This window comes from Sphingopyxis terrae subsp. terrae NBRC 15098 (assembly GCF_001610975.1).
Classification (GTDB): domain Bacteria; phylum Pseudomonadota; class Alphaproteobacteria; order Sphingomonadales; family Sphingomonadaceae; genus Sphingopyxis; species Sphingopyxis terrae_A.
Genome location: NZ_CP013342.1, coordinates 1516240 through 1627452 on the forward strand (window position 1 = coordinate 1516240; position 111213 = coordinate 1627452).

Genomic DNA, 111213 nt, shown 5'->3' on the forward strand with positions numbered 1-111213 from the left:
GGGAGACGGCAATCGTGATGTCGACGGCGCACAAATCATTTTTGATCCGGGTTGCGGTCGCTATCGCAATCGTTTGCGCTGCCGCGCTGTTTCGCTACGCCCTCAATCCTTGGCTTGGCGGACGGGCGCCCTTCCTTTTCTTTACTCTTGCCGTTCTCGGCGCTTCCTATGCCGTAGGATCGCGGGCGGCCGCGATCGCAATCATTCCCTCCATCGGCTTTGGCGTCGGATTTGCAATGCAGCAAGGCATTCATACCCCCGACGTCCTCGAAGGCAGCGCCTTTGTGCTGATCGCAGCCGGGATAGTACTCCTGAGCCGCGGACTTCATCGGACGCGCGTCCGAATGGCCGCGAGCGAGGGGCGCGCGGCGCAGCGCGCTGCCGAAACGGCCATCGTTGCCGAAGAACTCAGTCTGCTGATCGATGCGGCACAAGGCCACGCCATTTACATGCTTGATGCCGAGGGTAAGGTTTCGATCTGGAACCAGGGAGCCGCCCGGTTGCTCGGCTGGGACGCGGATGAAATCATCGGGCGCGATGCTGCGCTCTTCTACCCGGCCGATGCCATCGAAGCGGGCGCGCCCGCGCGCGATATCGCGCGGGCAAGGCAGGTTGCGAAATTTTCAACCGAGGATTGGCGCGTTCGCAAGGACGGTTCCGAATTTCTGGCTCAGATTTCGATGTCGACATTGCGCCGCGCCGACGGCCGCGTGCGATGCTACGCCGTCGCCTTGGCCGACATCACGAGCCGCCGCGCCACCGAGGACGCGCTGCGCGCGCAGGAAAGCCATTTGCGCTCCATCCTGTCGACGGTCCCCGACGCGATGATCGTTATAGACGACCAGGGCAAGATCCTGTCGTTCAGCGCCGCGGCCGAGCGGCTGTTCGGCTACAGCGAAGCCGAACTGCTCGGGGCCAATGTCAGCGCGCTCATGCCTTCGCCCGACCGCGATCGCCACGATGGATATATCGCGCGTTATCTCGCAACGGGGGAAAAGCGCATCATCGGCATCGGACGCGTTGTTTTCGCGCAGCGAAAGGACGGGTCGACTTTTCCGATGGAACTGTCGATCGGCGAGGCCGCGAGCGAAGCGCACCCCTTGTTCACCGGATTCATCCGCGACCTCACCGAACGCCAGAAGACCGAGGCGCGTCTCGAATCCCTGCAGTCCGAGCTCATTCATGTCTCGCGCATCAGCGCGATGGGAACCATGGCCTCGACGCTCGCGCACGAACTCAATCAGCCGCTCACCGCGGTCGCAAATTATGTCGAGGCGATCCGCGATATGCTCGCGAAGCCCGAGCCCGATGATCTTCCGATGATCCGCGAGGCGCTCGACGATACCGCGAAGGAAGCGCTGCGCGCAGGCCATATCGTGCGCCGGCTGCGCGATTTCGTCGCGCGCGGGGAGGTTGAAAAGACGATCGAGAAATTGCCCGCGCTCATCAACGAGGCGGCGGTCCTTGGGCTGATGGGCGCGCGCGAGAAAGGGGTCGAACCTGTTTTCGACCTTGATCCCTATGCGTCGCCGGTCCTCGTCGACAAGGTTCAGATCCAGCAGGTGCTGATCAACCTTATTCGCAACGCGGTCGAAGCGATGACCGGCTGTCCACACCGCCGGCTTACCGTGTCGAGTCGGCCCGAGCAGCCTGGTTTCATCCGCGTGACCGTCGCTGACACCGGTCCCGGTGTAGCTCCGGCTATCGCCGAACAGCTTTTCACCGCCTTCGTGAGCACCAAGACAGATGGCATGGGGCTTGGGCTCTCCATTTGCCGCACTATCGTCGAAGCCAATGGCGGCCGGATCTGGATGCAGCCGGGGGAAGAAGGCGGCACGGAATTTCATTTCACGATGGTGAGCGCGAAAACGGGGGGACAGGATGACGACTAGAAAGCTGGTCCATATCGTCGACGATGAGGATGCCATCCGGCGTTCCGCAAGCTTCATGCTCAAGACATCCGGATATGCGGTCGAGACCTGGGCGACCGGCGTCGCCTTCCTGAAGGAAATCCGGCACGTGCCCGAAGGCTGTATCCTGCTGGACGTGCGCATGCCCGAAATGGACGGGCTCGAGGTCCAGCGGGCGCTGCGAGAGCGCGGCGTCACCATGCCGGTGATCGTGCTGACGGGTCATGCCGATGTCTCGATTGCGGTGCGCGCGATGAAAGCCGGAGCCGTCGACTTCCTCGAGAAGCCCTTCGAAAAGGCCGTGCTTATATCGGCGATCGAAGCGGCGTTTGAACGGTTGGCGCAGGCCGACAGCGCGGCGACGCGAGCGTCTGAGGCCAATGTCGTGCTCGGCGTACTGACGCCGCGCGAGCGCGAAGTGCTCGACGGGCTCGCGCAAGGCCTGCCGAACAAGACGATCGCCTATGACCTCGGCATCTCGCCGCGAACGGTCGAAGTACACCGCGCCAATCTGATGGCGAAGCTTGACGTGCGAAGCCTCTCGGACGCACTTCGCCTCGCCTTCGCCGCGGGGTTGGGCGCCTGAATATAGGGACCAATACGTAGCGCGGCCCGCGGTTTCTGCTTCTAGAAGAAGGCATGGCTAGAAACGCTACTCGCACATGAAAGGCTCGCCGCGTCCCCATCCTTCGCTTGGCGACCTGACCGAGCGCGAACGCGAGGTGGTCGCGGGTCTCGTGCGGGGACTGACCAACAAGCAGATCGGCCAGGAGCTGGGCATCAGTCATCGCACCGTCGAAATCCATCGCGCGCGCGTGATGCGAAAACTGGGCGCGCCGACTCTCGCCGCGCTGCTCGCCTTCGTGCTGCCGCAGCGCAACAAGCTCGAAACCCGTCACCCTTCCTGACGGGCTTTTCGATTGCGCCGAAGTCGGCGGTCGTCAGCCTGCCTGGGCCACAGCAAATGCCAGGAACAGCAGCGAAGCGCCGGACATGACCGCCGTCGCTGCCCAACCGGCCCAATGCTGCGCTCGCGAGATCGTCAGTCGGCCCATCGCGCGTCTGTTGCGCGCGATCAGCATCATCACGATCATCAGCGGACCTGCCAGCAGGCCATTTACGACGGCGGCCCAGTATAGCGCTCGCGCCGGGTCGATACCGACGGCATTGAGCGAGGCTCCCGCAAGTGTCGTCGCGGCGATCGTGCCGTAGAAGAGCCGGGCGGACAGCGGCTTGGCATCGAGACTTCCGGTCCGTCCAGCCATCTCGGTCACCGCATAGGCTGCCGAGCCGGCCAGCACGGGCACCGCGAGCAGGCCCGTGCCGACGATCCCGAGCGCGAACATTGCAAAGGCAAATTGCCCCGCAACGGGTCGCAAAGCCTCGGCCGCCTGCGACGAGGTTGTAATGTCGCGAATTCCGCCAGCATGAAGGGTGGCAGCGGTGGCAAACACGATGGCAAGCGAAATGAGCGTGCTGAAGCCCATGCCGGTGAGTGTGTCGAGCCGGATGCGCCGAAGCTCGGGACCGGCTGTTGAAGGTGTCAGGCAGAGCGGCTTGGCGTGACGGCGATGTTGCTCTTCGATTTCCTGACCTGCCTGCCAGAAAAACAGATAGGGGCTGATTGTCGTACCGAGAATGGCGACAAAGGCCGTGGCATAGGCGGCGCTGAAGCGGATGTCGGGAACGACCAGCGACTTGAGTGCCGTTCCCCATGGCACATGTGCGACGAATAGCACGGCGACGTAGGTGAACAGGCTCAGCGTCGACCATTTGAGGATCGCGGCGTAACGCGGATAGCTCAGTCCCACTTCGAGGACGATGCACAGGATGCCGAACAATAGCGTGTAAAGCCCGCTGCTTCCCCCTGCCAGAAGCGCGAGCGCGGCGCCCATGGCGCTGAGATCGGCACCGAGATTGATGATATTGGCGACGATCAGCAACGAGACCATCGTCCACAACAGCGGGCGCGGATAATGGCGGCGGAGATTTCGGGCGATCCCGGCGCCCGTCACACGGCCAATTTCGGCAGCGATTTGCTGGATCGCGACCATGAGCGGAAAGCTGAGAACAAATGTCCAGGCCAGACCATAGCCGAAGGCGGCCCCGACCTGACTGTGCGTGCCGATCCCGCTGGGGTCGTCATCGGCCGCCCCGGTGATGAGACCAGGCCCCAGCGCGCGAAGGAAGTCGCGCACGCCGCCATTGTCGCTGGCGGAGTGGCGAGGCGAAGAATCGTCCTTGATGACCAACGACCTGTCTTGTTGCGGTCCAAACGCGTTAGCCGCACCGTTCCGCTTCCCCCATGCGGGAAATTACTTATCCCGCGTCGCTGTTGATCGCGCACGAGGCGGACGGCATCGCGCGATGCCTGCCAGCGGCGGCGGCGCCTCACCATGACGATTTACCGAAGTATGAAGAGCACCATTACCAGTCCGGCCGCGACGCTCGCCAGCAGCGGTAGCGATGCGAGCCAGCCAAGGCGCGATCGCAAGAGCATGGGGGGGATCGCGGCTTTGAACAATGTGTTTGCGAGGACAGGCGCCGCTACCACCAGCCCGGCTGTCCGCGCGTCGAACACGCCGCCGGGCATTCCGCCGATCGTGATAATCGCTGCATCGACGTCGGCGATCCCCGAGACCGCCAATATGATCGCAATACCGGACTGGCCGATCCACGTCATCAGCCACCGCGCGAGCAGCGCCATCGCCATGACCAGCCCGGTCAGCACAAGCGCCGAACCGAAATTGAGCGGATTGCGCAAGACCATGGTGCTCGCCGGAGCGGAAGGCGCACGTCGCGCGGCCAACAACCCCCAGACCGCAGCGCCGATACTGACCAGCGCGGCGGGGGTTATCACGAGCGCGAGAGTAGACAGCGCGACGGGCGCGATGAGTGCGACGAGAAAGATGACGCGCACGAGCATCACCGCCGATGCCACGGCAATGCCAGAAATCAGCGTGGCTGCGTGTTCGTGATCATCGCGCAGACGGGTTGCCAAGGTCGTCGTCACTGCCGTCGATGAAACCATCGCGCCCGTCGCAGCCAGTGCCAGCGTGCCGCGCGTCGCACCAAGCCGCACGGTCGCGATATATCCTGCGAAGGAGAAGCCCGAAACAAACACCACGACAAGCCAGAGCTGGCGCGGATTCCAGGCCGCATAGGGTCCAAGGTAGCGATCCGGAAGTAGCGGAAGAATGACAAGCGCAATCAGCGCGAAGCGGGCGATCGCGCTGACCTCGGATTCGGTCAGGCCTGCGACCCAGTGGTGAAGCTGCGGCCGCAGCGTCAGAAGGAGCGTGGCACCGACCGCGACGATCGCGGCAATTTGCGCCTCGCCCAATGTCGCGAGAAGACCGCAGGCCAGCGCAATCAGCGCAGCCAGGCTCGCAGTGCCGCTGACCCCGCCATGGCGCTGCTGCGTTCGTGCATAGCCGAAAAGAACGAGTAGTGCAGACGCCGCGAAGACAGTCGTCGCCGCCGTATGGCTGGCCGATTCCAGAACGCCGGCAAGCCCCCCCGCCAGCCCTAGGAGCCCGAAGGTCCGGATTCCGGCGAAGCGACTGCCTTCAGCCGCGTGACGAAGTGTCCAGCCGCGCTGGATACCGATAAGCAGTCCCAGCCCGAGCGCTATTCCGAGCCTGGCCAGGATGGACCATTGGTCCGGCGTAGCCAAAATCGTCCCTGGCGCTGACATTCAGGCCTCCTGACGCAATAGCGAGCCTATGGACCGGCCCTCGACTTCCCGGCCAGCTGTGATCCGTCAATGATCGGCCTCGCGGGTGCAAATGCGCGACGTCCCTCCGAAACAGGGCGGGCAGATCGTTGCCGACGTCGCTCATCATCCTTGCTCTTCGATCAACGCGTTCCGAAATGCCGCCGCTGACGCCGTCCGCCGAACGGCGCGCTCGCTCGTTGATGCGGCGAAACCGCGCGCACGTCGCTACGCAATTCCCCTTATGACCATCGATCGTCTCCGCCCTTTCGAACAGCGCGTGCCTGCTGATAGCGGATCAGCACCTCGCGCATCGCCGTGACCGCTCTCGCGCGTGTCGCGGCGTCTTCGATCTGGGCCAGTTCCGCTTTGAGATTCGTCACGAAGTCGGCGTAGCTATTTTGCCAGTCGCGTCCGATCGCCGCTTGCAGCGCCGGGTCACCGGTTTTCGTTCGCTTGGCTGGCCCGCCCGCGGAGAGACGATAGGTTTCTCCCATCGCAGGGGCGACGATCGTCGCCGCATAGTCGCGCGACTGCGCCAAGCGTCGAAGCGCTTCGATCGCGGGAGCTTCGCCATGCGACAGAAAGAGGCTGCCCGCGATCGGCTGGCGCGCGCCGAGCCAGGCGAGCAGGTCGTCCTGATCGGCGTGCGCCGAATAGCTGTCGATGCGGCGAATCTCCGCGCGCACCGCAATGTCTTCGCCCGAAAGGCGGACGCGGGTCGCACCGTCGAGGATGATCCGTCCAAGCGACCCGTCGGCCTGGTAGCCGACGAACAGGATCGTCGAGTCGCGCCGGGCGAGATTATGCTTGAGATGGTGACGGATCCGCCCGCCCTCGCACATGCCCGACGCGGCCAGGATGATCGCGCCCGAAACGCTGTTGAGGCGGATCGAGGCGTTCACATCTTCGACGAAATGAAAGGCAGGATGGTTGAAGACGGCGCCATCGAGATCTTCCAACGCTTCGGCGTATTTGGCGAAGACCCCCGTCGCGCGGCTCGCAAGCGGCGAGTCGATGAATATCTCGGTGGCCGGTATGCTGTTGCTGGCAATGAGGGCGGCAAGGTCGAGCAGCAGTTCCTGCGTCCGTTCGAGCGCGAAAACGGGAATCACGAGATTGCCGCCGCGGCGCAGCGCAGCATTGACTTCGGCGCCCAGCAGGCGGCGCCGCTCCTCGATCGTGAGATGATCGCGCTTGCGGTCACCATAGGTCGCCTCGCAAATCACATGATCGAAGCCCGCGGGACTCTGCGGGTCGGGATGGAAAGCCTTGTGTTCGGGACCAAGGTCGCCGGAGCACAGAATATGGACGCCGGCGACCTCTAGCTCGACCGAAGCCGAACCCAGAATATGCCCCGCGTTCCACAGCCGCGCCCGAAATCCCGGTATCGGTTCGAACCATTGTTCAAGCGCGACGGCCCTGCTTTGGCGCCACGCCGCCAGCCCGTCCTCTTCGGTGTAGAGCGGCTCGAAAGGCGGCTGACCTGCCCGATCGCGGCGTCGGTTGCGCCGCGCCGCATCGCTTTCCTGAATGCGTCCGCCATCGGCGAGCATGAATTGGAGCAGATCCGATGTCGGCGCGGTGCACCAGATATCGCCGTCGAATCCCTCGGCGACGAGCCGTGGCAGCAGCCCGCTATGATCGATGTGAGCGTGAGTGAGAATGACCGCATCGACCTGCTTCGCCGAAAAGGCGAACGGACTGCGGTTGAGGGTTTCGAGCGTGCGCGAACCCTGGAACAGCCCGCAATCGACGAGCAAGCGCTTGCCGTCGTGGGAATATTCCATGCACGACCCGGTGACCGTGCCCGCGGCGCCATGAAATGTAACTGAAACTTCGTTGCCCATATTGCTCCGCACCGGTGCGCCGCCCCTTGCGGCGCGGACGTGGAACCATCGGGAAGGACATTCCCGCGCCGCCAAAATGACCCGGGCGCCCTCTATTCCTAATACGTACTGTTCCTGACTCACACTGCCGATCAACTTGCCTAGAAGCCAGGAGATGACGCATGTCTCCACCAATCGCCGGCCCGTTCGATGAGCGACTGTTCGTCCTGCACGGTGCGTGGCCGCGCGATATGTGCGAGCCTCGATAGCGCGGAACTCGCCGAGCTGGGCCGCATGGGACGCCGCCAGCGCGTAAAGGCGGGGCACACGCTGTTGTGGGAGGGCGACGACGCTCCGTTGATCGCGAATGTGCTGCGCGGCGTTCTCAAGCTGGTCGTCGCCGCTACCGACGGGCGCGAACAGATCGTCGGGATCGTCTTTGCTTCCGATTTCATCGGCCGGCCGTTCGGAAAGGAAAGCCCTTACCGCGTCACCGCGATGAGCGACTCCGAACTTTGCATCTACAATCGCAGCAGCTTCGACGCCTTCGCCGAAGCGCATCCGCATCTTCAGCACAAGCTCTTGCGCCGCACCCTCGACGAGCTCGACCGTGCGCGCTACTGGATGATGCTGCTCGGCCGCAAATCGGCTACCGAAAAAGTCGCCTCCTTCCTGCTGCAAATGGCCGAACGCCTGCCCGTGGAGGACGGTGAGCCAGCGCGATCGCGGACAGCGTTCGAGCTGCCGTTCGGTCGCCAGCAGATCGCCGACATATTGGGACTGACGATCGAGACGACGTCCCGGCAGTTGACGCGAATGCGGGCCAATGGCCTGCTCGATCTCCCCTCGCGCCGCGAAGTCGTGATCCGCGATCGGCGAGCCATGGCGCTCATAGCGGGATGAGGCACCCCCCCCCTCCGCGCCGCGACATCGCGAGACCGAGATGAAGCGCGCCTTCCGGGTGGCAATACTGGTCGGCGGCGCGCTGCTGCCCATGGCGTCGATCGCCCAGGAGCCCGTCCGCGGCGCATCGGTCCTGAGCGCCGCACAGGCCCTCAAGCCTGGCGAATATCTCTGGGCGCCCGAGGTTGCGCCGCACGGGCCGCTGCTGCTCATCGTCAGCATCGCCACGCAGCGCGCCATTCTTTATCGCAACGGCATCCCGATCGCGATCACGACGGTTTCGACGGGGCGGCCCAGTCATCGCACCCCAACCGGCGTCTTCACCATTCTCGAGCGCAAGGTCGAGCATTATTCGAGCCTCTACGACAACGCCCCCATGCCTTACATGCAGCGCCTGACCTGGGGTGGGGTGGCGCTGCATGGGGGGACGCTGCCCGGCTATCCGGCGTCGCACGGCTGCATCCGCCTGCCGCATGAATTTGCCCGTCTGCTTTACGGCGTGACGCGCCTCGGGATGACCGTCATCGTGACCGAGGAGGCGGCCGTACCGCGCATTGCACCCGCCGGCGGCCTCGCATGGGATGATGGCGATAGCCCGCATGGGGCGTTCGACTGGCATCCAGAGCGGGCCGCCTCAGGCCCCGTTTCGGTTGTGATCAGCTCGGCCGACCAGCGTGTCGTTGTTCTTCGCAGCGGGATTGCCATCGGTTCGGCGCCGGTACGGATCGACGGGCCGGTAGCTGCAACCACGGTATTCGTGCGGCAAGGCGGCACGGCTCCGGATGGCGGCTGGATCCGCGTCCATTTGCCCGACCCCCTCGCGGCGTCGAGCGACGAGAGCTTTGCTGGACGAATCCACGTGGACAAGGCGTTTCGCGACCTGGTCGGGCCGCTTCTCCAACCCGGCGCGAATGTGGTCATTACCACCGACTCGCTTCGCAGCGGCGCCGCGGGCGCCCTCCCTTTTCGTATCGAGGACGACGCAGACTCTACCCCGCCAGATTGACCGGCGCGCAGCGGGAGATCCGGCGGATCATAGAAGGCTAGCTCCCCGGGCGCAGCCCGACCATTAGTGTGGCCAAGAGTATCAGGGACAACAGACTGGTGCCGATGCGCAATCGCAGGCCGGCCTCAGTCAAAACGGGGGCGGACGCTTTTCCTCGCACAGATGATCTCCTCAGTTGCCAAGGTTGCGGGTGTCCGGGGCCGACGCTGAGCGGTTGCCGACGGACGCAATCCGCCGACAACCGCCATTATCAGTTCTCGATCTTGATCTTGCGGACGGGCTTTCGGGCGCCCGCGTCCTTTCCGATTTCCAGCGTCAGCAAACCGTGCTTGAACCTCGCCTTGACCTTGGCCTCGTCGACATCGACCGGCAGCGAAATCTGGCGCTCGAAATGGCCGTGCCGGCGCTCATTGATAAGGCAGCCTTCCTCCTGGCGTTTCGTCGATTCGCGCTTCTCGGCGGAGATCGTCAAGATTCCGTCGGCGATTTCGATCTTGACGTCCTTCTCGGTGAGTCCCGGAAGTTCGGCCGAGAGCCGATAGATGTCGCCGGCGTCGGTCAGCTCGATCGCGGGCTTGGGGATCACGAAGCGGGGGACGAAACTCAGAAGGCTGCGGCCCGGTTTGCCCATTTCGTCGATGAACCGGTCGACTTCGGCTCGAAACCAGTCGAGGGCACCAAATTCCGCGGGGACCGGTGTCGGCGCGGTGCTTTTCTCCGCAGGGGCGGTGCTCATTTCGTTCATGAAAACTCTCCTGAAGCAAAGCTTTGGATTCGCCGCACGCATTGCCCGCGCGGTCGCGCACTCAGCGACGTGCCACCGAAGTGCCGCCTGTGGGATACCGCGGCCGCAGCGGCAGGCTGAATCGGGGAAGCTACGTAGGGAGCGACGTCGGCGTCGCGAGTTCGAACCCTTACGGACTATTGCGAATTGGTCCCGTCTGCCCGGACGATCAGATTGGCAGCTACTTGGAAAGGCGCATGCGGCGGGTCTCGAGAATCGCCGAGCTCAGGCTTGGGGAGGGAGCGCATCAATCAAATTTGATGCGGGTCTTCGGGGCATGCTCGCATGCGACTTTGCCAAGCTGATCTCTGGATACAGCCGCGCATCCGATTTCGGATCGGGGCGGCTGTCGACAGGGACGAGCGCCGCGGGGAGGCGATTGCGACCCCGGCTCCTCGCGGCGCTGTTGCTCCCCCAAGGTGCGCCCCCACCCTTTCGCGATGCAAAGGAAACGAATGATGAAGAAAACTGACAGCCAATTGCAGCATGACGTTCTGGCCGAACTCGAATGGGAGCCCGCTGTCGACCATGCCGACATCGGCGTCGCGGTGAACGATGGGGTCGTGACCCTCTCGGGCTATGTCAAGAGCTTCGCCGAAAAGCTCGCGGCCGAGAAAGCCGTTCGCCGCATCACCGGCGTCAAGGCGATCGCAGAGGAAATCAAGGTGCGCCTCGCCTCCGACAGCAAAATTGCGGACCATGAAATCGCCAGGCGGATTGTCGACATGATCGCGTGGACGGCTTCGATCCCGGACGACAAGGTGAAGGTGAAGGTCGAGCATGGCTGGGTCACGCTCAGCGGGACGGTCGACTGGTATTTCCAGAGCATGGAGGCGCGCAAGGCGGCCGCCAGGATTTCGGGCGTCGTCGGAGTGACCAACCTGATCGAGGTCAAACCGCTGCCCGCGCCCGCCGACGTCAAGAGCCGCATCGTGTCGGCGTTCAAACGGCAGGCCGATCTTGACGCCGCCGCGGTCACTGTCACCACCGACGGCGGCACGGTCAAGCTCAGCGGAAAGGTCCACGCCTGGAACGAACGCAGCATCGCCGAGCGCGCCGCATGGTCGGCCCCGGGCGTGACAAAGGTCGTGGATTTTCTCTCGATCGCTTGACGAGCCTCTGGCCCCAGCGGGCCCTTTGCGGCCGCTCCGCTCGCGGAGCGGCCGCTTTCTATCCGTATCATTGCGCATATCGGGTGATGCCTGCGCCTCTTAATGTCGGAACCAACCCGAAGGAGATGGCTCATGAAAAATATTCTGTTGCTGGTGCATCATGACGCTGGCCAGGAAGCACGACTGCAGGCGGCGCTTGACATTACGCGCGCGCTCGACGGCCATCTCGCCTGCATCGATGTCACCCCTTATCCGGTCGTCGCCGGCAATACGGTCATGGGGTATAGCGAAAGCGTCGTCCTGTTCGACGAGCGCGACAGCGAGGCAAAAAACAAGGCGGCGCTGACCGCCCGCCTTTCGCACGAGGATGTCAGCTGGAGCTGGGCCGACACCATGGGCGAAATGGCAACCTCGGTCCTCGATGCCGCCGACCTCGCCGATCTCATCATCCTCAATCGCGCCCTCGAAGGCTATCCGCTCCCGAACATGCGCGACATCACGAGCCGCATCGTCGAACGCACCAAGGCTGCGGTCCTCGCGGTCCCCGAGGCCTTCGAACGCTTCGCTTTCGACCGCGCGCTCGTGGCGTGGGACGGCGGGCGCTCGGCAGCCGCGGCGCTGCGCGCCGCCGTGCCGCTTCTTGCGCTCGCTAGCGACGTTGAAATCTTCATGGCGGGGGAAGAGGATGACGAGGATTTGCGGAGCGAACCCGAAAAGGCGGCGACATATCTGTCACGCCACGGGATTCACGCCGCGGTAAAGATCGCCGAACCGTCAGAAAGCCGGGCCAATGCTTCGATCGCCAAGGAGAGCGATGCATGGTGTGCAGACTATATCGTGATGGGCGCATACGGTCGCGGCCGACTGCGCGAGACCTTCGGAGGCGTAACCAAACGGATGTTAAGTGACAGCAAGTTGCCGCTTTTCCTCGCCCACTGATCGGCCGCAGGACATCGAGGGGCTCGGCAATGAACTCCGCTCCACCTTGGCGGCGCGGCAAGTTCACCTTGCTCGCCTTGGGCTGCATGAGCAATTTCCAATGCTCGATGCGCCAGCTCGACTTTTGCCAGAATCGCCGATCATGACCGATCCAACGCTTCATGACAGTCTAAGTGACCGGTGTGTTTTGATTGTCGAGGACGATCCAGCCACGCGGCGATCGCTTTTGTTGCTCTTGACGGGCCGCGGCTTTCTCGCAGTGGCTTTCCCGACCATGGCGCAAGCGCTCGCCTATGCCGCCGAGCAACCACCCGCCTGCCTCGTCGCCGACTATCTACTGGAGGATGGTGACGGCATCGCATTGCTGGAATCGATGCGCGGCAGCGGCTGGACTGGTCCGGCTATCCTCATCTCCGCCTACCACTCGCTCGAATTGTCCGGCCGAGCGAAGTCCTCGGGTTTCGATGAGATCTTCGACAAACCCCTTCGCGAACATGCCCTTGTCGATGCGGTGGGCCGGCTGGTCCCTGGCGGTAGGCGCTAACGGCGGAGGCAACCGAGTTCTCTCTCCTTCGGCCAACCGAGGGCGCTAAAATGCCTGTTTGGCGGCGAGCGTCGGGCGATCCCGTGCCGCCACGGCGCATCCGGTCCGGATCTTGCATTGACGCTCGCAAGGCCGGACAAGTCTCTCGATTTCGCGTTTCGACGTACTGCGGAATCTCGCGCGAGAACAGATATTGTCTGGGCAAGGCGCGAGTCCGTAGCATTGCTGATAGCGCTCCTCTCCCATCAGCCCCACCATCGCCGGCATTGACCGGAGATTATCATGAAATCCATACTGCTGCTGGTCCATGAGGATGAAGGCCAGGATGCGCGGCTTGAGGCTGCGCTTTGCATCGCGCGTGCGCTGGATGCCCATCTTAATTGCATCGAAGTGACGCCGCGCACGACCATAGCGAGCGAATTATATGTCGGCCTCGGCGAAACATCGATGCTGGCCGTAGGAACCGACGGCGACGAAGCGAACGGGGTCGCGGTTCGGGACCGGCTTTCGCGGGAAGATGTCGCTTGGAGCTGGACAGAGGTGCAGGGCGATATCGCGAATTGCGCGATCGCGGCGGCAAGGCTTGCCGACCTCGTTATTCTCAACCGCACGCTCGACGAGCACGGGGTTCCAGACATGCCGGCGATCATCACCAAGCTTCTCGAACATCAATGCGCTCCGATCGTCGCGGTCCCGCCGGCGCAGGAGCGTTTCGAGTTCGATCGCGCGCTGGTCGCGTGGGATGGGCGGTCGTCTGCGGCCGCGGCGCTTCGCGCCACTGTTCCGCTCCTCGCGCTGGCCAAACAGATAGAGCTGTTCACCGTGGGAGATATAGCGGGTGGAGATGTTCCGGCCGAAGAGGCAATGGCGTATCTCGCGCAATACGGCCTGCAAGCCGAAATCCGGCGCATCCGCGACGGCAGTTCGAAGCTTGCGTCGCTCATCAACGCCGAGTGCGAAAGATGGCACGCCGACTATGTCGTGATGGGCGCCTTTGGCCGCGGAGCCTGGCGCGAGACTTTCGGCGGTGTGACGCGGAGCCTTCTCAAGACAAGTCCCGTGCCGCTGATATTATGTCATTAGTCCGGAGAAAGCCGACCCGGCCAACCCCGCCCCGTCCCAGACCGATCGTCTTGTCAGCGCTCGATACGTAGTCTTCCCTACGGCGCGCGGCTTGCCTTTTTCCTAGCTTCGGCGTGAGCGGGGCCATTCGCTGGAAAGGAATCGCCTCGCACATAGAGGAGGACGCCCTTGTTTCGCAGCATATTGGTTATCGTCGATCCCGACCGGCGCGCTGAAGCCACGAGACTGCTGGAGGTTGCCGCCGAACTTCGCCGCAGCTTTGATGCCACGCTGACGCTTGCGACCGTGATGTCCGAATGGAGCGTGATGCTCCGCGCCGAGCGCTCGGTCGGCGCGGCGGGGCTTTTCGAGGCCGCCGAAGCCCGGCTTGCCGCGCTGGCGCATTCGGTCGCGGCGGTGGGAGACGCTCGTTACCGCGTCGAGACAGGCCGCGCCCATCGCGGCATATTGAACGCTGCGGCAAGCGTGAACGCGGACCTCATCCTGCTGCCTTCTCGCGCCCCCAAATGGCAAGACAGGCTGTTCGGCACGACAGCCATGCGGGTGGCACGAAATTCTTCATCTTCGGTTTTCATCATCCGTGATTGATCGAGCGCCGGATGCGGACGGCTCCGATGTGGTGGTCGAGGCCGACGCCGGACCGACCAACGGCCTCAGCGAAAGCGAGGCGCAGGCGCGGCTCGCGGCGGAAGGCCCGAACGAGCTCCCACGTGAAGGACGGCGAACCACCGCGCGCATTGTGATCGAAGTCCTGCGCGAGCCGATGCTTGCGCTGCTCGTGGCCGGCGGCCTCGTCTATTTCGCTCTCGGCGATCTCGGGGAGGCCATGATCCTCACCCTTCTCGCGGGGCTTTCGGTTGGGATCACCGTCATCCAGGAATCGCGCAGCGAGAGAGCGCTTGAAGCCCTGCGAGATCTTGCGAGCCCGCGCGCTCTCGTCATCCGCGGCGGCGTTCGGCGGCGCATCCCGGGACGCGAGGTTGTGCGCGGCGACAGGCTCGTTCTCGCCGAGGGAGACCGGATCCCGGCCGATGGCTGGCTGGTCGAAGCGCATGGCTTGTCCGTCGACGAGTCGCTCCTCACCGGCGAATCTGTCGCTGTCCGGAAATCCAGTGCCACCGCGCCCTTTTCCCTCGCGGCGCCTCGCCCCGGCGGCGACATGCTACCCTATGTCTATTCGGGATCGCTGGTGGTGGGCGGCAGCGGCCTGTGCGCCGTGCAGGCGACCGGCGCGCTGAGCGAGATCGGCCGCATCGGGCAGTCGCTCGCCAGCTTCAAGATCGAGACGCCCCGCCTTTACCGTCAGACGCGGCGTCTCGTGTTGCTGTTTGCGGCTGGCGGGATCGGCGCGAGCTTACTCGCGGTGATGCTCTACGGGTTGCTGCGCGACAACTGGCTCGAAGGCGCGCTAGCCGGAATCGCGCTCGGGATGGCGATGCTGCCGGAGGAATTTCCCGTGGTGCTCGCAGTTTTCATGGCCATGGGCGCGCTGCGTCTATCGCAGGTGCGCGTGCTTGCGCGCCGTGCAGCCGCGATCGAGACGCTGGGGTCGACCACGGTCCTGTGCACCGACAAGACGGGAACATTGACGCAGAACCGCATGGCGATCACCCAATTGCGCCTGCCCGATGGACGCAGCTTCGATCTTCGACGGGGCGAAGCGATGCCCGCCGATTTCCGGTCGATCGTAACGCTTGGCGCATTGGCAAGCGCGCCCGAGCCCTTGGATCCGATGGAGATCGCCTTCCACGAACTCCAATCACACAGCGACGCGGGCGAGCTTGCACCGCAACGCACCGAGGCGTGGCGACTGCGTCAGCGCTATCCGCTGGATCCCGCATTGCTGGCCGTGTCGCATCTGTGGGAAACGGGGGACGGCGAGCAAATGGTCGCCGCGAAGGGGGCGCCCGAAGCAATCGCCGGATTATGCCGTCTCGAACCGAACGATCATGCGGCGTTGCGCAATGCGGCTGATGCCATGGCGACCGAGGGCCTGCGCGTTCTGGGCGTCGCGGAGGCGCGATGGGCGGGGTCGACACCCCCGGCCAATCCGCGCGAATTCGGCTTTGTCTTTAGTGGACTTGTCGGTTTTGAGGATCCGCTGCGTCCTTCGGTGCCCGCCGCGATGGCTCAATGTCGCAGCGCCGGCATCCATGTGGTGATGATTACCGGCGATTATCCCGAAACCGCGAGCGCGATCGCGCGTGAGGCGGGCATCGCACAAGGCGAGGTGGTTACGGGTCCGATGCTCGCGGCGATGGACGACACTGAACTCGCCAGAATACTTCAACGGGTGACGGTCTTTGCGCGGATCATGCCCGAGCAAAAGCTGCGCATTGTCACCGCCTTCAAAGCGGCGGGTGCGGTCGTCGGCATGACCGGTGACGGCGTCAATGATGCCCCCTCGCTCAAGGCGGCACATATCGGGATCGCCATGGGCGGACGCGGTACCGATGTCGCGCGCGAGGCGTCGTCGATCGTGCTGCTCGACGATGATTTCGGGTCGATCGTCACCGCGATCCGCGTGGGCCGGCGTATATTCGACAATCTGCGCAAGGCGACCGCGTTCATCATCGCCGTGCATATCCCGATCGCTGGTCTGGCGCTCGCACCCTTGCTCTTCGGCTTGCCTATCCTGCTCGCCCCCATCCATATCGCCTTGCTCGAGATGGTCGTCGATCCTGTCTGCTCGCTGGTTTTCGAATCCGAGATTGAAGAGGATGACATCATGCGGCGTCCACCGCGCCACCCAGACAGCGTGCTCATGCCGCGCGCGATGCTCGGCTGGTCGTTCGGTCAGGGCATGATTGCGGTTGCGGCGATCGCCGTGCTGCTGTCCTGGGGATGGACGGCAGGTATCGGGGAAAACCAGCTGCGCAGCCTTGCCTATTTTGCGCTGGTGGCGATCGTTCTTGGACTCGTGCTCGTCAATCGATCCTTTTCCTCCTCGCTGGTGCGCGCAGTAACGCGCCCGAACCGCGCCCTTGTCGCGGTCGCCGCCTCCGTCACTCTGCTCCTCCTGGCGGCCCAATTTGTTCAGCCCGTCGCCGAATTGCTGTCGTTCGCACCGCTCAATCTTTCCGAGGCGGCCGCGGTGGCGGTAACCGTCTTACTCGTCCTGTTGCTTCTTGAAGCCCTCAAGCGGCTCTTGAACGCCGGACGCGGCGGCAGAACAACCGGCCTCGAGCAGATCAGCTTGCCGCGGCCGCGCGCGCCCACCGAACCAGCGAAGCGCGATCCATAACGCCCGACTGCCGCGCCACCTCGCGACCGCCGGATACGACCATGAGTGTCGGTATCGACCGTATCGCATAGCGATGAGCCAGCGTCGGTTCCGCCTCGGTATCGATCTTGACGAGACGGAAGCCGGGCTCGAGATCGCGCGCCGCGGCGGCGAAGGCCGGAGCCATCGCCTTGCATGGGCCGCACCATTCGGCCCAGAAATCGACAAGCACCGGCAGGGTGCCGGTGCCGATCAGCCGGTCGAAACGACCGGCGTCGAGCGCAAGCGGCTGGCCTTCGAACAGCGCCGCCTTGCAGCTGCCGCAGCGCGGCGCATCGCCCAGCCGCGCGCGCGGAACGCGGTTCGCGGTATCGCATGCCGGACAGATCAGGATCTCGGGTTCGCTCATTGCAGCTGTTTGCGCCAGGCTTCCATGGTTTGTCCAACAGGAATGCTGTGTAAGCGTCGTCCGGAGCCAGGCAGGGGCCTGTCCAGCTCGGCAGACAGGCAGGCCGCAAGCGGCCTTGGATCGATATACTCGTCCTCCATCAGGTGCGGAGCTTGGGACTCGCCCTGATTTGCCGAAATATGCAAACATACTTATGCCCTGCGGCACGCGCAGTCTCGCCGGGACCCGCGCTGACAGAAATGCGCCAGCTCCACCGATACGTATTAGTCCTGATTCGGGGCGGGCGGGCCAACTGCTAGCGTGATTGCATGCTGGCCGCTGCAAACTTCGAAACCGGCGATCGTCTCCGCGCCCGACGGGCAGATAGCGGTGCGACCGGGAGATTGAGCTTATTGTGCCGGGGGTCGAGCGGGGGCGCGGGCGCCCGGCGATCATCGTCAACGACCTCGTGTCGAGCGGATCGCCCCTGATCGCTTTTGCTGCGCGGCGGCGCGATGCCGGCATCGCGCCGTCCCGCGCCGCCGATTCCGTATCCGCGCGCCTGGCAGCGATCCCTTTCGTTCCCGTGCTCGGCGATGCGGCCCGGGCGCTGGGCTGGATGGACGGCGCGCGATGAGCAGCGACCTTTGCGATAGCGCGCCGCCAGCCTTTCGCTGCGCAGATCTCGCCAAAATCTATCGGAGCGGCGAGACCGAGGTTCAGGCGCTCCGCGGCGTCGACCTCGTCATTCCCGCTGGCGAGATTCTGGTGCTTCTCGGTCCTTCGGGAAGCGGCAAGTCGACGCTGCTCAACATCCTCGGGGGACTCGATCGCCCGACCTCGGGCAGCCTCTATTATCGTGATCTCGACCTTGCCGCGATGGACGAGACCGAACTGACCCATTTCCGCCGCGCCAACGTCGGATTCATCTTCCAATTCTACAATCTGATCCCGAGCCTCACGGCCGAGGAGAATGTCCGGCTTGTCACGGATATTGCCGAAAAGCCGATGGGCGCCGCCGACGCGCTTGCCCTCGTCGGTCTCGCGAATCGCCGTGACCATTATCCCGCGCAGCTGTCGGGCGGGGAACAGCAGCGAGTCGCAGTCGCGCGGGCGATCGCCAAGCAGCCCGGTGTGCTGCTGTGCGACGAGCCGACGGGCGCGCTCGATAGCAGCACCGGTATCCAGGTGCTCGAAACGCTGGCCGAGGCCAACCGGACGCTCGGGAGTACGGTTGTCATCATCACGCACAATGTCGGCATCGCCGCCATGGCGCACCGAGTCTTCCACTTCCTTGACGGGCGCATCGCACGCGTCGAAGTCAATGACGCTCCGATCGATCCCGCGGAAATTTCGTGGTGAAGGCGCTCGACCTCAAACTGGTGCGCGACCTGTGGCGCATGCGCGGCCAGGTGATGGCGATCGCGCTGGTTCTCGCAGCGGCGAGCGCAACCTTCGTCCTTTCGCTCGGCGTTCACCGCTCGCTCACCGAGACGCGCGATGCCTATTATGCCCAGAGCGCTTTCGCCGACATTTTTGCCGACATGACGCGCGCACCGCAAAGCATCGTCGCGCGCGTCGCCAAAATCCCCGGCATCCGGCGCGCCGAAGGTTCGATCCGTCAATATGCGACGCTCGTGCTTCCGGAACGCAGCGCACCCGCGCGTGCGCTCATCAACTCGCTGAGCGACAGAGAGAGCACCGTGCTCAACCGTCTAACATTGCGCGCCGGCCGGCTCCCCGATCGAGACCGGCCGGGAGAAGTCGTCGCGGACGAAGCCTTCGTCAAAGCGAACGGCTTTGCGCTCGGTGCGCGTCTCGACGCGGTCATCTACGGCCGCAAGCAACCATTGACCATTGTCGGAATCGGCCTTTCGCCCGACTATATCTATTCGATCGCACCGGGCGATCTTATCCCCGACAACAGTCGCTTTGGTATCTTCTGGATGAGCGAGAAGTCGCTCGAGGCGGCCACCGGCCGTAGCGGAGCAATCAACCGCATCACGCTGACAGTCGAGCGGGGAGCATCGGAAGCCGAGATAATCCGCCGCCTCGATCTCTTGCTCGCCCCCTATGGCGGCACCGGAGCCTATGGCCGTGCCGACCATATCAGTCACGCCTTTCTCGACAATGAGCTCATGCAGCTCGAGGCGATGACCCGCGTCATTCCGCCGGTGTTCCTGATCGTATCGACCTTCCTCGTCTATATTGTGCTGGGGCGCATGATCCGCACCGAGCGAACGCTGATCGGCCTCATCAAGGCTTTCGGCTACCCAGACCGAGCAATCGCTTGGCATTACCTTAAATTTGCGCTCGTGACAGCGCTCGTCGCGACCCTGATCGGTTCGCTCGCCGGCATCTGGATGGGGCGCGGGATGACGAGCCTCTATGCGGAATATTACCGCTTTCCCATTTTGCGCTATCATATCTCGCCCGCTGTCTTCGTCGGCGCCGCCATACTCGCCGCCGGCTCGGCGGGTCTCGGCGCGCTTGGCGGAATGCGCGCCGCGGTCCAGCTGAGTCCGGCGGTCGCAATGGCCCCGCCGCCTCCCCCGGTCTATCGCAGCGGCGCCGTCGAACGCATCGGCCGGCTGGCGGGCCTTTCGGTCATTGGCCATATGATCCTGCGTCACATCGCCCGCTGGCCTGCGCGTTCGGCGATGACCATCTTTGGCGTGGCGCTGTCGATGGGCCTGCTTTTCGCAACGATGCAATTTCTCGATTCGAGCCGGGCGATGCTCGATTCCTATTTCTTCCGATCGCAGCGCCACGATCTCATCGTGACCTTCACCGAGCCGCGCGGTCCCGATGCGGTTTTTGCGCTCGCGCAGGTCCCCGGCGTTTTGTGTGCCGAAGCGACCCGTGCGATCGCGGTGAAACTGCGCTCCAAAAACCGGGCCGAACGGACCGCGATCGAGACGGCACCTGCCCGATCGCAGCTTCTGGCGCACATCGATCGCAACGGCCGCGAAGTCGCGCTGCCGCCAGCGGGTCTGATGCTGAGCCGGCAGCTCGCCGACCAGCTTGGCGTGCGCGCCGGCGACACTGTCGATCTCGAAATGCTCGGCGGACGGCGTACCCAGCTTCGCATGCCGGTTGCGACGATCGTCGATGAATTTGTCGGCGCTCGCGCCTATGCCAGCGAAGCGACGCTCGATCGCATCGCGCGCGACGCCGCCCCCGTGGGAGCCGCGCTGCTCCGTATCGATCCTGCGGCACGCGAGAGCATATTGAACGCCCTGAAGGGCATGCCCGCCGTGCTTGGCGTTACCGAGCGCGACGCGGCGCTGCGATTGTTCGAGCGGATGATCGACGATAATCTTTTCACGATGCTCTTTTTCTATATCGGCTTCGCCTCGGCGATCACCGTGGGCGTCGTCTACAACAGCGCCCGCATCCTTTTCTCCGAGCGCGCGCACGAACTCGCGACGCTGCGCGTCCTCGGCTACCATCGCCGCGAAGTCGCCCTCATCCTTCTCGGCGAGCTCGCACTGCTCGTGGTTGCCGCCGTGCCGGTCGGCTGCCTGATCGGCTATTGGATGGCCCAGCTGATGACCGCAATGTTTAGTTCGGACCTGTTTCGTCTGCCTTTTGCGCCCGCCAGATCGACCTATGGCTATGCGATCCTGGTCGTCCTCGCCGCGGCGATGGCGACCGCAGCGCTCGTCGCGCGGCGCGTCCTGAGGCTCGACATGATAAGGGTTTTGAAGGCGCGCGAATGATGAAACAGATGCTCAAACGCTGGCGTTGGCCCCTTGCCGTCGCAGGCCTCCTGCTCGCGGGCCTCGCCTTTGCTTTCTGGCCGTCGCCGCAGCCCGTGGACACGGCCAGGATAACCCGCGGCGCAATGGCTGTCGGCGTGACCGACGATGGCGTGACCCGCGCCGAGGAATATTATGTCGTTGCGGCACCGGTAAGCGGATATCTCTCGCGTATCGAACTCAAAGCGGGCGACCGCGTTGTGAAGGGCGCGCTGATCGCGAGGATGACCGGACGACCGGCCGCACCCCTCGACCCGCGCATCCGCGAAGAGCTGGAGGCGTCGCTCGCCGCCGCGCTTGCTGCAACGCGAGGTGCCGAGGTGTCGCTCACGCAGGCGAAGAGCGATCTCACCCGCGCCGAAGCGCTCGCGGTCCGCGGCTTCCTTGCGAAGGCGCAGTTGGAAGCCGCCCGGACGCGCGTGGCGAGCGGACAGGCCTTGCTTGCACAAAATCGCAGTGAAGCCGCCCGGCTTCGCGCCGCCTTGTCGCAACCTCCCGGTGGCGCGAAAATCGGCGTGCCCGTCCGCGCACCCGCGGCGGGAGAGGTGCTTTCCGTGATCACCGAAAGCGAAGGCGTTATTCTTGAAGGCACGCCGCTGGTGACGATCGGCGATCCCCACAAGATCGAGCTGGTCGTCGACCTCTTGTCACGCGAAGCCGTGCGCGTGAAACCGGGCGACCAGGTAGAAGTGACACAATGGGGTGGGACGCGACCACTTATTGGCCATGTCGCACGGGTAGAACCCTTCGGCCGGCTGAAGATCTCTGCGCTCGGCGTCGAGGAGCAGCGGGTCAATGTCATCATCCGTTTCGACGATTTATCAGCCCAGCAAGCGGCACGTCTCGGTCACGGTTATCAGGTCGATGCAACGATCATCCGGTGGAGCCGCCCCGACGCCGTGCGCGTGCCGATCGGAGCTCTCTTCCGCGGCGCCGATGGCGAGTGGCGGGTCTTCGTGGTTGCGCGAGGACGCGCTGCAGAGCGCGCTATCGAGGTCGGCCAGATGAACGATCTATACGGCGAAGTACTTCGCGGCCTCCGCGAAGGCGAAATAGTCGCGATCAATCCCTCCGGCTCTCTTAGCAGCGGGACCCGCGTCAGGAGCCGGTAATCCCGGCAGTCTGCGAGCGTAGAGGCGTGCCTTGGATTCGATCGAACGCGCAAGTCCGCTTTCGCCGGGCCATGCTTCAAGGCCCTGCGGCGCCGAGCCGGCGATGGACGTCGAAATCGACCTGACGGCTTACGCAACATTACGGAATGCGCGCGCCAAGTGACGCGCTAGACTGCAGACGATTGGAGGATCAGGATGATGACATCCCGCATAATCGCACCCCGGCGGACGCGCTGCTCGCGCGACCCTGACGCGACGATTCACGCTGACCGTGCGAGGGTTGGCGGGGCAAATCGTCGTATCGTGGGAACACTGACGCTCGGTGTGAAGCGGGCCAAAACAATGGCTCACCGGGAACCTATATCATGATCGGCCGATCGCTTGACGCGACACTCTCCGAAGCAGGCGAGACCCCTCTCACCACGCGCAGTGGCTTCGAAATAGCGCTTCGCCCGGTGCGGCCGGATGATGCCGCAATTCTCGACTCCTTCTATGACGCGTTGGCGCCCGACGACATGCGGTACCGCTTTCTGAGCGCACAATCGCACCTCTCGACAGCGCAGCTCGCCGCGCTGGTCGAGGTCGATCATCGCCACCGCGAGCATCTTCTCGCCTTCGAGCGTGCCGGCGGCGAGCTCATCGCGACGCTGCTCATCGCAGCCGACGACCGGTTCGAAAATGCCGAGGTCGCGATTTCGGTTGCGCCGGCCTGTAAGGGGCGCGGAGTCGGCTGGAGCCTGCTTCATCATGCGATCGACCTTGCACGCGAGCGCGGCATCGCACGCCTCCGGTCGATCGAGAGCCGTGCCAATTGCGACGCGATCGAAATCGAGCGCACGCTGGGGTTCAAGTCGAGCGACTATGAAGGCGATGCGACGCTCGCATTGCTCGAAATCGATTTGCGCCGGCAAGCCGGTTAACCGCTGCCCGCGGGCTGGGCGATCCCCGGCTATCGCAGCCTTATTCGCGCGGCCGAGCGACACGGGCAGGAAGTGATCAGCGGGAAGGCTCGGGCGATGGCGCAGATGATGATCGCAATGCAGCTCGATGCGCCCGGCGAACCGCTGCGGCGCGTCGAACGGCCGCTGCCCGATCCCGGCCCCGGCGAAATTCGTGTGGCCGTGACAGCCTGCGGGGTCTGCCGCACCGACCTCCATGTCGCGGAGGGAGACATTCGCGGTCCCCTTCCCATCGTGCCGGGTCACGAGATCGTCGGCCGCATCGATGCGATGGGCGCCGGCGCCGGTCCATTTCGCCTTGGCGACCGGGTGGGCATCGCCTGGCTTGCCGGTACCTGCGGGACGTGCAGCTATTGTCGCGGCGGCCGGGAGAATCTTTGCGATCATGCGGTTTTCACCGGCTTTTCACGCGATGGCGGCTTCGCTTCGCACTGCATCGCGGACGCGCGTTACTGCTTTCCTTTGCCCGGTGCTTTCGATGATCTGCACGCAGCCCCGCTGCTTTGCGCCGGCCTGATCGGCTACCGCGCCTATCGCCTGGCGGGCGACGGCAAATCCATCGGACTTTATGGCTTTGGCGCGGCCGCCCATATTCTCGCGCAGCTCGCGCTCGCCGAGGACCGCACCGTCTTTGCATTCACGCGCGAAGGCGACGGCGACGGACAGGCATTCGCACGGCATCTCGGGTGCGAGTGGGCCGGAAGTTCGATCGAGGCGCCGCCCGAACCGCTCGACGCGGCGATCATCTTCGCGCCGGCCGGCGCTCTGGTCCCCGAGGCGCTCCGGCATGTCCGCAAGGGAGGCCGGGTCGTTTGCGCGGGCATCCACATGTCCGACATACCCTCCTTCCCCTATGCCGATTTGTGGGGAGAACGATCGATCCTCTCGGTCGCCAATCTCACGCGCGCCGATGGCGCGCAATTCCTCGCGCTTGCTGCGCAATACTCGATCGAAACGCATGTCACGCCTCTCCCGCTCGACCGGGCGAACACGGCGCTTGATCTGCTGCGCTCGGGAAAGGTGGAAGGCGCACTCGTTCTTCATCCCTGACCAGCGATCAGGCCAGGCAGCATGGCGACCCGCACAGGGAATTCCCTTATGGCGCAGCGCACCTCCCTCCGCCCAGATGCCGCTTGCGATCAAGACCAAGGAGGGGCGTCTCATGCTGTCAGCACCAATACATTCGGCGGCCTTGCCGATCCGCCATCCCGAATGCCCGGAAGGCGAACCCTTGGAACGGCCCGACAAGCACTCGCCCGAGCGTCCCGTTCCGTCAACCGACCCCCGGCCGCTCCGCGCGCCGCCCGAAACCCCGGTCCTGCCCGACAGTCACCCCGAAGATACGCCAATCGAAGCCCCGGATTGATAGCTTGCCGACCCGCGGACCGGGTCCACCTACTGCGGCATCTACGTATTTTTCGGTTCGCCTGCAGATTTAGGATTGCCAAAGCAAAGGAGGCAATCATGACAATGGAACATTTGTCGAAAGTGACCGGTCATATCGAGATTCCCCGGCGGACGCGCAAGAAGCTGCGGCGGATCTCGAAGTCGCCGACCGCGCGGTCGGTCGCCGCTCTCGTTCCCCTGCTCACAATCGGGGTTGTGGCCGCGCGAATTCTGGCAAGCCGGCGCTCGTCGCGTTAAAACTCCGGCGCGGGCATCACCTTCGCTGCGGCTCGCAGCCATCGATAAACGAACGGAGAATGGGGGTCCGACGGCACGTGGCGGCGGCCTCTGCGGACGCCCGAAACCCGCGTCGCCGCTTAAGCCTATACGTGCAATTGCGGATTCTCCATCGCTCGAAATTTCACGATTGATGCCAACGCAATATTTCGGGGAACCGCGCATGGCGATCGGGAAAAATATCGCAGCTCACGACGAGGGTGGCCGGCACCTGCGGCAATTTCCCTTTGCCACTCGCGACGCATTCTTTTTCGCCACCACGGTGTTCGACCCGCTTTCGCGGGCCTTCCGAGCTACAGCCCATGTCTGAACCGCTCCGGCATTTCATCGATACGCAGGATTTCTCCCGCGAGGAGCTGCTGCGGATCATCGACCTGATCGGCCTGCTGAAGGAAGCGGACAAGGATGGCGCCTGCCCGAAGTTGCTCACGGGCGCCTCGCTCGGCATGATCTTCGAGGAACCGTCGACCCGCACCCGCGTCTCGTTCGAAGTCGCAATGACCAAATTGGGCGGGCACGCGCTCTATCTCAAGCCCGGCGAAATTCATCTGGGCGCGCGCGAAAGCACGGGCGACACCGCGCAGGTGATCAGCCGAATGGTCGATGTGATCGAGGCGCGCACGCTGAAGCATCAGACCGTCCTCGATCTCGCGGCCCATGCCACCGTGCCCGTCATCAACGGGCTGACCGACTATAATCATCCCACGCAGGTGATGTGCGATCTCTTCACGATGATCGAGCATGCTCCCCCCGGCAAGACGCTTGCCGAACTCAAGATCGTATTCGTCGGCGACGCAACCAATGTCTGCTCGTCGTTGATGATGATGTGCACCCGGATGGGGATGCATTTCACCCACGCCGCACCAAGACGCTATCAGGCACCCGACGCCTGGCAAGCGATCGCCCGCGCCAATATCGCGCAAAGCGGCGGTGCGCTTACCGTCACCGACGATGTGGTCTCGGCGGTGCGCGATGCCGACTTCATCTATACCGACTTGTGGTGGTGGATCGGTCAGGAAAACGAGATTCCCGATCGCAAAGCGGCTTTCATGCCCGAGTATCAGGTCAACGACGCCTTGCTGGCCCGCGCGCCTTCGCACGCCAAATTCATGCACTGCCTGCCCGCGTCGCGCGGCGTCGAAGTGACCGATGCGGTGATGGACGGACCGCGCTCGATCATTTTCGACCAAGCGGAAAACCGTCTGCACGCCGAGAAGGGCCTCCTCGTCCATTTCGTGCACCCACGGCTGAAAACGCCTTCGCCCGAGCTCGCCTCCTATCATCGGGGTCGGATCGAAAGCTTCCTCAGCGTCTGAGTAAAGGAGGCCACCATGGCCACGACCGTCGCCCCCGTTACCGCCCGACCGCGCTTCCGCAGGGTGCTGCGGCGCCTCGACATGACGCTGTTCACCGTCTGCGCGATCCTGATCGTGGATCAGCTGGCGGCATCTGCCGCGATCGGGGTCCAGTCGATCTTCTGGTGGGTGTTGACCTTGATCCTCTTCTTCATCCCTTATGGGTTGATCACATCGGAGCTCGGCAGCGCCTATCCGGAGGAAGGCGGCATCTATGCCTGGGTCCGACGCGCCTATGGGCAGCGCTGGGCCGGACGGACGGCGTGGCTCTGGTGGGTCAACGTCGCTTTCTGGATGCCGTCGGTCTATATCCTGTTCGCGGGGCTGCTCGCCGAGCTCGTCGCGCCGGACATGCGTCTCACCACGAAGCTGCTCATCACGCTGGGCCTTACCTGGCTCACGGTGGGGATCAGCATCGTCACGCTGAACCTCGGCAAATGGGTGCCGAACGTCGGCGCCGTCTTCAAGGCGGTCATCATGCTCTCGATCGGCCTTGGTGGCATCGCCTTTGCTGCTCGGCATGGTGTCGCGAACGAATTCAATCTGCAGGCGCTAAGCCCAAGCTGGGGGGCCAGCCTCGCCTTCCTGCCGGTGATCGTCTATAATTTCCTCGGCTTTGAACTGATGTCGGGCGCGGGCGAGGAGATGGAAAATCCGGCGCGCGACGTACCGCGCGCGATCATCGCTTCCGGCGTGCTCATTTCCTTCTTCTACATCCTCGCGACCCTCGGCATCCTGCTTGCCCTGCCGGTAGAGCAGATCGGACTTATCGAAGGATTGCCGGACACGTTCGGCCGGCTTTTCGGGAGCGGCCCCGGTGGCAGCACGATCGTGACGATCCTCATCATGATGGCGCTCTACACCTTCGTCGCGAACATGGTCACTTGGACGATCGGCGCCAATCGCTCGGCTGCGGAAGCAGCGCAGCGCGGCGACCTCCCAGCTGTGTTCGCAAAAATGCATCCTCGCTTCCAGACCCCGGTAAGCGCCGCAATCCTGACCGGCGCCATCGCGTCCGCCGTGCTTATTCTTTACGCGCTCCTGGCATCGAGCGCAGAGGATTTGTTCTGGACGATCTTTGCCTTCTCTTCGGTGGTTTTCCTGCTGCCGTATTTCCTGCTGTTCCTGTCGTTTCTCAAACTGCGCCGCGCGGACCCCCACACTCCGCGACCCTATCGCGTGCCTGGCGGGCACGGAGCCGCAGCGGCGCTGAGTGCGATCTGTATGTTGTTCATCGCGCAGGCCGTTTTCTTTTTCATTTACCAGCCGGGCGATTTCGACCCGAGCTACGCGGTCGCAGTCGGCGGCGGCACGTTGCTGACTCTGCTCGTCGGCGAAGTCATGGTGCGTGTCGGCACGCGCCCGGTCTCCGAAGCGCCAGCGAATGGCTAGGGTGCTTCTGACGACGCCGCGGTCCGATGGCTTCCGCATGCCTGCCGAGTGGGAACCCCATAGCGGTTGCTGGATGCTGTGGCCCGAGCGATCCGACAACTGGCGGAGAGGCGCCAAACCCGCGCAGCACGCCTTTGCGGCGGTGGCCGCAGCAATTGCCCAGGGCGAGCCCGTGACGGTCTGTGTCTCGCCCGCCCAATATGTGATTGCCCGCGAGATGCTCGATCCCGCGATCCGCGTCGTCGAGATGACGAGCAACGACAGCTGGATTCGCGACTGCGGACCGACCTTCGTAGTCGACGACAAGGGCGCAGTACGCGGCATTGACTGGAAATTTAATGCCTGGGGCGGGCTCGACGATGGGCTCTATTTCCCATGGGACCAGGACGACCTCGTTGGCGAGAAGGTCCTCGAACTCGAGCGCGACGATCGCTACGCTCCTGATTTCGTCCTCGAGGGCGGGTCGATCGATGTCGATGGCGAGGGCACGGTTCTTACAACCGAAGAATGCCTGCTCAACGCGAACCGCAACCCGAACCTTGGCCGTGCGGACATCGAGCGGATGCTGCGCGACTATCTGAGTGTCGACTCCGTGCTCTGGCTGCCCAAAGGTGTGTATCTCGACGAGACGGACGGGCATATCGACAATTTCTGCCGCTTCGTCGCGCCGGGCGAGGTGGTGCTGACCTGGACCGACGATGTCGCCGATCCGCAACATGCGATTTCCGCCGAGGCGTTCGACCTGCTCGCCTCGATGCGCGACGCGAAAGGTCGCGCGCTCAAGATTCACAAGCTGCACCAACCGAGCCCCGTGCTGATCACCGCCGAGGAGGCCGCCGAGGTCGATCATGTCCCTGGCACTCTGCCTCGACAGGCGGGCGACCGGCTCGCAGCTTCCTATGTCAATTTCTATATCGCCAACAATGCGATCATCCTGCCCGTCTACGGCGATCCGCAGGACGCACGGGCCCGGCAGACGCTGGCTGCACTCTTCCCTACGCGCCATATTATCACCCTCCCCGGTCGCGAGATCTTGCTCGGCGGCGGCAACGTCCATTGCATTACCCAGCAGGAGCCTCGCGGGCGGCCCAAAGAAGTCGGCAAGCGAGGCGCCTAGCCATGCGCCTTGTTATCGCACTGGGCGGCAACGCCCTGCTCAAAAGGCGAGAAAACCCGACTGCAGCCAACCAGCGAAGCAACATGCGGTCCGCGGCAGCGGCACTAGCGCGGGCCTGCTCCGGCAAGGAGGTGGCGATCGTCCATGGCAACGGGCCGCAGGTGGGGCTGCTCGCGCTTACAGCCGCAGCCTATACGGCGGTGGCTCCCTACCCGCTCGACATGTTGAACGCCGAATCGCAGGGAATGATCGGCTATGTCATCGCGCAGGAATTGCGAAATGCCGTTGCGCCGCGCGGGGTCGTCTGCCTTCTGACGCAAACGCTGATCGACGCGTCCGACCCGGCGTTCGAACGCCCGACCAAGCCTATCGGGCCGGTCTATGCCTCGCTCGAAGAGGGGCGGCGCAGCTCGCCGCCCGACTGGATCTTTGCGGCCGAAGGCAGTGGCTATCGCCGCGTCGTTCCCTCACCACGTCCCACCGGCGTCGTGGAATTCAGCGAGATCGAGCGCTTGGTCCGCGACGGGGTCGTAACGATCTGCGGCGGCGGCGGCGGCATACCGGTTATCCGCAGGCAAGGCCGTCTCGAAGGTGTCGAGGCGGTGATCGACAAGGACTTCACCGCAGCTTTGCTGGCGATCGAACTCGACGCCGACCGCCTTATCATTCTCACCGACGTCGGTGCCGTCCAGGCCGACTGGGGGCAGCCGACCCAGCGCCCGATCGCGACGATCAGCGCATCCGGATTTTCCGCCGACGATCTGGCCGAAGGGTCGATGCGGCCGAAGGTCGAGGCGGCTGTCCGGTTCGTCGAGGCGACCGGGCGATCGGCGGTGATCGGCGCCCTCTCCGATGTCGCCGCGGTGGTTGGCGGGCATGCCGGAACCACCATATGTCGGTGAAGCTCGAGCGCCGTATCCGGCGAACCGGCAAATCCGCGCGCCAACTTGGGGGTGAGCCGAGCGCGAAGCGTGCGCCGCCCGCGTTCAAGCCTGATCGTCATTATCGGCGGCTGGACATCGCACAGATCATTCCGCCAGGCTCCTTTGGCACAGCATAAGCGCACAAGTCAGCCACAGGCGCGGACATTACAGCTCTGCCGCGACAAGGGACGGTAGCTATTCTCCTCAGCGATACGGCGCGCGCGGGTGCCTATAATTTTGCCGCATAGATCATCCGGCCTGGTCCGAGACGCTCAAGCACCTGCGCGATATCCGCCTTTGCCACTGCCAAACAGCCCTCACTTCGTCCGAGTTTGCCATCACGCGCGATCGCGGGCGAGACATAGCCCGCTGCGTGAATGACGATATGGCGAACCTCGGCATTGCTGTTCTCAGGGTCGAGGCCGATGAGCCGGCGCGATCGCCCATGCTTGCCGTAATAATCCTCGCCGACGAGATATGCCCCACCCGACGAAGCGGCCGACCCGGGCGCATTGGACAAACGGCGCACCCAGCCGCTGTGATCGGGATCCGATCCGCGACCGTGCGCAACGAGATGGCTAAAGTGCCTGCCGCTCATCAAATCGAGGATGTGAAAGCGGGGGACGTGAGAGGCCCGGGTGAAATCGACGAGACCCACGACGTCGCGGTACCTAATCGCGCCTCGATGTCGGTCGAGCGCATCCAATGCACGCCGTAAAAGGCGGGGATCCGGATTTTCGCTCAATGCAGGAAGCGCTGCAAGACCTTTGGACGTTGGCCCGAAGAAGCTCAGGGCCAGTGCGCCGCCACCGCCAAGTAGGTGGCGCCTGGAAAGTGCCATAATTTTCTATCGACCCATCTTACCACGATTGACGCAAGAAGTGGGCGCTTGCGAGGCGCAATTCCAGATAGGTACTAACCCTATACGTGCTCGCCGGGCGGGGGTTCATCGATCCTGCGCCCGCATCGCCGGGCAGTTCAAGCTCGTGATTTATCTTCGCGACGGCGAAGCTGAGCACCGGACGCGCCTTTCCGCCGATGGTGACCCCTACGGGACTCGAACCCGTGTTTTCGCCGTGAAAGGGCGACGTCCTAGACCGCTAGACGAAGGGGCCGTCGTTCGGTGAAGCGGCGCCTTAGACGGGCCCGTCGGTGCGGTCAAGCCGTGGTGGCGGCGCGTGCGCAAAAATATTGCGCCGCGCGGTTTCATTCTGCCCAGGCGGCGTCCTCGAGATGGAGTTCAGCGGCGGGGCGGCTGCCCCAATCGTCGCGCTTTGCGCGCCCCGCCAGCCACAGCTTGCGCGCACCGCGCGCATGGAGCAGCGTTTGGCCCAGTTCGGTTTCGGCGCTGCGAAAAGCGATCGCCTTGAACCGCGCACCATCGTCGCCGGCGACGATCAGCCGCAGATGGTCAGTGCCGACTACCCCCGATTCGACGATTCGCACCGGCCCCGTGGCAACGCGCGGCGCGGGCCAGCCGGCGCCGTAGGGACCGGCGCTCTCGATCGCTTCGCACCACAAGGGATTGATCCCGCGCGGCGCGAGCACCGCGTCAATCAGCAGCGACCTGTCGCCGCTCGCCCGCTCGACATCGGCGGCCAGCCGCTCGTTCAGAAAGGCGCCGAGCGCATCGACCCGCGCGCGCTCGACCGTCAGCCCCGCGGCCATCGCATGTCCGCCGCCCGCGACGAGCAGCCCCGTCTCCTTGGCGGCCAGAATAGCGGCGCCCAGATCGACGCCCGAGATCGAGCGCCCCGATCCCTTGCCGACGCCATCCTCGTCGAACGCGATGACGATCGCCGGGCGGTGCAGCTTCTCCTTGAGCCGCCCCGCGACGATACCGATGACGCCGGGATGCCAGCCGTCGCCCGCGACGATCGCCACCGGCGCGTTGGCGGTCGCGCCGCTCGCCTCGATCGCGGCGTCGAGCACCGCCGCCTCGATCGCGCGGCGCTCCTCGTTGAGCCGGCACAGCTCCTGCGCGATGTCCGCGGCTTCCTGCGGGTCGCCGGTGGTCAGCAGCCGGACGCCGAGGTCGGATTTGCCGACGCGCCCGCCGGCGTTGATGCGCGGCCCCAACGCAAAGCCCATGTCGCTCGCCGTCGGGGGCTTGGTCAGCCGCGCCGCGTCCATCAGCGCCGCCATGCCGATATTGCCGCGCCGCGCCATCACCTTCAGCCCCTGCGTGACGAGCGCACGGTTGAAACCGGTGAGCCGCGCGACATCAGCGACGGTGCCGAGCGCGACGAGGTCGAGCAACTCGATCAGCTGCGGTTCGGGGCGGCTGCCGAAGAAACCGCGCGCGCGCAGCGTACGGAGCAGCGCCGCGCCGAGCAGGAAGGCGACGCCGACCGCGGCAAGATTGCCGTGCGCGGCCGCATCGGGCGCTTCGTCGAGGCGGTTGGGATTCACCACGGCAAAAGCCTGCGGCAGCGTGGTCGCGCATTGGTGATGGTCGACGACGATCACCTCGACCCCCGCGGCCTTCGCCTCGGCGATCGCGTCGAACGCCTGCGCACCGCAATCGACGGTGACGACGAGCCGCGACCCCGCCGCGCCGATGCGCACCAGCGCGGCACCCGAGGGGCCATAGCCTTCCATCAGCCGGTCGGGGATATAAGCGCCCACCGGCACATCGAGCGCGCGAAGCAGGCGGACGAGCAGCGCCGCCGATGTCGCGCCATCGACGTCATAATCGCCGAAGATGGTTACCCCCTCGCGCGCCTCGACCGCATCGGCGAGCCGCGCCGCGGCGGCATCCATGTCGCGGAACAGCGAGGGGTCGGGCATGAAACCGCGCAGGGTCGGAACGCGCTGGCGGTCGAGGTCGTCGCGCGCGACGCCGCGCGCGAGCAGCAATTGGGTGACGAGATCGTCGGGTGCAAGGCTTTCGCCGCCCATTTCGGCGCTGGTGCGGCGCCAATGCCACGGCTGGCCGAGGATCGAGCGAGTGATACCGAGGGCGGCCGTAGTCATGACGCCGTTCCTGCCTGGAGGATGCGTGCGCGTAAATCCCGCGCGGCGGCGAGCGGGATGGCGGGGATTTCATGCGCGCCGAGCGCGCTGCCGCCGGGCACGCCGAAAACGAGGGTTGCAAGGCCGAGCGGGCGGAGGAGGAAATCGGTCTTGATATCGACGCTCTGCACCGACGCGTGCGGCAGCAGCGTCGTCTTCGGCTTCCACCAGCCGCGGCGAATCACCACCATCTCGCCAAGGTCGGTCCACAGATGAAAGCGCGTCGCGAACAGCGCCCCGGCCGCGAGCAGGGGAGCAGCGATCAGGCCGAGCCAGCCGACCGCATTGCCCAGAATCAGCGCGATGGTTCCGCCGGTCGCCGCCGCGACCGCGCCGATCACCGGACCGATGGCGATGATGCGGTGGCTGTGTTGCCACGTCTCGCCGGGGCCGGGGCGCGGCATCGCAACCTCGGCGAGCACCCGGTCGATTTCGGCGAGTCGGCCGAAGGGGACGACCTGATGGTCGGGTTCCTTCGCACCGTCGCTCGCCAGGCTTTGCAGGCGCAGTTCGTGCCAGCCGAAGCGCTGTCGCAGCCAGCCGGTGACAAGGATCGCCGCCTGCACGCGCTTGACCGGCATCGCCACGTCGGTGCGCGTCGTCAGCCCACGCGTGCGGCGCAGCGCACGCGGTTCGCGCACGAGACGAAAGCCCCAGTTGGCGAAGACCATCATCGCGATCCCGCTCGCAAAGCCGATGACGAGCAGCGACAGGAGCGCGCCGATACCGGCGACCCAGCGATGCGCGAGCACCCAATTGTCGAGGCCATAGCCTTCGGCCAGATCGACCCAGTCGACGGGGTTGAAGACGTTGAAATCGAACGGCAGCAGATTGTCAAACAGCTGCATCGACGCGCCGACAACCGCGAGCGCGGCGAGCGAGAAGTTGAACAGGCCCGCGACGAGCAGCCGGCGCGGATCCATTGCGAAGAGCAGCCGGTCCTCCGCGGCATCGCCGCCGCCTTCGATTGCGACGCCCGAGGGATCGGCAACCTGCGTGTCGGCGGCATCGCTGCGCCAGGCGCGGATCGCGCCGCGCAGCGCCTGCGCTTCGTCGAACCCAATGGCATCGAGATCGCCGTCGCCTTCCTTGCCGCCGCCCGCGCCGGTTTCGAAATCGACCTTGGCGATGCCCAGCGCGCGCGCGATCAGCCCCTGTTCGATACTGACGTCCTGGATGCGGTCGAAGGGGATGGTGCGGTGCTGGCGCGCGAACACGCCGCTTTCGATCACCACCGCATCATCGGTCACGGCATAGCGGAAGCGCAGCCAGGCAGCGATCGCGACGAGCAGCGACAACAGCAGAAAGGCGAGCAGCGCGGGAACGACATAGGCCCATTTGCCCGCAAAGCCGATCGCCGCCAGCGCGGGCAGAAAATTGAGCGAACGCGGGCCGAGCTTGACGATCGCCAGCGCCAGCGTCGCCGGGTGCAGGCGCTGCCAGTCGGGTTCGACATCGGCCGCCCGCGCGGGCGCCGCGGCAGGTTCGCCCTCGCTCATGCGAAGTCGGTCTGGATGTGGTGGCGGATCGTCTCGCGCATCGCGGCGGCGAGATCGGACCGCAGGCCAGGCAGCGTCACCGTGCTGTTGTGCGTCCCCGAGGTATGGACGACAAGGTGCGACAGGCCGAACCATCGCTCGATCGGCCCCTGCCCGACGTCGATGTGCTGGACGCGCACGAAGGGGACGATGGTGTCGGTGCGGAACATCCAGCCGCGCGCGACGCGCAATTGCCCCGTGCCGATGTGATAGCCCCACCGCTGCATCCGGCGCGACGGCAGCATGACGATGACGAGGAGCGCGACCAGCCAGGCCAGCGCGGTGAGCAGGCCGAACGGGCCGCCAATGCTGCGGATCAGCAGCGCGTCGGCGACGCTCGCGCCGATCGCCAGCGGGACGGCGTTGAGCGCCGCGGCGATACGCAGAACGTGGCGATAGGCGGGATCGACCGGGTCGAGCCCCTCCACCGCGTTGAGCGCATCGGGTGCGAAAGGGTCGATGGGCGGCGCGGCGTCGGTATCGGTCATTGCCCTTCGTTAAGCGCAGCGCCCCCTATGGCACAACAATATTGAAGCGCGGGTCGGCGGGCGGGTGCATCGCGAACCACGACAGAAAGGCCATGCGGTCGCCCTCGATGCGGATCGCGCCCGATTGCATGAGCGCCGGAAACTGCGCCTGGCCGAGCATCACATCGTCGAGCGTGCTGCGATCGAGCGTGATCGTCGCGGTCGGCGCGGCGTCGGTGACGCCATAGCGCGGGAATTCGACCCCGCCCTCGACGACGACCGCGACGCTTTCCTTGCTGTCGGGCATCACGAACTGGAACACGCCCTTCTGCGCCGCGCCCTTCACCGCGTCGAAGCGGGTAGCAAGCGAATCGAAGAAGACCGCAGTCGGGATCGCGCTGATGAACGACCGGCTCTGGCCGTTGCTGGTGCCGCCAGCGACCGCATTGCCGCGCAGCGTTGCGGCGGCGGCGAGATAATAGTTGCGCCACGCTCCCGATTCGGCCTGATAACCGAGCTGGTCATAGGCCGAGGCGAGCGCCGCGCGCGCCGCCTGATTGTCGGGCGCCGCGAAGACGAGCTTGTTCAGCATTTCGGCCGCCCAGCGATAATCGCCCTTGGCGATGGCGTCCTTGCCCGCTGCGAGCAGCTTGTCGGGGCCGCCCGCAAGCGCGACATATTTGGGCGCGCTCTCTTCGGGCGGCAGCGGGTTGAAATTGGCCGGATTGCCGTCCCACCAGCCGAAATAGCGCTGATAGGTCGCCTTCATGTCGTGATTGAGGGTGCCATAATAACCGCGCGTCGAAAAATCGCTTCCCTGCACCATCGCTTCGGGGGTCTGGTCGGCCAGCTCATGCAGCGTCGCGCCCCGGTTGGCGAGAAACAGGGTACGATCGTGGACGTAGCGATAGGCGTCGCGCTGGTTCGTGAGCAGCGTGCGGACCTCGCCCGCCCCCCATGTCGGCCAATGGTGCGATCCCATCGCAACCTCGGCGCTGCCGCCCCATTTGAGCAGCATTGCGTCGATCACCTTCGACCAGCGCAGCGCGTCGCGGACCTGCGCGCCGCGCAGCGTCAGTACATTGTGCAGATTGTGGGTCACCACCTCGGTCGTGTGGAGCGCCTTGTAGGCGGGGATGTAAAAGACGAACTCGGCTGGCGCCTCGGTGCCGCCGGCGTCCATGAAGTCGAAGGCCAGGCCGTCGATGGTCAGCGTCGTCCCGCGCGCGGACACGGTTTCGGTCGGCTCCATATAGCCGATCGTCCCAGACGAAAGCTTGGGGCCGAGCCCAGTATCGACCTGTCCCGTCGGCCCGGGCGCGAGGATCGCCCCGAACATATAGAGCGCGCGGCGCCCCATCGCCGGGCCGGCAAGGACATTTTCCGACGTCGCCTCTTCGGAAAAGCCGTGCGGTGCGATGATGCGGATCTTGTCCTTCTTCACCTGTTCGGGGGTCACAATGCCGCCAACGCCGCCGAAATGGTCGCTGTGGCTGTGGCTGAAGATGACGGCGCGGATCGGCAGCACGCCCGTCTTTGCCTCGACCGTGTCGGCGAACAGCTTCCACCCCGCCGCTGCGGTTTCCTCGGACAGCAGGGGATCGACCACGATCCACCCGGTCTTGCCACGAATGATCGTCATCACCGACAGGTCATAGCCGCGCAATTGCCAGATCTTGTCCGGCACAACCTCGAACAGCCCGTGCACCGCATTGAGCCGCGCCTGCCGCCACAGCGACGGGTTGACCGTGTCGGGGGCCTTCGCCCTGTTCAGAAAGTCATAGGGTCGGCGATCCCAGACGATCCGGCCATCCTTGCCCCTGATGACGCCGTCGGGAATCTCGGCGATCTTGCCGCGCAGCACATTCGCCTCGTCGCGCGGGTCGTCGAGCGGCAGGCGCTGCGCGAGTTCGGCCTGCGCGGCGCGGGTCGCCTCGCTGGCCGCATCCTGCGCGGCCGCGCCGCTCGCCCACAGCATGATCGGAATCAGACAGATCGCACGCTTCATCGCATCCTCCCCTTTTGGTCCTGCTTGCGCCTTGTGGCATGGCTTGGCAAGCGGCCGCCCGGCGGTGCGGGCTTCGCGCGATGCTAAAGGATCTTGCGGCGATGAAATGCAAATTGCTTATCATTTGGCACAGCCGCACCGGCGGCAGCGCCGCGCTCGCCGAGGCGGCGGCGGCAGGTGCCGGCGACGCAGCGCGCCGCGTCGCGGCGGACGATGTGACGCCAGAGATGATTAAAGCGGCGGCGGGCTATCTGTTCGTCGGCCCCGAAAATCTCGCGGCGCTGTCGGGCGCAATGAAGGAGATGTTCGACCGCTGCTACTATCCCTGTCTCGGCCGGATCGAGGGACGCCCCTATGCGACGATCATCTGCGCCGGCTCCGACGGCGAAAACGCCCAGCGCCAGCTCGATCGCATCGCGACCGGCTGGCGCCTGCGGCGTGTCGCCGACCCGGTCATCGTCAACACCGATGCCCAGACGCCCGAGGCGATCCTCGCCCCCAAGACGATTGCGGCGGACCGTCTCGCCGAAGCGCGCGATCTGGGCGCGGCGCTGGCGGAAGGGCTGACGGCAGGAATTTTCTAGGCCCACAACCCTGGGGCCGGATGCCGTCAGGCCGGGCTCGCCGCCTGCATCTCGGCGATCAGCCCGTTGTCGATTTCCTTGGCCCGCCGGTATCCCGCGCGCTCGCGCAGCGGCGCGACATAGGCTTCGAAGGCGGGGCGCGTCGGGATCGTCCCGAATTGCAGACCCCAGTCGAGCTGGCTGCCGACATAGACGTCGGCGGCGCTGAAGCGCCCCTCCGCAACGAAGGCCTTGCCCGCCACCGCCGTTTCGAGCGCGTCGAGCGCCTTTTCGAACGAGCCGTATCCCACCATTCGCTGCTGCTCGGCGCTCGGCACCCAGCCGGCGTGGGTGTTAGTCACCGCGGTTTCGAGCGGCCCGGCGGCAAAGAACAGCCAGCGGTAATAGTCGGCGCGCGCCTCCAGCGGCGGCGCGAGCCCCGCATCGGGAAAAGCATCGGCGAGATAGGCGCAGATCGCGGCGCATTCGGTGACGACCTTGCCCCGGTGGACGATCGCGGGCACCTTGCCCATCGGGTTGATCGCCAGATAGTCGGCGCCCTTCATGCTGTCGTCATAGCCCAGGATTTGCGTCTGATAGGGCGCACCGACCTCTTCGAGCATCCAGCGGACGATCTGTCCGCGCGACATGGGGTTGGTATAGAAAATCAGATCGTCGGCCACGGTTGCTCTCCCTTGCTGCGAGTCGCAAAGAACATATCAGGAACATCGTCTGCGATCCAGAAGCCTTGTTTTGTCATGCGGGCGCGGTAAGGCAAGAGGATGAGCGACGAACGCATCTGGACCGCCGCCGTGCTGGTGATCGGGGACGAGATTCTCTCGGGCCGCACGCAGGACAAGAATGTCGCGCAAATCGCGACCTGGCTCGACGTGCAGGGGATTCGCCTGCGCGAAGTGCGCATCGTTCCCGACGTCGAGGACGAGATCGTCGCGGCGCTGAACGCGCTGCGCGCGCGTTACGACTATGTCTTCACCACCGGCGGCATCGGCCCGACCCACGACGACATCACCGTCGATGCGGTGGCGAGAGCGCTCGGCGTCGGGGTCATCGTCCACCCCGATGCGCGCGCGATTCTCGAACGCTATTACACGGCGCGCGGCGGCGAACTGACCGAGGCGCGGCTGCGCATGGCGCGCACCCCCGAGGGCGCCGAGCTGATCCCCAACCGCATGTCGGGCGCGCCCGGCATCCGCATCGGCAATCTGTTCGTGATGGCGGGTGTGCCGCACATCACCGCGGGCATGCTCGATGCGCTGACCGGAGCGCTGGAAGGCGGGGCGCCGCTCGTCGCGCACACGATCGGCGCATGGGCACCCGAAAGCGAGGTCGCCGACCTGCTTCGCGCGGGCGAAAAGGATCATCCCGGCGTCGCGATCGGCAGCTATCCCTTCTTTCGCGACGGCCGCGTCGGCGCCAATTTCGTCTTTCGCTCGACCGACGCGGAACGGGTCGCCGCCTGCGTTGCCGCCGTGCGCACGGCGCTCGAGGCGGCGGGCTATACGGTGACCGACGGCGGCATCTGATCGGCCGCGTCGGCGTCGCTCGTCCGCGTCGCGCGGGGCAGGCGGCGCAGCATCGCGATCGCGAACAATCCGAACAGCGCCGCCACCAGAAAGGCGGCGCCGGGGAAATGCACCGGCGCGTTCGCGCCCGTGAACCAGGCCATGGTGCCGGTGAGCAGCAGGGGCGCGACGATCTGCCCCAGCCCCATCGCCATCGCCGAAATCCCCTGCACCTCGCCCTGCGCGCCGGCATCGGCGCGGCGCGACAAGATCGCGCTCAGCGATGGCTGCACCGGCGCCTGGAACATGATCGGCACGATCAACAGGAAGGCGCCCCAGGTCGTTGTGACGAACGCATAGCCGACGAACACCGCGACCGCGACGGCGATGCCGATCGTCGCCGCATCGCGTTCGCCGAAACGCGCGACCATCGGCCCGACGACGAAGCTTTGCCCGAGCGCGATGGCAACGCCGACCGCGGCAAGGCTCGCGCCGATCATCCCCGGCGTCCAGCCGAGCTGCGCGATGCAGTAAAAGCTCCACGTCATCGGATAGACGAGGCTGGCGATCTGCCACAGCAGCAGCACCGCCGCCGCGCCGCTCATGCCCGGAAGCGCGCGCATCGCTCGAACCGCGCCGAGCGGATTGGCGCGGCGCCAGTCGAAGCCGCGCCGCTTGTCGGGGGCCAGCGTCTCTGGAAAGATGAAGGCACCGTAGATCATGTTCGCCGCCGCGAGCAGCGCCGCCGCCACAAAGGGCGCGCGCGGCGACAACTCGCCCAGAAAGCCGCCGATCGCAGGGCCGACGACGAAGCCGACCCCGAAGGCGGCGCCGACGAAACCGAAGTTGCGCGCGCGCTCCTGCGGCCGCGTGACGTCGGCGATCGCCGCCATCGCGGCGGCATAGCTACCCCCGAAAATCCCCGACAGCGCGCGCGCGACGAATAGCCAGGGCAGCGTGTCGACGATTGTCAGCAAGGCATAGTCGGCGGCAAGCCCGGCAAGTGACAGCAGCAGCACGCGCCGCCGCCCGAACCGGTCCGACAGATTGCCGAGCACCGGCGAAGCGAGGAAGGTCGCCACCGCCATGACGAGTCCGATCCACGCCCCGACCTCGATCGCATGCGCGAGGTCGATGCGCCCCACCTCCATCACGAGCTGCGGCAGCACCGGCATGATGATGCCGAATCCGATCGCATCGATGAAGATGGTCGCCACAATGAACGGAATGGTGCGCTTTGCCGTCACAAGAAAATCCTGAATGTCGGAAGCGGGAGGCCTGCGCCGGGCCTCTTACGGCAGGGCTGGAGCGGGTGAAGGGAATCGAACCCTCGTCGTAAGCTTGGGAAGCTTCTGCTCTACCATTGAGCTACACCCGCATTTCAACGACTTGGCCCCTGCCTGCCGTGCTGTTTTAAAGCGCGTTTTGCAGTTGCCCTCGCGATGCGGCGTCCGAGTGCCACGATGACCGCGCTGTCGTCAACATATCTCTTGCGGATCGCGCGGGCACGCGGCGGCGATCAGCGTTTCCGCGCCTTCCATGCCCGCACCGCCGCGATTGTCTTCTCGATATGCGCCTGCGGCTTGCTGTCGGTGTAGCTGAGCAGGATCGTCCCGTTCGGCGCGATCACATAGGATGTACGTTCGGAGAGAATCCGGTTGTCCGCCGTGCGCATCGTCGTGTCATATTTGGCGGCGACCTTCGCGCCCGGATCGGCCGCCACGGCAAATTTGTCGCGGCATTCCGATCGCGAAAATTCGGCGACGCGGTCGATATTGCCCGCGGTGACGCCGATGACGCGTGCGCCCAACTTTTTGAAATCGTCGGTCGATTCTGCAAAAAGATGCGCCTCGATCGTGCAGCCGGGCGTGAAAGCCGCGGGAAAGAAATAGAGGACGACCGGACCCTGCTTCAACGCCTGTTTCAGCGACAGGCTGAAAGGCTTCCCGCCCTGTGCCGCATCCAGCGTGAAATCGGGCGCCTTCACGCCGGGCTTGAGCGCCGCGAAGCCCTGCAGCGGCGCGGCAGCCAAGAGCAGCCCGACACCCAGCGCGATTGCCGTCATGCCCCGGAATTTCATCATCGCTCTCCCATTTGGCCGATGTCGCCAAGCATGACCAAAAAATGCGCGGGCGTCCAGCGCGCCGACGCGGACGCCCGTCGAGGTCATGGTCTTGGAGAAAACTGGCGCACCCGACAGGATTCGAACCTGTGACCTCTGCCTTCGGAGGGCAGCGCTCTATCCAGCTGAGCTACGGGTGCCGGTAGAGCGCGGCCTCTAGCAAGAGCTTCGCCTGCCAGCAATGGTCTATCGACCGCGCGGCGCGGATATGCGAAGCGGCGTCGGGGCCGCGATGCGGCGGCCGGTGCGGGGACGGTGATGGCGGATACGAACCAGGGCTGGCCGATGGCCGCCGATCTTTATGGCGAGCTGCAGCTTGAAACGACGCCGGCGGCCGCGCGGCGCTGGCACGATTATTTCCCCGGCGCCTTTGCGACCGCGATCGCGGCGCTCGCCGCTGCGTGGCTCGCCGATCATTATGGCGCCCCGCTTGTTCTGATGGGGCTGCTCATCGGCCTCGCGATGAGTTTTCTGTCGCAGGACAAGCGCACCCACGCCGGGCTCGACCTGATGTCGCAGACCGCGCTGCGGATCGGCATCGTCCTCGTCGGCGCCCGGATTACCGCCGAACAGCTCGTCGAACTGGGGCCGCTGCCCTTTGCGCTGCTCGTCGTCATCATGCTCGCGGTCATCCTGATCACCGTCGCGAGCGCGCGGCTGTTCCGGCAGGACAGCCACGCCGCGCTGCTCGCGGGCGGCGCGACCGCAATCTGCGGCGCGTCGGCGGCGCTCGCGCTCTATTCGCTGATCGGCGACAAGCGCGTCGACCAGGCGCGCTTCACGCTGACGCTGGTCGGCATCACGGTCGCGAGCGCGCTGGCCATGTCGCTCTACCCCATTCTCGCCGCCGAAATCGGCCTGACCGACACGCAGGCCGGCTTTCTGATCGGCGCGTCGATCCACGACGTCGCGCAGGCGATCGGCGGCGGCTTTTCCTTCTCGCCGCAGGCGGGCGAGGTCGCGACGATCGTCAAGCTGACGCGTGTCGCGCTGCTCGCCCCGATGCTGATGCTCGTCGCCATGTGGCTCGGCCGCGCCGGCGACGCGTCCGCCGGAAAGCGCAAGATCCCGCTGCGCCTGCCGTGGTTCATCACCGGCTTTCTGCTGATCGCCGCGATCAATTCGATCGTTGCAATTCCGAAGCCGGTGCAGGGCGCGGCGGCGACCGCGGCGCAGGCGCTGCTATTGCTCGCGATCGCCGCGACGGCGATGAAGGCGCGGCTCGCGCTGCTGCTCGATCAGGGGTGGCGCAGCTTCGCGCCGATCATCGTCGCGACACTGACCAGCTTTCTGCTGTCGCTTGTCGCCGCCGTCAGCCTGTGACGCCGTGACGTCACGCCGGCGCAGCTGAGGTTCAGCCTTTCGGGAGTGCCCAGCTGACGGTCAATTGCGTGGCGCGGCGCGGAATATCGAGCTTCGCTTCGCTGAAATTGACCTTTTCGTTGGGCGGCAGCATCCGCACCGGCGGCTTGATCGTCCAGCTATAGACGATCGTCCCCTGCGCATCGCGTAGTTCGGCGAGGATCGGCGGCACGCGCTGTTCGCGATCGGTCGGGTTGATGATGACCCCGCTCGCCGCGAAATAGATGGTGCCGTCGGGAAGTTCGCGGTGATCCTGATTGGGCGGAAGCTCGATCACCAGATCGGGCTCGTCGGTCATCCCCGGAATACCCAGACCCTGCGCCCAGCCCGGCAGGCCGAACCAGTAGAGCGCCCCGGTCGCGCCGATCATCAGCAGCGCGGCGGCAGCGGCGATCATCGTCCAGCGCTTGGCGGGATTGCGCCGGGCGCGGCGGAAGGGCAGCGGCGGCTCGGCCTCGCTGGCCGGAATGACGCGCGGCTCGGCCTCGGGCACCGCAAAGGCCTGCGGCGGCGGCGGCGGCGCGGACTCCTCGACCACAGGCGGCGCGGCCGGTTCGCGATCGACTGCGGGCCCTGCGGATACAGACGAGGGAGCGGAAGGCGCGGCCTCGGGCGCCGAAACCGGCTCCGGGGCGGGCGGCGCAGCGGGCACGGGCGCCGCCGCGGCCGCTGCAGCGGGTTCCTGGAACCAGCTATGGCGGCAACTGGCACAGCGCACCGTTCGGCCATTGGGTCCGATCGCTGTGTCGGGGACGACATAGCGCGTATGGCAGGACGGGCAGGACAGGATCATGGCGTCTCTCTAAACACGCTGATTCGCGGTGTTGCAAGCGCCGCGTGCGCCGGGCGTGCCGGCAGGGCATGGCGAGCGCCGGTCGAAAAGCCGACGCTTGGCGCTTGTCCTCGCGAAACAGCCGTGCGACAGGCAGCGACATGAGCGGCGGGGCTCCCCTTTTCGACCGGCACCAAGGCGCGTCGCGGCGCGCGATGGTGGCGTCATGACGGCGACCGCCCCCGGCCGGCCCGGCGGCGCAATGGTCGAATTCGACGGCGTCGGCCTGCGCTACGGGCCCGATGCCGAGACATTGTCCGACATCAGTTTCAACCTTCAGCCCGGCAGCTTCTATTTCCTGACCGGCGCGTCGGGCGCGGGCAAGACCTCGCTGCTCAAGATGCTTTACCTCGCGCAGCGGCCGAGCCGCGGCATCGTGCGCCTGTTCGGCGAGGATCTGGGGACGATGCCGCGCCAGCGCCTGCCCGGCTTTCGCCGTCGCATCGGCGTCGTCTTTCAGGACTTCCGGCTGATCCCGCATTTGAGCGCGCGCGACAATATCGCGCTGCCACTGCGCATCGCCGGGGTCAGCGAGGAGGATCTGTCGGGCCCGGTGGGCGAGATGCTGAGCTGGATCGGGCTGAGCGAACGCGCGCACGCCTTTCCACCGACGCTGTCGGGCGGCGAGCAACAGCGGGTGGCGATCGCGCGCGCGGTGATCGCCCGCCCGCAACTGCTCGTCGCCGACGAACCGACGGGTAACGTCGATCCCGAGATGGCGATGCGCCTGCTGGGCTTGTTCGAGGCGCTCAACCGCCTCGGCACCACGGTCGTCGTCGCGACCCACGACATCCATCTGATCAGCCGCATCGACAATGCCCAGATGATGCGGCTCGAAAAGGGGCGGCTGTCCGATCCCACTGGCGCGCTGCGCTATCCGCCGAACCGCGCCTAGGATGGAAGGCCGATGATCTTCGCGCGCGTTCCCGTCCAGCATCGCCGCCTGCTTCCCGATCGCCGCCTGTCGGGCCCGACACCGTGGGTCATCGCGATCCTGATGATGCTCACCCTGCTGGCCGCCGCGGGCGGCGTCGGCCTTGCGCGATCGGCGGATGCGATCGGCGAGGCAATTGCGGGGCGCGTCACGGTGCAGATCATTACCGCCAATCCCGTGCTGCGCGCGCAGCAGGCGGCGGCACTGCGCCGCGCGGCTGCTGCACAACCCTTCGTGCGATCGGCGCGCGCGGTCGATCCGGCCGAGCTGCAGGCGACGCTCGGCCAATGGTTCGGCACCGCCGACGGCGACGATCCGGTGCTGCGCTCGCTGCCGATGCCGGCGCTCGTCGATGTCGATTTCGTCGGCGAGGATCGGTCGGGTCATATGGGCCAGCTGCGCGCGCTCGTCGCCCGCGAGGCCCCCGGCGCGCGCGTCATCCCGCATGCGGATTGGCTCGGCCCCGTCGCGCGGTTGATCCGTTCACTCGCCTGGATCGCGGGTGGTCTCGTTATCCTGATGACGCTCGCCAGCGCCGCGGTGGTCATCATGACGGCACGTGCCGCGCTGGGCACCCATTATGCGACGATCGAGATGCTGCACCTGATCGGCGCCACCGACCAGCAGATCGCCCGCCTGTTCCAGCGCCGCATCACGATCGATACGGCTTATGGTGTCGCGCTCGGTACCGCGGTGGCCGCCGCCATCCTGCTGCTGATCGGCTGGCAATGGTCGCGCGTGACATCGGGACTTGCCGCGACCGCGTCGCTTGGCCCGATCGGCTGGGCGCTCTTGCTGGCGCTGCCGCTATTGGCTATCGCGCTCGCGGCACTGACGGCGCGGCAGACCCTGCTCGCCGCGCTCAAGAAGATATTATGATCAAACGGCTGATCTCTCTCCTGTTCCTGGCCTGGGTGCTGGGCTTCGCGTGGTTCGCGCTGCTCTTGCCGCTGCCCGCGGGCGACCAGACGACCGACGCGATCGTCGTGCTGACCGGCGGCCCCGGCCGGATCGACCGCGGGCTGGAACTGCTCGAGGCGGGACGCGCCAAGCGGCTCCTGATCAGCGGCGTCGCGCGCGAAGTGAAGCCGAAGGAACTCGCCGCCGAATATAAACGGCCGCAAAAGCTGTTCGATTGCTGTGTCGCGCTGGGTTTTGAGGCCGAGGATACACGCTCGAACGCGACCGAGGTCGCAAGCTGGGTTGCGCGGCGCAACTACAAGAGCATTCGGCTCGTCACCACCGACTGGCACATGCGCCGCGCCGAATATGAACTCGGCCGCGCGATGGACAAGAAGGTGACGATCCTTCCCGATGCGGTGCGCAGCCAGCCGAGCTTTTCGACGCTGTTTCGCGAATATCACAAATATCTGGCCGGTCTGGCGGGCGGCCTACTCGGGCTGTGAGCTATCCGATCGCCCTCGTGCGTTCGATCCTGTTCTGGATCGCCTTCGCCCTGATGAGCAGCATCTGCTCGATCGGCGCGATCGTCACGCTGCCGATCTCGCACCATGCGACGCGCGGGTTCGTGCGCGCTTGGGCGAAGTTCCACCGGCTGATCTGCCGCTTCATCCTGGGGCACCGGGTGATCGTTGAGGGCGAGATGCCCGACATCCCCGTCCTCTATGTCTTCAAGCATGAGGGCGCGTTCGAGACGATCGAACAGCCGATGCTGTTCAAATGGCCCGCGGTCTTCGCCAAGGAGGAATTATTCTCGATTCCCGTCTGGGGACAGGCGGCGCGCTTTTATGGGCTGATCCCGGTCGACCGCGACGGCGGCAGCAAGGCGATGCGCGCGATGCTGAACGCGGCCAAGGCGGCGCTGGCGATCGGTCGCCCGCTGGTGCTGTTCGCCGAAGGCACGCGCGTGCCGCACGGCAAGGCGCCCCCGCTGCGGTCGGGCTTTGCGGGCGTCTATCGCATGCTGGGCGTCCCCGTGATCCCGGTCGCCGTCAACAGCGGCATCGCCTATCCGCCGCACCGCTGGGTAAAATGGCCGGGAACCATCACCTATCGCATCGGCGACACCATCCCCGCCGGCCTGCCGCGCGAGGAAGCCGAAGAACGCGTCTGGCGCGCGATCAACGCGCTCAACCCGCCCGAAGCACTGCTGGAAAAGCCGGCCGAGCAATAGCAATAACGGTCGTCGTCCCCGCCCTCACAGGGGGCAACGGTCAGTGTTTGCGCCCGAAATCGGGGGCCGCATCATCCTGACCCTGCTCGATGATCGAACGGCGGATCGCCCGCGTCCGCGTGAACCAGTCTTCGAGCCGGTCGCCGTCGCCGCGGCGGATCGCCTGCTGGAGCGCCGTCAGATCCTCGTTGAAGCGCTGCAGCGTCGCGAGCACTGCATCGCGGTTAGCAAGGAACACGTCGCGCCACATCACCGGGTCGCTCGCCGCGATGCGCGTGAAATCGCGAAAACCGCCCGCCGAATATTTGATGACCTCGCTCTCGGTCACTTCCTCGAGCTCGCTGGCGGTGCCGACGATCGTATAAGCGATCAGGTGCGGCAGATGGCTTGTCACCGCCAGCACCATGTCGTGATGCGCCGCGTCCATCGTCTCGACCTTCGCGCCGAGCGCCTGCCACAGCCCCGTCACCGCGGCGACCGCATCGGCGGGCGCGTCCGGCGCCGGGGTGACGATGCACCAGCGTCGGTCGAACAGCGTCGCAAAGCCCGCGGCCGGGCCGCTGTTCTCGGTCCCCGCGACCGGGTGGGCGGGCACCACGACATGATCGGGCAGAGCGGCGCGCAGCGCGGCGCCGACCCCCGCCTTCGACGACCCGACGTCCGAAATGATCGCATGCGCAGACAGGCCCGGCGCGATCGCCGCGGCAGCGGCGGCCATGCGCCCGACGGGTACCGCCAGAATCACCAGATCGGCGCCCTCTACCGCCACCGCCGCATCGTCGCTCACCGCGTCGCAGAAGCCGAGTGCGCGCGCCTCGGCGCGGACATCGGGATCGGCATCATGGCCGGTCACCGCCACATCGGGAAGCTTCGCCTTGATCGCGCGCGCCACCGACGAGCCGATCAGGCCCAGCCCAACGATCGCCACCCGCCCGATCGCGTGCGCCATGCCAGTCAGCCTGCGGCGATCGCGGCGCGGATCGCCGCCGCGAGCCCGCGCGTCTCGTCTTCGGTGCCGATCGTCATGCGCAGCGCCTGCGGGATGCCCTGTCCGGGCAGCCAGCGGACGATATAGCCCGCCTCCATCAGCCGGTTGTAGACCGTCTCGGCACTGATCGCGCCTTCGAACAGCACGAGCAGGAAATTGGTCGCCGACGGGATGATACGCAGCCCGTGGTTACCCAGGCTTTCGATCTCGCCCGCCAGCCAGGCACGCCATTTCGCATTATGCACGCGGCTGCGCGCGACGAAATCATCATCGGCCAGCGCCGCGACCGCTGCCGCCTGTCCGGCGCGCGTGACGTTGAAGGGCAGGCGGATACGGTGCAGCGCCGAGATCACTTCGGCGCTCGCATAGCCCCAGCCGATCCGCTCGGCCGCCAGCCCGTGGATCTTCGAAAAGGTACGCGTGACGAACACATTGGGCGCGCTTTTCGCCAGTTCGAGGCCGCCATCATCCTGATCGGCATCCAGATATTCGGCATAGGCCTGGTCGATCACGAACAGCACGTCGCCGGGCAGGCCTGCGTGGATGCGCGCAACCTCTTCCTTCGTTGCGAGCGTTCCGGTCGGATTGTTCGGATTGGCGAGATAGACGACGCGGGTCTTGTCGGTCACCGCGGCGAGCAGCGCATCGACATCGGTCGCATAGTCGCGGTCCTCGGCTTCCACCGGTACCGCGCCGACCCGCCGGGCCGCGATTTCATAGACTGCAAAGCCATAACGGACATACAGGATTTCGTCGCCTTCGCCGGCGTAGACGCCCGCCGCGAGGTGAAGCAGTTCGTCCGACCCGTTGCCGCAGATAACGCGCGCCGGATCGAGCCCGAACTTCCCCGCGATCGCCGCGCGCAGCACGTCGGCGCCCGGATCGGGATAGCGCGAGAGCGCGTCGGCGGCCGCCTGCGACGCCCGGAAGGCTTCGCGCGCCTTGTCGCCGGTGCCGAGCGGATTTTCGTTTGCCGAAAGCTTGATCAGCGGTCGGCCGTCGGCGCCCGCCGACTTGCCGGGCACATAGGGAGCGATGCCGCTGATCCACGGCTTGGGGGCGAGGGTTTTGCTGTCACCGGTCATGCGGCGCCGTTTAGCGGCTGTGCGCGCCGAGTCCAGTACGTTGACAGCCTTGGCGCACCGGCCTAGCGCCCCGGAAAGCATGGCGAGCCTCCTCCATCAGATCCGGCACCAGAGCGTGACGATCGACCGGCCCCTGCCGCTCGACAGCGGTCAGGCGTTGCCGTCGGTGACGATCGCCTATCAAAGCTATGGCACGCTCGATGCCGACCGGTCGAACGCGGTGCTCGTCTGCCACGCACTGACCGGCGACCAATATGTCGCGAGTGACCACCCGGCGACGGGCAAGCCGGGCTGGTGGGCGCGCATGGTCGGTCCCGGCAAGCCCGTCGATACCGACCGCTATTTCGTCCTCTGCGCCAACGTCCTCGGCAGCTGCATGGGGACGAGCGGTCCGGCGACGCCCGATGCGGCCACCGGCGCACCACTCGGCATGGCTTTTCCTGTCATCACTATCGCCGACATGGTGCGCGCGCAGGCTATGCTGCTCGACCATCTAGGGATTGCGCGGCTGCATGCCGTCATCGGCGGATCGATGGGCGGAATGCAGACGCTCGGCTGGGCTGCGGCCTATCCCGAACGGCTGGCGTCGGCGGTCGTTATCGCAAGCGCCGCGCGCCATTCGGCGCAGAATATCGCCTTTCACGAGGTGGGGCGGCAGGCGATCATGGCCGATCCCGACTGGCAGGACGGCCAATATTACGGCAGCGACCGCGCCCCGACCAAAGGGCTGTCGGTCGCGCGCATGGCGGCGCACATCACCTATTTGTCCGAAGCCGGGCTGACCGAAAAATTCGGCCGCCGGCTGCAGGCACGCGATGCCAAGAGCTTCGGCTTCGACGCCGATTTCCAGGTCGAATCCTATCTGCGCCATCAGGGGCTGGCCTTTACCGACCGCTTCGATGCCAATGCCTATCTCTACATCACGCGCGCGATGGACTATTTCGACCTTGCCGAACCGCATGACGGGCGCCTCGCAGGCGCATTTGCCAAGGCGCGCGACGTGCGCTTCACGCTCGTCAGCTTCGATACCGACTGGCTCTATCCGACCAGCGAATCGCGCCGCGTCGTCCAGGCGCTGCAAAGCGTCGGCGCGGCGGCAAGCTTCGTCGAACTGTCGGCACCGTTCGGCCACGACAGCTTCCTGCTCGACGTCCCGGCGCTCGACCGCCTCGTCGCCGGTGCGTTGCGGAACGGCGGCTGAGCATGGCGCTGCGTCCCGACCTTGCGATCATCGCCGGCGCGGTCCCCGCGGCCACCCGCGTGCTCGACGTCGGCTGCGGCGACGGCGACCTGATCGCGGCGCTCCGCGACAAGGGCGTCGATGCCCGCGGACTCGAAATCGATGCCGCCAATGTCACCGCGGCGATCGCGCGCGGCCAATCGGTGGTCCACGGCGACGCAAACCACGACCTTGCCGACTATCCCGACGATGCGTTCGACTATGCGATCCTGTCGCAGACACTGCAGACGACCGAGCGCCCCGACCGCGTCATTGCCGAGCTGCTGCGCATCGCCCCGCGCGCCTTCGTCAGCTTTCCCAATTTCGCGCATTGGCGCGTGCGGCTCGCGCTCTTGTGGAACGGGCGGATGCCGGTGACGCGCCTGCTGCCCGTCGCATGGTATGAAACGCCGAACATCCACCATGTCACCGTCGCCGATTTTCGCGACTTGGTGCGCGCGCGTGGGATCGGCGTCGAGGCGGCCTGGTATCTATCGGGCGACAAGCCGACCAGCGCCGCTGCCGCAACCTGGCGCGCTGAACATGCGATCTTCCTGATTTCGCGCGGCTGAGTCGCAAGGCGCGGCGTCAAGAAGTCCGGAACATTTGCTCTATTCCGCAGTCGATGCCTTGTGGCGCGCCATATGGGGTATGAAATCCATCTTTCCGATGAGCAAACCCGCATTGCGCAGCAAGGCATAGGCCATCGTGACATGAAAGTAGAAGTTCGGAAGGATCCAGTCGCGGATGTCTTCCTCCGCCGACATCAGGAAACGAACGCCATTGGGCAAGGTCAGATCGACGAGGGCACCGGCGTCAGCCCATTCGGCGGGGCCGGTTTGTTCGACCAGCGAGCGAATCGTAGAAATTCGCTGGCGCACCTCGGCGAGCGACTTGTAGGCCACCTCTTCGAGCGGTAGCGCCTGTCCGCCGACTTGATTGAGCGCCAACACCACCTGATTGAGCGCAACGCGGAACTGCAGTTCGAGCGGAAACATGTCATCAGTCAATTTGTCCGCGAGCACCTCATCCGTCATTCCGGCATCGATGGCTTTGCTGACGAGGTGATCGAGCGTGCCCAGCATATTGGCGAAGGTCATCCGGGCGGATTGCGCGTAAGTCATGACGATCCTTTATGGCGAACTGTGCCAGACGGCAGAACATCGGCGCGAGTCGTCAATCACAACGCTATGAAATATAAACGTTTTCTACGAATATCGCCGTCGCCGTCCGCATCAATCCTTGTTCCTGAGCCCGTTCGCCAGCATGTCGTTGGCGATCCGGGCGACGTCGGCGATGTCGGCGCTTTCGTCCCACAGACCGTAGCGCATGCCCAGAAAGACGTTCATGCCGGCGATGGCCCAGGCATGGACCTCGCCCGCATCGGCGCGGATTTCGCCGCGCGCTGCGCCATTTTCCAGGCGCTGGCGCATGCGTTCGACCGTTGTTTCATAGTGGCGGCGATAGCTGGCATAATCGACGAATTCGGCCTCGTCGATGATGCGATAGATTTCCTTATGCTCGCGCACGAAGCGGAGGAAGGATTCGAGGCCGACGCGTTCGGCGGCGATTTCGTCGGGCGCCGCCTGCACCAGCGGGGTGACATGATCGCGGAGTTGCTCGCTCATATAGCGGACGAGCGCCTGGAAGATTTCCTCCTTCGAATCGAAATAGGTGTAGAAACTGCCCAGCGCGGTTCCGGCACGGCGCGTGATGCCGCTGATCGACGCGTCGTGAAACCCGCGCTCGCCGAATTCGATCGCCGCGGCGTCGAGCAGCTTGCGCAGCGTGCGCCGCCCGCGTTCGGTGCGCGGCGCCTTGTCGGGATTGCCCGGCGCCGCCGCATCGACGGGGCCTGCGCCCCCTTCGCCCGGCGGTGCCGATGATCGCGGCTGATCCATCTTGTGCCTTCCCTCTCCGCCCCGAATGTCCGGCGGCCCCCTTGCGTGGCCTTTTTGCATCACCGGAGGGCAAAATATAGCCTTCACAACTTCCAAGTTGAAACTTGGTTCATGTTTCATTATTGGGTGCGGCGCGGCTTGGCAAGGACCGGCCCAAAAAAACGCAAAGGGTGACGAGGGGTCACCCGTCACATGGGAGACACATCATGCGTTCCTTCGCTCGCCCGCTGCGTCGTGCCGTTCTAGCCTCGACCGCGCTCTCGATGATCGCTTTCACCCCTGCTGCCCTCGCTCAGGACGAAGGCGCCAGCTCCGCCGACGACAGCGCCGAGATCATCGTCACCGCCCGCCGGCGCGACGAACGGCTGATCGACGTTCCCGTCGCGGTCACCGCCATTTCGGGCGAAGCGCTTGAAACCCGCGGCGCGATCGACATCACCGATGTCGCGAACATGACGCCGAACACCACGCTCGAGAATTCGCGTGGGACCAATTCGACGCTCACCGCCTTCATCCGCGGCGTCGGTCAGCAGGATCCGGTCCCCGGCTTCGAAGCGGGTATCGGCATCTACCTTGACGACGTCTATCTCAACCGCCCGCAGGCGGCGGTGCTCGACATCTACGACGTCGAGCGGATCGAGGTGCTGCGCGGTCCGCAGGGAACGCTCTATGGCCGCAACACCATCGGCGGCGCGGTCAAATATGTGACGCGCGCGCTCAACCCCGATTCGCCCGAGCTGCGCATCCGCGGCACCTATGGCAGCTATAATCAGGCCGATCTGGTCGTCACCGCCAGCGTGCCGATCAACGACATGCTGCGCGTCGGCGGGTCGGTTGCGCGCCTGTCGCGCGGCGGTTTCGGCGACAATCTCAACATCCCTGGCCTCGAAAACTACAACAAGGATGTGTGGGCCGGCCGCGGCACGCTGGAATTCGGCGGCAATGGCGCGCCGGTGCTTATCCGCATCTCAGGCGACTATACCCACGACAAATCATCGCCGCGCAACGGCCATCGCCTGATCCCGGGCCTCTTCTCAGGCGCGCCGGTGCTCGACAATGTCTACGACACCCGCGCCGGGCTCAACGATCCGAAACAGGACGTCCGGGCCTATGGCCTGGCGATGAATGTCACGGCAAATCTCACCGACACGCTGACGCTGCGTTCGATCAGTGCGTGGCGCAAGGACCGCAGCTTCACCCCGATCGACTTCGACTCGCTGCCGTCGGTCGACGTCGACGTGCCTGCGGTCTACCGCAACGAGCAAATCAGCCAGGAATTCCAGCTGCTCTATGAAGGCGACAAGCTGAAAGGTCTCCTGGGCTTCTATTATCTCGATGCGCAGGCCGCGACGTCGTTCGACGTGTTGCTCGGCCTGACGGGCGCCGCGCTGCCGCCAGCGTTCGGCGGGCCGTTGCCCGGCCTCAACGGCTATACGGCGGGCGACGTGCGGACCAAGACCTGGTCGGTGTTCGGCGATTTCACCTATGACTTCACCGATCAGCTCAGCCTGTCGGTCGGCGGTCGCTACACGAGCGACAATCGCAACGCCTTTGTCTACAAGGCGAACCGCATCACCGGCCTGTCGCCGGAGTTCGGCGGCACGCTGACCCCGATCGCCATCGCGGTGGCGACCAATTTCCGCGGCGAGCGCACCTTCAAGGAATTCACCCCGCGCGCCTCACTGAGCTTCAAGCCCAATGCGGACAATATGATCTATGCCTCCTATTCGAAGGGCTTCAAGGGCGGTGGTTTCGATCCGCGCGGTTCGGGCACCTCGGCACCGATCAGCAATCCGTCGGCGGGCCGCACCTATGACGATATCTACAACTTCCTCGCCTTCGACCCCGAAAAGGTCGACAGCTATGAAATCGGCTACAAGGGATCGCTGCTCGATCGCCGCCTGACGCTGAGCCTCGCCGGTTTCTACATGGACTATAAGGATGTGCAGATTCCGGGGTCGGTCGGCTGCCTCGTCGGCGGGGTGCAGAGCTTCTGCGGCATCACCACCAACGCCGCCAAGGCGCGCCTCCAGGGGGTCGAGGCCGAAACCAATGCAGTGCTCGCGCGCGATTTTGCCGGCGCCGGTTCGGCCATCCGCTTCAACGGATCGCTCGGCTATATCGACGCCAAGTACAAGCGCTTCATCGGCCCCACCGGCACCGATGTCTCGAATATCCGGACCTTCCAGAACACGCCGAAATGGACGGTGTCGGGCACGCTCGCCGCGGGCATTCCGGCGATGGGCGGCAATATCGACGCATCGACGACGCTGTCCTATCGCAGCCTGACGCACCAGTTCGAAGTGCCGATCCCCGCGCTCGACCAGCCGGGCTACACGCTGTGGGATGCCAGCCTCGTCTGGACCGCCGACAGCGGCAATTATTCGATCGGCCTCCACGGCAAAAATCTGGCCGACAAGCGCTATATCACGTCGGGCTACAATTATCAGAATGCGGCGGGCGCCTCGACGCTCGGCCTCGAAGGCATTTTGACCGCCTTCTACGGCAACCCGCGTCAGGTCTTCGTCACCGGCACGGTCAAATTCTGACCTGCCGACGAACAGCCAAAAAAAAACGGAAAGGGGCGCCCGCTGCGGCGCCCCTTTTTTTTGGGTCGCTGCGTCGCGGCTCGGCGGATCAGGGCAGCGGCGGCGCGCCGGTGGCGGCAACCATGCGTTCGCCATCGATCACGATCGGACTCGCCACGCCGTCGATAACGGCGCCGTCGGGCCGGATGCGCATGCCGCGCGCAATGACCTGCGGATCGGCGAACACCGCCGCCAGATCGTTGATCGGCCCCGCCGGAACGCCCTCGGCTTCGAGCGCGAGCGACAGCGGCTGCGCGTCCCAGGTCGCGATCCTTGCGGCGAGCAGCGGAATGAGCGCGGCGCGATTGGCGAGCCGCGCCGCATTGGTCACGAAGCGGGGATCTTCTGCCCATTCGGGCGCGCCCAAAATCGCGCACAGCTTGCGATACTGGCTGTCATTGCCCACCGCGATGACGAGCTGGCCGTCAGCGGTCGCAAACAGCTGATAGGGCACGACATTGACATGCGCATTGCCCATCCGCTTGGGCGCGACGCCGCTCGCCAGATAATTGGCGGCCTGATTGGCGAGCACCGCGACCTGGCTGTCGAGCAGCGCCATATCGACATGCGCGCCAGCCCCGGTGGCGTCACGACGCCGCAGCGCCGCCAATATGCCGACGGTCGCATACATGCCGGTGAAGATGTCGGCATAGGCGATCCCCGCCTTTTGCGGCGGCCCGTCGGGTTCACCGGTCAGCGACATGAAGCCGCTCATCGCCTGGACGATGAAATCATAACCGGCGCGGTGCGCATAAGGGCCTGTCTGGCCGAAGCCGGTGATCGAACAGACGATCAGACGCGGGAAATCGGCGCGCAGCGTCGCAGGGTCGAGCCCATATTTGACGAGTCCGCCAACCTTGTAATTTTCGATGACGACATCGGCTTCGGCGATCAGTGCGCGCACCGCCGCCTGCCCCTCGGCGGTCGCGATGTCGACAGCGACGCTGCGCTTGCCGCGATTGCAGCTGTGATAATAAGCGGCGCCCAGATTTTCGCCCGCCGCGCCGGTGACGAAGGGCGGCCCCCATTGGCGCGTATCGTCGCCAGCGCCGGGGCGCTCGACCTTCACCACCTCGGCGCCAAGGTCAGCGAGCAGCTGCCCGCTCCACGGCCCCGCGAGGACGCGCGCCAGTTCGACGACGCGCAGTCCCGCGAGGGGCTTGGCCACCGGCGCTGGCGACGATGCCTCAGGCAAAGGCGCTGATGCCGGTGATCGCGCGGCCGAGGATCAGCGCATGGACGTCATGCGTGCCTTCATAGGTGTTGACGGTTTCCAGATTCACCGCGTGGCGGATCACATGATAGTCGGCCGAGATGCCGTTGCCGCCGTGCATGTCGCGCGCCACCCGTGCGATATCGAGCGCCTTGCCGCAATTGTTGCGCTTGAGGAAGCTGATCATGTCGGGCGCGAGATGCCCTTCGTCGATCAGCCGTCCGACGCGCAGCGCCGCCTGGGTGCCGAGCGCGATTTCGGTGAGCATATTGGCAAGCTTGAGCTGGACGATCTGGTTCGCCGCCAGCGGGCGCCCAAACTGCTTGCGCTCGAGCGTATAATTGCGCGCCGCCTCATAGCAGAATTCGGCCGCGCCCATCGCGCCCCAGCCGATGCCGTACCGCGCGCGGTTGAGGCAGCCGAACGGCCCCTTCAGCCCCGAGACATGCGGCAGCAGCGCGTCTTCGCCGACTTCGACCCCATCCATCACGATCTCGCCGGTGATCGACGCGCGCAAGCTGACCTTGCCCTCGATCTTCGGTGCCGAGAGGCCCTTCATGCCCTTTTCAAGGATGAAGCCGCGGATCGCGCCGTCGTGCGCGTCGGACTTCGCCCAGACGACGAAGACGTCGGCGATCGGCGAATTGGTGATCCACATCTTCGCGCCCTTGATCCGGTATCCGCCTGCGATCTTTTCGGCGCGCGTGCGCATCCCGGCGGGGTCGCTGCCTGCGTCGGGTTCAGTCAGGCCGAAGCAACCGACAAGCTCGCCCGAGGCGAGGCCGGGCAGGAAGCGCATCTTCTGCTCTTCGCTGCCATAGGCATTGATCGGGTGCATCACGAGCGAGCTTTGCACCGAACAGGCCGAACGATAGCCCGAATCGACGCGCTCGACTTCGCGCGCAATCAGGCCGTAGCTCACATAATTGAGCCCCGCGCCGCCATATTTGGGGTCGATCGTCGCGCCGAGCAGGCCGAGCGCACCCATTTCCGACATGATCTCGCGGTCGAAGCGCTCGTCGAGAAAGGCCGAAGTGACGCGGGGCAACAGCTCGCCGGTCGCATAGGCGCGCGCCGCATCGCGGACCATCCGCTCCTCTTCCGAAAGCTGCGCGTCGAGCGCGAGAGGATCGAACGGGTCGAGCGCTTCGATGCGCTGCGGATCGGCGAGGGCCATGGGTCAGCTTTCTTCAAAAGCGCGGACCCGTCGATACAGGCCCGCTCAGGAGGTCGGATCGCCCGGCTTGCGGGCCATCGCGGCGGTCGGTCCGTCGCGCGGCTCCAATATCGCCGCGGTCTCGATCAGGTCAAGCGCGCGCCGCGCCTCATGATAGCGCCGCGCCGCGATCAACCAGTCCTTCGCTTCGGCGGCGCCGGGCATCGCCTGCACCTCCTCGATCGCCTTGTCGACCTGCCCGCCCGCCAGATAGCGGCGCGCGCGGTCGAGCCGTTCGGATGCACGCGGCGACTGGGTGCCCGCCGGACGGACGACGAACATTTCGCTGACCTCGCGGCGCAGGCCGGTCCAGAAGCTGCCGCCGCCGTCGCTGCGGCCGACGAGTTCGGGCGCCAGCGCGTCGAGTTCGGCGCGCAACTGCTCCAGCGTCACCGGATCGCGCGACGTGTCGATGATCGTCTTGACCGCATTGGGCTGGTCGTCGCCGAAGCGCAGGCGCAGCTGCGCCTCGAGATAGCCGAGCGGCAGCCCGCGATCGAGCGCGCGGCGCACCGCGAAGGCGACCAGCAGCCCTTCGGCGCGTGAGGCATTGCCCGACGCCGACGCTGCTTCGAGATTGAGGCGCGACAGCCGCTGTTCCAGCTCGGCCACGCGCGCCGACAGCGCGTTCGCGCCATCGACAGGCGCGACGACCAGCGCTGGCTGCCCGCTCTGCCCCGCATCGGGTGCCGCTCCAGCGGACGCCGCACCCGGCGCGGTGCCGGTCGCGGGGACATCGGCGACCTTGGCGACCGGCGGCACATCCTTGCCGGTCAGTAGTCGGCTCATCGCCCAGCCGCCGCCGACGATCCCGACCACGAGCAGCGCGAGCGCCGCAACTATCAACGTCCGGAACGATAGCCCCCTGCTGCGGACGCCATCGTCCATACGCACGGGTTTGTCGTTTTCGATTGCCATATTATTCTTTCGCACGACCCTGTCTGGGGCTCTTGTGGCACAAAGCGCGGGCCTGTGCCACCATCGCCGCATCGTCGGGCCGGTCGGCAAGCGCGATCGCCTTCCAATCCCCCCCGGCCCTTGCTGCCACAGCGGGGCTTATCGCGACAAGCGTCAAATGCCCGCGCTGGCCCTCGGTCAGCGCTGCGATCCGGTCCGCACCGCGCCCCGAATGGGCGAGCAGCACCGCCGGCGCAGCGATCAGCGCCGCCCAGTCGGCGGGCGGCTCGACGGGATCGACCGCATAGCAGGGCAGCGGGGTCAACGCGGCATCGCGCGCCGCCAGCGCGCTATGATCGCGGCCGCAAAGCCACAGGATATGGAGATAATTTCTCGACGTCATGCCATCAAGAAGCTGTTGGCCGTCGCGCGTACCGACCTCCACGACGCGCAGGCCCGCCGCTTCCGCGGCTGCAGCGCTCGCGCCGCCCACGGCATGAACGGGGAGTGCGGCAAGCGCCTGCAAACCGGGTCCGGCCAGCCGCACCGCCTGCGCGCTCGTGACAAGCAATGCGTCGAAACCCGCGGGATCGGGCAGGGTCCAGTCGATCGCGCGCGCGGCGAACAGCGGCATGCTGCGCACATCGAGCCCCAGCGCCCGCGCCCGCGCCACCGTCGCCGCGCCGCCGGGGTCGGCGCGCGTCACGAGCAGCGGCAGCGATTCGGTCATGCCGCGAACAGGCGCCGCACCGATTCGGGCGCCTCGACCAGCAGACGCCGCGCTAGCGCTTCGGCCGCGGCCGGATCGGGCACCAGCGTCTCGCCGATCGCATGGTCCGCGCCATCTTCGGAATAGATTTCGGCGTCGAGGCGCAGCGTCCCGTCGGCCAGCCAGCGCGCATAGGCCGCGACCGGCGACCGACAATCGCCGCCGAGCGCCGCCAGAAACGCCCGTTCGGCCGCAACCGCGCGGTGGGTGGGTTCGTGATCGGCCGCGCGCAGCAGCGCCCGCGTGGCCGCATCGTCGGCGCGGCATTCGATACCGATCGCGCCCTGCGACGCGGCGGGCAGGAGTATCTCCGCCGGCTGCACCGTTCCGACCGCATGCATGCCGAGGCGTTCGAGTCCCGCCGCGGCGAGCAGGGTCGCATCGACCTCCCCCGCCGCCAGCTTGCCAAGCCGCGTCGCGACATTGCCGCGTAGCAGCGTCGTTTGGAGGTCAGGACGCAGGCGGCGGACCTGCGCGGCGCGGCGCGGGCTGCTCGTACCGAGCCGCGCGCCGTGCGGCAGGTCGGCGATCGCTGCCGCCGCGATCCCGTCGCGAACCACCAGCCGGTCGCGCGGATCGGCGCGCTCGAGCATGGCGCCGAGCGCGAAGCGCGGATCGCGCAGCGTCTCGACATCCTTCAGACTGTGCACGGCGATGTCGATCCGCCCGCCGTCGAGCGCCGCGTCGAGCTCGCGCGTCCACAGCGCCTTGCCGCCTACCTCGGCAAGAGCGCGGTCCTGGATCTTGTCGCCGGTAGCGGTCATCGGCACGATCTCGATCGCCTCGGGCGCGATGCCATAGGCGGCGATCAGCGCCGCGGCGGCCATATTGGCCTGCGCCATCGCCAACGGCGAGGCTCGCGTGCCGAGGCGGAGCGGGCGGTCGGGCGTGGGAAGCGGAATCGAAGCCATGCGCGCCTGCTAGGGCTTCGGCGCGCGAAAGAAAAGGTGGCGAACGGTCTCGCAGGGACTCGATTGTCCGCCGCTTGCCCCCGCCCCCCTGGCACGGGTAAGGGGGCGCAACATTATGTCTCTCATCCTTGGCCTCGAATCGAGCTGCGACGAAACCGCGGCAGCGCTCGTCACCGACGACCGGCGCATCCTCGCGCATCGGGTGGCGGGACAGGAGGCCGAGCACCAGCCCTACGGCGGCGTCGTTCCCGAAATCGCGGCGCGCGCGCATGTCGACCGCCTTGCCCCGATCGTCGAAGGCGTGCTCGCCGATGCCGGGGTGACACTCGCCGATGTCGATGCCATCGCCGCGACTGCCGGCCCCGGGCTGATCGGCGGCGTCATGGTCGGGCTGGTCACCGGCAAGGCGCTCGCCCATGCAGCGGGCAAGCCGCTGATCGCGGTCAACCATCTCGAAGGCCATGCGCTCAGCCCGCGGCTCGCCGACCCCGACCTTCGCTTTCCCTATCTGCTGCTGCTTGTCTCCGGCGGGCACTGCCAGCTTCTGCTCGTGCGCGGTGTCGACGATTATCGGCGGCTTGCCACCACGATCGACGACGCCGCGGGCGAGGCCTTCGACAAGACCGCAAAGCTGCTCGGGCTCGGCTATCCGGGCGGTCCGGCGGTCGAACGGCTTGCGGCGGACGGCGATCCGCATGCGGTGCCGCTCCCCCGCCCGCTGGTCGGTAGCGCCGAACCGCATTTCTCCTTCGCCGGTCTCAAAAGCGCGGTGGCGCGCGCGGTTGCTTCGGGCGCGCACCGACCCGCAGACGTGGCCGCGTCTTTCCAGCAGGCGGTCGTCGACTGCCTGATCGATCGCAGCCGCATCGCACTCGCCGCCTGCCCCGAAGCCACCGCCTTCGTCGCCGCTGGCGGCGTCGCTGCCAATGGTGCGATCCGCGCCGCGCTCACCGGCCTTGCCGCCGCGTTCGACAAGTCCTTCGTCGCGCCGCCGCTGTGGCTCTGCACCGACAATGGCGCGATGATCGCCTGGGCGGGCGCCGAGCGCTTCGCCGCGGGGCTCAGCGATCCGCTCGACACTGCGGCGCGGCCCCGCTGGCCGCTCGATCCCGCAGCCGAAGCGGTTCGCGGCGCCGGAGTAAAGGCATGACGCGCGACAGCATGACGTCATTTGAAAAGTTCGGCGTCGTCGGCGGCGGCGCCTGGGGCACGGCACTCGCCCAGCTTCTCGCCGCCGAGGGCGCACCGGTGCGCCTGTGGGCCCGCGAGGAAGACGTCGTGGCGGCGATCAACGCCGAACATCGCAACCCGCTGTTCCTGCCCGGTGCGGCGCTGTCGCCTTCGCTCACGGCAACGAGCGACCTTGGCGCGCTGTCGGGGCTGGACGCGCTGCTCGTCGTCGTGCCGGTGCCCTATCTGCGCGCCGTGCTCGCGGCGCTGCCCGCAGGCGATGCGCCGCTGATCTTCTGCAGCAAGGGGATGGAGGCTGGCAGCTTTGACTTTCCGATCGATATCGCGCGCGAGATCTTTCCCGGCCGCGGCTTCGCCGTGCTGTCGGGGCCAACCTTCGCGCACGAGGTCGCAGCGGGGCTGCCGACCGCGATCACGCTCGCTGCCGAAATCCCCGCGCTCGCCGAGGCGCTCGCCCGCGCGCTCGCCCGCCCGCATTTTCGTCCTTATGTGTCGACTGACATGATCGGCGCCGAAATCGGCGGCGCGATCAAGAATGTCCTCGCCATCGCCTGCGGCATCGTCGACGGCGCCGGGCTGGGCCTCAACGCGCGCGCCGCGCTGATCAGCCGCGGCTTTGCGGAGATGACGCGCTTCGGACTCGCGCGCGGCGCGCAGGCCGAAACGCTCGCCGGACTTGCCGGGCTCGGCGATCTCGTCCTTACCTGCACCTCGTCCAATTCGCGCAATTTCGCGCTCGGCCAGGGGCTAGGGCGCGGCGAGAGCGCAGCGGCCCTGATGGCCGACCGCCGCACGGTCGCCGAAGGCGCGTTCAGCGCCCCGGTGATTGCCGCCGCTGCGCGCGCCGATGCGATCGACATGCCGATCACCGACGCGGTGGCGCGGCTCGTCGCGGGCGAAACGCGCGTTGCCGACGCCATTCAGGCCCTGCTCAGCCGCCCGCTGCGACCCGAGGGCCGATGATGCACTGCTGCCGATTGCCTGGATTGCCCGGATTGCCTCGCCCTTTTCCGCGCGCTAAACAGCGCACAGGGGAGCAGCAGAAGGGGCGCCAGGCTTGAGCCAGACGGACAGCGCAGCCGCGCCCCCTTCCGCATCCCCGGCGGCCGACCCGGCCGGGCAGGATGCCGACACCGCCGCGCTCGCGAGGGGCGGCCGCACCAATTTCTTCGGCTTTATCCTGCGCCTCGTCGCGCGCCTGCCCTTTCTCTATTTCGCCGGGCGCTGGTATGGCCCCGAAGCGGTCGGCCGCTTCGCCTTTGCCGTGCTCGTCATCGAGCTGATCGCGCAGCTTGCGACGCTCGGGCTCAAGCGGGGCCTCGCCGAACAGCTCAGCAAGCCGGGCGCCGATCATCGCCATATCGTGTGGGATGGCATGTTCGTCGCCTTCCTCGCCTCGGCGTTCGGCTCGGCGATTCTCTTCGCCTTTCCGCAGCTCATGTTCCCCTCGGGCGATATCGACGGCTGGGATCGCTGGGTGGCGATCACCGTCTTCGCGATCGCCGGTGCCGACATCGCACTCGCCGCCTGCGCCTATCGCTACGACATCGGCGCCACGGTGCGCGCGCGTTCGATCGTCGAACCCTGGGCGATCAGCGCCGCCGCCTTCGGCTTCGCCTTCTATTCGCTGCGCGACGGGTTGATCCTTTCCTACGCCGCCGCGATGATTGCGACCTTCTTCACCGCGCTCATTCCGATGATTCGCCACTATGGCGGCCCCGGCGTCTGGCGCCCGCATCCCGCGCAGCTCATCTCTCTCGCGCGCCGCAACGCGCCGCTCGCCGCCGCCGATGCGATCGAATGGGGGACGCGCCGGCTCGACCTGTTCATCCTCGGCCAATTCACCTCGCCAGCGATCTACGGCATCTATTACATGGCGCAGCAGGTTGCCTCGCTGCCGCAGAAGCTCAAGACCAGCTTCGAGCCGATCCTCGGCCCCGTCATCACCCGCAATCTGGCCGAGAACCGCCTTGCCGCCGTCGCCGCGCAGGTCAGTCAGGTCGGCTTCTGGATCATCGCGGCGCAAGCAGGAATCGCGCTCGCGCTCGGCATTCCGGGCGAGGCGGTGATGGGCCTTGTCGGCCCGCAATTCGTCGAGGGCAATGTAGCGCTCGCCTTCCTGCTCGCAGCGGAGGTCGTGGCGGCGACGGCGGTGGTGAGCGAAGCCGCGCTCGTCTATGTCGCCCGCCACCGCAATCTGCTGATCAGCATCGCGACGCTTGCGCTGCAGGCGGTGCTCAGCGTCGCGCTGATCCTCACCGCCAAGTCGATGGGGTTGCCGCCGATCGCCTATGCCGGAGCGGTCGCGCTCGCGCTGATGCTCGCGCTCGGCTTTGCTTCGGTGGTGAAGGCGCGGCTGCTTGCGCGTATCCTCGGCGCACCGGTCAACAGCCTGCGCTGGGCGCTCGTCTGGGCAACCGCTGGGGCCACGGTTCTCGGCTGGGGCGCGACGCAGATGCCCGAATGGGCCGAGCTCCTGATCGGGGTCCCCTTCATCCTCGGCATCTATGCGTGGCTTATCTGGACGCGCGGCTTTGGCCCGGCCGACCGCGCGCTGTTCCGCAAGCAGCCTGAAACGGCCGCTCCGGCAAGCTGATTCGCGCGTCAGCCGAGCCGCGCGGCGACTTCGGCTTTGAGATCGGTCTGCGCGCGCGGGCCGACCTGCGCGATGATTTCGCGCGCACACACCGCACCCATCGTCAGGCAATCGGCGAGCGAGCGGCCCTCGGCCTGGCCCGCAAGGAACCCGGCGGCGAACAGGTCGCCGGCGCCCGTGGTGTCGACGACCGTCTCGATCGGCTCGGCGCCGACCGCAACGCTCTCACCGTTCGCGACCGCGATCGCGCCCTTTTCGCTGCGCGTCACGACGAGCAGCGGCACGCGCGGCGCGATCGCCGCGACGGCAGCTTCGAAGTCCTGCGTACCGGCGAGCGCGCAGATCTCGACCTCGTTGGCGAACAATATGTCGAACAGTCCCTCGCCGATCAGCGCGCGGAAATCATCGCCGTGGCGGTCGATGATGAAGGCGTCGGACAGGGTGAAGGCAACCTTGCGTCCGGCGCCGCGTGCGACGTCGATCGCGCGGCGCATCGCGGCGCGCGACAGCGGCGGATCCCACAGATAGCCCTCGAGATAGAGGATGTCGGCGTCGGCGATCCAGTCTTCGGCGATCATCGCCTGTTCGAGCAGATGGCTCGCGCCGAGGAAGGTGTTCATCGTCCGCTGGCCGTCGGGCGTGACGAGGATCAGGCAGCGCGCGGTCGGCGCGCCTTCCTTGAGCGCCGGGGTTTCATAGGCAACGCCGAGCGCGCGCAGGTCGTGCGTGAAAACGCTGCCGAGCTGGTCGTCGGCAACCTGGCCGATGAAGGCGCAGCGGCGGCCGAGCGCCGCCATGCCGGCAAGCGTGTTCGCTGCCGATCCGCCCGACATTTCGATCGCCGGACCCATCGCCGCATACAGCCGCCCAGCCTCTTCGGCATCGATGAGTCGCATCGACCCTTTGGTCAGGCCCTCGGCCTCGATCAGTGCGTCGTCGGCGCGAGCAATGACATCGACGATCGCATTGCCGATCGCAACGACTTCGAAACGGGCGGTGGAGGCCATGAAAAATCCTGTGATGCGTGGGAAAATATGCCGCGCGCCTTAGGGGGCCGCGGGCGCCAAGGCAAGCGCGACGCTTGACGGCGCAGCGCCCGCCGCGCCATTCGGGGGCATGGCCCGCGCCGTCCAAGCCCTGTTCCTCGCCATCGGCGACCTGTCGAGCCCGCGGGTGCTGCGTATCTTGGCGATCAGCCTTGCCCTCACCCTGCTGCTGTTCGTTGCGGCGGGCGCGGCGCTTTTGGCTGGCGCGCGCTGGGCGCTCGCGCATTGGCAGTGGCTGGGCGCGGCGGGGATCGACATGGCGAGCGTGCTGTTCCTGCTGCTGCTGATCGCGGGGAGCTGGCTCCTGTTTCGCGCCGTCGCGATTGTCGTCGTCGGGCTGTTCGCCGACGCCATCGTCGCCGATGTCGAGAGGCGCCACTATCCCGCCGCCGCAGCAGGCGCGGTCGATGTCGGCTGGCGGCAGTCGGTCGCCCTCGCGCTCGCATCGCTCGCGCGCCTGTTCCTTGGCAATCTTGCCGCGCTGCCCTTTTATGTCCTCCTCCTGGTGACGGGAATCGGCACGCCGATCCTTGCCCTTTTCGTCAACGCGATGCTGCTCGGCCGCGATCTCGAGGCGATGGTTCTCGCGCGCCATCCCGGCCGGCCACGGCTTGAGCGGAGCGCCCGCTGGTCGCTCGGCCTGCTGTCCGCCGCAAGCTTTCTGGTTCCCGTCGCCAATCTGTTGGCGCCCATCGCGAGCGCGGCTATGGCCGTCCACATGCTCCATCTGCGCCGGGCAGACAGATAAAGGGGACCGGCTTGACCCGCACCACCAACATGGCCGCACTCGCGGGCCTTTCGCTGATGCTCGGCGGCTGCGCCGCCACCGCCGTGCCGCGCGTGACGCCGCCACCGACAAGCAGCGCCCCGGCGCCGCTCAACCCGCCGCGTGTCACCCAGAATAATGCCCTCGTCGGGCGCGATGCCAACAGCGCGTTGCGTCTGTTCGGCAAGCCGCGGCTCGACGTCAGCGAGGGCGCGGGTCGCAAGCTGCAATTCGCCGGTTCGGCATGCGTATTGGACGTTTACTATTACGCCCAGCGCTCAGGCGCCGAGGCGCTCGCCACCCATGTCGACGCGCGCACCCCCGACGGGCGCGACGCGAATGTCGACAGCTGCATTGCCGCGCTGCGGCGGTAGGGCAAAGATTGATCCGGAAACTGGCGCGCTAGGCGCGGTCGATCGCGCCGGTATCGAGTAAGGGCGCGGCGTCGATGTCGGCAGCGCCGAGCACGATCGCCAGCCGCTCGGCCGCGGCAAGGATCATCGCCTGTTCCCATGCGGGCAGCGCGGCGAAGCGGTCGGCGAATATCTGTTGCAGCATATCGGGCGCCTCGGCAACGCGGCGCTGACCCGCGTCGGTAGCGGTCAGCAGCATCTGCCGCTTGTCGCGCTCGCTTCGCGTTCGCGTCACCAGCTCCATTGCAACCAGCCGGTCGACGATGGCGGTGATCGTCGCGTGGCTGAATTGCAGGCGCTGTGCGACCTGCCCCGGCGTGGCGCCCTGCGCGCCCGCCACATCGCGCAGCACGAGCAGCTGCGACGGCGTCAGGCCGGTCGCCGCGCCCAGCTTGCGACTGCCCGTCTCGGTCGCACGCAGGATGCGCCGCAGCGCGCGCAGGGTGGCGTTGGCAATTTCGGACTCCATTCCGCCTTGTTAGCCGCGCCCGCAGTGGGCGCCAATTGCAAAGTCGACCTCGCTCTGTTGCGGAATTTTATTTCAGATCATGAAACATTACGGTCGCCGCGGGGTTGAACGAGGCGATGAGCACCCTATATTTCGCGGCATACCGGGCCGGATGGTCCGAATATGCGCTTGGCATTATTTCAGGAGATGAAAGATATTTGACCGGCCACAGGAACGGGACACGGCACCATCCACAAAGGAATCGCCGTCCGGCCGACCCGCCGCGTCGCTGCAATTTCGCAAGCCCGTTGCTACCGACGGGCCGGCGATCACCGCGCTGATCGCGGCCTGCCCGCCGCTCGACCGCAATTCGCGCTACTTCAATCTGATCCAGTGCACGCATTTCGCCGACAATTGCATCATCGCCGAACGCGGCGGCCGCATTCTCGGCTGGATTTCGGGGCATCGCCCGCCCGCCGAACCGAGCGCCTTCTTCGTCTGGCAGGTCGCGGTCGCGCCCGAAGGACGGGGCCAGGGGCTCGCCAGCCGGATGCTCGACGAACTGCTCATGCGGCCGGCTCAGGCGGGCGTGACACATGTTCTGGCGACGATCACCGCCGACAATGCGGCGTCGTGGGCGCTGTTCCACGGCCTTGCCCGGCGCCACGACAAGACGCTCGACCGCAGCATCGTCTTCGAACGCGACGCCCATTTTGCGGGCGTCCATCCCAGCGAGTTTCAAGCCCGCATCGGGCCCTTCGCCATCGATACGACACCAACCGATACGACATCGCCTGAATGACTCAGGCACAATGACACAGGCAGAATAGGGGTATTCACATGATTATCGCACCCAAACCGTCCGGGTCCATTCCCGACCGGAGCATTTACGAACGCCGCGAATCGGTGGTCCGCAGCTACGCCCGCGCGATGCCGCGCCAATTCGGCAAGGCCGAAGGCGTATGGATGCACGACGATCAGGGCGGTCGCTATCTCGACTTCCTGTCGGGCTGTTCGACGCTCAACTATGGTCACAACCATCCGATTTTGAAGCAGGCGCTGCTCGATTATATCGCCGCCGACGGCATCGCCCACGGGCTCGACCTGCACACCGATGCCAAGGCCGCCTTTCTTGACACGTTCGAGGATGTGATCCTGAAGCCGCGCGCACTCGACTATCGCGTCATGTTCACGGGCCCGACCGGCACCAACGCGGTCGAGGCAGCGATCAAGCTCGCCCGCAAGGTGACGGGGCGCGAACTGGTTATCGCCTTCACCAACGGCTTTCACGGCATGACGCTCGGCGCGCTTGCCTGCACGGGCAATGCGGCCAAGCGCGGCGGCGCGGGCGTCCCGCTCGCCCATGTCGCGCACGAACCTTATGACGGCTATTTCGGCCCCGAGGTGGACACCGCCGAACTGCTCGACCAGCGGCTGGCCGATCCGTCGAGCGGCCTCGACGCGCCCGCCGCGATCCTGGTCGAAACGGTGCAGGGCGAAGGTGGCCTCAACGCTGCTTCGCCCGAATGGCTGCGCAAGATCGCCGAGATCGCGAAGCGCCACGGCGCGCTGCTGATCGTCGACGATATTCAGGCAGGCTGTGGCCGCACGGGAAGTTTCTTCAGCTTCGAGGAAATGGGCTTCACCCCCGACATCGTCACGCTTGCCAAATCGCTGTCGGGCATGGGCCTGCCCTTCGCGCTGACCCTTTTCCGCCCCGAGCTCGACCAATGGTCGCCCGGCGAACATAATGGGACGTTCCGCGGCAACAACCACGCTTTCGTCACTGCGACCGCCGCGCTCGGCCATTTCTGGAGCAGCGACGCTTTCGCCGACGATGTGCGCCGCCGCGGGGCGCTGCTCGAAGAGCGGCTTGCGCGCATCGCCGCCGAACATGGCTTCGAAACGCGCGGCCGCGGGATGATGCGCGGCATAAACGTCGGGTCGGGAGAACGCGCCGGGGCGATCACCGCCGCCTGCTTCGACGCCGGCCTCATCATCGAGACCAGCGGCGCGCACGACGAAATCGTCAAGGTGCTCGCGCCGCTCGTCATCGATGACGCCCTGCTCTCGGCAGGGCTCGACATTCTCGAAACCAAGATCCGCGAAGCGATGGCCGACGATTACGCCGTCGCCGCCGAATGAAGACAGGAGACCGACCATGATCATCCGCAATCTCGACCAGATCCGCAAATCCGACCGCAACGTCCGCTCGAACGGCTGGGCCAGTGCGCGCATGCTGCTCAAGGATGACGGGATGGGCTTTTCCTTCCACGTCACCACCATGTTCGCGGGCAGCGAGCTTAAAATGCATTATCAGAACCACCTCGAGGCGGTGTTCGTGCTCAAGGGCACGGGGACGATCGAGGACCTGGACAGCGGCGAAATCCATCGGCTCGAACCCGGCGTGATGTATGCGCTCGACAAGCACGACCGCCACATCGTGCGTCCCGAAACCGACATACTGACCGCCTGCGCCTTCAATCCGCCTGTCACGGGCAAGGAAGTGCATGACGCAAGCGGTGCCTATCCGGCCGAGGCCGACATGGCGAGCGAACCGGCGCGCGAGGCCGCGCCCGCAGAGTAAACCCATAGCAACAGGGGGAAGTCCCATGACCGACATCTACCCATCGCGTCACGCGGCCGCGCCAGAAATGCGGCCGCGGCTCGACCCGGTCGTCCGCAGCGCGTGGACACCCGACGCACCGATCAGCCGCGAGCAGGCGGAGGCCTTCGATCGCGACGGCTATCTGCTGCTTGAGAATCTTTTCGACGAAGAAGAAGTGACCTATTTGCAGCGCGCCGCAGGCAAGCTGCTCGCCGATCCCGACGCACTCGACGAGGAAACGATCGTCACCGAGCCGCAGAGCCGAGAAATCCGGTCGATCTTCGACATTCACAACCAGAGCGCGATCATGGCGCGGCTTGCTGCCGACGAGCGGCTGGCGGGGGTCGCGCGCTTCCTGCTTGGCGACGAGGTTTATATCCACCAGTCGCGCCTCAATTACAAACCCGGCTTCAAGGGCAAGGAATTCTACTGGCACAGCGATTTCGAAACCTGGCATGTCGAGGACGGCATGCCGCGGATGCGCGCGCTCTCGATGTCAGTTCTGCTCGCCGAGAACACGCCGCACAATGGCCCGCTGATGGTCATTCCGGGGTCGCATCGCACTTATCTGACGTGCGTCGGCGAAACCCCCGACGACCATTATCGCCAATCGCTGAAGCGCCAGGAATATGGCGTTCCCGACGAGGACAGCCTCGCCGAACTGGCGCATGATCACGGTATCGTTGCGCCGACGGGCGCGCCGGGAACCGTGATCCTGTTCGACTGCAATCTGATGCATGGGTCGAACGGCAACATCACCCCCTTCCCGCGCGCGAATGCCTTTCTCGTCTATAATGCGGTGAGCAATCGGCTCGAAAAGCCGTTCGGGGTCGACAAGCCGCGCCCCTGGTTCCTCGCGCATCGCGGCGCGCCCGAACCGCTCGCCATCGAGGCAGGCCCGCTGACCGAAAGGATTGCGGCATGACACAGGACGTCAAAAAGGGTGGACACAGCGTCGAAAAGATCGGCGGCACGTCGATGGCCGCGACCGCGACATTGTTCGACAATGTGCTGATCGCCGGCCGCTCGGGCGCTGATCTCTACAATCGCATTTTCGTGGTGTCGGCCTATGCCGGGATCACCAATCTGCTGCTCGAAGACAAGAAGACCGGCGAACCCGGCGTGTTCGGGCGCTTCGTCGCCGACGACGAGGACAGCGATGGCTGGCGCCGCGCGATGGAGGCGGTGCGCGGTGCGATGCGCGCGCGCAACGAAGCGATGTTCGCGCGCCGCGAGAGCCGTGACGAGGCCGATGCCTTCGTCGACATGCGGCTCGACGCAGTCGCCGCCTGCCTCGATGATCTGGCACGGCTGCGCAGCCACGGCCGCTTCTGCGTCAAGGAACAGCTCGTCACCGCCCGCGAATTGCTCGCCGGGCTGGGCGAAGCGCATAGCGCCCACAGCACCGCGCTGCTCCTGCGTGATCGCGACGTCAACGCGCGCTTCATCGATCTGACCGCCTGGGATCAGGAGGATCTGCGCACGCTCGACGAGCGGGTCGCGGAGGCCTTTGCCGACATCGATCTGGCGACGACGCTGCCGATCGTCACCGGCTATGCCGGCTGCCAAGGCGGCATGGTGAAACGTTTTGCGCGCGGCTATACCGAAATGACCTTCTCGCGCATCGCGGTGCTGACCGGCGCGCGCGAGGCGATTATCCACAAGGAATTCCACCTTTCGAGCGCCGACCCCAAGCTGGTCGGCGAGGATAAAGCGCGCAAGATCGGTCGCACCAATTATGATGTCGCCGATCAGCTTGCCAATCTGGGCATGGAGGCGATCCATCCGGGCGCCGGACGCGGCCTCAGGCAGACCGACATTCCGCTGCGCGTGCGCAACACCTTCGACCGTGAAGATGGCGGCACGCTCGTCACCGGTACCTATGTCTCCGACGTGCCGCGGGTCGAGATCGTCACCGGCATCCGCCAGATGCAGGCGCTGCAATTCTTCGAACAGGATATGGTCGGGGTGAAGGGTTATGATTCCGCAATCCTCGACGTGCTGACGCGTCACGGCCTGTGGATCGTCAGCAAGGCGTCGAATGCCAACACCATCACCCACTATCTGTCGGCCAGCGCAGGCGCGGTGAAAAAGGTGATCGCCGATCTGCAAAAACAATATCCCGACGCCGCGATCTCGGCGCATCCGGTTGCAATGGTGTCGGTGATCGGCAGCGACATCGCGCGGCCGGGGCTGGTGCCCGATGCGCTGCGCGCGCTCGATGACGCCGGCGTCGCAATGATCGCGATGCAGCATCAGATCCGTAACGTCGATGTCCAGTTCATCGTCGAAAGCCGCGATTTCGATGCCGCAGTCCGCGCGCTGCACCGCACGCTGGTCGAAGAAGATGCCGGCGGGGCAGAAGGGCGCCGCGCCGCCTGACGCGCGGCACCCGCACCCTCCCGATGCTCGCGTCCCTCGCTCCCGTTCGCAGCCTGCTGCTCGCCATCTTCGTGATGATGGCGGGCAGCGGCTTCCTGTCGACGCTGATCGGCCTGCGGCTCGAGCGGGCGGGCAGCGACACGATCCTGATCGGGCTGGTCGCGACCGCCTATTTCGGCGGATTGACGCTCGGCGCCTTGCGCGCTGGCGCGATCGTCCGCCGCGTCGGACATATCCGCGCCTTTGCCGCCTTCGTCGCGCTGCTCTCGGCGAGCACGCTGACTTATGCGCTGGTCCAGCACCCGCTGCTGTGGGCCTTGCTGCGGCTGGTCGACGGCGTGTGCGTCGCAGGCATGTTCATCTGCGTCGAAAGCTGGCTCAACGACCGCGCCGAACCCGAGACGCGCGGCGGCATCCTCGCCGCCTATATGGTCGCCCTCTATTCGGGACAGGCCCTCGGACAGCTCTTCCTGAGCACCGGCGCGGCAACGCCGGCCGTGCCCTTCCAGATTGCCTCAATCCTCATTTCGCTCGCCATCCTGCCGGTTTGCCTCACGCGCAGCACCGCACCGACCTTGGGAGAAGCCGACAATCCTCCCCTGGCGCGGCTGTTTGCCGCCTCGCCGCTGGGGCTGGCGGGCGCGGCGATCACCGGGCTGATCCTTGGCGCCTTCTACGGCATGGCTGCGATCTATGCGCGCGGGATCGGCCTGGGTCTCGGCGCGATCGCCACCTTCATGATGACGGTGATTCTCGGCGGCGTGGCGCTGCAATGGCCGCTGGGACGCCTCTCCGACCGTTATGATCGCCGCCGCGTCATCATTACCTGCTTCGCGCTTGCACTGGCGGTGAGCGTGGCGCTCGCCGCCGCGCCCGGTGGGGGGCTGCTGCTGCTGTTCGGCGCGGCCTTCGGCGGGCTCAGCTTCGCGCTCTACCCGCTGTGCGTCGCGCACGCCAACGATCGCCTGCTCCCCGCCGAGCGGGTTAGCGCCAGCGGCCAGCTTGTGCTTCTCTATTCGGCCGGAGCCGCGCTGGGCCCGCTTGGCGCTGCCGCAGCGATGAACTGGGTGGGACCGGGCGGCCTGTTCCTGTTCATCGCGGCCTGCGCCGCGGCGATGCTGGGTTTCAGCCTGTGGCGGCTCGCCGCCACCGCGCCGGTGCCCGGTCCGGCGCAGCAGGATTTCCAGATGCTGCCCCGCACGACCCCGGTCGCGGCGCTGCTCGACCCCTCCGGCCCCGAAGCCGCCACCGCAAAGGATTAACTGACCCATGGACCGTTCGTCCCCGCTCCCCGCCGCCGGACAGCCCGCGCCGCTCCCCACCCAATCGACGCTGCGTCGCGCGATCGGGGCGTCGGCGCTCGGCAATGCGGTCGAATGGTTCGACTATGGCATTTACGCCTATGGCGTCACCTACATCTCGGCCGCGCTTTTCCCCGGCGAGGCGAGCGAGGCGGTGCTCTTCGCGCTCGCGACCTTCGCCATTTCCTTCCTTGTCCGCCCCCTCGGCGGACTGTTCTGGGGGCCGCTCGGCGACCGCATCGGCCGCAAGTCCGTGCTCGCGATGACGATCCTTATGATGGCGGGCGCGACCTTCGCCGTCGGCCTGATCCCATCCTATGACAGTATCGGCTTCTGGGCGCCCGCGATCCTCGTCCTGCTGCGGATGATCCAAGGTTTTTCGACCGGCGGCGAATATGGCGGCGCGGCGACTTTCATGGCCGAATATGCCCCCGACGCCCGACGCGGCTTCTATGGCAGCTTCCTCGAGTTCGGAACACTCGCGGGCTTTTCCTTCGGCGCCGCGCTGATGCTCGGCTATTCGCTGCACCTTGGCGATGCGGCGATGCACGAATGGGGGTGGCGCATCCCCTTCCTTGTCGCCGGTCCGATCGGGTTGATCGGCATGTATGTCCGCTCGAAGATGGAGGATACGCCCATCTTTCTGGAGGCGCAGCAGTCGGCCGAAGACCGGCCCTCGCCCGGACTCGCCGCGCTGGGCAGGGATCACTGGCGGCCTCTGCTCGTCGTCGGCGGGCTCGTCGTCGCGCTGAACGTCGTCAATTATACACTGCTCAGCTATATGCCGACCTATCTCGAGCGGCGGATCGGCTTGGCGCCCGATCAGGCGCTGCTCGTTCCGATCATCGGGATGCTGTTCATGATGGTCTTTCTGCCCTTTGCGGGCGCGCTGTCGGACCGGGTCGGACGGCGGCCGATGTGGCGCTTTTCACTCCTCGCGTTGCTCGTCGCGGTCATCCCGCTCTATATGCTGATCGGCACGGGCTTCGCGGGGGCGGTCGCCGGCTTCCTGCTGCTCGGCCTGCTCTATGTGCCGCAGCTCGCGACAATCTCGGCAACCTTTCCCGCGCTCTTTCCCACCGCGGTGCGTTTTGCCGGCTTTGCGATCGCCTATAATATCTCGACGTCCATCTTCGGCGGCACCGCACCGATGGTCGGCAGCGCGCTGATCTCCGCGACTGGCGACCCGCTGATGCCTGCCTATTACATGATGGCGGCGTGTCTCGTCGGACTCGTCGCGCTTCATTACATGCCCGAAACCGCGGGCCGTTCGCTGCGCGACGACCCGTTCCGGCGCTAGAAACCGGCACAGTTCCGGCCCAGCTTATCGATCAGGCGCGCGAAACCCACGCTTTGGCTCGCACGGGCATTGACCTGGCGGGCGCAGTTTTCCAAGCGGCGAACTATGGATTGAGCGAGCGAAGGCCGGGGGGCGGGGCGCTTGTATCGGATTCTGGAAGGATCGAGGTTTCGCCCCGCTTATGAAGATTTTCCAACGCTTCGCATCGCACGCACAAGATGTCGCGATCGATCTCGGCACGGTCAACACCGTCATCTATGTCCGCGGCCGCGGTATCGTGCTCAACGAACCATCGGTGATCGCGATCGAAACGCGCGACGGCGTGCGCCGCGTCAAGGCGGTCGGCGCCGATGCCAAGCTGATGATGGGCAAGACGCCCGCCAATCTCGATGCGCTGCGACCGCTGCGCGACGGCGTGATCGCCGACATCGATCTGGCCGAACAGATGATCAAGCATTTCATCGACAAGGCCCTCGACGGCACAAGTCGCCTGCGGCGACGCGGCCATGTCGTGGTGTGCGTGCCGTCGGGATCGACGCATGTCGAGCGGCGCGCGATCCGCGACGCGGCCTCCAACGCCGGCGCGAGCAGCGTTCAGTTGATCGAGGAACCGCTCGCCGCGGCGATCGGCGCCGGCTTGCCCGTCACCGAACCGCAGGGAACAATGGTTGTCGATATCGGCGGCGGCACCACCGAAGTGGCCGTGCTGTCGCTCGGCGGTGTCGCGCACAGCAGTTCGGTGCGCGTCGGCGGCGACAAGATGGACGACATGATCGCGTCGTATATCCGCCGCAAGCATAATATGATGATTGGCGAGATGACGGCCGAGCGCATCAAGCTCGCGATCGGCTCCGCCGTGCCGCCGCAGGGCGAAGGCGTCGTCATGGCCGTCAAAGGGCGCGATCTCGTCAGCGGCCGCCCGTCCGAAATCAGCGTCTCCGAAGCCGAAATCGCCGAAGCACTGGCCGAACCGGTGGGCCAGATCGTCAGCGCGGTAAAGGCGGCGCTGGAACGGACCCCGCCCGAATTGTCGGCCGATATCATCGATGCGGGGATCATGCTGACTGGCGGCGGCGCGCTGTTGCGCCGGATGGATCAGGCGATCTCGGCGGCGACCGGCCTGCCGGTGCTGGTCGCCGAAGATGCGCTGATCTGCGTTGCCATGGGCGCCGGACTGACGTTCGACGACCGGTCCTACAGCGGCATATTGATGGCCGCCTGATTTCCCTGGCCGCGCCGTCCTGCGGTGCGGGCGCTTTACGGCGCGCTGCTCGCGCACGCAAAAAGGGCGGCTCAGCGCCGCCCTTCGCAATCCCGACGATGCCGGGACAAGTCTTTGCGGACCCGCGTCATCGGGACGCGGGTAGCGCGCTTACTTGATCTTGGCTTCCTTGAACTCGACGTGCTTGCGCGCACGCGGGTCATATTTGCGCACCGACATCTTCTCGGTCATCGTGCGCGGGTTCTTCTTGGTGACATAGAAAAAGCCCGTGTCGGCGGTGCTCACCAGCTTGATCTTGACGGTCGTCGGCTTGGCCATGGCCCTGATCCTCGAACTATTGGCACATCCGCCGGATCGTCCGGCACATGTGGCGGGACTGGGGGCCCCGACGGTTGCTATGAAAAACAAAGAGGGCCGCGCGCGGGCGCCGCCCTCATTTATCCGGGCGCCATTGGCCGGATTCGCGGTCAATGTCAAGCAATCTGTGGTCAAAAAGGGGCGGGTCGATGGGGTGCGCCCGCCCCCGGGAGGGGTCTCGCGATGGGGGTCAGCCGTTGCGGATCTGGAAATGCACGACCATCACCTTCCAGCTTTCCTCAGCCACCCCGCCGCGGGTCGCCGGCTTGAAGCGCCATTTGGCGAGCGCGCGGCGTTTCGTTTCGGTGAAAAAGCCCGGGCTGTCGCTACTGATCAGCTCGACCGCCTTCACCCGGCCGTCGGTGCCGATCAGCACGCGCACCTTCGCGCTGCCTTCGATCTCGCGCCGCTGTTCGCTTGCAGGATAATCAGGCTGAAAGCTGCCGGCAAAGCGCTGGTCGAGTTCGGCCAGGACGAGCGGCGGCGGCTTGGGCGGATCAGCTGGCCGGACCGTCGTCGGGCCGGGATCATAAGGAAGCGGGTCGGGTATCACCGGCTTCACCTCGACCCCTCGGTCGGCCGGGGGGAATGTATCGACCAGCGGCCGCACCGCCTCGGTCGGCGTGTTGCTCCTTGGGCTCGGCTTGGCCTCGGGCTTCGTCTCGGGCGGTTTGGGCTTTTCGATTTCAATCAGCGTGCCGGTAAGCGGCGCGAGCACAGGCGCCCTTTCGATGATGATCGGCGACAATGCGACCGCAACGACGAGCGCCACCGGCAGCCCTACGGCAAAAGCGAGCGCCACGGGCCGATGGCTGGCGCCGGGATCGTAGCTATTGCGGCGCGGCGGCGCAGTGCCGGCAACTGCGGTGGTCGCCTCGGGCGCCGATACGATCGCCGAGATCAGGGGAATCAGGGTCATGGCCTCTCTCCTTGCCTGTGACCGGCGCCGCCCGTTTCTGCCCGAGCTGTCTGCCGGATCAGTTTATGTGATAATATAACGTTACGGCAATTGTCAATCTGCCAGATAGGAATGCGTCGGCAGCGCGCGTTCAGGTAATGGAGAGACGCGCTATCGCCTGATCCTTGGCGATTAGCGGCAGCAGTTGGGCCATGTCGGGCCCATGGTCGCGACCCGTCAGCGCGCGGCGCAGCGGCAGAAAGAGCGCCCGCCCCTTCGCCCCGGTCGCAGCCTTCACTGCGGCAGTGAGCGCGTGCCAGGGGTCGGCATCCCAATCGAGCGCCGCCGCCGCGGCCGCAGCGGCGGCAAGTACCGGGCGATCGGCGGCGTCGGGGACGGGCGGCGCGAACGGCCCGTCGAACACCGGAGCCCATTCCGCAGCCTCGGCCACGGTCATCAGATTGGGACGAATCGCGTTCCAGCGCGCGGCGTCGATCGCGAGCGGCAGGCGCGGCGCAACCGCATGATAATCAGTGTGGTGCAGAATCTTCTGGTTGAGCAGCGCCAGCTCGGCCTCGTCGAAGCGCGCCGGCGCGCGGCCGAAGCGCGCGAAGTCGATCGCTTCGATCAGCGGTGCCGCGCTCGTCACCGGCTCGACCGGGTCGCTCGTCCCGAGGCGCGCCAGCAGCGCGACGAGCGCGATCGGTTCGATACCATTCTCGCGCAGCGCTGTCATGCCGAGCGAGCCGAGGCGCTTCGACAACTTGCCTTCGGTGCCGACGAGCAGCGCCTCGTGCGCGAATGCGGGCGGCGTCGCGCCGAGCGCCTGAAACATCTGGATCTGCGCCGCGGTGTTCGACACATGATCCTCGCCGCGCACGACATGCGTGATGCTCATGGCAACATCGTCGATCACGCTCGGCAAGAGATAGAGCCAGCTGCCGTCGGCGCGGCGCACGACCGGGTCGGACATGGTCCTGGGGTCGAAATGCTGCGGTCCGCGAATGAGGTCGGTCCATTCGATCGGCGCGCCCTCGTCGAGGCGGAAGCGCCAGTGCGGCGCCACGCCTTCGGGCACCGGCGCGTCGGCGGGCTTACGCTCATAGACCGGCGGCAGCCCGCGCGAGAGCAGAATCTTGCGCCGGATTTCCAGTTCCTCGGGCGTCTCGTAACAGGCATAGACGCGGCCCGCCGCCTTCAGCTTTTCAAACTCGGCCTCATAGAGCGCGAAGCGCGCCGACTGGCGCTCCTCGCCGTCGATATCGAGACCCAGCCATGCGAGATCGGCGCGGATGCCCTCGACATATTCCTCCTTCGAGCGTTCGAGATCGGTATCGTCGATGCGGAGCAGGAAGCGCCCGCCATGCTTGCGCGCCCACATCCAGTTGTGGAGCGCGGTGCGGACATTGCCGACGTGCAGGCTGCCGGTCGGCGAGGGAGCGAAGCGGGTGATGACGGTCATGGCGCGCCTATAACCGGTTTCGCGCGCGATGCGAGTCAGGCGGTGCGAAAGCCGTGCGTGATCGGATAGCGGCGGTCGCGGCCAAAGTTGCGCGTCGACAGCTTGACCCCCGGCGGCGCCTGGCGCCGCTTATATTCGGCGATCGCCAGCAGCCGTTCGATGCGCGCCACCACGTCGCGGTCGAAGCCGTAGCGCGCGACCACATCGTCGACGCTCGCTTCCTCTTCGACCAGCATGTGGAGCATGCGATCGAGATCCTCATAGGGCGGCAGGCTGTCCTCGTCCTTCTGGTCGGGGCGGAGCTCGGCGCTGGGCGGCTTGGTGATGATGCGGTCGGGCATCACTGGCGTCACCGGATTGCGCGAAAGGCGCGGGACATTCGCGTTGCGCCAGCGCGACACCGCGAACACCGTGGTCTTGTAGGCATCCTTCAGCGGATTATAGCCGCCCGCCATGTCGCCATAGATGGTCGCATAGCCGACGCTCATCTCGCTCTTGTTCCCCGTCGTCATCAGCATCGGGCCGAACTTGTTGCTGAGCGCCATCAGCGTGACGCCGCGGATGCGCGACTGGACATTCTCCTCGGTCGTATCGACCGCCGCGTCGGCAAAGCTGTCCGACAGCATCGTATCGAAGGCCTCGACCGCCGGGACGATCGAAATCGTGTCGAGCCGGCACCCGATCATGCCAGCGCAGCCCGCCGCATCGTCGAGGCTGTCCTGGCTGGTAAAGCGGCTCGGCAGCATCACGCACCACACCTTGTCGGGGCCGAGCGCGTCGGCGGCGATCGCGGCGCAGATCGCCGAATCTATGCCACCGGACAGGCCCAGCACGACACCGGGAAAGCGATTACGCTCGACATAGTCGCGCAGCGACAGCACCATCGCATCATATATGTCGGCTGGATGCGCGTCCCATTCGGCGATCGCGCCGGGCCCGCAGATCCAACCATCAGCTTCTTTCGTCCAACGGGTCACGCGCTCTTCAGCTTCCCAGTCGGTCAGGCGATGCGCCGCGCGCCCGTCGCCGTTCAGCACGAAGGAGCAGCCGTCGAACACCAGCTCGTCCTGTCCTCCGATGCGATTGAGGAAAATGAGCGGCAGTTTCGTTTCGGCGACACGCGCTGCGAACACTTGTGTCAGCCGGCGGTCGTCCTTGTCGATTTCATAAGGGCTGCCGTTGACCGAGATCAGCAGATCCGCGCCCTGCGCCGCCAGATGCGCGCAGACCGTGGGAAACCAGCCGTCCTCGCAGATCGGCAGTCCCAGCCGAACCCCGCGCCATTCGACGACATCGGGCAGCGGGCCGGGTGCGAAGACGCGCTTTTCATCGAAGGTGCCATAATTGGGCAATTCGTGCTTGCGCCGCGTCGCGACGATCCGGCCGCCGTCGAGCAGCGCGACGATATTGTAGAGGCGGCCGTCGCCGTCGCGCTCGACCGAACCCACCAGCATCGCCGGACCGCCATCGGCAGTGTCCGCCGCCAGCTCGGTCAGCAGGCGCGCGGCGCGATCGGCGAGCGCGGGCTTGAGCACCAGATCCTCGGGCGGATAACCGATCAATTGCAGTTCGGGATAGAGGATCAGGTCGGCGCCGCTGTGCCGAGCGCGGACGGCGCGCATCGCAGCGACATTGGCAGCAAGGTCGCCGACGCTCTGCGTCATCTGCGACAGGACGATGGACAGCGTGGCGGCGGGGGCATCGGTCATGCTCCCGCCAATAGGCCACCGCGCTCCAAATTCAACCGAAAGCCAGCGTCCACAGCGTCCGGCCCGGCGCCATCGCAAAGAAGCCCGCCGCGATCAGACCGATATAGATGCCGCGCATCAGCTTGAGGTGACGCTCGAGGTCGCCGATCCGGGCGAACCGGATCGCCCGCGGCAGCTGGACGAGCACGATCAGCGAAAAGATGTGGATAGGACTGATCGTCCCGGTGACGGTCCGGATCCAGAAACTGTCGATCGCCGTCACGACCATCATCGCGGCCCAGGCGCGCCCGCCGATCTTGTGTGCCAGATCGCCCTTGCGGCGGCGCCATAGCAGCCAGGCGCCAAGCGGCACCGCGGGGACGACAGTCGCAAGATGGAGCCAGATCGCCCACATCGGCGTACGATAGGTCGACGGCCCCATGAACGAGCGCGCCAGCAGCGCCGCAGCGATGCCGCCGAGAACGAGGAGCGCGGTCAGCCCGATGCGGTGCGACAATTTGACGGGACGACGCGCCGTGGCGGCGGGGACGGCGATGCTGGTCATGGCGGCTTTTCCTTTCGAAGACCGATCTGTTCCGGCGCTCTCGCCGGCGGTTGCCCTCTTCCTGGCCCCGCGCTGTTCACGGACAAGCGCGCCTTCGCCAAGGCGGCGGAATAGTTCGCAAATGCGCCCCTTTGCCCGTTGACGCTTCGTGAAATGGCACGCACAAGCAGGGCCCTATGGCGAAACGGCTGACGATCGAACTGCTGGCGATGATCGCGCTCGGCCTGTTGATCGGGCTACTCGGGCCGTTCGGCACCTTCAACAATCCGCCAGCCATCCGGATGCTCAACTGGGTGATGTGGCTGCTCGCGGGCTACGTCTTCTATCGTCCAACCGGGGTTGTTGCGGGCTGGCTGTGCGACGCGACCGGTCTTCCGCCGCTTGGCGGGCGGCTGATCGCGCTGATCGTCGCCAGCGTTCCGGTGACGCTCGTCGTCACGATGATGGCGATGCAGATGAGCTTCGGCGAGGCGCTGCGCTGGCCCGGCTTCTGGACGATGTATCTCTATATCAGCATCGTATCGGCGGTGGTCGTGGGCGTAATGGGGCTGAGCTTCCGTCCGCGCGCCGACGATGGCCCGCCGCCCGCTCCCGAAACGCCGATCACAGCGCCGCCCGCAGCGCCACCGCCGACCCCCGTCGCACCGCAGCCCGATGCAGCGCTACCGCTGCCGCCCGGTTTCGGCGCCATACTCGCGCTGAAGGGCGAGGATCATTATGTCCGGGTAATCGGTACGCGATCGGAAGAACTTATCCTCATGCGGATGCGCGATGCGATCGCGCGGCTGGACGATGCCGACGGTCTGCGCATCCATCGCAGCTGGTGGGTCGCACGCGCCGCCGTCGCCGCCGTCCGCCGCGATGGTCGCACCGCGATGGTCACGCTGACAAGCGGCCATGAAGCGCCCGTTGCGCGCGACATGATGCCCGAGCTGCGCGCCGCGGGGTGGATTTAGACGGGATTGCCCCTTTCCCTTCGCGCGCCCGCTGGCTAAGGGGCGCGCATCCATCCCCAATCGGCGACAAGGGGCCCCGCGCATGAAACTGATTTCCGGCAACAGCAATCTTCCCCTCGCCCGCGCCATCGCGGACTATCTGGAACTGCCGCTGACCGATACCAGCGTGCGCCGCTTCGCCGACGAGGAGGTTTTCGTCGAAATCCACGAAAATGTCCGCGGTCAGGACGTTTTCGTGGTTCAGCCGACCAACTTCCCGGCGAACGACAATCTGATGGAATTGCTGATCATCACCGACGCGCTGCGCCGCGCCTCGGCAAAGCGCATCACCGCGGTGATCCCCTATTTCGGTTATGCCCGCCAAGACCGCAAACCCGGCCCGCGCACGCCGATTTCGGCCAAGCTGGTCGCCAATCTCGTCACCACGGCAGGGGCCGACCGCGTGTTGGCAATCGACCTGCACGCCGGACAGATCCAGGGCTTCTTCGACATCCCGACCGACAATCTCTATGCCGCACCGGTGATGAGCGCCGACATCCAGGCGCGCTTCGGCGACAAGAATCTTATGGTCGTGTCGCCCGACGTCGGCGGCGTCGTGCGCGCCCGCGCGCTGGCAAAGCGGCTCGACAACGCGCCGCTGGCGATCGTCGACAAGCGCCGCGAACGCGCCGGCGAATCCGAAGTGATGAACATCATCGGCGACGTCGAAGGGCGCTTCTGCGTCCTGATCGACGATATCGTCGATTCGGCGGGCACGCTGTGCAACGCCGCCGCCGCGCTGAAGGCCGCAGGGGCAGAAGGCGTCGTCGCTTATTGCACCCATGGGGTGCTGTCGGGCGGGGCGGTCGCGCGCGTCGATGCGAGCGAGCTGACTGAACTCGTCATCACCGATTCGATCCAGCCGACCGACGCCGTGAATGACAGCAGCAAGGTGCGCGCGCTGACCGTCGCGCCGCTGCTCGGCGAAGCGATCAAACGCATCGCCGACGAAAGCTCGGTCAGCAGCCTCTTCGACTGATCGCGTGTCGCTCGAAACCGACATTGCCCTTGCTCATCGCCTCGCCGATGCGGCGGGCGCCGCGATTCGTCCGCTTTTCCGTTCGGACTGGTCGCACGAAGCCAAGGCCGACGCGTCGCCCGTTACCGAGGCCGATCGCGCCGCCGAAGCAGCAATGCGCAAACTGCTGGACGCCGAAGCTCCGCGCGACGGGATCATCGGCGAGGAATATGGCGCCGAACGGGCGGACTCCGCGCGCCAGTGGGTGCTCGACCCGATCGACGGGACGGTCAGCTTCATGGCCGGCCGGCCGATCTTCGGCACGCTGATTGCCCTGTTGCAGGACGGCTGGCCTGTACTCGGTATCATCGACCAGCCAATTGCGGGCGAACGCTGGACCGGCGCGATGGGCGAGCCTTCGCTGTTCAACGGCCGCCCGGCCACGACGCGAACCTGCCGCAACCTTGCAGAGGCGGTGCTCGCAACGACGGGGCCGCAATATTTCAGCGACCATGACGGCGAACATTTCATGGCGCTCGCGGCGCAGACCGCGCACAAGCGGATGGTGTTCGGCGGCGACTGCTACAATTACGGCCTTCTCGCCAGCGGGCATATCGATCTGGTGGTCGAGGCGGGGCTGAAACTTCACGATTATGCAGCGCTCGTTCCCATCGTCGAAGGCGCCGGCGGGACGATGTGCGACTGGAACGGTGACCCGCTCCACGCCGACAGCAGCGGGCATGTGATTGCCTTGGGGGATCCCGCGCGGCTCGAAGATGTTATCGAGGGACTGGCCTGCCACCATTAGAGCCGGGCTTGCGAAGGAGAGCGACATGGCATTCGATGGAAGCTGCCATTGCGGCGCGGTGACCTACACGATTGATGGCGACATTCCGACCACGGCGATGAGCTGCAACTGTTCGCACTGCCGCCGCAAGGGCTTTCTGCTCGCTTTCGTACCGATAGACCAGTTCCGCCTGACGAGCGGCGGAGACAGGCTGACGTCCTATAAATTCAACAAGCACAATATCGATCATCAATTCTGCGTGTCATGCGGCTGCCAAGGGTTTTCGGTCGGAACGGGCCCGGACGGGTCGAAGATGGCAGCGGTCAACCTGCGCTGCGTTCCGGATGTCGATCTCGATTCGCTGACAATCCAGAAAGTCGACGGCGCGAGCTTCTAGCGCTCGCAATGACGGATTTGCGTGCCGCGCTTGCATTTCCGCGCGAATCCGTCTAGGCGCGCGCCTTCGCACGATAGTGAGCTGACCTGCCTGGCTGAAAGGGCTGCCAGGGCCGGTCGATATCGTCGCTAACCAAGGAGACGAAAATGCCCAAGCTGAAGACCAAGAGCGGTGTGAAGAAGCGCTTCAAATTCACCGCCTCGGGCAAGGTGAAGCACGGCGTTGCCGGCAAGCGCCACCGCCTGATTTCGCACAATAGCAAATATATCCGCACCAATCGCGGCACCAGCGTGCTCAGCGATGCCGATGCGGGCCATGTGCGCCTCTGGGCGCCCTACGGCCTGAAGTAAGGAGCGCCTGAACCATGTCCCGTATCAAACGCGGCACCACCACGCGCGCCAAGCACAACCGCATTCTGGCGCAGGCGAAGGGCTATTACGGCCGTCGCAAGAACACCATCCGCGTCGCCAAGCAGGCGGTCGAGAAGGCCGGCCAGTACGCCTATCGCGACCGCAAGGTGAAGAAGCGGAACTTCCGCGCCCTGTGGATCCAGCGCATCAACGCTGCGGTTCGCGCCGAAGGCCTGACCTATTCGCAGTTCATGCACGGCGTTAAGCTGGCCGGTATCGAACTCGACCGCAAGGTCATGGCCGATCTCGCGATGAACGAAGGCGGTGTCTTCACCGCCATCATCGCGCAGGCGAAGGCGGCGCTGCCCAAGGCCGCCTGAGGCCGCCGGCACCGACGAGACAAAGGGGCGGTCCCGCAAGGGGCCGCCCTTTTTCGTGCGCGGCTAACGGCGGGGTGGACAGGATTTCCAAAGAGAGACGGCGCGGAGCCCGCAAGCTCCGCGCCGTCTCGACGATGACCCGAATGGATGCATCGCCCCCCTCCCTCCGTACCGAATAGCCGTGGGTCGCAGATAAGCTGACGGCCGGTGGAAGTATCCCTGTGCAGCGAGATATGGCGCCGCATCACCGGGAAAAATTGTAAAAATCCGACAGGCGGACCGCCTAGCCTGTTGTTTTTTTTCGCCTCGCTTTGCAGGGTGGCGCCATGCCGGGGACCAGGGCGAACCAGAAGCTGCCGCAAGATGTGCGCGTCGCCACGCGCTTTTTTCCCGTGTCAGAAGCCCTGCGCCCCTATTGCAGCATTATCTACCACATCGAGGTCGAAGCCCCGGCAAGCGTACGCATCGACGATTATCTGCACCCCGAATGGGCCAATCTGCGCTTTATCGCCGGAAGTGTACTGCTCGCGTCGGTCGGCAGCGATGCGCCGAGCGCCACCGCGCCCTTCATAGCGACCGGTCCGACAAGCCGCGCGACCTTCTTTTCGTGCGGCGCGATGCGGGCCTGGGGGATTGGCATTTTGCCTACAGGTTGGGCGAAATTCTTCGACATTCCGGCCGATTCGATGGCCGATCGCTTTTGCGACGGCGCGACGCACCCCGCCTTCGCGGCGCTCGCCCCCCTGCTCGACGAACTTGCCGCTATTGAGGATCTTGAAGTTGGCGCGGCGCTGATCGACGCGCGCTTTGCCGCCATGCTTGCGAGCGCGCCGCGCGACGATCCCGCGATCGCCGCCGCCTATGCCGCGCTTATGGATGACGATCTTGGCAGTGTGGCCGATCTGGCGAACAAGCTGGGAATGTCCGAACGCTCGGTCGAGCGGCTCAGCCAGCGCGCCTTCGGCTTTTCGCCGAAGCTGCTGCTGCGCCGCCAGCGCTTCCTGCGCAGCCTTGCCCGCTTCATGCTCGACCCCTCGATGGCGTGGATCGATACCCTCGATTATCACTATTACGATCAGGCGCAGTTCACTCGCGACTTCAAGGCTTTCATGGGCATCGGCCCGCGCGACTATGCGGCGCGGCCCAAACCCATCCTCGGCGCCGCCGCGATGGCGCGCGCCGCCGCCGCAGGTGCGGCGGTTCAGGGACTGCACAAGCCCGCAGGCTGAACCGCCTGCCCCCGCGCTTCGGGGTTGACCCGCGCGCGTCCTTCGGTGCAAGCGGCGACGGGGCAATGGCAGGCTTTGCGCCGCCGCAGGCCGGACAGAAACAGGCTAAAGACGGTCGCGCGCGAACCGGTGCGCGGCCGCCGCAGGACGAAAAAGACGATGAGCGATTATCAGGCCATGCAGGCCAAGCTGGTGGCCGAGATCGACGCCGCCGCCGACCTTGACGCGGTTGAGGCGCTGCGCGTCGCGGCGCTTGGCAAGGCGGGCAGCGTGTCGGCCCTGCTCAAGACGCTGGGCGGCATGACCCCCGACGAACGCCAGACGCAGGGGCCGCAGATCCACGCGCTGCGCGAAGCCGTCACCAACGCGCTCGCCGCGCGCAAGGTCGCGCTCGAAGGCGCGGCGCTCGAGGCGAAGCTCGCTGCCGAGCGTCTCGACATGACGCTGCCTGCCGACGCCGCCCCCAAAGGCAGCGTCCATCCGGTTAGCCAGGTCATGGACGAAATCGCCGAAATATTCGCCGACATGGGCTTTGCGGTCGCGACGGGGCCCGAGATCGAGGACGACTGGCGCAATTTCACCGCACTCAACATCCCCGAAACGCACCCCGCGCGCGCGATGCATGACACCTTCTATTTCCCCGACAAGGATGCCGAAGGCCGCGCGATGCTGCTGCGCACCCACACCTCGCCGGTGCAGGTCCGCACGATGATGAGTCAGGAGCCGCCGATCCGCATCATCGCGCCCGGCCGCGTCTATCGCAGCGACAGCGACGCCACGCACACGCCGATGTTCCATCAGGTCGAAGGGCTGGTGATCGATCGCAATATCCATATGGGCCATCTCAAATGGACGCTCGAAACCTTCCTGAAGGCCTTTTTCGAACGCGACGACATCGTCCTGCGGCTGCGCCCCTCCTATTTTCCCTTCACCGAACCCTCGGCCGAGGTCGATGTCGGTTACCGCCAGGAAAAGGGGCGGCGGATCGTCGGCGGGCACGGCGATGACGACGGCCATGCGTGGATGGAATTGCTCGGCAGCGGCATGGTCAACCGCCGTGTCCTTGCCAATTGCGGCCTCGATCCCGACGCGTGGCAGGGTTTCGCCTTCGGCATCGGTATCGACCGGCTCGCAATGCTCAAATATGGCATGGACGATCTGCGCGCCTTCTTCGACGGCGACCTGCGCTGGCTATCGCACTACGGGTTCGGCGCGCTGAATGTACCGACTCTGAGCGGGGGGATTTCGGCATGAAGATCACCCTCGAATGGCTGAAGGCGCATCTCGAAACCGATGCGACCGTCGACGATGTCGTCGCGGCGCTCAACCGCATCGGGCTCGAAGTCGAGGGCGTCGAGAATCCCGCCGAGAAGCTCACGGGCTTTCGCGTCGCCAAGGTGCTGACCGCCGAACGGCACCCCCAGGCCGACAGGCTGCAGGTGCTGACGGTCGATCCCGGCGACGGCGCCCCGCTCCAGGTCGTGTGCGGTGCACCCAACGCCCGCGCGGGACTGGTCGGTGTGCTCGGGCTGCCGGGCGCGGTGGTGCCGGCAAACGGCATGGAGCTCAAGATCTCGGCGATCCGCGGCGTCACGTCGAACGGCATGATGTGTTCGACGCGCGAACTCGAACTCGGCGACGATCATGACGGCATTATCGAATTGCCCGCAGACGCGCCGGTCGGCACCGCCTTCGCCGATTATTCGGGCGCAGCCGATCCGGTGATCGACATTTCGGTCACCCCCAACCGGCAGGATTGCATGGGCGTGCGCGGCATCGCGCGCGACCTCGCCGCCGCCGGGCTCGGCACGCTGAAGCCGCTCGACGTCCCCGTCATCGCGGGCGAAGACGCCCCGGCCACCGCGATCCGTACCGACGACACCGAAGGCTGCCCGGCCTTTTTCGGTCGCACGATCAGCGGCGTCGCCAATGGCACCGCTCCTGAATGGATGCGGCGGCGGCTCGAAGCGGTGGGGCAGCGTTCGATTTCGGCGCTGGTCGACATCACCAACTATGTGATGCTCGACCTCGGCCGGCCGAGCCATGTTTACGATCGCGCGACGCTGAACGGCGCGCTCGTTGCGCGCCGCGCGCGCGATGGCGAAACGGTGACTGCGCTCAACGGCAAGGACTATGTGCTGACCGACAGCATGACCGTGATCGGCGACGACAGCGGCGTCCACGACATCGCCGGTATCATGGGCGGCGAGCATAGCGGGTGCAGCGAAACGACGACCGACGTGTTGCTCGAGGTCGCTTATTTCACGCCCGAGCGGATCGCGCTGACCGGGCAGGCGCTCGGCCTCACCAGCGATGCGCGCAGCCGGTTCGAACGCGGCGTCGATCCCGCATTCCTCGACGATGCGACCGCGATCATCACCGGATATATCCTCGATATCTGTGGTGGCACGGCCTCGAGGGTAACGCGCGCGGGCGAGCCGCCGATCGAGGCGAAGACGATCGCCTATGACCCCACGCTGTCGGCGACGCTCGGCGGGATCGCGATCGACCCGGCGCGGCAGCGCGCGATCCTTGAGGCTCTGGGCTTCGGCGTCACCGAAGGCACGCCTTGGCAGATTGCGGTGCCGAGCTGGCGCCGCGACATGGACGCCGCGCCCGACGTGGTCGAGGAAGTGACGCGGATCGCGGGTTTCGACGCCATCGCATCGGTCGCCCTGCCCCGCGCCGACGGCGTCGCCCGGCCGACCGCAACCCCCGAGCAGCTGATCGAACGGCGCCTGCGCCGGGGCGCAGCGGCGGCGGGATTCCACGAGGCGGTGACCTGGTCCTTCGTCTCCGAACGCGAAGCGGCGCCCTTCGGCGGCGGCACCTGGACGCTCGCCAATCCGATCAGCGAGGATCTGAAGGTCATGCGGCCGTCGTTGCTGCCCGGGCTGCTTGCCGCCACGGCGCGCAATCAGAACCGCGGCGCCGACAGCATCCGTCTGTTCGAGATCGGGCGGCGCTATCTGGCCGATGCCGAGCATCCGACGCTCGCGCTGCTGATGGCCGGCGACAAGCATCCGCGCGGCTGGCAGGCGGGCAAGGCCGCGCCGTTCGACGCTTTCGACGCCAAGGCGGCGGCGCTCGCCCTGCTCGATGCGGCGGGTGCCCCTGCCGACCGTCTGCAGGTGATGGAGCCGGTCGCCGATGGTGCGATCTGGCATCCTGGGCAGTCGGCAACCCTACGACTGGGGCCGAAGGCGGTGCTCGCCGAATTCGGTGCGCTGCACCCCGCCCTCGCGAAGCATTTCGATGTCGACGGGCCGGTGATGGCGGTGCAGATTTTTCTTGATGCGATTCCGGCGAAGCGTGCGAGCGGCCCGGCGCGTGCGGCCTTCACGCCGCCCGCGCTGCAATCGGTGCGCCGCGATTTCGCCTTCCTCGCGCCCGAAACGCTGGCCGCGGGCGATCTCGTCCGCGCGGTCAAGGGCGCCGACAAGGCGAGCATCATCGATGCGCGGCTGTTCGACCGTTTCGCCGGCCAGGGCGTCCCCGACGGACAGGTCAGCCTGGCGGTCGAGGTCGCGTTGCAACCGCAGGACAAGAGCTTCACCGATGCCGAGCTGAAGACGATCGGCGACAAGGTGGTCGCTGCCGCGGCGAAGCTGGGCGCTGTGCTGCGCGGATAGGCCGGCGACGGCAGAAGGGAAAAAGGGTCATGGATACGCGCCACCTGGTCGATCGCGAGCTTCAGCCTCTGATTGACCTGTTCGGACGCGTCGACCTCGACGCCGCGCCGATCGCAGAGATTCGCGCCAAGGCGGCCGAAACCTATGCGATCCTGCCGCCGCCGGTCATCGCGCCCGAAGAGCTGCTTATCCCGTCGATCCATGGCGGGCCGGACATGCTGGCCTTCCTCTTCCGCCCGGCACAGGGACGCGCCGGCGCGGGTGCGATCCTGCATATCCACGGCGGCGGCATGGTGATGGGATCGGTGCGGCAGATGCAGGCCGGACCGGCGGCGCTTGCCGCGGCCGTGGGCGTGCCGGTGCTCTCAGTCGAATATCGGCTCGCGCCCGAAAATCCCTTCCCGGCGCCGCAGGAGGATTGCCATTCGGCGCTCGTCTGGCTCGCCGCACAGGCCGATGCCCTTGGCTTCGATGCGCAGCGCATCGTCGTTGCAGGCGAAAGCGCGGGCGGCGGCCTCGCCGCGGCTCTGGCGATCATGGCGCGCGACCTCGGCGGGCCAGCGCTTGCCGGGCAATTGCTGACCTATCCGATGCTCGATCACCGGACGGGCGGCGACGCCTGCCCCTATCGCAATCCGGTCACGGGCGAATTCATCTGGACGCGCGCAAGCAATCGTTTCGGATGGAGCGCGCTGCGCGGCGCCTACGCGGCCGACGACGAGCGGCGCGGCTGGTTTTCACCGAGCCTCGCCGACGATCATTCCGGACTGCCGCCTGCCTATATCGCGACCGGCAGCCTCGACCTCTTCTTTGACGAAAATCTCGACTACGCCCAGCGTCTCGCTGCGGCGGGGGTTCCGGTCGAGCTGCACAGCTATGCGGGCGCCATCCACGCCTTCAACGCAATCCCGACCGCCGCCATCAGCCAGCGCTTCACCGCGGGGCTGCTCGCCGCCGCCGCCGCGATGACGGCGCCTCCGGCCGCAGGATGACCGGGCGGGTCGCCACCTGCCACTGCGGCTTGCTGCAGCTTCGATGCAGCGGCGATCCGATCAAGATTTCGATGTGCCATTGCCGCGATTGCCAGCGGCGAACCGGGTCGCTGTTCAGCGTCGCCGCCTTTTTCCCGCGCGAAGCGGTGGCCGTCGCCGCCGGTTCGGCGCAGCGCTTCCGCCGGCCTTCGGCGAGCGGTCATGACGTGACCTTTCATTTCTGCGCCGATTGCGGATCGAACCTGTGGTGGGAACCCGACCGGATGCCGCACCTCTCCGGCGTCGCAGTCGGCGCCTTTGCCGACCCGGATTTTCCGATGCCCGAACAGGCCGTCTGGTGCGACGATCGCCATGCGTGGCTCGACCTGCCGCCAGCGGTTGCTGCGCACGCACGCAATCCGGTGAAACGCGCCTGAGGTCAGGCCGCCACCGCCTCCTCGCTGCGGCTCGCCGCGGCTTCGAGCAGGCGCTTTTCGAGCGACTTCACGCGCGCTGCGCTGTCGATCTTGTCGCCAATGAGATCGGTGACGTAAAAGGTGTCGACGGCACGCTCGCCATAGGTCGCGACATGCGCGCTGTGCACCGTGACCTTCGACTGGAAGAGCGCATAGGCGAGCTGGTTCAATAGCGCCGGGCGGTCCTGCGCATTGACCTCGATCACCGTAAACCGGTTGGAAGCCTTGTTGTCGATGAAGACATTGGGCGCGATACGAAAGGCTTCGGCGCGGGTCCGCGGCAGCGCCCGCGCCTCGAGCTTGGGCAGCAATTTATGCCGGTTGGCGAGCGCGTCTTCGATCGCGCGGGTCAGCCGGACGATCTGTTCGGCCTCGGCAAAGGGGCGGCCGAGCGGATCCTGGACCAGGAAATTGTCGAGCGCCAGCCCGTCGCGCGTCGTGTGGATGCGCGCATCGATGATGTTGCCGCCCGCAAGGTGGATACCGCCCGCGATGCGATAGAACAGCCCCGGATGGTCGGCAGCGAGCACCATCACCAGCGTCGCGCCGCGATCGTCGTCGGGCACTGCCGCGATATGGAGCGGCGCTCCCGACGACTTCTGGATATGGATCAAATTGGCCGCGATCACCTCGACCGGCTCGGCAATCCAGTAGCTTTCGGGCAGGCGCTTGGCGAGCTTCCCGAAATCCTTGTCGCCCATCTGGAGCAGCGCCTGCGCCTCCTCCTTCTTGGTGGCGATCCGTACCTCGCGGCCGCGCTGCTTGTGGCCAAGCCGCAGCACTTCCTCGGCGGCATCGTATAATTCGGTGAGCAATTGCCGCTTCCAGCTGTTCCAGACCCCCGGGCCCACCGCGCGAATATCGACAACCGTGAGGACGAGCAGAAGGCGAAGCCGCTCGGGGCTCTGTACGAGCTGCGCAAAGTCGAGGATCGTCTTGAAGTCGGCAAGGTCGCGCTTGAAGGCGGTCGCCGACATGAGCAGGTGGTGGCGGACAAGCCATGACACGGTCTCGGTTTCAGCCTCGTTCAGCCCGAGCCGCGGACAGACGCGCAGCGCCAGTTCGGCGCCCAGCACGCTATGGTCGCCGCCGCGTCCCTTCGCGATATCGTGGAGCAGTACCGCGACATAGATAACGCGCCGCGAGTGGATCTGGTCCATGATCGCGGTCGACAGCGGATGATCGTCCTTCAACCGATTCTGTTCGATGTCGGACAACAGGCCGATCGCGCGGATCGTATGCTCGTCGACCGTATAATGGTGATACATGTCGAACTGCATCTGCGCGACGACGCGGCCGAAGTCGGGAACGAAGCGGCCGAAGACCCCGGCCTCGTTCATCCAGCGCAGCACCGTTTCGGGGTCGCGCGGGCTGGTCAACACGTCGAGGAACAGCGCATTGGCGCGCGCGATCCGCCGCACCTTGCCGTCGATCATTTTCGCATCGTGGCGGGCCTGGCGCATCGCCTGCGGGTGGATCTCGAGCCCATATTTGTCGGCGAGCTGAAATATCTCGAGCAGGCGGACCGGATCTTCGCGGAAATAGTCGTCCGACGGCAGCGCAAGCCGGCCGCGATCGAGGACGAAGCCGTTGAGCCGGCCCGGCCGCCGCCGCAGCGTCGGCAGAAAGCGCCGCCCGCGCGCCGCGAGTTGCTCGTCGAGATGCGCGAGAAAGGTGCCCGTCAAATCGCCAACGCTCTTCGCGTGGAGAAAATAGAGCTGCATGAAGCGTTCGACCGGGCTTTTGCCCGGCCGGTCGGCAAACTGCATCCGCGCGGCGATCTCGCGCTGGAAATCGAAGGTCAGCCGGTCCTCGGCGCGTCCGGCGAGGATATGAAGGTGGCAGCGTACCGCGAGCAGGAAATTTTCGGCGCGCGAGAACTGCCGCAGTTCGCGCGCACTGAGCAGCCCCGCATCGACGAGCTCGGGCACGGTGCGAACGCGGTGGATGAACTTGCCGATCCAGAACAGGGTGTGCAGGTCGCGCAGCCCGCCCTTCCCTTCCTTCACATTGGGCTCGACGACATAGCGCGAATCGCCCATGCGCTTGTGCCGCTCGTCGCGCTCGGCGAGTTTTTCGGCGACGAAGGCGCGGGCATTGCCCGCCATCACCTCGGCATCGAAGCGCGCCGCCGCCTGATCGTAAAGCGCCCGCTCGCCCCAGATGAAGCGCGCCTCGAGCAGCGCGGTGCGGATCGTCAGATCGTCCTTCGCGGTGCGCACCATCTCATCGAGCGAACGCGACGAATGCCCCACCTTCAGGCCCAGGTCCCACAGCGTGTAGAGTTGTGCCTCGATGACCTGCTCGGTCCAGCTCGTCTGCTTGAACGGGGTAAGAAAGCCGATGTCGACGTCGCTGAACGGCGCCATTTCGGCGCGGCCATAGCCGCCGACCGCGATCACCGTAATCCGTTCGCCCGCCGACCGATTGCTTGCGGGATAGAGATAATCGACGGTGAAATCATAGGAAAGGCGAACGATCTGGTCGATCAGAAAGGCCGTCGCCTGCGCCGCGACGCGTCCCGAAGACGGGTGGTCGAGCAGGCGCCGGGCGATCTCTGCGCGGCCCTCTTCCAAGGCCTCCTTCAGCAACGCGACCATCGCGCCGCGGCGCTTGCCGGCATCGGCGGTCTCGGCGGCGATGGCATCGAGCCGGTCGGCGAGCAGGCGCCGGTCGATGATCGCGCGGCGGTGAGGAAGGTCGCTGAAAATGTCGCTCATCCTTCCTCCGCCACGATCTGCTTGAGCCGATAGAGCGCTTCGAGCGCGGCGCGCGGCGCGAGCGCGTCGGGGTCGATCCCGGCGAGCGCCTCGCGCAGCGCGTCCTTTGCCGCTGCGGGCGCTTCGGCGAGAGACGCTGCGAACAGCGGCAGATCGTCGAGCCCTGCCGCCAATCCGCCGGTTGCCTCACGTCCCGCTTCGAGCTTGGCGAGCACCGCCTCGGCGCGCCTCACAACGCCGGCGGGGACTCCGGCAAGCCGCGCGACCGCCAGACCGTAGCTCCGGTCGGCAGGCCCCTCGGCCACCTCATGCAGCAGGACGAGGTCGCCCTGCCATTCGCGCGCGCGAACATGGTGGAGGGAAAGCGCGTTCAGCGTTTCGGCAAGCCGCGTCAGCTCGTGATAATGGGTTGCGAACAGACAGCGGCACCGATTGACCTCGTGCACCGCCTCGACCACCGACCAGGCGAGTGCGAGCCCGTCATAGGTCGAGGTGCCGCGCCCGACCTCGTCGAGGATCACGAAGCTTTGCGGGGTCGCCTGCGCGAGGATCGCGGCGGTCTCGACCATCTCGACCATGAAGGTCGATCGCCCCCGCGCCAGATTGTCGCTCGCCCCCACGCGGCTGAACAGCCGATCGACCAGCCCGAGGGTTGCGGCGCCTGCCGGCACGAAGGCGCCCGCCTGCGCGAGCACGACAATCAAAGCGTTCTGGCGCAGGAAGGTCGATTTACCGCCCATATTGGGGCCGGTGACAAGCCATAGCCGGTCGGCTTCGGACAGCGATACATCATTGGGGACGAAATGCTCGCCGCTCTTCGCCAGCGCCGCCTCGACCACAGGATGTCGCCCGCCCGTCACGTCGAGGCACGGTTCGTCAGCGATGTCCGGCCGGCACCAATCGTGGCTCATGGCATGATCAGCGAGCGCCGCGGCGACGTCGATTCGCGCGAGCACGTCGCAGCTCGCGGCGATCGCTTCGCGGCGCTGGGTCGCGGCTTCGGTCAGCGCTTCGAGATGCGCGGCTTCGGCTGCCGCCGCATGCACTCCCGCCTGGGTCACGCGCGCCGCCGCTTCGTGCAGATCCGACGAGTTGAAGCGAACGACGCCCGCCAGCGTTTGCCGATGGGTGAAACCCGATTCAGGCGCCATCAGCGCATCGGCGTGCCGCGCAGGCACTTCGACATGATATCCGAGCACGCCATTGTGACGGATCTTGAGCGCCGCGATGCCCGTACGTTCGCGATAGCCCGCCTCGAGCGCCGCAATCGCCTTGCGCCCGTCTCGCGCGGTTTCGCGCAGCGAATCGAGCGCGGCGTCATAGCCTTCGGCGATATAGCCGCCCTGCGCGGCATCAACCGGCGGGGTTTCGATCAGCGCGCGCGTCAGTTCATCGACCAGCGCGCCATGACCGTCGAGCCCCGGCAGCAGACGCGCGAGCAGCGGCGGCAGATCGGCGCGCAGCGCAAGCCGTTCGCGCAGGAGGCGTGCACCGCCGAGCGCGTCGCGAAGCTGCGCCAGATCGCGCGGCCCGCCGCGCCCAGCGACGAGGCGGCCGAGCGCGCGTCCTGCATCGGGCAGCGCGCGCAAGGCGGCGCGCAGATCGCCGCGCCACAAGGCATCGCGCGCCAGCGCATCGACGAGATCGAGCCGGTCGAGAATCGCGCCCTTGTCGGTGAGCGGGCTTGCAAGGTCGTCGGCAAGCAGCCGCGCGCCCGCCGCGGTCACGGTACGGTCGATCGTGCCAAGCAGGCTGCCGTCGCGCCCGCCCGCCATGGTACGGACCAGCTCCAGACTCTCGCGCGTCGCCGCGTCGATCGCCATCCGGTCGCCCGCGGCGTGCCGCACGGGCGGCTGCAGAAAGACCGCCCCGCCGGTGCCGACATGGTCGAGATAGGCGGCGATCGCGCCCATGGCGGCGATTTCACCGCGCGAAAAATTGCCGAAGCCGTCGAGCGTCTGCACCCCGAACAACGTCTCGAGCCGTTTCTGCCCTGCGCCACTCGCGAACTCGGCGGCGGGGCGGCGAACGATCTGGCGCGCCGCCGAGGGCGGCTGTTCGTCCGCCGCTTCGCTGATCAGCAGTTCGGACGGGGCCAGCCGCGCCAGTTCGGCATCGACCGCTTCGCGCCGCACCGCGACGACCTCGAACCGCCCGGTCGAGATGTCGGCGGCGGCGATGGCGATCAGCCCTTCGCTGCCGACCTCGGCAAGCGCTGCAAGCCGGTTCGCGCTGCGCCCTTCGAGCAGCGCCTCTTCGGTCAGCGTGCCCGCCGTGACGAAGCGCACGATGTCGCGCGCGACAAGCGCCTTCGATCCGCCACGCGCCTTGGCCTCGGCGGGGGTTTCGACCTGTTCGGCGATCGCGACGCGATGGCCGGCGCGGATCAGGCGGGCGAGATAGGATTCGGCCGAATGGACGGGGACGCCGCACATCGGCACCGGCTCGCCGCCATGTTCGCCGCGCGCGGTCAGCGCGATGTCGAGCGTCGAGGCCGCTGCCTTGGCATCGTCAAAAAACAGTTCGAAGAAATCGCCCATGCGGTAGAAGAGCAGACAATCGCCGGCCTTTTCCTTGAGCGACCAATATTGCGCCATCATCGGCGTCGCGGCGGGAGGGGCCTTGCTGTTGCTGTTGGCGGGAGCGGGAACGGACATCCGCCCCTGCTTAGTGATTGGGGCTCGCATGGCAAGGCGCGCGCGCCAGAAACACGGGGTTCCATTTCGCCAAGCCGACGCTAGGGAATGGGCTCGGACGCGCATCCTGATAATCGAAGTAGGGGATAAAGAATGGACGGCGGCAGCAAGGTGCAATTTTCGGACCGCGAGGCCCTGCTCTATCATAGCTATGGGCGGCCGGGGAAAATCGAGATCGTCGCGTCGAAGCCGATGGCAACGCAGCGCGACCTCAGCCTCGCCTATTCGCCGGGCGTCGCGGTGCCGGTGAATGCAATCGCCGAGGATCCGGCCAAGGCCTATGACTATACCGCCAAGGGCAATCTTGTCGCCGTCATCTCGAACGGCACGGCGATTCTGGGTCTCGGCAATCTCGGCGCGCTTGCCTCGAAGCCGGTGATGGAAGGCAAGGCGGTGCTGTTCAAGCGCTTCGCCGACGTCGATTCGATCGACCTTGAGCTCAAGACCGAAGATCCCCAGGCGTTCATCGACGCGGTCGAACTGCTCGAGCCAAGCTTCGGCGGCATCAACCTCGAGGACATTGCGGCCCCCAACTGCTTCATCATCGAGGCGGCGCTCAAGGAAAAGATGAACATCCCGGTGTTCCATGACGACCAGCATGGCACCGCGATCATCACCGCCGCCGGCCTGATCAACGCCTGTCATCTGACCGGGCGCGATCTGGCCGACATCAAGGTTGTCGTCAACGGCGCCGGCGCCGCGGCCATCGCCTGCACCGCGCTGATCAAGGCGATGGGCGTGCGGCACGAAAATGTCATCATGTGCGATCGCAAGGGCACCATCTTCCAGGGCCGCACCGAAGGAATGGACCAGTGGAAATCGGCCCACGCCGTGCCGACCGAAGCGCGCGACCTGACCGAAGCGCTTCGCGGCGCGGACGTCTTCCTCGGTCTGTCGGCGGCGGGCGCGCTCAAGCCCGAGATGGTGAAGGACATGGCGCCCGCGCCGATCATTTTCGCGATGGCAAACCCCGACCCCGAAATCTCGCCGCCCGATGCCCGTGCGGCGCGCCCTGACGCGATCATCGCAACGGGGCGTTCGGACTATCCCAACCAGGTCAACAATGTGCTGTGCTTCCCCTTCATCTTCCGCGGCGCGCTCGACGTGCGGGCGACCGCGATCAACGAAGAGATGAAGATCGCCGCCGCCTATGCGATTGCCGATCTCGCGCGCCAGCAGGTACCCGAGGAAGTGGCCGCAGCCTATGGCGGCCGCGCGTCGAGCTTCGGCCCCGAATATATCATCCCCTCGCCCTTCGACCCGCGGCTGATGGAGATCGTCCCCGCGGCGGTCGCAAAAGCGGCGATGGAGACGGGCGTCGCGCAGCAGCCGATCGACGATCTGGAGGCGTATCGCACGCAGCTGCGCGCCCGGCTCAATCCGACCACCTCGGTCCTCACCCTCGCCTATGAAGCGGCGCGCGCCAATCCCAAGCGCGTCGTCTTTGCCGAGGGCGAGGAAGAAGTGGTGCTGCGCGCCGCGATCCAGTTCCGCGACGGCGGCTATGGCATTCCCGTCCTCGTCGGGCGCGAAGGCCTGCACAACAAACTGCGCGACATGGGCGTCGCCGACCCCGAAAGCTTCGAGGTTCATAACAGCGTCAATTCGCCGCACGTCCCCCAGATGGTCGAGATGCTCTATGAGCGGCTCCAGCGCCGCGGCTATCTGCGCCGTGACATCGAACGGATGGTCAACCGTGATCGCAACATCTTCGGCTCGCTGCTGCTAAAACTCGGCCTTGGCGATGCGATGATCACCGGCGTGACGCGCACCTATTCGCAGACGATGCGCGAAGTGCGGCGGGTGATCGACCCTGCCGAGGGCAAGACGGCGTTCGGCATTCACGTCCTCGTCGGACAGCATCACACCATCTTCATGGCCGACACGACGGTCAACGAACGCCCCTCGGCCGAAATGCTCGCGGACATCGCCGACCGCACGGCGCAGGTCGCACGCCGCATGGGTCACGAACCGCGCGTTGCCTTCTTGTCCTATTCGACCTTCGGCAACCCGCCGGGATCGTGGCTCGATAATATCCGCGATGCCGTCCACATCCTCGACGGTCGCCAGCCGGCCTTCGAATATGAAGGCGAAATGTCGCCCGACGTCGCGCTGAATCCCCGCGTCATGGCCAATTATCCCTTCTGCCGTCTCTCGGGCCCCGCGAATGTTCTGGTCATGCCGGGGCTGCAGTCGGGCAATCTGTCGGCAAAGCTGCTGCGCGAACTCGGCGGCAGCGCGGTCATCGGACCGATGCTGATCGGGATGGAAAAGCCGGTACAGATTGCAACCATGGCGTCCACCGCCTCGGATCTGGTCACACTGGCGGTTCTGGCGGCGGGCGGCATCGCGGTCTGATCCAACGAAAAGCGGCGCTGATCCATCGATCAGCGCCGCCATTCATCTTCCGCAGATTGCGAACTGGGGCTTATTGGCCCTGTGCGCCGCCCCCGACACCCGGCGCGCCGACCGCGCCGATATTGCCGAAAATATCCTCGAAGAAGCTGCGATGACGGCCCAGCGTCGGCGTGCTGTCGCCGTTCGGGCTGATCTTGCTCACCTGTTCGAGCCCGGTGCGATCGACGCCGACGACATTGCCTGCGGGATCGAAGCTGACGCGCAGCACCTGCTGCGACACCGGCCGCGGGTGGGCGAAGGCGAGCTGGCGCGTTTCGCGAGACAGATAATAATATTCATTGTTTCCGAACTGACCGACGAAGGTCGGACGGCCGAGCGTCTTTTCCACCGACTCGCGGTTGTCGACGCCGGGGGTGATCGCCTGGGTCAGCACCGGATCGACGATATAGCCCTGACGCCCCTTGAGCTGGGCGCATCCCCCCGCCGACAGCGCAAGCGCGATCCCGGCAAGGATGAGGCCCGCGCGGCGGCCGGTAAGCGAGGCAATGGTTTTCGGCATCAATCGGTCTCCGTTGCGCGCGGCTCGCCGGACGGCGGCGCAGGCGCTGGCTTGTGCGCCTCTTAACCGCAAGCGGACGGGACGCACAAGCGGCTTATGCGGCCGCAAAGCTTGCTGCAGGCTGACCGGTGCCTCTTTTCCGCGACGCCGAATGGGCCTAAGCGGTGGGCTATGTTCTCGATCAGCAAATTCTTCCGATCCGCCCCCGATCCCCGCGAAGCACGGCGTCCGCTCTGGGACGCCGTCGTCGCGGCGGCGCGTGCGCCGCACTGGTATCTGGCGGGACAGGTTCCCGACACGCTCGACGGCCGCTTCGACATGGTCAGCCTGGTGCTGGCGCTCGTCCTCCATCGCATCGACGATGATCCCGACCAGGCGCTGGCGGGGGTTGAACTGACCGAATTGTTCGTCGCCGACATGGATGGGCAGATGCGCCAGATCGGCTTTGGCGACATGGTGGTCGGCAAACAGGTCGGTCGCATGGTTGGAGCGCTGGGCGGACGGCTGGGAGCCTATCGCGCGCCCGACGGATCGGCGGCGCTGGAAGAAGCGCTGGTGCGCAATCTGTGGCGCGGCAAGGCGCCGCCCGCCGAAGGACTGGCGCATGTCATGGCAGCGGTCGCGGCCCTGCGCACAGGGCTTGCCGCGATGCCGGTTGCGGACCTGGTCGTCGCCGACCGCTTGCCCGGAGAGCCCGCATGACCAATCCCGAACTTTCGCACCTCGTCACCCTCGCCGACGCGATGCAGGGCCGCAAGGTCGCGCTCGACGCCGACGAAGCGACCCGCGCCGCGATCGCCAAGCGACTCGGCCTGATCGCGCTCGATCGCTTCGTCGTCGAGGCCGAGGTGTTCGCCGTCGCCGGCGGGATCGCCGCAAGAGGCCGCATCACCGCCGACGTCGTGCAGGCGTGCGCCGCCACCGATCTCCCTGTCCCCGCGCACATCGCCGACCCCTTCGACCTGCGCTTCCTGCGCGACATCGGCGCCGACGCGAGCGAGGAAGAAGAGGTCGAGATCAGCGCGGACGATTGCGATGTCCTGCCGCTCGAAGGCGATCGCGTCGATATCGGCGAAGCCGCGGTGCAGACGCTGTCGCTGGCGCTCGAGCCCTTTCCGCGCCATCCCGATGCCGACCGCATCCTCGCCGAAAAGGGCGTGCTGACCGAAGAACAGGCCGGCCCCTTCGGCGCGCTCGCCCAGCTGCGCGACAAGGACGCTTCCTGACGTCGGCAGCGGGCTTCAGTCGCGCTTGGGCTCGTCCTTGACGAGATCAGCGACCGCGGCGTCGAGACCCGAATCAGCGGGTGCCGGCTCCTCCGCCGCGCCGTCCGCATCGGCATTGCTATCCGCCGGTTTGGCCGCTTCGTCCGCGCCTTCGCCGGACTTATCCTCGGCCGGCTTGTCGCCGCGCGCGACCGGGAGCGATCCGCCGAGCGCGTTCGCGAGCCTGACCATCTGTTCGGCCAGCACCTTGTCGACGGCGGGAGCGATGTCGGCGACCTTGAAGCGCATATAGCCGCCGACGACATAGTCGAAGCGGATCGCGCTGCCCGTCGGCGTCTTTTTGATCTGGATCGTCAGCGTCCCCGTGACCGCCTCGCCCTGCAGCGGCCCGAATGCGCCCGACAGGCGCATCATTTCGCCCGGCTTGGCGAAGATGATCCGCGCGTGTTGGACGCTGCCGACGCCCTGTCCTTCGTCGGGAAGCTTTTCGCAGAAGCAGCCACCAGCCTGCGAATCGAGCCAGAAATTGGCGGCATCGCCCGACCAGCTATGCTCTTTCGACCACCATTTGTCGGGCGTGCGGAGCATTTTCCACACGTCTTCGGGCGTCGCGGCGACCTGCGCCGTATGCGCGACGGTGAAACCGATGTCGCTCTGATCGATGACCTTGGACGCTGCCGGCGAGGCGACGCACGTCGCCGCGAACAGGAGCGCGCCGAAAGACGATTTCACATGCATGGATCATTCCCCCTTCGCCATCTTCATAGACGGCGCCAGGGGGGCTGACTAGCTGGCGTCGCTTCGCAGGATCGCTTCGATCGCATCGTTGACGGCGTCGATCGCGGCCATGCCGTCGACCTTGCTGACGATGCCGCGCGCCTCGTAGATCGGAAGGATCGGTTCGGTCTTCGCGCGATATTCGGCCATGCGGGTGCGCACCGTTTCCTCATTGTCGTCGGGACGGCGCTTGAAATCATGGCTGCCGCACACGTCGCAGGTGCCTTCGACCTTCGGCAGCTTGTAGCGATCGTGATAGCCTTCGCCGCAATTTGCGCACGAAAAGCGTCCGGTGATCCGGTCGACGAGCGCGTCTTCGTCAACGACCAGTTCGATGACATGGTCGAGCTTGCGGCCGCGCACCGACAAGATGCCGTCGAGCGCCTCGGCCTGCGCCGCGGTGCGTGGATAGCCGTCAAAGATGACCGAGGTTTCGTTCCCGAGCTCGTCGAGCCGCTCGCCGATCAGGCCCGAGACGATTTCGTCCGAGACCAGTTCGCCCGCGTCCATCACTGCCTTGGCCTGCAGGCCGATCGGCGTTCCCGCCCTGACGGCTGCACGGAGCATATCACCGGTGGAAAGCTGGACCATCCCATGCTCTTCCACCAGACGCGAAGCCTGCGTTCCCTTGCCGGCTCCCGGCGGTCCAAGCAAAATGATGTTCAGCGTCATGACGCCCCCTGTTGCCTACCCTGTCAGGATTTCGCCTAGCGACCGCGTCAGCGGCGCGCAATGCCGCCCTTCAATTTGGCCTTCTTGATCAGATCGCCATATTGGTGCGCGAGCATGTGGCTCTGGATCTGGCTGATCGTATCGATGGTGACATTGACGATGATCAGCAGGCTGGTGCCGCCAAGCTGGAACGGCAGGCCCGATCCGGCGATGAAATATTCCGGAATGAGGCAGATGAGCGCAAGATAGCCGGCGCCGATAACGGTGATGCGGGTCAGCACGAAATCGAGATAGGCGGCGGTATTCTTGCCCGGGCGGATGCCGGGGATGAAACCGTTCTGGCGCTTCAGATTGTCGGCGGTTTCCTCGGGGTTGAAGACGACCGCGACGTAGAAGAAGCAGAAGAAGATGATGCCCGCCGCATAGAGCGCCATATAGAGCGGCGGGCCGTGCGCGAGATACTGGTTGATCGTGATGAGGAAATCGCCCCAGGCGGTGTCGCCCTTCACATTATTGCCCAGCATCTGCGTGACGGTCAGCGGCATCAGCAGCAGCGACGAGGCGAAGATCGGCGGAATCACGCCCGCAGTATTGACCTTCAGCGGCAGGTGGCTGCGCTCGGCCTGCATCACGCCGCGCTGCGTCGCGCGCTTCGGATATTGCACCAGCACGCGGCGCTGTGCGCGTTCCATGAAGCTGATGAAGGCGATGATGATGATCGCGCCGCCGATGACTGCGACGATCGTGCCGCCGCCCATCGATCCTTCACGAACCTGCGTGAACATCTGGGCAAAGCTGCGCGGAAGCTGGGCGAGAATGCCCGCCATGATGATCAGCGAGACGCCGTTGCCGATCCCGCGGCTGGTGATCTGTTCGCCAAGCCACATCAGGAACAGCGTACCGCCGACGATGCTGATGACTGCGCCGACGCGGAACATCATGCCTGGGTCAACGACCGCGGCGATGCCCTGGCTCTGCCCGAGCGTTTCCAGGCCGACGGCAATGAAATAGCCCTGGATCGCGGTGAGCAGCACGGTGCCGTAGCGCGTATATTGGTTGAGCTTCTTGCGGCCGCTTTCGCCCTCTTTCTTGAGCGCGGCGAGGCTCGGGGCCAGCGCCGCGGCGAGCTGCACGACAATCGACGCCGTGATATAGGGCATGACGCCGAGCGCGATGATGCTCATGCGCTCCAGGCTGCCGCCCGAGAAGGTGTTGAAGATGTCGAGGATGCCGCCCGACGCCGCCTGGCTGTAAAGGCGCGACAGCGCCACGGGGTCGACCCCGGGCAGCGGCACGAACGACAGGAAGCGGAAGACGATCAGCGCACCGATCGTGAACCAGATGCGGTTCTTGAGTTCGGTCGCCTTGCCGAACTTCGAAAAATTGATGCTGGAAGCAAGCTGGTCGGCGCGAGAGGCCATGGGTAGTTTCCTCGAGGATATTCCGGACCGCGCCCCCGGCGACCCCGCGCCTATGTGCGTTCGGCGGTTACGAAGCGCAAGGGGAAAGGCCCATTTTTGATGGGGCGTTCATTCGCCCCATCGATCCGCTCGCATCTGGCGGGGCCGGAATGCCTCTCGAACCTGCGCTATCGAACGGGAATAGAGATCGTCACAAAGACGAAGGGCGATCCCTTTCGGAACCGCCCCTTGTCCGAATTACTCGGCCTTCGCTTCGGCCGCCGGCAGGTCAACCTTGCCGCCCGCCTTTTCGACCGCCTCGATCGCGCCCTTCGACGCGCCGGCAACGGCGAAGTTGAGCTTCGCGGTCAGTTCGCCCTTGGCGAGGAGGCGGACGCCGTCCTTGCCGCCGCGGGCCACACCGGCCGCCTTCAGCGCCGCATGGTCGACAGTCGCCTTGGGGTCGAGCTTCTTGGCATCGACCAGCTTCTGCACCTGGCCCAGGTTCACGATCGCGAAATCCTTGCCAAAGATGTTGTTGAAGCCGCGCTTCGGGATGCGCATGTGGAGCGGCATCTGGCCGCCTTCGAAGCCGTTGATCGCGACACCGCTGCGGGCCTTCTGGCCCTTCTGGCCGCGGCCGGCGGTCTTGCCCTTGCCCGAACCGATGCCGCGTCCGACGCGCATACGGCCCTTGCGGGCGCCATTGTTGTCACGAAGATCGTTAAGCTTGATAGTCATTGCACTCGCTTTCGCTTTTGTCGCGCTTTGAACCCGGTGTTTCAGTCGGGTTCGATTTCACTCGACGGTTGGAAGCCGGGATAAGGCCCGGCCTTTTCCATCACGATCGCCTGCGCCACATAGCCGCGGCCATCGACGCAGGTGATCGACGGACTTCCGTGAAGTTGCCACCCCCGGTTGAGCAGCCCTTCGACACGCGCGCAGAAAGCGGCGTCGTCGGGACCGGTCAACAGGCGATAGAGCTTCACCTTAGCCCTCGATTACTTCCACCATGTGCGGAAGCTTGCGGATCATGCCGCGCACTTCCGGGGTGTCGACCAGTTCGACTTCGCGGTTCATCTTGCCCAGGCCGAGGCCGGTCAGGATCTTGCGCTGGTCCTTGGGACGACGGATCGGCGAACCGATCTGGCGGATCTTGATCTTCTTGTCGGCCATTGTCTTACTCCGTCACCGCCGCGGCTTCAGCCTCGGCTGCACGATCGGACACGCCGCCGCGCTTGATCAGGTCCGAAACCTTCTTGCCGCGACGCTGCGCAACCGACTTCGGGCTGGTCTGTTCGCCGAGCGCCTGGAAGGTCGCGCGGATCATGTTGTAGGGGTTCGACGTGCCGACCGACTTGGTCACCACATCGGCAACACCGAGCGATTCGAACACGGCACGCATCGGGCCACCGGCGATGATGCCGGTACCGGCAGGCGCCGAACGCACGGTGACGTTGCCGGCGCCGAAATGGCCGCGACCGTCATGGTGCAGCGTGCGGCCGTCGCGCAGCGGAACGCGAATCATCGCCTTCTTCGCAGCGGCGGTCGCCTTCGAAATGGCTTCGGGCACTTCGCGCGCCTTGCCATGACCGAAACCGGCGCGGCCCTTGCCATCACCGACGACGACGAGCGCGGCGAAACCGAAGCGCTTGCCGCCCTTCACGGTCTTCGAGACGCGGTTGATGTGAACGAGCTTTTCAATCAGCTCTTCGCCACCGTCCTCGTCGCGCGGACGCCGATCGTCGCGGCGACCACGGCCACCGTCGCGACCGCCACGTCCGCCATCACGACCGCCGCGACCACGGCGACCCGTGACTTCGGCGTTGGTGGTTTCAGGCGCCAGGATCGCCTCGGGCTGGTTGCCCTGACCCGTGGTGTTTTCGTCAGCCATAATCAGAACTCCAATCCGCCTTCGCGCGCCGCGTCGGCCAGCGCCTTGATGCGCCCGTGGAACAGGAAGCCGCCGCGGTCGAACACGACCTGCGTCACGCCCGCCTTCTTGGCGGCGTCGGCAAGGCGCTTGCCGACTTCGGCAGCAGCCGAAGCCGTCGCGCCGGTCTTGCCGCGCAGATCCTTGTCGAGCGTCGAAGCCGCAGCCAGCGTCTTGCCGGCGGCGTCATCGATGAGCTGCGCATAGATGTGGCGGCCCGAGCGGTGCACCGAAAGGCGCGGACGCCCGGCAGCACGCAGACGGAGTGCGGTACGAACGCGCTGGCGGCGTTTTTCGAAAGGGGTAAGATGTGCCATGGCTTACTTCTTCTTGCCTTCTTTGCGGAAGATGTACTCGCCGCGATACTTGATACCCTTGCCCTTATAGGGTTCGGGCTTGCGCCAGCGACGAATTTCCGCCGCGACCTGGCCGACCTGCTGCTTGTCGATGCCGCTGATCTCGATCGTCGTGTTATCCGGCGTCTTGATCTCGATGCCTTCCGGCACCGCGAAATCGACATCGTGGCTGTAGCCGAGCTGCAGCTTCAGATTCTTGCCCTGCGCGTTGGCGCGGTAGCCGACACCCGTGATTTCGAGCACCTTGGTGAAACCTTCGGTCACGCCCGTGATCAGGTTCTGCACCAGCGTGCGCTGCATGCCCCAGAAAGCGCGCGCTTCGCGGCTTTCGTTCGCGGGCTGCACCGAGATGGCGCCCTCGCCGACTTCATATTTGATGTTGTCGGACAGCGGCATCGCCAGCGTGCCCTTGGGGCCCTTGACCGACAGCTGGCCGCCGTCGATCGCAGCGGTAACACCGCTGGGGATCTCCACTGCCTTTTTACCGATGCGCGACATTAGAACACCTCCGCCAGCACTTCGCCGCCGACATTATGCTCGCGTGCTTCGGCGTCCGAAAGGACACCGCGCGGGGTCGACACGATGGTGATGCCCAGGCCGTTGCGAACCACCGGCAGTTCTTTCGAACCCGAATAGACGCGGCGGCCCGGCTTCGAGACGCGCGCCACGTGGCGGATCGCCGGCTGGCCTTCGAAATATTTGAGCTCGATGCGGATGCCCTTGTGCTGGCCCTTGGTGCCGAGCACTTCTTCGCTGTAGCCACGGATGTAGCCTTCGCGCTTGAGCACGTCGAGAACGCGGACACGCAGCGTCGAAGCCGGCGTCAGGACGCTGTCCTTCTTCGCCTGCTGGCCGTTGCGGATGCGGGTGAGCATATCACCCAAAGGATCGGTCATTGCCATGTTGCGTGTTCCTTACCAGCTCGACTTCACAACGCCGGGGATCAGGCCCTTGTTGGCCAGATCGCGGAGCTGAATACGGCACAGCCGGAATTTGCGATAATAAGCGCGCGGACGGCCCGTCAGTTCGCACCGGTTACGGATACGGGTCGGGTTACCGTTGCGCGGAATTTCCGCCATCTTGAGGCGCGCGATCAGACGCTCGCCGTCGTCGAGCGTGGTGTCGGCCGCAATAGCCTTCAGTTTCGCATAGCGGCCGGCATATTTCTTCACCAGCTTCTTGCGACGCTCATTCTTGTTCACCGAACTCAGTTTCGCCATGACTTAAGTTCTCTTTCCTTGTTCCTGTCCGGCCCGAGGATCCCCAGCGGGGACTCAGGCGGCTTCCTTGGCCTGGGCTTCGATCGGGAAGGGGAAGCCGAACAGCTTGAGCAGTTCGCGGGCTTCCTCGTCCGTACGTGCCGACGTGGTCACGATCACATCCATGCCGCGCACTTGATCGATGCGGTCATAGTTGATCTCGGGGAAGATGATCTGTTCCTTCAGGCCGAGGGCATAGTTGCCCCGACCGTCGAAGCTCTTCGGCGACACGCCGCGGAAGTCGCGGATGCGCGGCATCGCGATGGTGATGAGGCGGTCGAGGAATTCATACATCCGCTCGCGACGCAGCGTCACCTTGCAGCCGATCGGCATGCCTTCACGCAGCTTGAAGCCGGCAATCGACTTCTTCGCCTTGGTGATAACGGGCTTCTGGCCCGCGATCAGTTCCATTTCCGAAGCGGCCGTTTCGACCTTCTTCTTGTCCTGGACCGCATCGCCCACACCCATGTTGAGCGTGATCTTCTCGATCTTCGGAACTTCCATCGCATTCTTGTAACCGAACTTTTCGGTCATCGCCTTGACGATCTGGTCGTCATAGAGCTTGCGCATGCGCGGGGTGTAGTTGTCAGCCATTGATCGTCTCCCCGGACTTCACGGCCACGCGGACCTTCTTGCCGTCCTTGGTTTCAAAGCGGACGCGCGTCGGCTTGCCAGTCTTGGGATCGGCAACCGCGACCTTGCTGACGTGCAGCGGCGCTTCCTTGCGCTCGAGGCCGCCCTGCGGATCCTGCTGGTTCGGCTTCTTGTGGCGGGTGATGATGTTGACGCCCGCGACGACGACCTTGCCGTCCTTCGGCAGGCTCTGCGTCACTTCGCCGGTCTTGCCCTTGTCCTTGCCGGACAGGACGACGACGGTGTCACCCTTCTTGATCTTGGCCATACCCATGGTCAAAGCACCTCCGGCGCCAGGCTGATGATCTTCATATAGCCCTTACCGCGCAGTTCGCGGACGACGGGGCCGAAGATACGGGTGCCGATCGGCTCTTCATTCTTGTTGACGAGCACGGCGGCGTTGCTGTCGAAACGGATCACCGAACCGTCGGCACGACGAACGTCCTTCGCGGTGCGAACGATGACGGCACGATGCACGTCGCCCTTCTTCACCTTGCCGCGCGGCTGGGCTTCCTTGATCGAGACGACGATAAGGTCGCCCACGCCGGCCGTGCGACGCTTCGAGCCGCCCAGCACCTTGATGCACTGGACGCGCTTCGCGCCGCTGTTGTCGGCGACTTCCAGTTGTGACTGCATCTGGATCATCGATGCATTTCCTTCTTCCTTGGCCTACCGGGCCATCCCGGCGGTTCCGTGAAACTTGCGTGAAGCCCTCAGGCTTCGGCCGCTTTCGGCTTGGTGGAGGTTTCGACCTTTTCGAGAACCTTCCACGTCTTCAGCTTCGAAATCGGCTTCGTTTCCTCGATGCGGACGGTTTCGCCAGCCTTGATGGCGTTGTCCTCATCATGGGCGTGATACTTCTTCGAACGCCGGATGATCTTGCCGTAGAGCGGGTGCTTCACCTTACGCTCCACCTTCACCACGACGGTCTTGTCGCCCTTGTCGGACACTACCGTGCCGGTCAGAATGCGCTTCGGCATGACAGTCTCCTTACTTCGCCGCCGCGCGAACGCGCGCGGTTTGTTCGGTCTTGATACGGGCGATCGTGCGCCGCACTTCCTTGACCCGCGAAGCCTTTTCGAGCTGGCCCGTGGCGGCCTGGAAACGGAGGTTGAATGCCTCGCGCTTCAGTTCGCCAAGCTGTTCGGCGAGCTGGTCGTCGGTCTTCTTGGTCACATCTTCGGTCTTGGCCATGGCCCTCAACCCTCCAGGTGCGAGGTGTCGCCGAGGCGGGCGACGACCTTCGTCTTGATCGGCAGCTTCATCGCCGCACGCTCGAACGCCAGCGCGGCCACGGGGCCAGGAACGCCGTCGAGTTCGAACAGGATGCGGCCGGGCTTGACGCGGGCGGCCCAATATTCGGGCGCGCCCTTGCCCTTACCCATACGGACTTCGGCGGGCTTCGACGACACGGGAAGGTCGGGAAACACGCGGATCCAGAGGCGGCCCTGACGCTTGATCGCACGGCTGATCGCACGGCGGGCCGCTTCGATCTGGCGCGCGGTGATGCGCTCGGGTTCCATCGCCTTCAGGCCGTAGGAGCCGAAGTTCAGGCTGGTGCCACCCTTGGCATTGCCATGGATGCGGCCCTTGAAGGCCTTGCGGAACTTGGTTTTCTTCGGTTGCAACATGTCAGCGTTCCTTAACGGCGTTCATCGCGCGCCGGGCGAACGCCCGACGTCTGCGCGTCGAGCATCAGCCGGTCGGTCGCCATCGGGTCGTGGCCCAGGATCTCGCCCTTGAAGATCCAGACCTTCATGCCGCACACGCCATAGGCGGTGTGGGCTTCGGCCTCGGCATAATCGACGTTCGCACGCAGCGTGTGCAGCGGAACGCGGCCTTCGCGATACCATTCGGTGCGGGCGATTTCCGCGCCGCCGAGACGACCCGCACAGTTGATGCGGATGCCTTCGGCGCCCAGACGCATCGCCGACTGAACCGCGCGCTTCATCGCACGGCGGAAGGCAACGCGGCGTTCGAGCTGGTCGGCAATGCCCTGCGCGACGAGCTTGGCATCGACTTCCGGCTTGCGGATTTCGACGATGTTCAGGCTCACGTCGCTGCCGGTCATTTCACCGAGCGCCTTGCGCAGCTTTTCGATGTCCGCGCCCTTCTTGCCGATGATGACACCCGGACGGGCGGCATAGATCGACACGCGGCACAGCTTCGCCGGACGTTCGATGACGACCTTCGAAATCGCGGCCTGCGGCAGGGTCTTGAACACATATTTGCGGATCTTCAGATCCTCGATAAGCATGCGTCCATAATCCTGGCCTTCCGCGAACCAGCGGCTGTCCCAGGTGCGGTTGACCTGCAGGCGCAGGCCGATCGGATTGCTCTTCTGGCCCATCTTACGCCTCTTCTTCCTGTTCGCGCACGACGATGCGGATGCGGCTGAACGGCTTTTCGATCCGGGTCGATTTGCCGCGGCCGCGCGCATGCCAGCGCTTCATCGTGAACGACTTGCCGACGCTCGCTTCCTTGACGACGAGTGCATCGACATCGAGGTTGTGATTGTTTTCCGCGTTGGCGACGGCGCTGGCGAGAACCTTGCGCACGTCGACAGCCATCGCCTTCTTCGAGAAAGCGAGGACGTTCATCGCGTCTTCGACCTTGCGGCCGCGGATCAGAGCGGCAACGAGGTTCAGCTTCTGCGCCGAACCGCGAATCTGCGTGCCGACCGACAGCGCCTCATTGTCCGCAACGCGGCGAGGGGATTTTTCCTTGCCCATTAGCGTTTGCCCTTCTTGTCGGCCGCGTGACCGGGGAAGAAGCGCGTCGGCGCAAATTCACCCAGCTTCATGCCGACCATGTCTTCATTGACCGACACCGGCACGAACTTGCGGCCGTTGTAGACGTTGAAGGTCAGCCCGACGAACTGCGGCAGGATGGTGGAGCGACGCGACCAGGTCTTGATCGGGGCAGAGCTGCCGCCGTCCTGAGCCGCTTCGGCTTTCTTGAGGAGATGAAGGTCGACGAACGGACCCTTCCAGACCGAGCGTGCCATGGCTTACCTCTTCTTCTTCGCGTGACGCGACCGGATGATCATCTTGTCGGTCGACTTGTTGTGGCGGGTACGGGCGCCCTTGGTCGGCTTGCCCCACGGGGTGACCGGGTGACGGCCGCCCGAGGTCCGGCCTTCACCACCGCCGTGCGGGTGGTCGACCGGGTTCTTGGCGACGCCGCGGGTCAGCGGACGCTTGCCGAGCCAGCGGCTGCGGCCGGCCTTGCCCAGGTTGGTGTTCTGGTTGTCGGGGTTCGACACCGCACCGACCGTGCCCATGCACTCGCCGCGAATGTAGCGCTGTTCGCCCGAACCGAGACGCACGATGACAAGACCGCGGTCACGACCGACGACCTGCGCATAAGTGCCGGCCGAACGGGCGATCTGGCCGCCCTTGCCCGGCTTCATCTCGATATTGTGGACGATCGTGCCGACCGGCATCTGCGACAATTCCATCGCATTGCCGGGCTTCACGTCGGTCTTCTTGTCCGCGACGACCGTATCGCCGACCGCCAGGCGCTGCGGCGCCAGGATATAGGCGAGATCACCGTCCTCATATTTGATGAGCGCGATGAACGCCGTACGGTTCGGGTCATATTCGAGCCGTTCGACGGTCGCCGGAACGCCCCACTTGCGACGCTTGAAGTCGATGAAGCGATATTTTTGCTTGTGACCGCCGGCGATGCCGCGCGAGGTCACGTGGCCCTTGTTGTTGCGGCCGCCGGTCTTGCGCTTGCCTTCGGTCAGCGCCTTGACGGGCTTGCCCTTCCACAGCGACGATTTGTCGACGAGGATCAGGCCACGCTGTCCAGGGCTGGTCGGATTATAGGATTTGAGTGCCATTTTCTCTGCCTTCCCCTATCCGTCAGACGCCGGTGGTGACGTCGATCGACTGGCCTTCGGCCAGGCGAACGATCGCCTTCTTCACGTCGCTGCGGGTGTAGGGCTTGCCCTTCCAGCGCTTGGTCTTGCCCTTGGTGACCAGCGTGTTCACGCTGAGCACCTTGACATCGAACAGCGCCTCGACGGCGGCCTTGATCGCCGGCTTCGTTGCGTCGTTGGCGACGCGGAAGACGACGGCGTCGTTTTCGCTGAGCAGCGTCGACTTTTCGGTGATCACTGGCGACAGGATCACGTCATAGTGACGCGCATCGATGGTCTTTGCCTTAGCCATTGCAGCGGGCCTCCAGCTTTTCGACCGCCGCGCGGGTCAGGACCAGCGTGTCGGCGCGAAGGATGTCATAGACGTTGGCACCGATCGCCGGCAGCGAATCGACGCCGACGATGTTGGCCGAAGCCTGGGCGAAGCTGTCATGGACCGCATCGCCGTCGATGAAGAGCGCACGGCGACCGAGGTCGAGCTTGCCGAGCTTGCCGGCCAGCGCCTTGGTCTTGGCTTCCTTGAGCTCGAGCGTGTCGATGACAACGAGCTTGCCGCCCTTTGCCTTGTCGCTCAGCGCCATCTTGAGACCAAGGGTGCGGATCTTCTTGTTCAGCGAGTGGCCGAAAGTGCGGGCCCGGGGACCGTGCGCCTTACCACCGCCGATGAAGATCGGCGCCTTGCGATCGCCGTGACGGGCGGTACCGCCGCCCTTCTGGCGACCGAACTTCTTGCCGGTGCGGGCAACGTCGCTGCGCTCACGGGCAGCGCGGGCGGGGCCGCGACGCTTTTCGAGCTGCCAGGCGACGACGCGGTGGAGGATGTCCGCCCGCGCGTCGACGCCGAAGACGTCGTCGTTAAGATCGATGTCGGCGCCAGCCTTGCCATCGAGGGTCTGTACCTTGACCTTCATGATCAGGACTCCTGTGCGCCGTCGGCCGCGGTCGTTTCGACCTCTGCTTCCGCAGGGGCTTCAGCCGGGGCATTGTTGCTGTTCGCCGCGCTCTTGACCGCCGCCGGATAGGGGGCTTCGGGGTGGCGCGGCAGTTTCATCGCATCGCGAACCAGCAGCCAGCCGCCCTTCGAGCCAGGGACCGAACCCTTGACGAAGAGAAGACCGCGCTCGGCGTCGGTGCGGACGATTTCGAGATTCTGCTGGGTGCGATTGCGCGCGCCCATGTGGCCAGCCATCTTCTTGTTCTTGAAGACGCGGCCCGGATCCTGACGGTTACCGGTCGAACCATGAGCACGGTGGCTGATGGAAACACCGTGGGTGGCGCGCATACCGCCGAAACCCCA

At 65.8% G+C, this 111213-nt stretch carries 119 protein-coding genes and 3 tRNA genes (1 of these 122 only partly in view); 61 read left to right on the forward strand and 61 right to left on the reverse strand.

All coding sequences use genetic code 11. The features are described from left to right. Positions 1-35 precede the first annotated feature (35 nt). Positions 36-329, reverse strand: coding sequence for a hypothetical protein (locus AOA14_RS20115; protein ID WP_238929747.1), 294 nt, complete (start codon positions 327-329; stop codon positions 36-38). Positions 330-344: 15 nt separating this feature from the next. On the opposite strand from AOA14_RS20115, the gene AOA14_RS07305 reads away from it, so the two are divergent. From AOA14_RS07305 to AOA14_RS07315, 3 genes are all read left to right on the forward strand, one after another. Further along, positions 345-1892, forward strand: coding sequence for a PAS domain-containing sensor histidine kinase (locus tag AOA14_RS07305; RefSeq protein ID WP_062903054.1), 1548 nt, complete (start codon positions 345-347; stop codon positions 1890-1892). Then, positions 1882-2496 (forward strand): response regulator transcription factor, encoded by a 615-nt coding sequence (locus AOA14_RS07310; protein WP_062901307.1) that lies wholly within the window; start codon positions 1882-1884, stop codon positions 2494-2496. The genes AOA14_RS07305 and AOA14_RS07310 overlap by 11 nt, the downstream gene beginning before the upstream one ends. Before the next feature lie 76 nt (positions 2497-2572). Further along, entirely contained in the window at positions 2573-2818 is a 246-nt protein-coding gene (locus tag AOA14_RS07315; protein WP_062901308.1) for a response regulator transcription factor, read from the forward strand. 33 nt (positions 2819-2851) lie between these two features. Here the strand turns inward: AOA14_RS07315 and AOA14_RS07320 are convergent, their stop codons facing one another. From AOA14_RS07320 to AOA14_RS07330, 3 genes are all read right to left on the reverse strand, one after another. Further along, positions 2852-4108 carry an NRAMP family divalent metal transporter gene (locus tag AOA14_RS07320; protein WP_238929748.1) on the reverse strand — a complete coding sequence of 419 codons (1257 nt, stop codon included), beginning with the start codon at positions 4106-4108 and terminating at the stop codon, positions 2852-2854. Positions 4109-4314: 206 nt separating this feature from the next. Further along, positions 4315-5607, reverse strand: a complete 1293-nt coding sequence (locus tag AOA14_RS07325; protein WP_062901309.1) for an MgtC/SapB family protein — start codon at positions 5605-5607, stop codon at positions 4315-4317. 260 nt (positions 5608-5867) lie between these two features. Then, on the reverse strand, positions 5868-7415 hold the full coding sequence (locus tag AOA14_RS07330; protein ID WP_409372293.1) for an MBL fold metallo-hydrolase RNA specificity domain-containing protein: 1548 nt from the start codon (positions 7413-7415) through the stop codon (positions 5868-5870). 249 nt (positions 7416-7664) lie between these two features. Between AOA14_RS07330 and AOA14_RS07335 the strand changes: the two genes are divergently transcribed. After that, on the forward strand, positions 7665-8357 hold the full coding sequence (locus AOA14_RS07335; protein ID WP_062901311.1) for a Crp/Fnr family transcriptional regulator: 693 nt from the start codon (positions 7665-7667) through the stop codon (positions 8355-8357). Between the two features lie 40 nt (positions 8358-8397). Next, a complete protein-coding gene (locus tag AOA14_RS07340; protein ID WP_062901312.1) occupies positions 8398-9363 on the forward strand; it encodes a L,D-transpeptidase family protein in 966 nt (321 codons plus the stop codon). Between the two features lie 250 nt (positions 9364-9613). Here AOA14_RS07340 and AOA14_RS07345 read toward each other — a convergent pair whose 3' ends face one another. Next, positions 9614-10108 carry an Hsp20/alpha crystallin family protein gene (locus AOA14_RS07345; RefSeq protein ID WP_062901313.1) on the reverse strand — a complete coding sequence of 165 codons (495 nt, stop codon included), beginning with the start codon at positions 10106-10108 and terminating at the stop codon, positions 9614-9616. Between the two features lie 494 nt (positions 10109-10602). On the opposite strand from AOA14_RS07345, the gene AOA14_RS07350 reads away from it, so the two are divergent. From AOA14_RS07350 to AOA14_RS07375, 6 genes are all read left to right on the forward strand, one after another. Beyond that, entirely contained in the window at positions 10603-11259 is a 657-nt protein-coding gene (locus AOA14_RS07350; protein WP_238929749.1) for a BON domain-containing protein, read from the forward strand. 132 nt (positions 11260-11391) lie between these two features. Beyond that, positions 11392-12198 (forward strand): universal stress protein, encoded by an 807-nt coding sequence (locus AOA14_RS07355; protein WP_062901314.1) that lies wholly within the window; start codon positions 11392-11394, stop codon positions 12196-12198. A gap of 142 nt (positions 12199-12340) precedes the next feature. Beyond that, on the forward strand, positions 12341-12742 hold the full coding sequence (locus AOA14_RS07360; RefSeq protein ID WP_082820036.1) for a response regulator: 402 nt from the start codon (positions 12341-12343) through the stop codon (positions 12740-12742). Between the two features lie 282 nt (positions 12743-13024). Beyond that, positions 13025-13825, forward strand: a complete 801-nt coding sequence (locus AOA14_RS07365; protein ID WP_062901315.1) for a universal stress protein — start codon at positions 13025-13027, stop codon at positions 13823-13825. Positions 13826-13993: 168 nt separating this feature from the next. Beyond that, the gene (locus tag AOA14_RS07370; protein WP_062901316.1) at positions 13994-14413 is read left to right on the forward strand and encodes a universal stress protein; all 420 of its coding nucleotides are present in this window, start codon (positions 13994-13996) and stop codon (positions 14411-14413) included. Then, positions 14406-17069, forward strand: a complete 2664-nt coding sequence (locus AOA14_RS07375) for a cation-translocating P-type ATPase (RefSeq protein WP_238929750.1) — start codon at positions 14406-14408, stop codon at positions 17067-17069. The genes AOA14_RS07370 and AOA14_RS07375 overlap by 8 nt, the downstream gene beginning before the upstream one ends. On the opposite strand, the gene trxC is transcribed toward AOA14_RS07375, so the two are convergent. After that, entirely contained in the window at positions 17017-17457 is a 441-nt protein-coding gene (trxC, locus tag AOA14_RS07380) for a thioredoxin TrxC (protein ID WP_062901317.1), read from the reverse strand. The genes AOA14_RS07375 and trxC overlap by 53 nt on opposite strands. Before the next feature lie 394 nt (positions 17458-17851). Between trxC and AOA14_RS07385 the strand changes: the two genes are divergently transcribed. The 13 genes from AOA14_RS07385 to AOA14_RS07435 all read left to right on the forward strand — a co-directional run bounded on the left by AOA14_RS07385 (position 17852) and on the right by AOA14_RS07435 (position 29717). Continuing rightward, positions 17852-18073 (forward strand): hypothetical protein, encoded by a 222-nt coding sequence (locus AOA14_RS07385; RefSeq protein ID WP_062901318.1) that lies wholly within the window; start codon positions 17852-17854, stop codon positions 18071-18073. Continuing rightward, positions 18070-18798, forward strand: coding sequence for an ABC transporter ATP-binding protein (locus AOA14_RS07390; RefSeq protein ID WP_062901319.1), 729 nt, complete (start codon positions 18070-18072; stop codon positions 18796-18798). The genes AOA14_RS07385 and AOA14_RS07390 overlap by 4 nt, the downstream gene beginning before the upstream one ends. Continuing rightward, the gene (locus AOA14_RS07395; RefSeq protein WP_238929751.1) at positions 18792-21158 is read left to right on the forward strand and encodes an ABC transporter permease; all 2367 of its coding nucleotides are present in this window, start codon (positions 18792-18794) and stop codon (positions 21156-21158) included. The genes AOA14_RS07390 and AOA14_RS07395 overlap by 7 nt, the downstream gene beginning before the upstream one ends. Beyond that, positions 21155-22309, forward strand: a complete 1155-nt coding sequence (locus tag AOA14_RS07400; protein ID WP_082819855.1) for an efflux RND transporter periplasmic adaptor subunit — start codon at positions 21155-21157, stop codon at positions 22307-22309. The genes AOA14_RS07395 and AOA14_RS07400 overlap by 4 nt, the downstream gene beginning before the upstream one ends. Before the next feature lie 365 nt (positions 22310-22674). Then, positions 22675-23229, forward strand: a complete 555-nt coding sequence (locus AOA14_RS07405; RefSeq protein ID WP_062901320.1) for a GNAT family N-acetyltransferase — start codon at positions 22675-22677, stop codon at positions 23227-23229. A gap of 96 nt (positions 23230-23325) precedes the next feature. Beyond that, entirely contained in the window at positions 23326-24318 is a 993-nt protein-coding gene (locus tag AOA14_RS07410; RefSeq protein ID WP_062901321.1) for a zinc-dependent alcohol dehydrogenase family protein, read from the forward strand. A 76-nt stretch (positions 24319-24394) separates the two neighbouring features. Next, the gene (locus tag AOA14_RS07415; RefSeq protein WP_062901322.1) at positions 24395-24634 is read left to right on the forward strand and encodes a hypothetical protein; all 240 of its coding nucleotides are present in this window, start codon (positions 24395-24397) and stop codon (positions 24632-24634) included. A gap of 98 nt (positions 24635-24732) precedes the next feature. Continuing rightward, positions 24733-24912, forward strand: coding sequence for a hypothetical protein (locus AOA14_RS19710; RefSeq protein ID WP_202988429.1), 180 nt, complete (start codon positions 24733-24735; stop codon positions 24910-24912). 202 nt (positions 24913-25114) lie between these two features. Next, entirely contained in the window at positions 25115-25261 is a 147-nt protein-coding gene (locus AOA14_RS19715; RefSeq protein ID WP_202988430.1) for a hypothetical protein, read from the forward strand. Then, positions 25254-26267, forward strand: a complete 1014-nt coding sequence (gene ptcA / locus AOA14_RS07420; protein WP_062901323.1) for a putrescine carbamoyltransferase — start codon at positions 25254-25256, stop codon at positions 26265-26267. Before AOA14_RS19715 ends, ptcA begins: the two co-directional genes overlap by 8 nt. Before the next feature lie 15 nt (positions 26268-26282). After that, entirely contained in the window at positions 26283-27698 is a 1416-nt protein-coding gene (locus AOA14_RS07425) for an APC family permease (protein WP_062901324.1), read from the forward strand. Beyond that, the gene (gene aguA / locus AOA14_RS07430) at positions 27691-28815 is read left to right on the forward strand and encodes an agmatine deiminase (protein WP_062901325.1); all 1125 of its coding nucleotides are present in this window, start codon (positions 27691-27693) and stop codon (positions 28813-28815) included. Before AOA14_RS07425 ends, aguA begins: the two co-directional genes overlap by 8 nt. A 2-nt stretch (positions 28816-28817) precedes the next feature. Next, on the forward strand, positions 28818-29717 hold the full coding sequence (locus tag AOA14_RS07435; RefSeq protein ID WP_062901326.1) for a carbamate kinase: 900 nt from the start codon (positions 28818-28820) through the stop codon (positions 29715-29717). A 250-nt stretch (positions 29718-29967) separates the two neighbouring features. On the opposite strand, the gene AOA14_RS07440 is transcribed toward AOA14_RS07435, so the two are convergent. The 6 genes from AOA14_RS07440 to AOA14_RS07465 form a co-directional block, all read right to left on the reverse strand. Continuing rightward, entirely contained in the window at positions 29968-30579 is a 612-nt protein-coding gene (locus AOA14_RS07440) for a murein L,D-transpeptidase catalytic domain family protein (protein ID WP_062901327.1), read from the reverse strand. 198 nt (positions 30580-30777) lie between these two features. Further along, positions 30778-30853 (reverse strand) — tRNA-Glu (locus AOA14_RS07445). A gap of 91 nt (positions 30854-30944) precedes the next feature. Beyond that, entirely contained in the window at positions 30945-32714 is a 1770-nt protein-coding gene (gene recJ, locus AOA14_RS07450) for a single-stranded-DNA-specific exonuclease RecJ (protein ID WP_062901328.1), read from the reverse strand. Beyond that, the gene (locus AOA14_RS07455; RefSeq protein WP_062901329.1) at positions 32711-34252 is read right to left on the reverse strand and encodes a PH domain-containing protein; all 1542 of its coding nucleotides are present in this window, start codon (positions 34250-34252) and stop codon (positions 32711-32713) included. Before AOA14_RS07455 ends, recJ begins: the two co-directional genes overlap by 4 nt. Next, positions 34249-34779 carry a PH domain-containing protein gene (locus AOA14_RS07460; RefSeq protein WP_062901330.1) on the reverse strand — a complete coding sequence of 177 codons (531 nt, stop codon included), beginning with the start codon at positions 34777-34779 and terminating at the stop codon, positions 34249-34251. The genes AOA14_RS07455 and AOA14_RS07460 overlap by 4 nt, the downstream gene beginning before the upstream one ends. Before the next feature lie 25 nt (positions 34780-34804). Then, complete coding sequence (locus tag AOA14_RS07465; protein ID WP_062901331.1) at positions 34805-36766, reverse strand: alkyl/aryl-sulfatase; 1962 nt, start codon at positions 36764-36766, stop codon at positions 34805-34807. A gap of 80 nt (positions 36767-36846) precedes the next feature. Here AOA14_RS07465 and AOA14_RS07470 point away from each other — a divergent pair, with 80 nt between their 5' ends. Continuing rightward, entirely contained in the window at positions 36847-37350 is a 504-nt protein-coding gene (locus AOA14_RS07470) for a flavodoxin family protein (RefSeq protein ID WP_238929752.1), read from the forward strand. A 26-nt stretch (positions 37351-37376) separates the two neighbouring features. Here the strand turns inward: AOA14_RS07470 and AOA14_RS07475 are convergent, their stop codons facing one another. Then, positions 37377-38012 (reverse strand): glutathione S-transferase family protein, encoded by a 636-nt coding sequence (locus AOA14_RS07475; RefSeq protein ID WP_062901332.1) that lies wholly within the window; start codon positions 38010-38012, stop codon positions 37377-37379. 99 nt (positions 38013-38111) lie between these two features. Between AOA14_RS07475 and AOA14_RS07480 the strand changes: the two genes are divergently transcribed. Beyond that, on the forward strand, positions 38112-38873 hold the full coding sequence (locus AOA14_RS07480) for a competence/damage-inducible protein A (protein ID WP_062901333.1): 762 nt from the start codon (positions 38112-38114) through the stop codon (positions 38871-38873). Here the strand turns inward: AOA14_RS07480 and AOA14_RS07485 are convergent. From AOA14_RS07485 to AOA14_RS07500, 4 genes are all read right to left on the reverse strand, one after another. Next, complete coding sequence (locus AOA14_RS07485; protein WP_082819856.1) at positions 38846-40099, reverse strand: MFS transporter; 1254 nt, start codon at positions 40097-40099, stop codon at positions 38846-38848. The two genes, AOA14_RS07480 and AOA14_RS07485, sit on opposite strands and share 28 nt — an antisense overlap. Before the next feature lie 57 nt (positions 40100-40156). After that, positions 40157-40230, reverse strand: a tRNA-Gly gene (locus AOA14_RS07490). Positions 40231-40371: 141 nt separating this feature from the next. Further along, a complete protein-coding gene (locus tag AOA14_RS07495; RefSeq protein WP_062901335.1) occupies positions 40372-40935 on the reverse strand; it encodes a peroxiredoxin in 564 nt (187 codons plus the stop codon). Positions 40936-41037: 102 nt separating this feature from the next. After that, positions 41038-41114, reverse strand: a tRNA-Arg gene (locus AOA14_RS07500). Positions 41115-41232: 118 nt separating this feature from the next. Here AOA14_RS07500 and AOA14_RS07505 point away from each other — a divergent pair. Then, a complete protein-coding gene (locus AOA14_RS07505) occupies positions 41233-42297 on the forward strand; it encodes a YeiH family protein (RefSeq protein WP_062901336.1) in 1065 nt (354 codons plus the stop codon). A gap of 31 nt (positions 42298-42328) precedes the next feature. Here AOA14_RS07505 and AOA14_RS07510 read toward each other — a convergent pair whose 3' ends face one another. Next, on the reverse strand, positions 42329-43129 hold the full coding sequence (locus AOA14_RS07510) for a zinc-ribbon domain-containing protein (protein ID WP_062901337.1): 801 nt from the start codon (positions 43127-43129) through the stop codon (positions 42329-42331). Between the two features lie 205 nt (positions 43130-43334). Between AOA14_RS07510 and ftsE the strand changes: the two genes are divergently transcribed. The 4 genes from ftsE to AOA14_RS07530 are packed head-to-tail and all read left to right on the forward strand — an operon-like array spanning position 43335 to position 46236. After that, a complete protein-coding gene (ftsE, locus tag AOA14_RS07515; protein WP_058810882.1) occupies positions 43335-44063 on the forward strand; it encodes a cell division ATP-binding protein FtsE in 729 nt (242 codons plus the stop codon). A 12-nt stretch (positions 44064-44075) separates the two neighbouring features. Further along, entirely contained in the window at positions 44076-44981 is a 906-nt protein-coding gene (locus AOA14_RS07520; protein ID WP_062901338.1) for a cell division protein FtsX, read from the forward strand. Beyond that, positions 44978-45508, forward strand: coding sequence for a YdcF family protein (locus tag AOA14_RS07525; RefSeq protein WP_003042416.1), 531 nt, complete (start codon positions 44978-44980; stop codon positions 45506-45508). Before AOA14_RS07520 ends, AOA14_RS07525 begins: the two co-directional genes overlap by 4 nt. Then, on the forward strand, positions 45505-46236 hold the full coding sequence (locus tag AOA14_RS07530; RefSeq protein ID WP_062901339.1) for a lysophospholipid acyltransferase family protein: 732 nt from the start codon (positions 45505-45507) through the stop codon (positions 46234-46236). Before AOA14_RS07525 ends, AOA14_RS07530 begins: the two co-directional genes overlap by 4 nt. Before the next feature lie 40 nt (positions 46237-46276). On the opposite strand, the gene AOA14_RS07535 is transcribed toward AOA14_RS07530, so the two are convergent. Further along, entirely contained in the window at positions 46277-47185 is a 909-nt protein-coding gene (locus AOA14_RS07535) for a prephenate/arogenate dehydrogenase family protein (protein ID WP_062901340.1), read from the reverse strand. A 5-nt stretch (positions 47186-47190) separates the two neighbouring features. Continuing rightward, complete coding sequence (hisC, locus tag AOA14_RS07540) at positions 47191-48309, reverse strand: histidinol-phosphate transaminase (protein ID WP_062901341.1); 1119 nt, start codon at positions 48307-48309, stop codon at positions 47191-47193. Between the two features lie 79 nt (positions 48310-48388). On the opposite strand from hisC, the gene metX reads away from it, so the two are divergent. Together metX and metW are read left to right on the forward strand one after the other, a co-directional pair. Further along, positions 48389-49510 carry a homoserine O-acetyltransferase MetX gene (gene metX / locus AOA14_RS07545; protein WP_062901342.1) on the forward strand — a complete coding sequence of 374 codons (1122 nt, stop codon included), beginning with the start codon at positions 48389-48391 and terminating at the stop codon, positions 49508-49510. A 2-nt stretch (positions 49511-49512) separates the two neighbouring features. Beyond that, positions 49513-50100, forward strand: a complete 588-nt coding sequence (gene metW / locus AOA14_RS07550) for a methionine biosynthesis protein MetW (RefSeq protein WP_062901343.1) — start codon at positions 49513-49515, stop codon at positions 50098-50100. A 39-nt stretch (positions 50101-50139) separates the two neighbouring features. On the opposite strand, the gene AOA14_RS07555 is transcribed toward metW, so the two are convergent. Beyond that, entirely contained in the window at positions 50140-50652 is a 513-nt protein-coding gene (locus AOA14_RS07555) for a DUF1993 family protein (RefSeq protein ID WP_062901344.1), read from the reverse strand. Positions 50653-50763: 111 nt separating this feature from the next. Further along, entirely contained in the window at positions 50764-51429 is a 666-nt protein-coding gene (locus AOA14_RS07560) for a TetR/AcrR family transcriptional regulator (RefSeq protein WP_062901345.1), read from the reverse strand. 206 nt (positions 51430-51635) lie between these two features. Between AOA14_RS07560 and AOA14_RS07565 the strand changes: the two genes are divergently transcribed. Next, complete coding sequence (locus tag AOA14_RS07565) at positions 51636-53978, forward strand: TonB-dependent receptor (protein WP_062901346.1); 2343 nt, start codon at positions 51636-51638, stop codon at positions 53976-53978. Between the two features lie 88 nt (positions 53979-54066). On the opposite strand, the gene AOA14_RS07570 is transcribed toward AOA14_RS07565, so the two are convergent. From AOA14_RS07570 to hemC, 5 genes are read right to left on the reverse strand one after another with little or no spacing between them, the layout of a single operon-like run. Continuing rightward, positions 54067-55185: a CaiB/BaiF CoA transferase family protein gene (locus tag AOA14_RS07570; protein WP_062901347.1), complete on the reverse strand. Its 1119-nt coding sequence runs from the start codon at positions 55183-55185 to the stop codon at positions 54067-54069. A 19-nt stretch (positions 55186-55204) separates the two neighbouring features. Next, positions 55205-56407, reverse strand: a complete 1203-nt coding sequence (locus AOA14_RS07575) for an acyl-CoA dehydrogenase (protein WP_062901348.1) — start codon at positions 56405-56407, stop codon at positions 55205-55207. 45 nt (positions 56408-56452) lie between these two features. Then, a complete protein-coding gene (locus tag AOA14_RS07580) occupies positions 56453-57364 on the reverse strand; it encodes a mitofilin family membrane protein (RefSeq protein WP_062901349.1) in 912 nt (303 codons plus the stop codon). 1 nt (position 57365) lies between these two features. After that, a complete protein-coding gene (locus AOA14_RS07585) occupies positions 57366-58073 on the reverse strand; it encodes a uroporphyrinogen-III synthase (RefSeq protein WP_062901350.1) in 708 nt (235 codons plus the stop codon). After that, positions 58070-59023 carry a hydroxymethylbilane synthase gene (gene hemC / locus AOA14_RS07590; protein ID WP_062901351.1) on the reverse strand — a complete coding sequence of 318 codons (954 nt, stop codon included), beginning with the start codon at positions 59021-59023 and terminating at the stop codon, positions 58070-58072. The genes AOA14_RS07585 and hemC overlap by 4 nt, the downstream gene beginning before the upstream one ends. A 115-nt stretch (positions 59024-59138) precedes the next feature. Between hemC and tsaD the strand changes: the two genes are divergently transcribed. The 3 genes from tsaD (at position 59139) to AOA14_RS07605 (ending at position 62810) form a co-directional block, all read left to right on the forward strand. After that, a complete protein-coding gene (gene tsaD, locus AOA14_RS07595) occupies positions 59139-60173 on the forward strand; it encodes a tRNA (adenosine(37)-N6)-threonylcarbamoyltransferase complex transferase subunit TsaD (RefSeq protein ID WP_062901352.1) in 1035 nt (344 codons plus the stop codon). After that, positions 60170-61177 (forward strand): NAD(P)H-dependent glycerol-3-phosphate dehydrogenase, encoded by a 1008-nt coding sequence (locus AOA14_RS07600; protein WP_238929753.1) that lies wholly within the window; start codon positions 60170-60172, stop codon positions 61175-61177. Before tsaD ends, AOA14_RS07600 begins: the two co-directional genes overlap by 4 nt. A 94-nt stretch (positions 61178-61271) precedes the next feature. Then, positions 61272-62810 (forward strand): lipopolysaccharide biosynthesis protein, encoded by a 1539-nt coding sequence (locus AOA14_RS07605; protein ID WP_062901353.1) that lies wholly within the window; start codon positions 61272-61274, stop codon positions 62808-62810. Between the two features lie 8 nt (positions 62811-62818). Here AOA14_RS07605 and AOA14_RS07610 read toward each other — a convergent pair whose 3' ends face one another. Further along, positions 62819-63817 (reverse strand): adenosine kinase, encoded by a 999-nt coding sequence (locus AOA14_RS07610; RefSeq protein WP_062901354.1) that lies wholly within the window; start codon positions 63815-63817, stop codon positions 62819-62821. A gap of 109 nt (positions 63818-63926) precedes the next feature. Here AOA14_RS07610 and AOA14_RS07615 point away from each other — a divergent pair, with 109 nt between their 5' ends. Both AOA14_RS07615 and AOA14_RS07620 read left to right on the forward strand, forming a co-directional pair. After that, entirely contained in the window at positions 63927-64604 is a 678-nt protein-coding gene (locus AOA14_RS07615) for an EI24 domain-containing protein (RefSeq protein ID WP_062901355.1), read from the forward strand. 11 nt (positions 64605-64615) lie between these two features. Beyond that, positions 64616-64996, forward strand: coding sequence for a hypothetical protein (locus AOA14_RS07620; RefSeq protein ID WP_062901356.1), 381 nt, complete (start codon positions 64616-64618; stop codon positions 64994-64996). Positions 64997-65024: 28 nt separating this feature from the next. Here the strand turns inward: AOA14_RS07620 and AOA14_RS07625 are convergent, their stop codons facing one another. After that, positions 65025-65504: a MarR family winged helix-turn-helix transcriptional regulator gene (locus AOA14_RS07625; RefSeq protein WP_062767514.1), complete on the reverse strand. Its 480-nt coding sequence runs from the start codon at positions 65502-65504 to the stop codon at positions 65025-65027. Positions 65505-65823: 319 nt separating this feature from the next. Here AOA14_RS07625 and ectA point away from each other — a divergent pair, with 319 nt between their 5' ends. From ectA to AOA14_RS07665, 8 genes are all read left to right on the forward strand, one after another. After that, entirely contained in the window at positions 65824-66285 is a 462-nt protein-coding gene (gene ectA, locus AOA14_RS07630; RefSeq protein WP_322787191.1) for a diaminobutyrate acetyltransferase, read from the forward strand. A gap of 38 nt (positions 66286-66323) precedes the next feature. Beyond that, positions 66324-67628 carry a diaminobutyrate--2-oxoglutarate transaminase gene (gene ectB / locus AOA14_RS07635; protein ID WP_062901358.1) on the forward strand — a complete coding sequence of 435 codons (1305 nt, stop codon included), beginning with the start codon at positions 66324-66326 and terminating at the stop codon, positions 67626-67628. 16 nt (positions 67629-67644) lie between these two features. Continuing rightward, positions 67645-68070 (forward strand): ectoine synthase, encoded by a 426-nt coding sequence (locus tag AOA14_RS07640; RefSeq protein ID WP_003042348.1) that lies wholly within the window; start codon positions 67645-67647, stop codon positions 68068-68070. Positions 68071-68095: 25 nt separating this feature from the next. Next, entirely contained in the window at positions 68096-69016 is a 921-nt protein-coding gene (thpD, locus tag AOA14_RS07645; protein ID WP_062901359.1) for an ectoine hydroxylase, read from the forward strand. Further along, positions 69013-70473 carry an aspartate kinase gene (locus AOA14_RS07650; RefSeq protein ID WP_062901360.1) on the forward strand — a complete coding sequence of 487 codons (1461 nt, stop codon included), beginning with the start codon at positions 69013-69015 and terminating at the stop codon, positions 70471-70473. Before thpD ends, AOA14_RS07650 begins: the two co-directional genes overlap by 4 nt. Before the next feature lie 23 nt (positions 70474-70496). Beyond that, the gene (locus tag AOA14_RS07655) at positions 70497-71735 is read left to right on the forward strand and encodes an MFS transporter (RefSeq protein WP_062901361.1); all 1239 of its coding nucleotides are present in this window, start codon (positions 70497-70499) and stop codon (positions 71733-71735) included. A 7-nt stretch (positions 71736-71742) separates the two neighbouring features. Continuing rightward, entirely contained in the window at positions 71743-73074 is a 1332-nt protein-coding gene (locus AOA14_RS07660; RefSeq protein ID WP_062901362.1) for an MFS transporter, read from the forward strand. 181 nt (positions 73075-73255) lie between these two features. Further along, positions 73256-74296, forward strand: a complete 1041-nt coding sequence (locus tag AOA14_RS07665; RefSeq protein ID WP_062901363.1) for a rod shape-determining protein — start codon at positions 73256-73258, stop codon at positions 74294-74296. Between the two features lie 150 nt (positions 74297-74446). On the opposite strand, the gene rpmG is transcribed toward AOA14_RS07665, so the two are convergent. The 5 genes from rpmG to AOA14_RS07690 form a co-directional block, all read right to left on the reverse strand. Then, positions 74447-74614, reverse strand: a complete 168-nt coding sequence (gene rpmG, locus AOA14_RS07670) for a 50S ribosomal protein L33 (RefSeq protein ID WP_003042331.1) — start codon at positions 74612-74614, stop codon at positions 74447-74449. A 229-nt stretch (positions 74615-74843) separates the two neighbouring features. Beyond that, complete coding sequence (locus AOA14_RS07675) at positions 74844-75572, reverse strand: energy transducer TonB (protein WP_062901364.1); 729 nt, start codon at positions 75570-75572, stop codon at positions 74844-74846. Between the two features lie 130 nt (positions 75573-75702). Continuing rightward, the gene (gene gltX / locus AOA14_RS07680; protein WP_062901365.1) at positions 75703-77013 is read right to left on the reverse strand and encodes a glutamate--tRNA ligase; all 1311 of its coding nucleotides are present in this window, start codon (positions 77011-77013) and stop codon (positions 75703-75705) included. Between the two features lie 35 nt (positions 77014-77048). Then, a complete protein-coding gene (locus AOA14_RS07685) occupies positions 77049-78722 on the reverse strand; it encodes an NAD+ synthase (RefSeq protein WP_062901366.1) in 1674 nt (557 codons plus the stop codon). A gap of 31 nt (positions 78723-78753) precedes the next feature. Then, positions 78754-79266, reverse strand: a complete 513-nt coding sequence (locus tag AOA14_RS07690) for a DUF2306 domain-containing protein (RefSeq protein ID WP_062901367.1) — start codon at positions 79264-79266, stop codon at positions 78754-78756. 176 nt (positions 79267-79442) lie between these two features. On the opposite strand from AOA14_RS07690, the gene AOA14_RS07695 reads away from it, so the two are divergent. From AOA14_RS07695 to AOA14_RS07745, 11 genes are all read left to right on the forward strand, one after another. Further along, the gene (locus tag AOA14_RS07695) at positions 79443-80222 is read left to right on the forward strand and encodes a LytTR family DNA-binding domain-containing protein (RefSeq protein WP_062901368.1); all 780 of its coding nucleotides are present in this window, start codon (positions 79443-79445) and stop codon (positions 80220-80222) included. Between the two features lie 82 nt (positions 80223-80304). Further along, positions 80305-81240, forward strand: a complete 936-nt coding sequence (locus AOA14_RS07700) for a ribose-phosphate pyrophosphokinase (RefSeq protein WP_003042312.1) — start codon at positions 80305-80307, stop codon at positions 81238-81240. 4 nt (positions 81241-81244) lie between these two features. After that, positions 81245-82027 carry a histidinol-phosphatase gene (hisN, locus tag AOA14_RS07705; protein ID WP_062901369.1) on the forward strand — a complete coding sequence of 261 codons (783 nt, stop codon included), beginning with the start codon at positions 81245-81247 and terminating at the stop codon, positions 82025-82027. 25 nt (positions 82028-82052) lie between these two features. Further along, positions 82053-82403 (forward strand): GFA family protein, encoded by a 351-nt coding sequence (locus AOA14_RS07710; protein WP_062901370.1) that lies wholly within the window; start codon positions 82053-82055, stop codon positions 82401-82403. Positions 82404-82549: 146 nt separating this feature from the next. Further along, complete coding sequence (gene rpmI, locus AOA14_RS07715) at positions 82550-82753, forward strand: 50S ribosomal protein L35 (RefSeq protein WP_003042306.1); 204 nt, start codon at positions 82550-82552, stop codon at positions 82751-82753. 14 nt (positions 82754-82767) lie between these two features. Then, on the forward strand, positions 82768-83133 hold the full coding sequence (gene rplT / locus AOA14_RS07720) for a 50S ribosomal protein L20 (protein ID WP_062901371.1): 366 nt from the start codon (positions 82768-82770) through the stop codon (positions 83131-83133). A 326-nt stretch (positions 83134-83459) separates the two neighbouring features. Further along, positions 83460-84362 (forward strand): helix-turn-helix domain-containing protein, encoded by a 903-nt coding sequence (locus AOA14_RS07725; protein ID WP_082819858.1) that lies wholly within the window; start codon positions 83460-83462, stop codon positions 84360-84362. A 159-nt stretch (positions 84363-84521) separates the two neighbouring features. Next, entirely contained in the window at positions 84522-85616 is a 1095-nt protein-coding gene (gene pheS, locus AOA14_RS07730; protein ID WP_062901372.1) for a phenylalanine--tRNA ligase subunit alpha, read from the forward strand. After that, positions 85613-87994 carry a phenylalanine--tRNA ligase subunit beta gene (gene pheT / locus AOA14_RS07735; RefSeq protein ID WP_062901373.1) on the forward strand — a complete coding sequence of 794 codons (2382 nt, stop codon included), beginning with the start codon at positions 85613-85615 and terminating at the stop codon, positions 87992-87994. Before pheS ends, pheT begins: the two co-directional genes overlap by 4 nt. 29 nt (positions 87995-88023) lie before the next feature. Continuing rightward, positions 88024-88986, forward strand: coding sequence for an alpha/beta hydrolase (locus AOA14_RS07740; protein WP_062901374.1), 963 nt, complete (start codon positions 88024-88026; stop codon positions 88984-88986). Beyond that, the gene (locus tag AOA14_RS07745) at positions 88983-89402 is read left to right on the forward strand and encodes a GFA family protein (RefSeq protein WP_062901375.1); all 420 of its coding nucleotides are present in this window, start codon (positions 88983-88985) and stop codon (positions 89400-89402) included. Before AOA14_RS07740 ends, AOA14_RS07745 begins: the two co-directional genes overlap by 4 nt. A 2-nt stretch (positions 89403-89404) precedes the next feature. Here AOA14_RS07745 and AOA14_RS07750 read toward each other — a convergent pair whose 3' ends face one another. Continuing rightward, a complete protein-coding gene (locus AOA14_RS07750) occupies positions 89405-92161 on the reverse strand; it encodes a [protein-PII] uridylyltransferase (RefSeq protein ID WP_062901376.1) in 2757 nt (918 codons plus the stop codon). Then, positions 92158-94818: a DNA mismatch repair protein MutS gene (gene mutS, locus AOA14_RS07755; RefSeq protein WP_062901377.1), complete on the reverse strand. Its 2661-nt coding sequence runs from the start codon at positions 94816-94818 to the stop codon at positions 92158-92160. The genes AOA14_RS07750 and mutS overlap by 4 nt, the downstream gene beginning before the upstream one ends. A gap of 132 nt (positions 94819-94950) precedes the next feature. Here mutS and AOA14_RS07760 point away from each other — a divergent pair, with 132 nt between their 5' ends. Beyond that, positions 94951-97215, forward strand: a complete 2265-nt coding sequence (locus tag AOA14_RS07760) for an NADP-dependent malic enzyme (RefSeq protein WP_062901378.1) — start codon at positions 94951-94953, stop codon at positions 97213-97215. A 70-nt stretch (positions 97216-97285) separates the two neighbouring features. Here the strand turns inward: AOA14_RS07760 and AOA14_RS07765 are convergent, their stop codons facing one another. Then, entirely contained in the window at positions 97286-97774 is a 489-nt protein-coding gene (locus AOA14_RS07765) for an outer membrane protein assembly factor BamE (RefSeq protein WP_062901379.1), read from the reverse strand. Between the two features lie 171 nt (positions 97775-97945). Between AOA14_RS07765 and AOA14_RS07770 the strand changes: the two genes are divergently transcribed. Further along, the gene (locus AOA14_RS07770; protein WP_062901380.1) at positions 97946-98476 is read left to right on the forward strand and encodes a ubiquinol-cytochrome C chaperone family protein; all 531 of its coding nucleotides are present in this window, start codon (positions 97946-97948) and stop codon (positions 98474-98476) included. After that, entirely contained in the window at positions 98473-99000 is a 528-nt protein-coding gene (locus tag AOA14_RS07775) for a YceD family protein (protein ID WP_062901381.1), read from the forward strand. Before AOA14_RS07770 ends, AOA14_RS07775 begins: the two co-directional genes overlap by 4 nt. 15 nt (positions 99001-99015) lie before the next feature. On the opposite strand, the gene AOA14_RS07780 is transcribed toward AOA14_RS07775, so the two are convergent. The 24 genes from AOA14_RS07780 to rplC form a co-directional block, all read right to left on the reverse strand. Further along, a complete protein-coding gene (locus AOA14_RS07780) occupies positions 99016-99738 on the reverse strand; it encodes an SRPBCC family protein (RefSeq protein ID WP_062901382.1) in 723 nt (240 codons plus the stop codon). A 48-nt stretch (positions 99739-99786) separates the two neighbouring features. Further along, a complete protein-coding gene (locus AOA14_RS07785) occupies positions 99787-100449 on the reverse strand; it encodes an adenylate kinase (protein ID WP_202988431.1) in 663 nt (220 codons plus the stop codon). A gap of 47 nt (positions 100450-100496) precedes the next feature. Then, positions 100497-101870 (reverse strand): preprotein translocase subunit SecY, encoded by a 1374-nt coding sequence (gene secY / locus AOA14_RS07790; protein ID WP_062901383.1) that lies wholly within the window; start codon positions 101868-101870, stop codon positions 100497-100499. 237 nt (positions 101871-102107) lie between these two features. Further along, a complete protein-coding gene (gene rplO, locus AOA14_RS07795) occupies positions 102108-102590 on the reverse strand; it encodes a 50S ribosomal protein L15 (RefSeq protein WP_062767596.1) in 483 nt (160 codons plus the stop codon). Positions 102591-102631: 41 nt separating this feature from the next. After that, on the reverse strand, positions 102632-102838 hold the full coding sequence (locus AOA14_RS07800) for a DUF1737 domain-containing protein (RefSeq protein ID WP_062901384.1): 207 nt from the start codon (positions 102836-102838) through the stop codon (positions 102632-102634). A gap of 1 nt (position 102839) precedes the next feature. Beyond that, on the reverse strand, positions 102840-103025 hold the full coding sequence (gene rpmD / locus AOA14_RS07805) for a 50S ribosomal protein L30 (RefSeq protein WP_003042255.1): 186 nt from the start codon (positions 103023-103025) through the stop codon (positions 102840-102842). A gap of 4 nt (positions 103026-103029) precedes the next feature. After that, positions 103030-103743, reverse strand: a complete 714-nt coding sequence (rpsE, locus tag AOA14_RS07810; protein WP_003042253.1) for a 30S ribosomal protein S5 — start codon at positions 103741-103743, stop codon at positions 103030-103032. 2 nt (positions 103744-103745) lie between these two features. After that, positions 103746-104099 carry a 50S ribosomal protein L18 gene (gene rplR / locus AOA14_RS07815; protein ID WP_003042250.1) on the reverse strand — a complete coding sequence of 118 codons (354 nt, stop codon included), beginning with the start codon at positions 104097-104099 and terminating at the stop codon, positions 103746-103748. A 3-nt stretch (positions 104100-104102) separates the two neighbouring features. Next, a complete protein-coding gene (gene rplF, locus AOA14_RS07820; RefSeq protein ID WP_062901385.1) occupies positions 104103-104636 on the reverse strand; it encodes a 50S ribosomal protein L6 in 534 nt (177 codons plus the stop codon). After that, a complete protein-coding gene (gene rpsH, locus AOA14_RS07825; RefSeq protein ID WP_003042244.1) occupies positions 104636-105040 on the reverse strand; it encodes a 30S ribosomal protein S8 in 405 nt (134 codons plus the stop codon). The genes rplF and rpsH overlap by 1 nt, the downstream gene beginning before the upstream one ends. 12 nt (positions 105041-105052) lie before the next feature. Next, positions 105053-105358, reverse strand: a complete 306-nt coding sequence (gene rpsN / locus AOA14_RS07830; protein WP_062901386.1) for a 30S ribosomal protein S14 — start codon at positions 105356-105358, stop codon at positions 105053-105055. Between the two features lie 54 nt (positions 105359-105412). Beyond that, on the reverse strand, positions 105413-105991 hold the full coding sequence (gene rplE / locus AOA14_RS07835; protein WP_003042239.1) for a 50S ribosomal protein L5: 579 nt from the start codon (positions 105989-105991) through the stop codon (positions 105413-105415). Beyond that, the gene (gene rplX / locus AOA14_RS07840; protein WP_040589516.1) at positions 105984-106304 is read right to left on the reverse strand and encodes a 50S ribosomal protein L24; all 321 of its coding nucleotides are present in this window, start codon (positions 106302-106304) and stop codon (positions 105984-105986) included. The genes rplE and rplX overlap by 8 nt, the downstream gene beginning before the upstream one ends. 2 nt (positions 106305-106306) lie before the next feature. After that, positions 106307-106675 (reverse strand): 50S ribosomal protein L14, encoded by a 369-nt coding sequence (rplN, locus tag AOA14_RS07845; protein WP_003042233.1) that lies wholly within the window; start codon positions 106673-106675, stop codon positions 106307-106309. 68 nt (positions 106676-106743) lie between these two features. Beyond that, positions 106744-107010 carry a 30S ribosomal protein S17 gene (gene rpsQ, locus AOA14_RS07850; RefSeq protein WP_003042229.1) on the reverse strand — a complete coding sequence of 89 codons (267 nt, stop codon included), beginning with the start codon at positions 107008-107010 and terminating at the stop codon, positions 106744-106746. 10 nt (positions 107011-107020) lie between these two features. Beyond that, on the reverse strand, positions 107021-107224 hold the full coding sequence (gene rpmC / locus AOA14_RS07855; RefSeq protein WP_003042226.1) for a 50S ribosomal protein L29: 204 nt from the start codon (positions 107222-107224) through the stop codon (positions 107021-107023). 5 nt (positions 107225-107229) lie between these two features. Beyond that, positions 107230-107661 (reverse strand): 50S ribosomal protein L16, encoded by a 432-nt coding sequence (gene rplP, locus AOA14_RS07860; protein WP_003042223.1) that lies wholly within the window; start codon positions 107659-107661, stop codon positions 107230-107232. An 11-nt stretch (positions 107662-107672) separates the two neighbouring features. After that, positions 107673-108380 carry a 30S ribosomal protein S3 gene (rpsC, locus tag AOA14_RS07865; RefSeq protein WP_003042222.1) on the reverse strand — a complete coding sequence of 236 codons (708 nt, stop codon included), beginning with the start codon at positions 108378-108380 and terminating at the stop codon, positions 107673-107675. A 1-nt stretch (position 108381) separates the two neighbouring features. After that, complete coding sequence (rplV, locus tag AOA14_RS07870; protein WP_003042218.1) at positions 108382-108762, reverse strand: 50S ribosomal protein L22; 381 nt, start codon at positions 108760-108762, stop codon at positions 108382-108384. After that, complete coding sequence (rpsS, locus tag AOA14_RS07875; protein WP_003042215.1) at positions 108762-109037, reverse strand: 30S ribosomal protein S19; 276 nt, start codon at positions 109035-109037, stop codon at positions 108762-108764. Before rpsS ends, rplV begins: the two co-directional genes overlap by 1 nt. A gap of 3 nt (positions 109038-109040) precedes the next feature. After that, a complete protein-coding gene (rplB, locus tag AOA14_RS07880) occupies positions 109041-109877 on the reverse strand; it encodes a 50S ribosomal protein L2 (protein ID WP_003042210.1) in 837 nt (278 codons plus the stop codon). A 22-nt stretch (positions 109878-109899) separates the two neighbouring features. Then, positions 109900-110208, reverse strand: a complete 309-nt coding sequence (locus AOA14_RS07885; protein WP_003042207.1) for a 50S ribosomal protein L23 — start codon at positions 110206-110208, stop codon at positions 109900-109902. Beyond that, positions 110201-110827, reverse strand: coding sequence for a 50S ribosomal protein L4 (gene rplD, locus AOA14_RS07890; RefSeq protein WP_062901387.1), 627 nt, complete (start codon positions 110825-110827; stop codon positions 110201-110203). Before rplD ends, AOA14_RS07885 begins: the two co-directional genes overlap by 8 nt. Before the next feature lie 2 nt (positions 110828-110829). Beyond that, positions 110830-111213, reverse strand: the 3' portion of a protein-coding gene (rplC, locus tag AOA14_RS07895) for a 50S ribosomal protein L3 (protein ID WP_062903064.1). The gene runs 375 nt beyond the window's last position; only the last 384 of its 759 coding nucleotides appear in the window; its start codon lies beyond the right edge, outside the window; it ends in the stop codon at positions 110830-110832.

Bases quoted from the DNA above. Each gene is read 5' to 3' on its own strand.
- AOA14_RS20115 (WP_238929747.1), bottom strand. From the start codon at position 329: ATGAAGTCCGCGGCTCAGGAGTACTATCCCGGCTGCGATCAGCACAAA.
- AOA14_RS07305 (WP_062903054.1), top strand. From the start codon at position 345: ATGGCCGCGAGCGAGGGGCGCGCGGCGCAGCGCGCTGCCGAAACGGCC.
- AOA14_RS07310 (WP_062901307.1), top strand. From the start codon at position 1,882: ATGACGACTAGAAAGCTGGTCCATATCGTCGACGATGAGGATGCCATC.
- AOA14_RS07315 (WP_062901308.1), top strand. From the start codon at position 2,573: ATGAAAGGCTCGCCGCGTCCCCATCCTTCGCTTGGCGACCTGACCGAG.
- AOA14_RS07325 (WP_062901309.1), bottom strand. From the start codon at position 5,607: ATGTCAGCGCCAGGGACGATTTTGGCTACGCCGGACCAATGGTCCATC.
- AOA14_RS07330 (WP_409372293.1), bottom strand. From the start codon at position 7,415: ATGGAATATTCCCACGACGGCAAGCGCTTGCTCGTCGATTGCGGGCTG.
- AOA14_RS07335 (WP_062901311.1), top strand. From the start codon at position 7,665: ATGAGCGACTGTTCGTCCTGCACGGTGCGTGGCCGCGCGATATGTGCG.
- AOA14_RS07340 (WP_062901312.1), top strand. From the start codon at position 8,398: ATGAAGCGCGCCTTCCGGGTGGCAATACTGGTCGGCGGCGCGCTGCTG.
- AOA14_RS07345 (WP_062901313.1), bottom strand. From the start codon at position 10,108: ATGAACGAAATGAGCACCGCCCCTGCGGAGAAAAGCACCGCGCCGACA.
- AOA14_RS07350 (WP_238929749.1), top strand. From the start codon at position 10,603: ATGATGAAGAAAACTGACAGCCAATTGCAGCATGACGTTCTGGCCGAA.
- AOA14_RS07355 (WP_062901314.1), top strand. From the start codon at position 11,392: ATGAAAAATATTCTGTTGCTGGTGCATCATGACGCTGGCCAGGAAGCA.
- AOA14_RS07360 (WP_082820036.1), top strand. From the start codon at position 12,341: ATGACCGATCCAACGCTTCATGACAGTCTAAGTGACCGGTGTGTTTTG.
- AOA14_RS07365 (WP_062901315.1), top strand. From the start codon at position 13,025: ATGAAATCCATACTGCTGCTGGTCCATGAGGATGAAGGCCAGGATGCG.
- trxC (WP_062901317.1), bottom strand. From the start codon at position 17,457: ATGAGCGAACCCGAGATCCTGATCTGTCCGGCATGCGATACCGCGAAC.
- AOA14_RS07390 (WP_062901319.1), top strand. From the start codon at position 18,070: ATGAGCAGCGACCTTTGCGATAGCGCGCCGCCAGCCTTTCGCTGCGCA.
- AOA14_RS07400 (WP_082819855.1), top strand. From the start codon at position 21,155: ATGATGAAACAGATGCTCAAACGCTGGCGTTGGCCCCTTGCCGTCGCA.
- AOA14_RS07405 (WP_062901320.1), top strand. From the start codon at position 22,675: ATGATCGGCCGATCGCTTGACGCGACACTCTCCGAAGCAGGCGAGACC.
- AOA14_RS07410 (WP_062901321.1), top strand. From the start codon at position 23,326: ATGGCGCAGATGATGATCGCAATGCAGCTCGATGCGCCCGGCGAACCG.
- AOA14_RS07415 (WP_062901322.1), top strand. From the start codon at position 24,395: ATGCCGCTTGCGATCAAGACCAAGGAGGGGCGTCTCATGCTGTCAGCA.
- AOA14_RS19710 (WP_202988429.1), top strand. From the start codon at position 24,733: ATGACAATGGAACATTTGTCGAAAGTGACCGGTCATATCGAGATTCCC.
- AOA14_RS19715 (WP_202988430.1), top strand. From the start codon at position 25,115: ATGGCGATCGGGAAAAATATCGCAGCTCACGACGAGGGTGGCCGGCAC.
- ptcA (WP_062901323.1), top strand. From the start codon at position 25,254: ATGTCTGAACCGCTCCGGCATTTCATCGATACGCAGGATTTCTCCCGC.
- AOA14_RS07425 (WP_062901324.1), top strand. From the start codon at position 26,283: ATGGCCACGACCGTCGCCCCCGTTACCGCCCGACCGCGCTTCCGCAGG.
- aguA (WP_062901325.1), top strand. From the start codon at position 27,691: ATGGCTAGGGTGCTTCTGACGACGCCGCGGTCCGATGGCTTCCGCATG.
- AOA14_RS07435 (WP_062901326.1), top strand. From the start codon at position 28,818: ATGCGCCTTGTTATCGCACTGGGCGGCAACGCCCTGCTCAAAAGGCGA.
- AOA14_RS07440 (WP_062901327.1), bottom strand. From the start codon at position 30,579: ATGGCACTTTCCAGGCGCCACCTACTTGGCGGTGGCGGCGCACTGGCC.
- recJ (WP_062901328.1), bottom strand. From the start codon at position 32,714: ATGACTACGGCCGCCCTCGGTATCACTCGCTCGATCCTCGGCCAGCCG.
- AOA14_RS07455 (WP_062901329.1), bottom strand. From the start codon at position 34,252: ATGAGCGAGGGCGAACCTGCCGCGGCGCCCGCGCGGGCGGCCGATGTC.
- AOA14_RS07460 (WP_062901330.1), bottom strand. From the start codon at position 34,779: ATGACCGATACCGACGCCGCGCCGCCCATCGACCCTTTCGCACCCGAT.
- AOA14_RS07465 (WP_062901331.1), bottom strand. From the start codon at position 36,766: ATGAAGCGTGCGATCTGTCTGATTCCGATCATGCTGTGGGCGAGCGGC.
- AOA14_RS07470 (WP_238929752.1), top strand. From the start codon at position 36,847: ATGCTAAAGGATCTTGCGGCGATGAAATGCAAATTGCTTATCATTTGG.
- AOA14_RS07480 (WP_062901333.1), top strand. From the start codon at position 38,112: ATGAGCGACGAACGCATCTGGACCGCCGCCGTGCTGGTGATCGGGGAC.
- AOA14_RS07495 (WP_062901335.1), bottom strand. From the start codon at position 40,935: ATGATGAAATTCCGGGGCATGACGGCAATCGCGCTGGGTGTCGGGCTG.
- AOA14_RS07505 (WP_062901336.1), top strand. From the start codon at position 41,233: ATGGCGGATACGAACCAGGGCTGGCCGATGGCCGCCGATCTTTATGGC.
- AOA14_RS07510 (WP_062901337.1), bottom strand. From the start codon at position 43,129: ATGATCCTGTCCTGCCCGTCCTGCCATACGCGCTATGTCGTCCCCGAC.
- ftsE (WP_058810882.1), top strand. From the start codon at position 43,335: ATGACGGCGACCGCCCCCGGCCGGCCCGGCGGCGCAATGGTCGAATTC.
- AOA14_RS07520 (WP_062901338.1), top strand. From the start codon at position 44,076: ATGATCTTCGCGCGCGTTCCCGTCCAGCATCGCCGCCTGCTTCCCGAT.
- AOA14_RS07525 (WP_003042416.1), top strand. From the start codon at position 44,978: ATGATCAAACGGCTGATCTCTCTCCTGTTCCTGGCCTGGGTGCTGGGC.
- AOA14_RS07535 (WP_062901340.1), bottom strand. From the start codon at position 47,185: ATGGCGCACGCGATCGGGCGGGTGGCGATCGTTGGGCTGGGCCTGATC.
- hisC (WP_062901341.1), bottom strand. From the start codon at position 48,309: ATGACCGGTGACAGCAAAACCCTCGCCCCCAAGCCGTGGATCAGCGGC.
- metX (WP_062901342.1), top strand. From the start codon at position 48,389: ATGGCGAGCCTCCTCCATCAGATCCGGCACCAGAGCGTGACGATCGAC.
- metW (WP_062901343.1), top strand. From the start codon at position 49,513: ATGGCGCTGCGTCCCGACCTTGCGATCATCGCCGGCGCGGTCCCCGCG.
- AOA14_RS07555 (WP_062901344.1), bottom strand. From the start codon at position 50,652: ATGACTTACGCGCAATCCGCCCGGATGACCTTCGCCAATATGCTGGGC.
- AOA14_RS07560 (WP_062901345.1), bottom strand. From the start codon at position 51,429: ATGGATCAGCCGCGATCATCGGCACCGCCGGGCGAAGGGGGCGCAGGC.
- AOA14_RS07565 (WP_062901346.1), top strand. From the start codon at position 51,636: ATGCGTTCCTTCGCTCGCCCGCTGCGTCGTGCCGTTCTAGCCTCGACC.
- AOA14_RS07575 (WP_062901348.1), bottom strand. From the start codon at position 56,407: ATGGCCCTCGCCGATCCGCAGCGCATCGAAGCGCTCGACCCGTTCGAT.
- AOA14_RS07580 (WP_062901349.1), bottom strand. From the start codon at position 57,364: ATGGCAATCGAAAACGACAAACCCGTGCGTATGGACGATGGCGTCCGC.
- AOA14_RS07585 (WP_062901350.1), bottom strand. From the start codon at position 58,073: ATGACCGAATCGCTGCCGCTGCTCGTGACGCGCGCCGACCCCGGCGGC.
- hemC (WP_062901351.1), bottom strand. From the start codon at position 59,023: ATGGCTTCGATTCCGCTTCCCACGCCCGACCGCCCGCTCCGCCTCGGC.
- tsaD (WP_062901352.1), top strand. From the start codon at position 59,139: ATGTCTCTCATCCTTGGCCTCGAATCGAGCTGCGACGAAACCGCGGCA.
- AOA14_RS07600 (WP_238929753.1), top strand. From the start codon at position 60,170: ATGACGCGCGACAGCATGACGTCATTTGAAAAGTTCGGCGTCGTCGGC.
- AOA14_RS07610 (WP_062901354.1), bottom strand. From the start codon at position 63,817: ATGGCCTCCACCGCCCGTTTCGAAGTCGTTGCGATCGGCAATGCGATC.
- AOA14_RS07615 (WP_062901355.1), top strand. From the start codon at position 63,927: ATGGCCCGCGCCGTCCAAGCCCTGTTCCTCGCCATCGGCGACCTGTCG.
- AOA14_RS07625 (WP_062767514.1), bottom strand. From the start codon at position 65,504: ATGGAGTCCGAAATTGCCAACGCCACCCTGCGCGCGCTGCGGCGCATC.
- ectB (WP_062901358.1), top strand. From the start codon at position 66,324: ATGATTATCGCACCCAAACCGTCCGGGTCCATTCCCGACCGGAGCATT.
- AOA14_RS07640 (WP_003042348.1), top strand. From the start codon at position 67,645: ATGATCATCCGCAATCTCGACCAGATCCGCAAATCCGACCGCAACGTC.
- thpD (WP_062901359.1), top strand. From the start codon at position 68,096: ATGACCGACATCTACCCATCGCGTCACGCGGCCGCGCCAGAAATGCGG.
- AOA14_RS07650 (WP_062901360.1), top strand. From the start codon at position 69,013: ATGACACAGGACGTCAAAAAGGGTGGACACAGCGTCGAAAAGATCGGC.
- AOA14_RS07655 (WP_062901361.1), top strand. From the start codon at position 70,497: ATGCTCGCGTCCCTCGCTCCCGTTCGCAGCCTGCTGCTCGCCATCTTC.
- AOA14_RS07660 (WP_062901362.1), top strand. From the start codon at position 71,743: ATGGACCGTTCGTCCCCGCTCCCCGCCGCCGGACAGCCCGCGCCGCTC.
- AOA14_RS07665 (WP_062901363.1), top strand. From the start codon at position 73,256: ATGAAGATTTTCCAACGCTTCGCATCGCACGCACAAGATGTCGCGATC.
- rpmG (WP_003042331.1), bottom strand. From the start codon at position 74,614: ATGGCCAAGCCGACGACCGTCAAGATCAAGCTGGTGAGCACCGCCGAC.
- AOA14_RS07675 (WP_062901364.1), bottom strand. From the start codon at position 75,572: ATGACCCTGATTCCCCTGATCTCGGCGATCGTATCGGCGCCCGAGGCG.
- gltX (WP_062901365.1), bottom strand. From the start codon at position 77,013: ATGACCGTCATCACCCGCTTCGCTCCCTCGCCGACCGGCAGCCTGCAC.
- AOA14_RS07685 (WP_062901366.1), bottom strand. From the start codon at position 78,722: ATGACCGATGCCCCCGCCGCCACGCTGTCCATCGTCCTGTCGCAGATG.
- AOA14_RS07690 (WP_062901367.1), bottom strand. From the start codon at position 79,266: ATGACCAGCATCGCCGTCCCCGCCGCCACGGCGCGTCGTCCCGTCAAA.
- AOA14_RS07695 (WP_062901368.1), top strand. From the start codon at position 79,443: ATGGCGAAACGGCTGACGATCGAACTGCTGGCGATGATCGCGCTCGGC.
- AOA14_RS07700 (WP_003042312.1), top strand. From the start codon at position 80,305: ATGAAACTGATTTCCGGCAACAGCAATCTTCCCCTCGCCCGCGCCATC.
- AOA14_RS07710 (WP_062901370.1), top strand. From the start codon at position 82,053: ATGGCATTCGATGGAAGCTGCCATTGCGGCGCGGTGACCTACACGATT.
- rpmI (WP_003042306.1), top strand. From the start codon at position 82,550: ATGCCCAAGCTGAAGACCAAGAGCGGTGTGAAGAAGCGCTTCAAATTC.
- rplT (WP_062901371.1), top strand. From the start codon at position 82,768: ATGTCCCGTATCAAACGCGGCACCACCACGCGCGCCAAGCACAACCGC.
- AOA14_RS07725 (WP_082819858.1), top strand. From the start codon at position 83,460: ATGCCGGGGACCAGGGCGAACCAGAAGCTGCCGCAAGATGTGCGCGTC.
- pheS (WP_062901372.1), top strand. From the start codon at position 84,522: ATGAGCGATTATCAGGCCATGCAGGCCAAGCTGGTGGCCGAGATCGAC.
- pheT (WP_062901373.1), top strand. From the start codon at position 85,613: ATGAAGATCACCCTCGAATGGCTGAAGGCGCATCTCGAAACCGATGCG.
- AOA14_RS07740 (WP_062901374.1), top strand. From the start codon at position 88,024: ATGGATACGCGCCACCTGGTCGATCGCGAGCTTCAGCCTCTGATTGAC.
- AOA14_RS07745 (WP_062901375.1), top strand. From the start codon at position 88,983: ATGACCGGGCGGGTCGCCACCTGCCACTGCGGCTTGCTGCAGCTTCGA.
- AOA14_RS07750 (WP_062901376.1), bottom strand. From the start codon at position 92,161: ATGAGCGACATTTTCAGCGACCTTCCTCACCGCCGCGCGATCATCGAC.
- mutS (WP_062901377.1), bottom strand. From the start codon at position 94,818: ATGTCCGTTCCCGCTCCCGCCAACAGCAACAGCAAGGCCCCTCCCGCC.
- AOA14_RS07760 (WP_062901378.1), top strand. From the start codon at position 94,951: ATGGACGGCGGCAGCAAGGTGCAATTTTCGGACCGCGAGGCCCTGCTC.
- AOA14_RS07765 (WP_062901379.1), bottom strand. From the start codon at position 97,774: ATGCCGAAAACCATTGCCTCGCTTACCGGCCGCCGCGCGGGCCTCATC.
- AOA14_RS07770 (WP_062901380.1), top strand. From the start codon at position 97,946: ATGTTCTCGATCAGCAAATTCTTCCGATCCGCCCCCGATCCCCGCGAA.
- AOA14_RS07775 (WP_062901381.1), top strand. From the start codon at position 98,473: ATGACCAATCCCGAACTTTCGCACCTCGTCACCCTCGCCGACGCGATG.
- AOA14_RS07780 (WP_062901382.1), bottom strand. From the start codon at position 99,738: ATGCATGTGAAATCGTCTTTCGGCGCGCTCCTGTTCGCGGCGACGTGC.
- AOA14_RS07785 (WP_202988431.1), bottom strand. From the start codon at position 100,449: ATGACGCTGAACATCATTTTGCTTGGACCGCCGGGAGCCGGCAAGGGA.
- secY (WP_062901383.1), bottom strand. From the start codon at position 101,870: ATGGCCTCTCGCGCCGACCAGCTTGCTTCCAGCATCAATTTTTCGAAG.
- rplO (WP_062767596.1), bottom strand. From the start codon at position 102,590: ATGACTATCAAGCTTAACGATCTTCGTGACAACAATGGCGCCCGCAAG.
- rpmD (WP_003042255.1), bottom strand. From the start codon at position 103,025: ATGGCCGACAAGAAGATCAAGATCCGCCAGATCGGTTCGCCGATCCGT.
- rpsE (WP_003042253.1), bottom strand. From the start codon at position 103,743: ATGGCTGACGAAAACACCACGGGTCAGGGCAACCAGCCCGAGGCGATC.
- rplR (WP_003042250.1), bottom strand. From the start codon at position 104,099: ATGGCACATCTTACCCCTTTCGAAAAACGCCGCCAGCGCGTTCGTACC.
- rplF (WP_062901385.1), bottom strand. From the start codon at position 104,636: ATGTCGCGCATCGGTAAAAAGGCAGTGGAGATCCCCAGCGGTGTTACC.
- rpsH (WP_003042244.1), bottom strand. From the start codon at position 105,040: ATGGCAATGACCGATCCTTTGGGTGATATGCTCACCCGCATCCGCAAC.
- rpsN (WP_062901386.1), bottom strand. From the start codon at position 105,358: ATGGCGAAACTGAGTTCGGTGAACAAGAATGAGCGTCGCAAGAAGCTG.
- rplE (WP_003042239.1), bottom strand. From the start codon at position 105,991: ATGGCTGACAACTACACCCCGCGCATGCGCAAGCTCTATGACGACCAG.
- rplX (WP_040589516.1), bottom strand. From the start codon at position 106,304: ATGGGTATGGCCAAGATCAAGAAGGGTGACACCGTCGTCGTCCTGTCC.
- rplN (WP_003042233.1), bottom strand. From the start codon at position 106,675: ATGATCCAGATGCAGTCACAACTGGAAGTCGCCGACAACAGCGGCGCG.
- rpsQ (WP_003042229.1), bottom strand. From the start codon at position 107,010: ATGCCGAAGCGCATTCTGACCGGCACGGTAGTGTCCGACAAGGGCGAC.
- rpmC (WP_003042226.1), bottom strand. From the start codon at position 107,224: ATGGCCAAGACCGAAGATGTGACCAAGAAGACCGACGACCAGCTCGCC.
- rplP (WP_003042223.1), bottom strand. From the start codon at position 107,661: ATGTTGCAACCGAAGAAAACCAAGTTCCGCAAGGCCTTCAAGGGCCGC.
- rpsC (WP_003042222.1), bottom strand. From the start codon at position 108,380: ATGGGCCAGAAGAGCAATCCGATCGGCCTGCGCCTGCAGGTCAACCGC.
- rplV (WP_003042218.1), bottom strand. From the start codon at position 108,762: ATGGGCAAGGAAAAATCCCCTCGCCGCGTTGCGGACAATGAGGCGCTG.
- rpsS (WP_003042215.1), bottom strand. From the start codon at position 109,037: ATGGCACGCTCGGTCTGGAAGGGTCCGTTCGTCGACCTTCATCTCCTC.
- rplB (WP_003042210.1), bottom strand. From the start codon at position 109,877: ATGGCACTCAAATCCTATAATCCGACCAGCCCTGGACAGCGTGGCCTG.
- AOA14_RS07885 (WP_003042207.1), bottom strand. From the start codon at position 110,208: ATGGCTAAGGCAAAGACCATCGATGCGCGTCACTATGACGTGATCCTG.
- rplD (WP_062901387.1), bottom strand. From the start codon at position 110,827: ATGAAGGTCAAGGTACAGACCCTCGATGGCAAGGCTGGCGCCGACATC.